Annotated in this window: 96 protein-coding genes, 9 tRNA genes, 2 rRNA genes and 2 pseudogenes (2 of these 109 cut by a window edge); 59 read left to right on the top strand and 50 right to left on the bottom strand. The window is 43.8% G+C overall.

The features are described from left to right. From DX060_RS09720 to DX060_RS09680, 9 genes are all read left to right on the top strand, one after another. Positions 1-2,958 (top strand): 23S ribosomal RNA (locus tag DX060_RS09720) (it extends 95 nt beyond the left edge of the window). Positions 2,959-3,269: 311 nt separating this feature from the next. Next, positions 3,270-3,385: ribosomal RNA gene (gene rrf, locus DX060_RS09715) — 5S ribosomal RNA — on the top strand. 190 nt (positions 3,386-3,575) lie between these two features. Continuing rightward, positions 3,576-5,141: an AAA family ATPase gene (locus DX060_RS09710; RefSeq protein ID WP_115012244.1), complete on the top strand. Its 1,566-nt coding sequence runs from the start codon at positions 3,576-3,578 to the stop codon at positions 5,139-5,141. A 27-nt stretch (positions 5,142-5,168) separates the two neighbouring features. After that, complete coding sequence (locus tag DX060_RS09705) at positions 5,169-8,492, top strand: AAA domain-containing protein (protein WP_115012243.1); 3,324 nt, start codon at positions 5,169-5,171, stop codon at positions 8,490-8,492. Then, complete coding sequence (locus tag DX060_RS09700) at positions 8,489-9,991, top strand: hypothetical protein (RefSeq protein WP_115012242.1); 1,503 nt, start codon at positions 8,489-8,491, stop codon at positions 9,989-9,991. Before DX060_RS09705 ends, DX060_RS09700 begins: the two co-directional genes overlap by 4 nt. Continuing rightward, entirely contained in the window at positions 9,991-12,195 is a 2,205-nt protein-coding gene (locus DX060_RS09695; RefSeq protein ID WP_115012241.1) for a hypothetical protein, read from the top strand. The genes DX060_RS09700 and DX060_RS09695 overlap by 1 nt, the downstream gene beginning before the upstream one ends. 2 nt (positions 12,196-12,197) lie before the next feature. After that, the gene (locus tag DX060_RS09690) at positions 12,198-12,401 is read left to right on the top strand and encodes a DUF2997 domain-containing protein (RefSeq protein WP_115012240.1); all 204 of its coding nucleotides are present in this window, start codon (positions 12,198-12,200) and stop codon (positions 12,399-12,401) included. Then, on the top strand, positions 12,398-12,820 hold the full coding sequence (locus DX060_RS09685) for a hypothetical protein (protein WP_115012239.1): 423 nt from the start codon (positions 12,398-12,400) through the stop codon (positions 12,818-12,820). Before DX060_RS09690 ends, DX060_RS09685 begins: the two co-directional genes overlap by 4 nt. A gap of 7 nt (positions 12,821-12,827) precedes the next feature. Then, a complete protein-coding gene (locus DX060_RS09680) occupies positions 12,828-13,409 on the top strand; it encodes a 4Fe-4S single cluster domain-containing protein (RefSeq protein WP_181814276.1) in 582 nt (193 codons plus the stop codon). 10 nt (positions 13,410-13,419) lie between these two features. Here DX060_RS09680 and DX060_RS09675 read toward each other — a convergent pair whose 3' ends face one another. The 23 genes from DX060_RS09675 to rpe form a co-directional block, all read right to left on the bottom strand. Continuing rightward, complete coding sequence (locus DX060_RS09675) at positions 13,420-14,220, bottom strand: purine nucleoside phosphorylase YfiH/LACC1 family protein (protein WP_115012237.1); 801 nt, start codon at positions 14,218-14,220, stop codon at positions 13,420-13,422. Between the two features lie 9 nt (positions 14,221-14,229). Further along, positions 14,230-16,308 (bottom strand): elongation factor G, encoded by a 2,079-nt coding sequence (gene fusA, locus DX060_RS09670; RefSeq protein ID WP_115012236.1) that lies wholly within the window; start codon positions 16,306-16,308, stop codon positions 14,230-14,232. Positions 16,309-16,322: 14 nt separating this feature from the next. Beyond that, positions 16,323-16,790: a 30S ribosomal protein S7 gene (rpsG, locus tag DX060_RS09665; RefSeq protein WP_115012235.1), complete on the bottom strand. Its 468-nt coding sequence runs from the start codon at positions 16,788-16,790 to the stop codon at positions 16,323-16,325. Between the two features lie 10 nt (positions 16,791-16,800). Next, positions 16,801-17,190, bottom strand: a complete 390-nt coding sequence (gene rpsL / locus DX060_RS09660) for a 30S ribosomal protein S12 (RefSeq protein ID WP_115012234.1) — start codon at positions 17,188-17,190, stop codon at positions 16,801-16,803. A gap of 73 nt (positions 17,191-17,263) precedes the next feature. Then, the gene (locus tag DX060_RS09655; protein WP_115012233.1) at positions 17,264-25,921 is read right to left on the bottom strand and encodes a DNA-directed RNA polymerase subunit beta/beta'; all 8,658 of its coding nucleotides are present in this window, start codon (positions 25,919-25,921) and stop codon (positions 17,264-17,266) included. Between the two features lie 144 nt (positions 25,922-26,065). Beyond that, a complete protein-coding gene (gene rplL / locus DX060_RS09650; RefSeq protein ID WP_115012232.1) occupies positions 26,066-26,443 on the bottom strand; it encodes a 50S ribosomal protein L7/L12 in 378 nt (125 codons plus the stop codon). Positions 26,444-26,480: 37 nt separating this feature from the next. After that, positions 26,481-26,966: a 50S ribosomal protein L10 gene (gene rplJ, locus DX060_RS09645; RefSeq protein WP_115012231.1), complete on the bottom strand. Its 486-nt coding sequence runs from the start codon at positions 26,964-26,966 to the stop codon at positions 26,481-26,483. A 90-nt stretch (positions 26,967-27,056) separates the two neighbouring features. Beyond that, positions 27,057-27,761, bottom strand: a complete 705-nt coding sequence (gene rplA, locus DX060_RS09640) for a 50S ribosomal protein L1 (protein WP_115012230.1) — start codon at positions 27,759-27,761, stop codon at positions 27,057-27,059. 13 nt (positions 27,762-27,774) lie between these two features. Further along, complete coding sequence (gene rplK, locus DX060_RS09635; protein WP_115012229.1) at positions 27,775-28,200, bottom strand: 50S ribosomal protein L11; 426 nt, start codon at positions 28,198-28,200, stop codon at positions 27,775-27,777. A gap of 12 nt (positions 28,201-28,212) precedes the next feature. Next, entirely contained in the window at positions 28,213-28,743 is a 531-nt protein-coding gene (gene nusG / locus DX060_RS09630; RefSeq protein ID WP_115012228.1) for a transcription termination/antitermination protein NusG, read from the bottom strand. 9 nt (positions 28,744-28,752) lie between these two features. Next, a complete protein-coding gene (gene secE / locus DX060_RS09625) occupies positions 28,753-28,938 on the bottom strand; it encodes a preprotein translocase subunit SecE (RefSeq protein WP_115012227.1) in 186 nt (61 codons plus the stop codon). Between the two features lie 23 nt (positions 28,939-28,961). Continuing rightward, a tRNA-Trp gene (locus tag DX060_RS09620) sits at positions 28,962-29,037 on the bottom strand. A 20-nt stretch (positions 29,038-29,057) separates the two neighbouring features. Then, positions 29,058-29,228 (bottom strand): 50S ribosomal protein L33, encoded by a 171-nt coding sequence (rpmG, locus tag DX060_RS09615; RefSeq protein WP_115012226.1) that lies wholly within the window; start codon positions 29,226-29,228, stop codon positions 29,058-29,060. Between the two features lie 14 nt (positions 29,229-29,242). Continuing rightward, positions 29,243-30,442: an elongation factor Tu gene (gene tuf, locus DX060_RS09610; protein ID WP_115012225.1), complete on the bottom strand. Its 1,200-nt coding sequence runs from the start codon at positions 30,440-30,442 to the stop codon at positions 29,243-29,245. A 91-nt stretch (positions 30,443-30,533) separates the two neighbouring features. After that, a tRNA-Thr gene (locus DX060_RS09605) sits at positions 30,534-30,608 on the bottom strand. 52 nt (positions 30,609-30,660) lie between these two features. After that, positions 30,661-30,737: transfer RNA gene (locus DX060_RS09600), tRNA-Gly, on the bottom strand. A gap of 43 nt (positions 30,738-30,780) precedes the next feature. Continuing rightward, a tRNA-Tyr gene (locus DX060_RS09595) sits at positions 30,781-30,865 on the bottom strand. 56 nt (positions 30,866-30,921) lie between these two features. After that, positions 30,922-30,997 (bottom strand) — tRNA-Thr (locus tag DX060_RS09590). Between the two features lie 190 nt (positions 30,998-31,187). Next, entirely contained in the window at positions 31,188-31,736 is a 549-nt protein-coding gene (locus DX060_RS09585; RefSeq protein ID WP_115012224.1) for an RICIN domain-containing protein, read from the bottom strand. A gap of 9 nt (positions 31,737-31,745) precedes the next feature. Continuing rightward, a complete protein-coding gene (locus DX060_RS09580; RefSeq protein ID WP_115012223.1) occupies positions 31,746-32,585 on the bottom strand; it encodes a cytolethal distending toxin subunit B family protein in 840 nt (279 codons plus the stop codon). A gap of 14 nt (positions 32,586-32,599) precedes the next feature. Further along, on the bottom strand, positions 32,600-33,301 hold the full coding sequence (locus DX060_RS09575; RefSeq protein ID WP_115012222.1) for an RICIN domain-containing protein: 702 nt from the start codon (positions 33,299-33,301) through the stop codon (positions 32,600-32,602). A 56-nt stretch (positions 33,302-33,357) separates the two neighbouring features. Further along, entirely contained in the window at positions 33,358-34,119 is a 762-nt protein-coding gene (locus DX060_RS09570; protein WP_115012221.1) for a 3'-5' exonuclease, read from the bottom strand. 13 nt (positions 34,120-34,132) lie between these two features. Next, positions 34,133-34,774: a ribulose-phosphate 3-epimerase gene (rpe, locus tag DX060_RS09565; RefSeq protein ID WP_115012220.1), complete on the bottom strand. Its 642-nt coding sequence runs from the start codon at positions 34,772-34,774 to the stop codon at positions 34,133-34,135. A gap of 189 nt (positions 34,775-34,963) precedes the next feature. Between rpe and DX060_RS09560 the strand changes: the two genes are divergently transcribed. Continuing rightward, on the top strand, positions 34,964-35,878 hold the full coding sequence (locus DX060_RS09560; RefSeq protein ID WP_115012219.1) for a class 1 fructose-bisphosphatase: 915 nt from the start codon (positions 34,964-34,966) through the stop codon (positions 35,876-35,878). Further along, positions 35,875-36,105: a hypothetical protein gene (locus DX060_RS09555; protein ID WP_115012218.1), complete on the top strand. Its 231-nt coding sequence runs from the start codon at positions 35,875-35,877 to the stop codon at positions 36,103-36,105. The genes DX060_RS09560 and DX060_RS09555 overlap by 4 nt, the downstream gene beginning before the upstream one ends. Positions 36,106-36,192: 87 nt before the next feature. Here the strand turns inward: DX060_RS09555 and DX060_RS09550 are convergent, their stop codons facing one another. Together DX060_RS09550 and DX060_RS09545 are read right to left on the bottom strand one after the other, a co-directional pair. After that, positions 36,193-37,665, bottom strand: coding sequence for an FtsK/SpoIIIE domain-containing protein (locus DX060_RS09550; RefSeq protein WP_115012217.1), 1,473 nt, complete (start codon positions 37,663-37,665; stop codon positions 36,193-36,195). An 8-nt stretch (positions 37,666-37,673) separates the two neighbouring features. Continuing rightward, on the bottom strand, positions 37,674-38,927 hold the full coding sequence (locus DX060_RS09545; protein ID WP_258552297.1) for an AAA family ATPase: 1,254 nt from the start codon (positions 38,925-38,927) through the stop codon (positions 37,674-37,676). Positions 38,928-39,119: 192 nt separating this feature from the next. On the opposite strand from DX060_RS09545, the gene DX060_RS11695 reads away from it, so the two are divergent. The 6 genes from DX060_RS11695 to DX060_RS09505 all read left to right on the top strand — a co-directional run bounded on the left by DX060_RS11695 (position 39,120) and on the right by DX060_RS09505 (position 47,134). Next, a complete protein-coding gene (locus tag DX060_RS11695) occupies positions 39,120-40,700 on the top strand; it encodes a polyprenol monophosphomannose synthase (RefSeq protein ID WP_220176691.1) in 1,581 nt (526 codons plus the stop codon). Beyond that, positions 40,697-41,128, top strand: coding sequence for a GtrA family protein (locus tag DX060_RS09530; RefSeq protein ID WP_181814275.1), 432 nt, complete (start codon positions 40,697-40,699; stop codon positions 41,126-41,128). Before DX060_RS11695 ends, DX060_RS09530 begins: the two co-directional genes overlap by 4 nt. Further along, positions 41,119-44,160 carry a hypothetical protein gene (locus tag DX060_RS09525; protein ID WP_115012215.1) on the top strand — a complete coding sequence of 1,014 codons (3,042 nt, stop codon included), beginning with the start codon at positions 41,119-41,121 and terminating at the stop codon, positions 44,158-44,160. Before DX060_RS09530 ends, DX060_RS09525 begins: the two co-directional genes overlap by 10 nt. A 100-nt stretch (positions 44,161-44,260) precedes the next feature. Further along, positions 44,261-45,289: a phosphate acetyltransferase gene (gene pta / locus DX060_RS09520; RefSeq protein WP_115012214.1), complete on the top strand. Its 1,029-nt coding sequence runs from the start codon at positions 44,261-44,263 to the stop codon at positions 45,287-45,289. Between the two features lie 394 nt (positions 45,290-45,683). Next, the gene (locus DX060_RS09510; protein WP_115012212.1) at positions 45,684-46,607 is read left to right on the top strand and encodes a PLP-dependent cysteine synthase family protein; all 924 of its coding nucleotides are present in this window, start codon (positions 45,684-45,686) and stop codon (positions 46,605-46,607) included. A 26-nt stretch (positions 46,608-46,633) separates the two neighbouring features. Beyond that, positions 46,634-47,134 (top strand): transcriptional regulator, encoded by a 501-nt coding sequence (locus DX060_RS09505; RefSeq protein WP_115012211.1) that lies wholly within the window; start codon positions 46,634-46,636, stop codon positions 47,132-47,134. A gap of 146 nt (positions 47,135-47,280) precedes the next feature. Here the strand turns inward: DX060_RS09505 and DX060_RS09500 are convergent, their stop codons facing one another. The 7 genes from DX060_RS09500 to DX060_RS09480 form a co-directional block, all read right to left on the bottom strand. Beyond that, a complete protein-coding gene (locus DX060_RS09500) occupies positions 47,281-48,285 on the bottom strand; it encodes a hypothetical protein (RefSeq protein ID WP_147278831.1) in 1,005 nt (334 codons plus the stop codon). Then, a complete protein-coding gene (locus DX060_RS09495; RefSeq protein ID WP_115012209.1) occupies positions 48,189-49,247 on the bottom strand; it encodes a 4Fe-4S cluster-binding domain-containing protein in 1,059 nt (352 codons plus the stop codon). The genes DX060_RS09500 and DX060_RS09495 overlap by 97 nt, the downstream gene beginning before the upstream one ends. Further along, positions 49,237-50,817, bottom strand: a complete 1,581-nt coding sequence (locus tag DX060_RS09490; protein WP_115012208.1) for a glycosyltransferase family 8 protein — start codon at positions 50,815-50,817, stop codon at positions 49,237-49,239. The genes DX060_RS09495 and DX060_RS09490 overlap by 11 nt, the downstream gene beginning before the upstream one ends. Positions 50,818-50,874: 57 nt before the next feature. Next, complete coding sequence (locus DX060_RS09485) at positions 50,875-51,756, bottom strand: homoserine O-succinyltransferase (RefSeq protein ID WP_115012371.1); 882 nt, start codon at positions 51,754-51,756, stop codon at positions 50,875-50,877. A 10-nt stretch (positions 51,757-51,766) separates the two neighbouring features. Beyond that, positions 51,767-51,895 carry a hypothetical protein gene (locus DX060_RS12215; RefSeq protein ID WP_258552294.1) on the bottom strand — a complete coding sequence of 43 codons (129 nt, stop codon included), beginning with the start codon at positions 51,893-51,895 and terminating at the stop codon, positions 51,767-51,769. 138 nt (positions 51,896-52,033) lie between these two features. Further along, positions 52,034-52,303, bottom strand: coding sequence for a hypothetical protein (locus tag DX060_RS10935; protein ID WP_147278830.1), 270 nt, complete (start codon positions 52,301-52,303; stop codon positions 52,034-52,036). A gap of 8 nt (positions 52,304-52,311) precedes the next feature. Then, on the bottom strand, positions 52,312-53,586 hold the full coding sequence (locus DX060_RS09480; protein ID WP_115012207.1) for an O-acetylhomoserine aminocarboxypropyltransferase/cysteine synthase family protein: 1,275 nt from the start codon (positions 53,584-53,586) through the stop codon (positions 52,312-52,314). On the opposite strand from DX060_RS09480, the gene DX060_RS11535 reads away from it, so the two are divergent. The 7 genes from DX060_RS11535 to fliP all read left to right on the top strand — a co-directional run bounded on the left by DX060_RS11535 (position 53,573) and on the right by fliP (position 59,916). Further along, complete coding sequence (locus tag DX060_RS11535) at positions 53,573-53,749, top strand: hypothetical protein (protein WP_181814274.1); 177 nt, start codon at positions 53,573-53,575, stop codon at positions 53,747-53,749. The two genes, DX060_RS09480 and DX060_RS11535, sit on opposite strands and share 14 nt — an antisense overlap. 105 nt (positions 53,750-53,854) lie before the next feature. After that, positions 53,855-54,400, top strand: a complete 546-nt coding sequence (hslV, locus tag DX060_RS09475; protein ID WP_115012206.1) for an ATP-dependent protease subunit HslV — start codon at positions 53,855-53,857, stop codon at positions 54,398-54,400. 26 nt (positions 54,401-54,426) lie between these two features. Beyond that, positions 54,427-55,737: an HslU--HslV peptidase ATPase subunit gene (hslU, locus tag DX060_RS09470; RefSeq protein WP_115012370.1), complete on the top strand. Its 1,311-nt coding sequence runs from the start codon at positions 54,427-54,429 to the stop codon at positions 55,735-55,737. 9 nt (positions 55,738-55,746) lie between these two features. Beyond that, positions 55,747-55,881 carry a hypothetical protein gene (locus tag DX060_RS12210; protein WP_258552292.1) on the top strand — a complete coding sequence of 45 codons (135 nt, stop codon included), beginning with the start codon at positions 55,747-55,749 and terminating at the stop codon, positions 55,879-55,881. After that, entirely contained in the window at positions 55,871-58,108 is a 2,238-nt protein-coding gene (gene era, locus DX060_RS09465) for a GTPase Era (RefSeq protein ID WP_115012205.1), read from the top strand. The genes DX060_RS12210 and era overlap by 11 nt, the downstream gene beginning before the upstream one ends. A gap of 42 nt (positions 58,109-58,150) precedes the next feature. Continuing rightward, positions 58,151-59,152: a L,D-transpeptidase Cds6 family protein gene (locus DX060_RS09460; RefSeq protein ID WP_115012204.1), complete on the top strand. Its 1,002-nt coding sequence runs from the start codon at positions 58,151-58,153 to the stop codon at positions 59,150-59,152. Then, positions 59,152-59,916 carry a flagellar type III secretion system pore protein FliP gene (gene fliP / locus DX060_RS09455; RefSeq protein WP_115012203.1) on the top strand — a complete coding sequence of 255 codons (765 nt, stop codon included), beginning with the start codon at positions 59,152-59,154 and terminating at the stop codon, positions 59,914-59,916. Before DX060_RS09460 ends, fliP begins: the two co-directional genes overlap by 1 nt. 12 nt (positions 59,917-59,928) lie before the next feature. On the opposite strand, the gene DX060_RS09450 is transcribed toward fliP, so the two are convergent. Continuing rightward, the gene (locus DX060_RS09450; protein WP_115012202.1) at positions 59,929-60,312 is read right to left on the bottom strand and encodes a branched-chain amino acid transporter permease; all 384 of its coding nucleotides are present in this window, start codon (positions 60,310-60,312) and stop codon (positions 59,929-59,931) included. 140 nt (positions 60,313-60,452) lie between these two features. Here DX060_RS09450 and DX060_RS09445 point away from each other — a divergent pair, with 140 nt between their 5' ends. Further along, positions 60,453-60,908: a Dps family protein gene (locus tag DX060_RS09445; RefSeq protein WP_115012201.1), complete on the top strand. Its 456-nt coding sequence runs from the start codon at positions 60,453-60,455 to the stop codon at positions 60,906-60,908. 162 nt (positions 60,909-61,070) lie between these two features. Here DX060_RS09445 and DX060_RS09440 read toward each other — a convergent pair whose 3' ends face one another. Then, on the bottom strand, positions 61,071-62,528 hold the full coding sequence (locus tag DX060_RS09440) for a hypothetical protein (RefSeq protein WP_115012200.1): 1,458 nt from the start codon (positions 62,526-62,528) through the stop codon (positions 61,071-61,073). 347 nt (positions 62,529-62,875) lie between these two features. Between DX060_RS09440 and DX060_RS12205 the strand changes: the two genes are divergently transcribed. Continuing rightward, positions 62,876-63,010 carry a hypothetical protein gene (locus DX060_RS12205; protein WP_258552290.1) on the top strand — a complete coding sequence of 45 codons (135 nt, stop codon included), beginning with the start codon at positions 62,876-62,878 and terminating at the stop codon, positions 63,008-63,010. Between the two features lie 131 nt (positions 63,011-63,141). On the opposite strand, the gene flgK is transcribed toward DX060_RS12205, so the two are convergent. The 3 genes from flgK to DX060_RS09420 form a co-directional block, all read right to left on the bottom strand. Beyond that, positions 63,142-64,968: a flagellar hook-associated protein FlgK gene (gene flgK / locus DX060_RS09430; RefSeq protein WP_115012198.1), complete on the bottom strand. Its 1,827-nt coding sequence runs from the start codon at positions 64,966-64,968 to the stop codon at positions 63,142-63,144. Between the two features lie 10 nt (positions 64,969-64,978). Continuing rightward, complete coding sequence (locus tag DX060_RS09425; RefSeq protein WP_115012197.1) at positions 64,979-65,419, bottom strand: hypothetical protein; 441 nt, start codon at positions 65,417-65,419, stop codon at positions 64,979-64,981. 64 nt (positions 65,420-65,483) lie between these two features. Then, positions 65,484-65,705, bottom strand: coding sequence for a flagellar biosynthesis anti-sigma factor FlgM (locus DX060_RS09420; RefSeq protein WP_115012196.1), 222 nt, complete (start codon positions 65,703-65,705; stop codon positions 65,484-65,486). A 484-nt stretch (positions 65,706-66,189) separates the two neighbouring features. Here DX060_RS09420 and DX060_RS09415 point away from each other — a divergent pair, with 484 nt between their 5' ends. The 7 genes from DX060_RS09415 (at position 66,190) to flgL (ending at position 74,577) form a co-directional block, all read left to right on the top strand. After that, positions 66,190-67,407, top strand: a complete 1,218-nt coding sequence (locus DX060_RS09415; RefSeq protein ID WP_115012195.1) for a peptidoglycan DD-metalloendopeptidase family protein — start codon at positions 66,190-66,192, stop codon at positions 67,405-67,407. A gap of 2 nt (positions 67,408-67,409) precedes the next feature. Then, entirely contained in the window at positions 67,410-68,012 is a 603-nt protein-coding gene (locus DX060_RS09410; RefSeq protein ID WP_115012194.1) for an NUDIX domain-containing protein, read from the top strand. A 53-nt stretch (positions 68,013-68,065) separates the two neighbouring features. Beyond that, positions 68,066-68,827, top strand: coding sequence for a plasminogen-binding N-terminal domain-containing protein (locus DX060_RS09405; protein WP_115012193.1), 762 nt, complete (start codon positions 68,066-68,068; stop codon positions 68,825-68,827). 103 nt (positions 68,828-68,930) lie between these two features. Next, on the top strand, positions 68,931-70,316 hold the full coding sequence (locus tag DX060_RS09400; RefSeq protein WP_115012192.1) for an FAD-linked oxidase C-terminal domain-containing protein: 1,386 nt from the start codon (positions 68,931-68,933) through the stop codon (positions 70,314-70,316). Then, complete coding sequence (locus DX060_RS09395) at positions 70,313-71,623, top strand: CapA family protein (protein ID WP_258552288.1); 1,311 nt, start codon at positions 70,313-70,315, stop codon at positions 71,621-71,623. Before DX060_RS09400 ends, DX060_RS09395 begins: the two co-directional genes overlap by 4 nt. Positions 71,624-71,923: 300 nt before the next feature. Next, entirely contained in the window at positions 71,924-72,058 is a 135-nt protein-coding gene (locus DX060_RS12200; RefSeq protein WP_258552286.1) for a hypothetical protein, read from the top strand. Further along, positions 72,022-74,577: a flagellar hook-associated protein FlgL gene (gene flgL, locus DX060_RS09390; RefSeq protein WP_115012191.1), complete on the top strand. Its 2,556-nt coding sequence runs from the start codon at positions 72,022-72,024 to the stop codon at positions 74,575-74,577. The genes DX060_RS12200 and flgL overlap by 37 nt, the downstream gene beginning before the upstream one ends. Before the next feature lie 408 nt (positions 74,578-74,985). Here the strand turns inward: flgL and DX060_RS09385 are convergent, their stop codons facing one another. Together DX060_RS09385 and fliI are read right to left on the bottom strand one after the other, a co-directional pair. Further along, positions 74,986-75,819, bottom strand: a complete 834-nt coding sequence (locus DX060_RS09385) for an oxidoreductase (RefSeq protein ID WP_115012190.1) — start codon at positions 75,817-75,819, stop codon at positions 74,986-74,988. A gap of 27 nt (positions 75,820-75,846) precedes the next feature. Continuing rightward, a complete protein-coding gene (gene fliI, locus DX060_RS09380) occupies positions 75,847-77,187 on the bottom strand; it encodes a flagellar protein export ATPase FliI (protein ID WP_115012189.1) in 1,341 nt (446 codons plus the stop codon). A gap of 95 nt (positions 77,188-77,282) precedes the next feature. On the opposite strand from fliI, the gene tig reads away from it, so the two are divergent. From tig to queF, 7 genes are all read left to right on the top strand, one after another. Further along, positions 77,283-78,725: a trigger factor gene (gene tig, locus DX060_RS09375; RefSeq protein WP_115012188.1), complete on the top strand. Its 1,443-nt coding sequence runs from the start codon at positions 77,283-77,285 to the stop codon at positions 78,723-78,725. A gap of 4 nt (positions 78,726-78,729) precedes the next feature. Next, complete coding sequence (gene clpP, locus DX060_RS09370; RefSeq protein ID WP_115012187.1) at positions 78,730-79,317, top strand: ATP-dependent Clp endopeptidase proteolytic subunit ClpP; 588 nt, start codon at positions 78,730-78,732, stop codon at positions 79,315-79,317. Positions 79,318-79,338: 21 nt separating this feature from the next. Beyond that, positions 79,339-80,430 carry a nucleotidyl cyclase domain-containing protein gene (locus tag DX060_RS09365; RefSeq protein ID WP_115012186.1) on the top strand — a complete coding sequence of 364 codons (1,092 nt, stop codon included), beginning with the start codon at positions 79,339-79,341 and terminating at the stop codon, positions 80,428-80,430. Continuing rightward, positions 80,408-80,947, top strand: a complete 540-nt coding sequence (gene def / locus DX060_RS09360) for a peptide deformylase (protein ID WP_115012185.1) — start codon at positions 80,408-80,410, stop codon at positions 80,945-80,947. Before DX060_RS09365 ends, def begins: the two co-directional genes overlap by 23 nt. A gap of 82 nt (positions 80,948-81,029) precedes the next feature. Further along, complete coding sequence (locus tag DX060_RS09355; RefSeq protein ID WP_115012184.1) at positions 81,030-81,830, top strand: spermine/spermidine synthase domain-containing protein; 801 nt, start codon at positions 81,030-81,032, stop codon at positions 81,828-81,830. Continuing rightward, entirely contained in the window at positions 81,815-82,489 is a 675-nt protein-coding gene (coaE, locus tag DX060_RS09350; RefSeq protein ID WP_115012183.1) for a dephospho-CoA kinase, read from the top strand. The genes DX060_RS09355 and coaE overlap by 16 nt, the downstream gene beginning before the upstream one ends. Positions 82,490-82,528: 39 nt before the next feature. Beyond that, positions 82,529-83,002 (top strand): preQ(1) synthase, encoded by a 474-nt coding sequence (queF, locus tag DX060_RS09345; protein WP_115012182.1) that lies wholly within the window; start codon positions 82,529-82,531, stop codon positions 83,000-83,002. A gap of 126 nt (positions 83,003-83,128) precedes the next feature. Here queF and DX060_RS09340 read toward each other — a convergent pair whose 3' ends face one another. Further along, positions 83,129-84,280, bottom strand: coding sequence for a hypothetical protein (locus DX060_RS09340; protein WP_115012181.1), 1,152 nt, complete (start codon positions 84,278-84,280; stop codon positions 83,129-83,131). A 235-nt stretch (positions 84,281-84,515) separates the two neighbouring features. On the opposite strand from DX060_RS09340, the gene DX060_RS09335 reads away from it, so the two are divergent. Then, on the top strand, positions 84,516-86,690 hold the full coding sequence (locus DX060_RS09335) for a hypothetical protein (RefSeq protein ID WP_115012180.1): 2,175 nt from the start codon (positions 84,516-84,518) through the stop codon (positions 86,688-86,690). A gap of 31 nt (positions 86,691-86,721) precedes the next feature. On the opposite strand, the gene DX060_RS09330 is transcribed toward DX060_RS09335, so the two are convergent. Next, positions 86,722-87,285, bottom strand: coding sequence for a YceI family protein (locus DX060_RS09330; RefSeq protein WP_115012179.1), 564 nt, complete (start codon positions 87,283-87,285; stop codon positions 86,722-86,724). A gap of 118 nt (positions 87,286-87,403) precedes the next feature. On the opposite strand from DX060_RS09330, the gene tsaD reads away from it, so the two are divergent. The 12 genes from tsaD (at position 87,404) to DX060_RS09270 (ending at position 96,221) form a co-directional block, all read left to right on the top strand. Next, complete coding sequence (gene tsaD, locus DX060_RS09325) at positions 87,404-88,474, top strand: tRNA (adenosine(37)-N6)-threonylcarbamoyltransferase complex transferase subunit TsaD (protein WP_115012178.1); 1,071 nt, start codon at positions 87,404-87,406, stop codon at positions 88,472-88,474. Between the two features lie 154 nt (positions 88,475-88,628). Further along, positions 88,629-89,399, top strand: coding sequence for a fumarate reductase cytochrome b subunit (locus tag DX060_RS09320; RefSeq protein WP_115012177.1), 771 nt, complete (start codon positions 88,629-88,631; stop codon positions 89,397-89,399). After that, on the top strand, positions 89,400-91,370 hold the full coding sequence (locus tag DX060_RS09315) for a fumarate reductase flavoprotein subunit (protein WP_115012176.1): 1,971 nt from the start codon (positions 89,400-89,402) through the stop codon (positions 91,368-91,370). Beyond that, positions 91,370-92,101: a fumarate reductase iron-sulfur subunit gene (locus DX060_RS09310; RefSeq protein WP_115012175.1), complete on the top strand. Its 732-nt coding sequence runs from the start codon at positions 91,370-91,372 to the stop codon at positions 92,099-92,101. Before DX060_RS09315 ends, DX060_RS09310 begins: the two co-directional genes overlap by 1 nt. A 22-nt stretch (positions 92,102-92,123) precedes the next feature. Further along, positions 92,124-92,318 carry a hypothetical protein gene (locus DX060_RS11530; protein WP_181814273.1) on the top strand — a complete coding sequence of 65 codons (195 nt, stop codon included), beginning with the start codon at positions 92,124-92,126 and terminating at the stop codon, positions 92,316-92,318. 110 nt (positions 92,319-92,428) lie between these two features. Next, on the top strand, positions 92,429-93,151 hold the full coding sequence (locus DX060_RS09300; RefSeq protein ID WP_115012174.1) for an alpha-1,2-fucosyltransferase: 723 nt from the start codon (positions 92,429-92,431) through the stop codon (positions 93,149-93,151). Positions 93,152-93,304: 153 nt separating this feature from the next. After that, positions 93,305-94,495 carry an MFS transporter gene (locus DX060_RS09295; RefSeq protein WP_181814272.1) on the top strand — a complete coding sequence of 397 codons (1,191 nt, stop codon included), beginning with the start codon at positions 93,305-93,307 and terminating at the stop codon, positions 94,493-94,495. 65 nt (positions 94,496-94,560) lie between these two features. Then, positions 94,561-94,638: transfer RNA gene (locus tag DX060_RS09290), tRNA-Pro, on the top strand. Between the two features lie 42 nt (positions 94,639-94,680). Further along, positions 94,681-94,757, top strand: a tRNA-His gene (locus DX060_RS09285). Positions 94,758-94,765: 8 nt separating this feature from the next. Then, positions 94,766-94,842, top strand: a tRNA-Arg gene (locus tag DX060_RS09280). A gap of 8 nt (positions 94,843-94,850) precedes the next feature. Continuing rightward, positions 94,851-94,927, top strand: a tRNA-Arg gene (locus DX060_RS09275). A gap of 49 nt (positions 94,928-94,976) precedes the next feature. Further along, on the top strand, positions 94,977-96,221 hold the full coding sequence (locus DX060_RS09270; protein ID WP_115012172.1) for a glycosyltransferase family 9 protein: 1,245 nt from the start codon (positions 94,977-94,979) through the stop codon (positions 96,219-96,221). On the opposite strand, the gene DX060_RS09265 is transcribed toward DX060_RS09270, so the two are convergent. From DX060_RS09265 to DX060_RS09255, 3 genes are read right to left on the bottom strand one after another with little or no spacing between them, the layout of a single operon-like run. Further along, positions 96,210-97,523: a sensor histidine kinase gene (locus DX060_RS09265; RefSeq protein ID WP_115012171.1), complete on the bottom strand. Its 1,314-nt coding sequence runs from the start codon at positions 97,521-97,523 to the stop codon at positions 96,210-96,212. The two genes, DX060_RS09270 and DX060_RS09265, sit on opposite strands and share 12 nt — an antisense overlap. A gap of 1 nt (position 97,524) precedes the next feature. Beyond that, the gene (locus DX060_RS09260; protein ID WP_115012170.1) at positions 97,525-98,229 is read right to left on the bottom strand and encodes a response regulator transcription factor; all 705 of its coding nucleotides are present in this window, start codon (positions 98,227-98,229) and stop codon (positions 97,525-97,527) included. Between the two features lie 4 nt (positions 98,230-98,233). Then, positions 98,234-98,698, bottom strand: a complete 465-nt coding sequence (locus DX060_RS09255) for a DUF1104 domain-containing protein (protein WP_115012169.1) — start codon at positions 98,696-98,698, stop codon at positions 98,234-98,236. Positions 98,699-98,944: 246 nt separating this feature from the next. Between DX060_RS09255 and DX060_RS09250 the strand changes: the two genes are divergently transcribed. From DX060_RS09250 to DX060_RS09240, 3 genes are all read left to right on the top strand, one after another. Next, positions 98,945-99,820 (top strand): radical SAM family protein, encoded by an 876-nt coding sequence (locus DX060_RS09250; protein ID WP_115012168.1) that lies wholly within the window; start codon positions 98,945-98,947, stop codon positions 99,818-99,820. A 116-nt stretch (positions 99,821-99,936) separates the two neighbouring features. Continuing rightward, positions 99,937-101,283, top strand: coding sequence for a bifunctional phosphopantothenoylcysteine decarboxylase/phosphopantothenate--cysteine ligase CoaBC (gene coaBC, locus DX060_RS09245; protein WP_115012167.1), 1,347 nt, complete (start codon positions 99,937-99,939; stop codon positions 101,281-101,283). Positions 101,284-101,290: 7 nt separating this feature from the next. After that, positions 101,291-102,085 (top strand): hypothetical protein, encoded by a 795-nt coding sequence (locus DX060_RS09240; protein WP_115012166.1) that lies wholly within the window; start codon positions 101,291-101,293, stop codon positions 102,083-102,085. On the opposite strand, the gene DX060_RS09235 is transcribed toward DX060_RS09240, so the two are convergent. After that, complete coding sequence (locus tag DX060_RS09235; protein ID WP_115012165.1) at positions 102,082-102,399, bottom strand: hypothetical protein; 318 nt, start codon at positions 102,397-102,399, stop codon at positions 102,082-102,084. The two genes, DX060_RS09240 and DX060_RS09235, sit on opposite strands and share 4 nt — an antisense overlap. 65 nt (positions 102,400-102,464) lie before the next feature. Between DX060_RS09235 and DX060_RS11525 the strand changes: the two genes are divergently transcribed. Further along, entirely contained in the window at positions 102,465-102,686 is a 222-nt protein-coding gene (locus DX060_RS11525) for a hypothetical protein (protein ID WP_181814271.1), read from the top strand. Here the strand turns inward: DX060_RS11525 and DX060_RS09230 are convergent. Both DX060_RS09230 and DX060_RS10930 read right to left on the bottom strand, forming a co-directional pair. Continuing rightward, on the bottom strand, positions 102,634-108,660 hold the full coding sequence (locus DX060_RS09230; RefSeq protein ID WP_115012164.1) for a S6 family peptidase: 6,027 nt from the start codon (positions 108,658-108,660) through the stop codon (positions 102,634-102,636). The two genes, DX060_RS11525 and DX060_RS09230, sit on opposite strands and share 53 nt — an antisense overlap. Before the next feature lie 163 nt (positions 108,661-108,823). Continuing rightward, on the bottom strand, positions 108,824-109,231 hold the full coding sequence (locus tag DX060_RS10930; RefSeq protein WP_147278829.1) for a hypothetical protein: 408 nt from the start codon (positions 109,229-109,231) through the stop codon (positions 108,824-108,826). A 102-nt stretch (positions 109,232-109,333) separates the two neighbouring features. Between DX060_RS10930 and DX060_RS11520 the strand changes: the two genes are divergently transcribed. Then, a complete protein-coding gene (locus tag DX060_RS11520; protein ID WP_181814270.1) occupies positions 109,334-109,483 on the top strand; it encodes a hypothetical protein in 150 nt (49 codons plus the stop codon). Positions 109,484-109,489: 6 nt separating this feature from the next. On the opposite strand, the pseudogene DX060_RS09220 reads toward DX060_RS11520, so the two are convergent. The 3 genes and pseudogenes from DX060_RS09220 to DX060_RS09210 all read right to left on the bottom strand — a co-directional run. Beyond that, a pseudogene (locus DX060_RS09220) lies at positions 109,490-110,326 on the bottom strand (GTP-binding protein); the annotation flags it as partial. Between the two features lie 669 nt (positions 110,327-110,995). Then, positions 110,996-111,454, bottom strand: a pseudogene (locus DX060_RS09215) (EngA family GTP-binding protein); the annotation flags it as partial. Between the two features lie 229 nt (positions 111,455-111,683). Then, the gene (locus DX060_RS09210) at positions 111,684-112,874 is read right to left on the bottom strand and encodes a hypothetical protein (RefSeq protein ID WP_115012162.1); all 1,191 of its coding nucleotides are present in this window, start codon (positions 112,872-112,874) and stop codon (positions 111,684-111,686) included. Between the two features lie 221 nt (positions 112,875-113,095). Between DX060_RS09210 and DX060_RS12485 the strand changes: the two genes are divergently transcribed. Further along, positions 113,096-115,343: the 5' portion of a menaquinone biosynthesis decarboxylase gene (locus tag DX060_RS12485; RefSeq protein WP_115012367.1), read on the top strand. 173 nt of this gene lie beyond the right edge of the window; the window shows 2,248 of its 2,421 coding nt (coding positions 1-2,248); it begins with the start codon at positions 113,096-113,098; its stop codon lies off the right edge, out of view.

Genomic DNA, 115,343 nt, shown 5'->3' with positions numbered 1-115,343 from the left:
CTTTGATCCGTAGATTTCCGAATGGGGCAACCCAATGCGTAGCGATGCGCATTACCTATATGGAGCGAACCTAGCGAAGTGAAACATCTCAGTAGCTAGAGGAAAAGAAATCAACAGAGATTCTCCTAGTAGCGGCGAGCGAACGGGGAACAGGGCAAACCAGTAGCTTGCTACTGGGGTTTAGGACTGCAATATCCACTACAACAATCTAGCAGAAGTATTTGGAAAAATACATCATAGAGGTGATAGTCCCGTATGCGAAAGGTTGTTGTTAGGTAGCAGGATCCAGAGTAGGTCAGGACACGAGAAATCCGGACTGAAGATGGGGAGACCACTCTCCAACCCTAAATACTACTCTCTTACCGATAGCGAACAAGTACCGTGAGGGAAAGGTGAAAAGAACCGCAGTGAGCGGAGTGAAATAGAACCTGAAACCATTTGCCTACAATCATTCAGAGCCCTATTGTGGGTCTCATTAAGGAATTAAAGGGAATACCAAGAAATTCTAGCATTGTGAGCAAGATTTGTGGGTTGTGCAGAAAAAATCGCGGAGACTAGACTTAAGGTCTGTCGCACAAGATTTTTTCAAACTCCCGCAAATCTTGCCACAAGGCGAATTTAGCCTAATTTCTTAGTGAGGCTCACAAGGGTGATGGACTGCCTTTTGCATAATGATCCTGCGAGTTGTGGTATCTGGCAAGGTTAAGCAAACGCGTAGCCGTAGCGAAAGCGAGTCTGAAAGGGCGATTTAGTCAGATGCTGCAGACCCGAAGCCAAGTGATCTATCCATGGCCAAGTTGAAGTAAGTGTAACAACTTATGGAGGACTGAACTCGTACCCATTGAAACGGGTTGGGATGAGCTGTGGATAGGGGTGAAAGGCCAAACAAACTTGGTGATAGCTGGTTCTCTTCGAAATATATTTAGGTATAGCCTCAAGTAATAGCAATAGGGGGTAGAGCTCTGATTGGGCTAGGGCTGCTCACCGCGGTACCAACCCCTGTCAAACTTCGAATACCTATTGCCGTATCTTGGGAGTCAGGCGGTGGGTGATAAAATCAATCGTCTAAAGGGGAACAACCCAGACTACCAACTAAGGTCCCAAAGTTCTATTCTAAGTGGAAAATGATGTGGAGTTACTCAGACAACCAGGAGGTTGGCTTAGAAGCAGCCATCCTTTAAAGAAAGCGTAACAGCTCACTGGTCTAGTGATTCTGCGCAGAAAATATAACGGGGCTAAGATAGACACCGAAGTTGTAGATTGCACTTTGTGCAGTGGTAGAAGAGCGTTCGTATCAGCGTTGAAGGTATACCGGTAAGGAGTGCTGGAGCGATGCGAAGTGAGCATGCAGGAATGAGTAGCGATAAAAGTGGTGAGAATCCACTTCGCCGAAAGTCTAAGGTTTCCTACGCGATGCTCGTCATCGTAGGGTTAGTCGGGTCCTAAGACAAGTCAGAAATGGGTAGTCGATGGAAAATAGGTTAATATTCCTATACCAATATAAGTGTGCGATGGAAGGACGCATAGGGTTAGGTGAGCCAACGGATGGAAGTGTTGGTCGAAGAGCGTAGATTGGGGGATAGGCAAATCCGCCCCTGTATTCGAAACTTGACAGGCTCTTTGAAGTCTTCGGATGGAAGAGAGAATCACTGATACCGTCGTGCCAAGAAAAGTTTCTAAGTTTAGCTTATATTGCCCGTACCGCAAACCGACACAGGTAGATGAGATGAGTATTCTAAGGCGCGTGAAAGAACTCTGGTTAAGGAACTCTGCAAACTAGCACCGTAAGTTCGCGATAAGGTGTGCCTACGCAAGTAGGTCTCAGCAAAGAGTCCCTCCCGACTGTTTACCAAAAACACAGCACTTTGCAAACTCGTAAGAGGAAGTATAAGGTGTGACGCCTGCCCGGTGCTCGAAGGTTAAGAGGATTCGTTAGCAGTAATGCGAAGCGTTGAATTGAAGCCCGAGTAAACGGCGGCCGTAACTATAACGGTCCTAAGGTAGCGAAATTCCTTGTCGGTTAAATACCGACCTGCATGAATGGCGTAACGAGATGGGAGCTGTCTCAACCAGGGATTCAGTGAAATTGTAGTGGAGGTGAAAATTCCTCCTACCCGCGGCAAGACGGAAAGACCCCGTGGACCTTTACTACAGCTTGGCACTGCCGATGGGAGCATTATGCGCAGGATAGGTGGGAGGCTTTGAAGTCTTCACTCTGGTGGAGATGGAGCCATCCTTGAGATACCACCCTTAATGTTTCTGTCTGCTAACTGGCTAGAGTTATCCTCTAGCAGGACAATGCCTGGTGGGTAGTTTGACTGGGGCGGTCGCCTCCTAAAAAGTAACGGAGGCTTGCAAAGGTTGGCTCATTGCGGTTGGAAATCGCAAGTAGAGTGTAATGGCATAAGCCAGCCTGACTGTAAGACAAACAAGTCGAGCAGAGACGAAAGTCGGTCATAGTGATCCGGTGATTCTGTGTGGAAGGGTCATCGCTCAAAGGATAAAAGGTACCCCGGGGATAACAGGCTGATCTCCCCCAAGAGCTCACATCGACGGGGAGGTTTGGCACCTCGATGTCGGCTCATCGCATCCTGGGGCTGGAGCAGGTCCCAAGGGTATGGCTGTTCGCCATTTAAAGCGGTACGCGAGCTGGGTTCAGAACGTCGTGAGACAGTTCGGTCCCTATCTGCCGTGGGCGTAGGAAAGTTGAGGAGAGCTGTCCCTAGTACGAGAGGACCGGGATGGACACGCCACTGGTGTAAGAGTTGTTCTGCCAAGAGCATCGCTCTGTAGCTACGCGTGGATGTGATAACCGCTGAAAGCATCTAAGCGGGAAGCCAACTCCAAGATGAACTTTCCCTGAAGGTCGCAGCAAGACTAGCTGCTTGATAGGGTAGATGTGTAAGCATAGTAATATGTTCAGCTGACTACTACTAATAGACCGTTTGGCTTATGTTTATATGATTCTAAGAGACACTGCCTTATTGAGTGTATGGGTATTTATTATAGGCTATTGACTTTGACTCCCTTAGGAAAATGGAAATAAGGACAATCGCAAGTGTAATATACACGCCGATTTAGTGATGAGGCAAATGCTAGGCGATGTGCAAAAAGTGGATTCTAGTCTAGAATCCACTAGAGCCATTAGGACTTAGTATTGCTAAGAGTCTCCGCCCTAGAATCCACTTTTAAAAGTGGATTCTAGCAAGATGTCCAAAGTGTCTAAAGTGGATTCTACTCCCTAGTGATATTGTCTTTATTTCCCTTTTCCTTGTGTTTATAGAGAGAAGGCAACACCCAGCTCCATTCCGAACCTGGCAGTTAAGCTTCTCTTCGCCGATGATACTGCATCTTTCAGGTGTGGGAATGTAGGTCGATGCAGGGATAAGGGAGATTCTTCTTTTGACTTCTTGTGTTTTACTTATTGTTTTTACTTAGTGTTAGATAGCTCTTATTACTCATTATATTTTTAGTTTGTTGGTGCATTTCTATAAATGTTTTTGCTAGATTAAGAATATATATATATATATATATATATATACTATTAGAATTTCATATTACAAAGGAGCTTGGCTATGTGCTGTGAAGAAGAGATAGGAGAAATGCTAGATTCTATCAATATTATCCAAATGGTGAGTTTTGAATGGGAAAGGATTGATGCTATATCAGCAAAGGTAGCACACAAGGCAGGGAAAAGTTTGTATAAATGGAATGTAGCTCAAGGCTTATCTCGTTTTGATAATGAAAATAAAATATTTGGATCTTTTGATGAAAAAGATGCGAGTGAAATTTTAGAGTGGTTTCAAAGTAATGATGCAAAAAATAGTATTGTAATCTTAGAAGATTTTTATCCATTGCTTGATGATAATCCAAAAAATATTAGAATCTTTAGAAATATCGCAAGGGGACCAAAGGATAGGACAATTATCTTATCGCAACCATTTCAAAGAATCCCACAAGAGCTAGGAAAAGATGTGCATACTATCACGCTAGATTTATCAAATAAGGCTGATTTAGAAGTAATCTTTCGCCAATGCGTTGAAGATGCTAAATATGGATCGCAAAAACTAGATGAAAACCTAAAAGATAGACTTATAGAATCTGCCTTAGGACTTACCATTATGGAGGCTAGAAAAGTCTTTACAATGGCTATCAAGCGGACAAATGGAAAACTTGGAGAAGATGAGATTGGGCTAATTGTTAGCGAAAAAGAGCATATTATAAAAAATAGCGGATTTTTAGAATATTATCATCATAAAGAGGGGCTTAGTGATGTTGGTGGTTTGGATAATCTTAAAAATTGGCTTACAAAAAGAGGCAAGGCATTTTATAAAGAAGCAAAGGAGTATGGGCTAGAGATTCCAAAAGGAGTATTACTTTTAGGGATTCCTGGGACTGGTAAGAGTTTAAGTGCTAAGGCGATAGGAAGTGAGTGGAAATTCCCCATTATAAAGCTTGATATGGGCAGAATCTTTGGTGGTATTGTGGGTGAGAGTGAGAGCAATATCCGCAAGGCATTGCAGATTACAGAAGCGATTGCGCCTTCAATTTTGTGGATTGATGAGATTGAAAAGGGCTTTTCTGGCTTATCTAGCTCTGGTTCTACTGATGGTGGCACGACTTCAAGGGTGCTTGGCACTTTTCTATCATGGATGCAAGATAAGAGCAAGCCTGTATTTGTCGTAGCAACTGCAAATGATATTAGCAAACTCCCACCTGAACTTTTGCGTAAAGGTAGGATTGATGAGATTTTCTTTGTAGATTTGCCGAGCTTTAATGCGAGAAAAGAGATTATAAAAATACATTTACAACGATTAAAAAGAAATCCAAGTGATTTCAACCTAGATGATTTATCAAAAGCTTGTATGGGCTTTTCTGGTGCAGAGATTGAGGAGTGTATCAAGGACGCGCTTTTTAATGCCTTTGATGATGGCGTGGAGATAGGGGATAGCCACATTCTAGATTCTGCTAAAAAGACCTATCCACTATCAAAGACTATGAGTGAGAGTATTGCCTCTATGCGTAAATGGGCTAAGGCTAGGGCTGTTTATGCCTCTAGTGAAGAGTTTGATGGTGAGCTGAAAAATGATAAAGATGTCCCACAATTAAAGCAAGAGATAACCGCTAATCCATTTATGTAAGACTATTTTAATGCTTAAAGGGGTTGTATGCAGCATTATTATCGTGCCTTTTCACAAAATGCAGATGAGGCAAAGAGAAAAAGAGAATGTATAGAAAAAGAGATATTGCCATTTAGCCAATATATAAAGACTGCCATTACTACACTAGAAAAGAAAGAAGTAAAGGCTAGATGGGAAAGAGTCGAAACAGAGTTTAATGCGAGTTTAGAGATAAATGGGTATTTTTATGAATATAAGCCTTTAAGCCAAATACGCTTAAAAGATGAGATTTACACTCGTTTAGATTCTATGCTATTTTTAGAGAATCTCCCACAACATAGAGATTATGATGAAAAGCTGTTTATTGCTTTAGACAATGATGAAAAAGTAATAATACACCTAAAAGCTGGCGATATAGCACAAGGCAAATGGGCGTTGTATGCGCTTTGCAATCTTGCAGGTGAGAGTGGGGCTGGAATGCAAGATAGCGAGAGGCTAGATTCTAGCGATAGAGGGTTTATTTGCTTGGATTCTTTAGGGCTAAATGATAGGGATAGGCAAAAGCTAGCAAGCAATACGATTAAAAAAATATCGTGGAGTGGTGATGATATACAAGCTAAAAAGCTTGCAGTGTGGCTTGGTAGCGGAGAGGTGGATTTAGATTCTAAACAAGTAGAGATTAAAAGCTTAGAAAAGAATGTGATTTTCCTAAATAGTGATATAGGTAAGGCAGCCACAATACAAAAAGATGGCTATCTAATACCTGCCCTGCTAGAAATGGACTATATTAAAGAAAATCATAAAGTCATACAAGATAATGAAAATCACAAAATCATATATTGTAAAGATGAGATAAAAAACTCACTCTGCAAACTCATAAAAAAACCAATAAACTATTGCGATTTTCAAGCCCTGCGTGATGAAAAAGGAAATAAGATTCATATAGAAAAGCAAGATTCTAAACAAGTATTCATAAAAGATATAAAAAAGCTAGATGATAAAGCAAGATTGTATGATAAGAATGGAATATCCTATACTCTAAGGATTGAAGATAAAGGGTTTATACTAAAGACAAAACCAAACACCAATACACTCAAACGTCAAGAAAATGCTATACAAAACCTTATAAAAACGCCACTATCCCAAAGCCATACACTTTTAAAGCTTTTTGCTTCAAGGAAACAAGATAAAATAAAATGGTTAGCACAAGATTCTAAAACAACAAATATTACAGAATGGGAAGTGCTAACAGATGAGAATAGAAAGGGTGCTGACATTCAGCGAAATTTCATACAACAAGCACTCAATACAAAAGACTTTGCCCTGCTGGAGGGACCTCCGGGCAGTGGCAAAACTACGACTATTTTAGAGCTTATCGCGCAAATTATCAAACAAAATAAAAGAGTGCTGCTGTGTGGCTCAACACATATCGCAATAGACAATGTGCTAGAGAGATTAAAAGAGAAAAAGCTTATAGAAAGGCTCAATATATTCCCCATAAGAGTAGGAAGGGAAGGGGCTTTGAGTGAAGAGGTAAAGGAATTTAAACTAGGTGATTTTGGTAGAAATTATGAAAATTCACTGCTTGAAAAATATAGCGTTTATGATGATTTAAAAAAAGATTCTAACGATAAAAACAATCAAGGCAAAATTGGCTTAAAATTCTTTATGCAGTGTGCTAATCTCGTATGTGGCACAACAATTGGGATTTTGAAATATCCAGGGATGGATAGTAAAAAACGCAATAAAAAGACTATAAAACCTATAATGCCTGACTTTGATTATTTAATCATTGATGAGTCTTCAAAAACGACTTTTCAAGAGTTTCTAGTCCCAGCAATGTATGCGAAAAAGTGGATTATAGTCGGTGATACAAGGCAGCTTAGTCCATTTGTAGATAGAGATGAGCTGGAGAATAATATTAGCAATCTTGCTTTGGGATACAATAAAAGTAACAAAAGCTTTGACTCTTTAGAATCTAGCTATCAACAAGCTTGCTTCTTGCTGTATTTATTAGCAAAAATCTATAAAGAAAATGGCTATAACATAAAAATTGCTATGGGAGTATCAAGTGAGATTCTAGAGATTATACAGCAAGAAATTACAATAAGAAGAGAGGAAAAAAGAGATACTTTTGGTGTGCTAAATCCTAAATTAGAAGTTGGCTATATTAAAGACTTGCAAATTTCTTCATATTTTGACAATCTCAGCAAGCACTGGATTTTTTATGATGAAAATCTAGCAGAAAAAGATTCGCTACACAGTCCATTAAAAAGCCTTATCCCAAGCGATTTTATAGATTTTAGCAATCTTTCTTTGTTGTATCAATATCAATACAGACATAAAAATACGAAGTTAATGTTTGATAGTAGAGATAAAGCTAAAGTTAAAGATTTAGAATCTTTTCTTAAAGCGATTAAGGAGTATAGACAAGAGAGAAGCTTTGCTAGTGAGATTGCTTGGCGGCTTAGTAGGGAGTTTGAACTAAGGACCTTTTCAGATTCTAATAAGGCTAAAAATAAAAATCAATCATATACAAAAACAATTGATGAGTTACTCCCAAAAAGTCATAAAGATAGAAACCTTATCCGCAAGAAAATCTCAAGTATTGCAAATATTGCCCTGCCTTCAATCTTAGAATCTTTGATTAAAGGTGTGAGCGATAGGCGAAGCGTGAGAGAGGATTCTGCTATCCGCAGTGGCTTTACAAAAGATGAGCTAGAAAAAAGGCATAGCATACTAAGCACACAGGGCAGAATGCACACAGATATTTCACGCTTTCCACGAGAGCAGTTCTATAAAGAAGCGAATGCTTTGCAGGATTTACCAGAATTAGAGCGAGAATGGAGCTACACAAGATATAAAAAGCGAAGTGTATGGATAAATGTAGATGGCAAGAGTTATAGAGGTAAAAATGAAAAAGAAGCAGAGATTCTTATAAAAGAACTTAAAGCCTTTATAGATTTTGCGAGTAAAAATCCACATCCCTTAAATGAAACTTGGAGTATAGCTGTGCTAAGTTTTTATAAAGGGCAGACAAAAATCTTAGAATCTAAGCTGCAAGACTACACAGGATTAAAGCATAAGAGCACAGACTTTACTAAAGAGTGGAATGGCACAAAGATACAAATGAAGCTTTGCAGTGTAGATAAGTTTCAAGGGCAAGAAGCTGATATTGTGTTTCTCTCAATGGTAAATACAGATAAAATTGGCTTTTTAGATAATCCAAACCGCTTAAATGTCGGTATCACAAGAGCAAAATTTCAGCTTGTGATATTAGGAAAATATAAATATTTTAGTCAATGCAGAGATGATATGCTAAAGCAGTTTGCATTGCACCACAAAGATACACTACACAAAGGGAACAAATGAAAATAGAATTAAATCATACAATAATGCTACAAAGTGGCTATGCATTTTTAGAAATTGAAGTGCTGCATAATGCAAGCGATATGGCAGCGTTTTTAGAATCTTTACAGAAAAATGAAGTGTATTTTGAAGAGCCACTACAAACAAGAGCAAAAAGAGAAATGCAAAATCTTGGCTTTTTAGATTCTAATAATAGCCTTACAAAAAAAGGCAAAAAGCTTATAGAAACTAAACAAAGATATATAAAAGAATGCGGTAAATACAAAATAGATTTTAGTCTTGATGATGACATTTTTGATAACAGAATCTTTAAGGCAAAAAGGGCTGAAATAGATGAAAGTGAGCAAGAATTAGAAACAATAGATTTTGGTAAAAAGTCATATCTACTACTTGATGATAAAAACAAAAGACTAGATAAAATCATCACAACAACCGCCAAAATACAAAAAAATGGCACTACACAATCTCATATAACCTATCAAAGATTCTATGAGATTGACAGCAAAGGTAATGTGATACAAGACAAAGAAGAGCTAAATGGGATTGCCATTGAAGCAGATGAAAACTTTTTAGACACGCAAAGCTTTATACAAAAATACGAACAAGCATTAGGATCTAACTGGGATAGAGAGAAATCAGCATATAAAGTCGATAAAAATGAATTAAACGAATTTTTGGAGGAACAAGTTATAAAAGATATACGCACATTAACAGCAAATTGCGAGGTAGAAGAAGACTTCACAATTCATAATCTAGCATTATCCCCAAAGGAAGAGAGCGATGCAAAATATATCTTAACTCTTTGCTTATTAAAAGATTTAAGCGAGTCCTATCTCACACAAGATGATTTAGATTCTAAGCTAGAATCTTACATTAACCATAAAGGCTTAAATGAGTTTTTACAAACTGCAAATAAAAAAGAATATATAAAGGACCTAGAATCTTCACTCAAACAAGAAAAGGATAAAACAGCCTTTTGGCATTATTATGCAATAAATGATTTATTACCAAAAAGAGATTTATTGCCAAACATAATAAAGACAATTACGCTTAATAATAATGAAGAGTTAAGCTATGCTGATTTTATAGATAAAATCGCACAAAATAGAGAGATACAAGCATTTATTTATATTGATAGATATTTTATTAATGAATATCAATATAAAAAGGCAGAGCTAATAACACAGGGCTTTAACACACAGCAATATCTAATAATCACAGATGAAAGAAATATAGAATTTCTAACCGCAAGACAATTAAACGCACGACCTTTTGATCCTATTCCACACGATAGATATATGATTCTAAAGGTTAATAATGAAATAGAGATTTGGAATATAACGCAAAGTGATTTTTTACGCTTTGAAGAGATAAAAACACAAGATATAACGCTAGATACAAAAGGGAGGGCAGAGGGTTGTGTTATTAGCAATATAGGTAATTTTTCTATATTTGATAACAAATTAAAAGAGATTATACAAGACTTTATGGGAGAACAATAATGATAAACATCGTGTCTAAAAAAATCACAAAAGATTATGGGAATAGTGTTATAGAAAATGTATGGGTAGATTCTAATAGTTATCATATTGAACGCAATGAAACATCTCAAAGTTTAGAAGTTGCAAACACCCAAGAGACAACGCAGTTTCTAAAAACTACGCGGGCAATAAAGGATTCTATGCTAGAGGCTTTGCAAATCGCACAAGATTCTATAATATGCCTTTACACGCCATTTTTAGACCCTGAGATTCTAAGGCTTGTGTCAAAAATTGCAGACAACAATAGAATCTATATCTATACAAAAAATCAAAACACACTACAAGAGATTTCACACCATAGCCTTGTGCGTGTAGGAGAAAACCTTGCAGGAAGCTTTGTGTTAATACAAAAAGACAAAAACATTCAAGGCTTTTTTAGCACAAAAGATTTTGATATAGAATCTAATCAGCTTTTTTTAGAGCTAGATTCTAATCAGTGCAATGATTTTTGGCATTACTTCATCACTTGCTTTTGGAAAGGCGCAAAAAAAGAATATATCGCAGGGCAGGAAAAAGAAATAAAAGAAATAAATCAAAAAGACTTTATATCCCCTTTTCAAAATGGCTTTGATATAGAGTTTATAACAGATTCTATATCACAAAGAAAAAGCAATGCTCTCATACAACTACAAGAAAATTCACCACTTATAGATTTATTGCAAGATTTTAAAGCGTGTAATTTTCTCTTACAAGACTCTAAAATTTTGAGTGATGAAATTTTAGAAAACAGCACCACAAGCAACTTTGTCATTACAAATATCGGCTTTGATAGCATAGATACAGATATTTTTCTAAGTGATAACAATGCATTGTTGTATCGCTTAAGCCTTAATGACACGCAAAATGCAATGTTTAAAAGGCTAAGAGAATCCATTGTCATCACAAAGACTTTTAAACACGAAGTAGCACTAAATGAACTCATAGATAAAACGCTGCATTATTTAGATGGCACAACTGCAAAGGTAGAACAAAGCATAACCCACACAGATTCTATACAATGTGAGAAATTTTTGGATAAAGATGAGCTTGAGAGACAAGACCTAGACTACACACAAATATGGCAGGATAAATATCCACATATTTGTAGGGTTTCATATAGCTTTGATGTTATTCCCTTTTACACACCAGCACATTTTACAAAAGCAAATTTATACAATGAATGGGATAATACACATAAAGCCTTGCATAATGCGATAAATGAAGCATTAAGGGATATAGAAAAAACACAAGAAAAGCAAAAAGAGCTTGAAGGCTTTGGGGCATTGTTAGAGGGTGTCAAGAAATCGTTTAAGCAATTTTTCTTAGGCAAAAATACAAATCTAAAAGACATAGCCACAAAGCTAAATGAGATAAAAGATAAAGCTACTCTTGAAACTCTTAATATAGATTCTACACAAAGCTATATAAAAGACTTGCAAGAGTATGCAAACACCATTAGTGAAAATAGTGGCGAGATAGACTTAAAGCTTGATGAGGCACAAGAACATAATAAATGGCAGACAAGAAAAAACGAGCTAGAAGAAGAGATAAAGAAATTGCAACAAGATTGCGAAGCGAAGCGAAAAGAGCTAATCAAAAAAGAAAAAGAATATAAGGATAAAGAAGCAAATCTAGATTCTATGCAAGAAGACATACAGAATCTGCACAAGGAGTGCGATAATCTACAAAGCCAGCTAAACACGCCACAAGATTCTAAAGATAAAAATACAGATATAGAATCTAAACTAAGTCAAACCACGCAAACCCTAAATTCTAGAAACAACGCCTATGATACAGAAAAGAAAAACAAAGAAGCTCTAGACAAGCATATAAAAACAGAAAAAGAAAAACTGCAAAAAGATGAAGATAAACTTAAGAGTTTAAATAATGACTTAGAGACTAAATACGAAAAGTTTCACTACAATAAAAAAGATTCTAAAGAATCTGAATCATCTTTGAACTACATGTATGACAAGAAAAGCACAGCAAAGCGTGAAATAAACATACCTATACCAAAAGAAGATTGCCCAAACACAGGTGTATTAAAGGAGGATAAAAATGATAAAAATGAGCGGCTTTTAGAGATTAGCCTTTGGAGTGAAGTAGAGATGGCAAAACAAGAGGCACAAAGGCTTAAAGCAAAACTCAGCATAAGACAACAAGACTCATCACAACAGAAAGGATAAATATGAAAGAAGAGAAAATCATCATAACAATCAATGAAGATGGCAGCCTAGAGTTAAAGAGTGAGGGCATAAAGGGTGAAGCGTGTATGGGCGAGATAGAAGCCCTACTAAACGAAGATATGGATATAAAGAGTGATAAAAAGACAGATGAATATTATCAAAAAGTTTCACAAACACAGCAAGTTACATTAAGGAGCAAAAAATGAGCAGAAGAGTTACCACAAGGATACCAATTATTGATAGAGAGTGTTTGATAGAAGCATTGAAAGCGAGTAGTTGTCAATATAGAGACCAAGGCAATCAAATCATTGCACAAATAGGCTATGGCATAACATACACGCAAAGAGACACGCATTTTAGTGTGAATTATTACAGCGATCATATAGATGAAAGAAGTTTTGTAGAATCTGTAAATACAGCATATTTAAGAATCTATAAAACAAAGTTAGAGAGATTAGAAAAAGAGAGGTTGGAGGAAGAAGCAAGGAAAGAAAGAGAAAGACTAGAAGCCTTTAAAGAAGCGCAAAAAGCCCAAATCATTGAAAAAGCCAAGAAGCAGGGCTACAAAGTCAAGGAAATAAAAAAAGGCGATAAAATCCAGCTTGTATGTGTGCGGTATGCATAGGGCAAATATGCAGCTCTCAAGTCTAAAGGAACACTCACATATCTATGGCTTTGAGCCAAGTTTTGTGATATGGACACAAGGCTGCCCGATCCGCTGCAAAGGTTGCTGGAATACACACACTTGGGATAGTAAAGGCGGCTTTGCTATGGATATAGAATCTATCTTTCATCGCATTAAAGCGCAAAAAGATTCTACAACACTGCCGATACAAGCCGTTACAATTCTAGGGGGTGAACCTTTCTATCAATATGATGAGTTATATAAACTTGTGTCTTTGATAAAAACGATAGATTTAGGCATTATCGTATATAGTGGTTACGAAAAAAATGAGTTAATAGAAAAGAAAAAGGATTCTATATTTAGCCTTATAGATGTGCTAATTTATGGTAGATATATAGAATCTTTGCGCGATTTAAACCTGCATTTGCGTGGCTCTAGCAATCAGGTCATAGACTTTTTAAGCAAGAGATACAATGAGGGTCTTATTAAAGATGGCAATTATATTGAAATTGATATTGATAACTTTGGCAGACTTGATATTGTGGGCTATATACAAAATCTCCAAGATATAGGTGTGGGAAAAATATAAGAGCATCTGGCTAGTGGCGTAGGCTTGCTAAAATCCCAAAGCGTCCTGTTTGTGCTTGAGCTTTGCTTGCTCTGCGATAGGAGAATAGCCGCTCATCACACATTGTGCAAGAATCTAAAATCTCAAGGTGCTTTTTGTCTATCCCTAGGGCATTGCACTCATCTTGTAACATTGCAACGAGATCTAAGGTGGTAGATCCATTGCGTGTGTGTATGTATTTTTCACCAAATGCGCTTGCGATTTGCCTAGCTAGCGATGGGCTGATTTCATAGCAACAGACTCGTATAGATGAGCCGATAAATACATACATATCGCGCGAATCTACTCCCTTTTGCGCTAATGCTTCTACCCCTTTTGTGAGTATCTGGCCGCATACCCCGGCGCGTCCAGCGTGCAAAAGTGCGAAGATATTGTCCTGTGGGCTGTAGATTATAATGGGGTTGCAATCCGCGACCATAATGAGTGCGATATGCGATGGACTAGCACAAATAATCCCATCGGCTTGGATTGTGCCAGCGGCAAGGGAGTGGATTATGTTTGGGTCTGTTGCATCGGCAATGTGTGCGGAGTGGATTTGATCACACCATAAAAGCTGCTTGTTCTCACCAAAATATCGTAGAATGTGTTTGCGATTGGCGGTAACAGACTCGGCTAAATCGCCCGTGTGATAAGCGAGATTGCAGCCTGTGAAAGGTGCTTGGCTTACGCCACCAAGGGCGCAAGTTTGGACAAAATCAATGGGAAAATGAGAGAAGATAGGACTCTGTGTGCTTGTATAAAAAATGCTATCTAAGGCATCGCAGTGTCCCATAGCTAGAATTTAGCCATTGCGCTTATCGATAATATCTTTTGCTGTATTGCTTGGGACTTCGCCATAGTGGTCAAATTCCATCGTGTATGTGCCTCGCCCCTGTGTAGCTGACCGCAAATCTGTAGAATAGCCAAACATTTCTGCAAGTGGAACAAAGGCATTGACAATTTTCAGCCCCATTCGATCATCCATAGAGTTGATTTGACCGCGCCTGCGATTAAGGTCGCCAATAACATCGCCCATATACTCTTCTGGCACTTCTACTTCTACTTTCATTAGTGGCTCTAGTAGGACCGCGCTAGCCTTGCGACACGCATCTTTAAACGCCATAGAGCCAGCTATTTTAAACGCCATTTCACTAGAATCCACATCGTGGTAGCTTCCATCATAGAGAGTAACTTTACAATCTACCACCGGATAGCCAGCTAACACGCCATTTTGCATAGCTTCTTGGATCCCTTTATCAACTGCTGGGATATATTCCTTGGGGATTACACCACCGCTAATTTCATTGATAAATTCATAGCCGGTTCCAGCTTCTTTTGGCTCAAGTTTGATATGGACATGTCCATATTGTCCGCGCCCACCGGATTGTTTGGCATACTTGCATTCCTGTGTTACACTACCTCGTATTGTCTCTCGATAGGCTACTTGTGGCTGACCAATAGTTGCTTCGACTTTAAACTCTCTTTTCAAGCGATCGACAATGATTTCTAGGTGTAGCTCGCCCATACCACCAATAAGTGTTTGTCCTGTCTCCTCTTGTGTGCTGACACGGAAGCTTGGATCTTCTTCTGCGAGCTTGCCGAGTGCCACTGCCATTTTTTCTTGATCGGCTTTTGTTTTTGGCTCAACGGCGATATGTATAACAGGCTCTGGGAACTCCATACGCTCGAGTATGACAGGGCGTTTTTCATCGCAGAGTGTATCGCCTGTGAGTGTCTCTTTGAGTCCCACAAAGGCACAAATCTCACCCGCATATACTTCTTTAATATCTTCTCGCTTGTTTGAGTGCATTTTGAGCAGTCGCCCCACGCGCTCTTTCTTGCCCTTTGTGGAGTTTAGCACATAGCTACCAGACTCAAGCATACCCCGATAGACACGCACAAATGTAAGTTGCCCAACAAATGGATCTGTCATAATTTTGAAAGCAAGCCCAGCGAATTCGCCTTTATCGCTGGATTCTACAAAGATTTCTTCTTCATTTTTTGGATCTATGCCTTTGATATTGGTTACTTCTGTTGGCGCGGGCAAGATATCTACAACAGCATCAAGCAGTGTTTGGACACCTTTATTCTTAAAGCTTGAACCACATAGCATAGGGATTAGGCTCATATTATGGCAGCCAAGTTTGATACCTTGCTTTATTTCTTCTATACTAAGCTCTTCTCCGCCAAGATATTTTTCCATTAGTGCTTCATCTTGTTCCGCGGCTGCTTCTATAAGCTTTTCTCGATAGGCGGCTGCTTTTTCCCGTAAATCAGCAGGAATCTCTTCTATATCGTATTGCGCCCCCATAGTTTCATCATTCCATACGATAGCTTTCATCTGAATCAAATCAACAACACCCTTGAAATTATCTTCAGCCCCAATGGGAATATTGATTGGGATGGGATTGGCTTTTAAGCGTTCTTTGATTTGATTTTCTACATTGTAGAAATTTGCCCCGATGCGGTCCATTTTATTGACAAACACAAGGCGTGGGACACCATATTTATTTGCTTGTCGCCATACTGTTTCGCTCTGTGGTTGCACACCACCCACAGAGCAAAATACAGCCACAGCTCCATCAAGCACGCGCATAGACCTCTCTACCTCAATGGTAAAATCCACATGTCCGGGGGTGTCGATAAGATTTATTTGATGATCTTTCCAAAAGCAAGTTGTCGCAGCAGAAGTGATTGTGATTCCGCGCTCTTTTTCTTGCTCCATCCAATCCATCGTGGCAGCACCATCATGCACTTCACCGATTTTGTGGCTTACGCCTGTATAAAATAAAATTCTCTCTGATGTTGTTGTTTTACCAGCATCAATATGGGCAGCAATCCCAATGTTTCGAATCTTTTCTAAAGGAGTTTTTCTTGCCATAACAATCCCCTTGACTACCAACGATAATGTGCAAATGCTTTATTGGCTTCTGCCATTTTATGCACATCTTCTTTCTTTTTAAATGCCGCCCCTTTATCGCTAGCTGCATCCATTAGCTCATTTGCCAATCGCTCAACCATTGTGCGCTCATTGCGCTTTCTTGTAGCTTCAAGAATCCAGCGAATACATAGAGACTGCTGGCGAACCGGTCGAACTTCTACTGGGACTTGATAAGTCGCTCCGCCAACACGACGAGAGCGCACTTCGACCAACGGTTTGACACGATCTAAAGCCTTTTCAAATACCTCAATACCTTTTTCACCGCTTTTTTCTTCTATTTTTGCAAATGCCGCATAGATGATTTTTTCTGCAATGCTTTTTTTGCCATCATACATCATTTTGTTGATGAATTTTGTAACAACTTTGTTGTCATATATTGGATCGCCTAAAATCTCTCTACTAGGAGCTCTTCTTCTTCTCATTATTTATCCTTTATTTCTTATCGCCACTGGCTTTTGCTTTTTTAGCACCATATTTACTGCGAGATACGCTTCTTTTGGCAACTCCAGCTGTATCAAGCGCACCGCGGACAATATGATACTTAACACCCGGTAAGTCTCTTACCCTTCCACCTCGCACAAGGACAATAGAGTGTTCCTGTAAGTTGTGCCCTTCACCTGGGATATAGCTAATGACCTCAAACCTGCTAGTTAAACGCACTTTGGCTACCTTGCGCAAGGCAGAGTTTGGCTTTTTGGGAGTTGTTGTATAAACTCTTGTGCATACACCCCTTCTTTGTGGGCATTCCAGCAAGGCTGGGGACTTGGTTTTCTTGATGACCTTTTTTCGCTCTTTGCGAACAAGTTGATTGATGGTTGGCAATGTATTTCCTTAATTTGGGATTGAGATTAAACGCGCGATTCTACACTATTTAATCTTTTATTTCTCTTAGATTCTAGGAATCTAAGTCCTTAGTTTTGACAACAAAATTTCTGTCTTTGTATAGCCCTGTCCCGACTGGAATCATTCTCCCTAGGACAACATTTTCTTTTAAATCTTCTAGAAAATCCTTTTTGGCTGCAATACTGGCTTCTGTTAGAACTTTTGTCGTTTCTTGGAATGAAGCTGCCGAAATGATCGAATCACTACTAATTGCAGCGCGTGTAATACCCAGCAACACAAGCTCTGCAATAGCTGGCTCTCCACCAAGTCTCATAATGCGCTCATTTTCCTCCTTAAAGTGTCGCTTGCTGACAAGATCATTTTCAATAAAGCGAGTATTTCCGGGATCGATGATTCGCACTTGGCGCAACATTTGTGAGACAATAACCTCAATATGTTTATCCGCAATATTTACCCCTTGACCGCGATAGACTTGCTGCACTTCATTGACAATAAAATGTAGCAATTCTTTCTCGCCACCAATGCGCAAAATATCGTGGCTTGATGTGATTCCATCGGTTAAAGCCTCTCCAGCATGGACAAACTCATCTTTATGCACAAGGATACCCTTGCCCTTATCTACAAGATATTCGCTCACTCTCCCATCTTGCGCAGTGATTATAATACGCTCTTTATTGCGTATGGATTTTCCAAAGCTAACGACCCCATCAATATCGGACAATATGGCGGAATCTTTCGGCTTGCGAGCTTCAAATAGCTCTGATACGCGAGGAAGACCCCCTGTAATATCTCTTGATTTTGCTACAGCTTTTGGGGTTTTGGCTAATTCATCGGCTTTGGCTACTTTAACACCTTCAACAACTTCTGGCGCGATGGTTGTGTTAGGCTCAAGGGCATAGCGTCTAACATCCTTGCCGCTTTTGATAATCAAACTTGGCTTAAAGCCTGATGGTATATAGTCGTTGATTTTGAGTTTTTTCTTGCCATCAGTTTTGTCTTCTTGCTCTGTCGCTGTGAGTCCTAGCACAATGTCTTCAAACGACACAACCCCATCAATATCGCTGATGGTAATTGTATTGTAAGAATCCCAAGTGGCAATGAGATTGTTTGTATCTTTTGCAGGCTCTGCGATAAGTGTATTTGTATCGACCTGACTATTATCATCGACTAAAATCTTAGAATTCCTAGCAATATAGTGTCGAGTCGCCTCCCTATCGTATTGGTCTGCAATTACGGCAAAAATACCTTTTTCTTCAATGATGTCGCCTTTTTTGAAGTCGTGCATACGCTCTAAATGATCACCTTGTAGTAGGTAGTATTTGACTACACCTTTTTCTTTAGAGTAGATCTTTTGGCAAATGGGTGCATTATCTTGGGCGATGATTTCACTTGCGTATGGGATACGATTGGGCACATTCCAGCCATCTTTGACAATATCGACAATGCTACCACCCTTGGCGACTTTATATCCGCTTTCGTGTGCTATATACAGCTTGCCCTCTAGTCTGCCACTTACGCCAGCTAATTCATTTGGCTTGGCTACATCGCTTTTGCGCACGCTGTATTTTTTCTCTTGTTTGCCGTTTTTGACAATTATTGTAATCTCATCGTGCGCTGTCTCTATATGCAATGTTCCATCAAAAGGAGCTTTAATTTTTGGTTCTACTACAAGCACAGCCGCATTTCTTCGATTGACAACAATATTTTTGCCTTCTTTGTTTTTGTAGGTTTTGATATTGTAATAACGAATAAAGCCCTCTTTCTCGGCTCGAATTTCTTTTTCTTCTTGTGTTCTGCTGGCAGTCCCACCAACATGGAATGTGCGCAGTGTAAGCTGAGTGCCGGGCTCACCGATGGATTGTGCTGCAATGACCCCTACTGCTTCTCCCGGGCGCACCATTTTGCCTTCTCCAAGATTGATTCCATAACACTTAGCACATACACCCTTAGGCGCCTTACAAGTAACAGAATTTCGTATTACAACAGATTTTACATTGGCTTCAACTATGCGCCTTGCAGCCTTTTCATCAATTAGAGTTTCTGCACTAAAGAGCACTTCATTAGTGATTGGGTCGATAACATCAGCAGCAAGCACGCGCCCAAACACTCTTTCTTCTAAAGATTCTAACAACTCCGATCCATCGATAATGTCGCTTATTTCAAATCCTTCGTGTGTGCCACAATCTTCCATAGAGATTTTGACATTTTGACTTACATCAATAAGTTTTCTTGTCAAGTATCCCGCATTAGCAGTTTTAAGAGCCGTATCCGCAAGACCTTTTCGCGCTCCGTGGGTGGAGTTGAAGTATTCTAGGATATTTAATCCTTCCTTGAAGTTTGACACAATGGGTGTCTCGATGATTGTGCCATCTGGCTTTGCCATAAGACCACGCATAGCTGAGAGCTGTCGTATTTGTGCAGCACTACCTCTAGCTCCAGAATCCGCCATCATATAGATAGAGTTAAATCCATCTTTATCTTGTGCGATGATTGTGCTCATTTTTTCCCCAAGCTGCTTGCTAGCCTCTGTCCAATAGTCGATTGTCTTGTTGTAGCGTTCAGCTTCAGTCATTGCCCCGTGCTCAAAGTCATCTTGTAGCTTACGCACCTTTTCTCGAGCTTGTGAGATGATTTCATCTTTGTCTTCCGGAATAATAATATCAGCCGCAGAAATAGAAATCCCTGCCTTAGTAGCGTAAGTAAAGCCTAGATTTTTTAGGTCATCTAAGAAAGCTGCAGTGATGCCTGTGCCGGCTTCTTTATACACATAATCAACAAGCACGCCAATATCTTTCTTTTTCAAGACCTTATTCCACAAGTCAGTAGGCACAAAATCTGGCAATATGGCGCGCAAGATCATTCTGCCTGCTGTGGTTGTTACAGGGTAGCGATTGATGACAGTTTGGATTTTGGCATTGATATCAAGTTCGCCTGCATCAATGGCGATCATAATTTGATTGATATCACCAAATAGCTTATGCTCGCCTTTTACGCCTTTTTTCTCTAGGGAGAGATAGTAGAGACCTAGCACCATATCTTGGCTAGGCACTGCCACTGCCTTACCGCTTGCTGGTAGAAGGATATTCATAGAGCTTAGCATTAGCACTTTGCACTCTGTAATGGCTTCTTGACTTAGTGGCACATGCACCGCCATTTGATCCCCATCGAAATCCGCGTTAAACGCTGAGCACACCAATGGGTGTAGCTGGATAGCTTTGCCATCAATTAGCTTAGGATGGAAAGCTTGGATCGACTGTTTGTGTAAGGTTGGAGCGCGATTGAGCAATACAGGATAGCCATCAACGATTTCCTGCAAGCATTCCCACACTTCATTTGTCTTTTGCTCAATCATTTTTTTGGCTTGTTTTAGTGTGCTTGCATAGCCCTTTTCTTCAAGTCGTGCAAGTAAGTGGGGTTTAAATAGCTCAAGTGCCATATTTTTTGGTAAGCCACACTGATCCATTCGTAGATTTGGTCCCACGACAATAACGCTTCGCCCAGAGAAATCTACGCGTTTTCCAAGTAGATTCTGGCGGAATCTTCCTTGCTTACCTTTGATGATTTCCGAGAGTGATTTGAGCGGGCGTTTATTTGCGCCTTTTACTGCATTGGCGTTGCGTCCATTATCAAAGAGTGCATCGACTGCTTCTTGAAGCATACGCTTTTCATTGCGCACAATAATTTCTGGGGCATCAAGCTCCATAAGACGCTTCAAGCGCTGGTTGCGGTTGATGACGCGGCGATATAGGTCATTTACATCACTTACAGCAAACTTACCGCCATCAAGGGCGACAAGAGGGCGTAAATCTGGTGGTAATACAGGAAGCACAGTAAGCATCATCCATTCTGGGCGATTGCCAGAGTTCATAAAGCTTTCAACAACCTTTAGCCTCTTGACAATGATCTTTTTCTTTGCTTCAGAATTTGTAGATTTTATCTCTTCGCGTAGTGATGTGAGCAGTGTTGCAAGATCTAGCTGCTCTAAAAGCTCTTTGACTGCTTCGCCACCCATTTGAGCGACAAAGCCCTTATCACCAAAACGCTGATAAATATTCTGATATTGCTCTTCATTAAGCACATCATATTTCATTACTGGCTTGGTGGATTCATTGTCATAGAATGCCTCTCCAGGCTCCTTAACAATATATGCTTCATAATACAGCACGCGCTCCAAATCTTTCATCTTGACGCCAAGTAGTGTGCCGATGCGACTTGGGAGAGAATTTACATACCAAATATGTGCCACAGGTGTTACTAGCTCGATATGCCCCATTCTTGATCTTCGAACTTTTGAGCTAGTAACTTCGACACCACATTTTTCGCATACCATACCTTTGTAGCGAGGTTTTTTATATTTGCCGCATAGACATTCATAGTCTCTCACAGGTCCAAAGATTTTGGTGCAAAACAATCCATCGCGCTCTGGCTTGAGTGTGCGATAATTGATTGTCTCTGGTTTTTTCACTTCGCCACGACTCCAAGAGCGTATTTTCTCCGGGCTCGCTAACACAAGCTGAAATGAGCTAAAGTCTTTTGGGCGATTGTCCTCTTTGATTTCTAGTGCTTTGGGATTACCGTTTTCATCAAGAGTATTGTCAAACACATTGGCATCAAGTGCAAGGGCTTGCAATTCTTTAATAAGGACATAAAATGTCTCTGGGATTTCAGATTCTCCAACAGGCTCGCCTTTGGTAATTGAGCGATAGGCATTTTCTCGTCCTACAATATCATCGGATTTGAGCGTAAGCATTTCTTTGAGTGTGTGGGCTGCGCCATAAGCTTCTAGAGCCCAAACTTCCATTTCCCCAAATCTTTGCCCACCAAATAGAGCCTTCCCACCGACTGGCTGTTGAGTAATAATGCTATAAGGACCGGTGCTACGCGCATGGACTTTTTCATCAACAAGATGGTGAAGCTTAAGCATATACATATAGCCGATATTGACTTTTTCACGGATTTTTTCACCTGTCCTTCCATCATATAGCTCAACTTTGCCATCCATATCGATTTTTGCCGCCTCAAAGAGCTTGTTGAATTTCTCTTGTGAAATACCCTCAAATACAGGGATGGCAAATTTTACTCCCTTACTCCAATCTCTTGCATAATCTAGAAGCTCACTATCCTTGCAGTCTTTGATAAACTGCACCATAGCAGAATCTTTCTCATTGGTAAGCTCTGCTATGTCGATCATTTTTTGGCGAAGCTGCTGCACAAAGTCGGCTGATTGACTCTCAAGAATAGTATTTAGCTGATTGCCTAGATTTTTCCCTACAAGTCCTAAATGCACCTCTAGAATCTGACCAATATTCATACGGCTAGGCACACCAAGTGGATTTAAGACAATATCTATAGGCTCGCCATCAGCAGTATAGGGCATATCAACTGCTGGGACAATAGTGCTAACAATACCTTTGTTCCCGTGTCTTCCAGCCATCTTGTCGCCCACCTTGAGTTTGCGCTTTGTGGCGATATAGATTTTCACTTGTTTAACGACCCCACTTGGTAGAATATCATCTTTTTCAAGGATTGATAGCTTTTCTTCGTGCTCTTCTCCTAGTGTTTTTTTCTGCTCAAGAAAATTAACTTTGATTTTTTCGTATTTGCTTTGCACGCTTTTTTCATAACTTTTAATAAGCGTATTGAGAGCAAAGCGATTTATCTTAGCAATTTCTGATTTAGGAACTTTCTGCCCCTTTTTGTATTTTTTGTCGTTAATAGTTGCATCCGCGCTTAATGCCTGTTTAGATAGCATACTACCCACTCGAAGCAATTCTTCTTTATTGAGCATTGTAAGGCGGTCGTGGTGCTCAATGTCTAATACAGATTTTTCTTGCTCATAGGCACTGATAGCTCTCGCATCTTTTTCATAGCCCTTTTTGGTAAAGATTTTGACATCAATAACCGTGCCTTCTAGTGATGGCGGACAATAGAGAGATTTATTGACAACATGTCCGGCTTTTTCCCCAAAAATAGCGCGCAATAGTCGTTCTTCCGGACTTGGCTTAACTTCGCCCTTAGGAGTAACTTTGCCAACAAGAATCATACCTGCCGTAACATAAGTCCCAATTTTTACAATCCCACTTTCATCAAGATGGGCAATCTCTTCTTCATGCACCCCCGGTATGTCAGCAGTAATTTCTTCAGTGCCGTGTTTTAGCTCCCTGGCTTCCACTTCTTTTTCATAAATATGCACAGATGTGAATGCATCTTCTTTGATAAGGCGTTCGCTGACAACAATAGCATCTTCGAAGTTATAGCCATTCCACGGCATAAATGCTACGCGAATGTTTTTTCCCAATGCCAACTCACCTTGATCCATACTTGCACCATCAGCGATGATCTGTCCCGCTTCCACAACATCGCCTTGCTTGACAATAGGGCGCTGGGCAAAGCAGGTATTTTGGTTGGTGCGCAGGTTTTTCTGCAGAGAATAGCCATCAATATATGCACCATTGGCATCTTCACCTAGAATGTAAATGTTTTTTGCATCGATTTTTTCAACGACACCACCACGAGTCGCCTTAACTGCCTCCCAAGAATCTCTAGCGATGATTTGTTCAATCCCTGTCCCTACAAGTGGTGCATCGGGTCTAAGAAGTGGCACTGCTTGACGCTGCATATTTGATCCCATAAGTGCGCGGTTAGCATCATCGTGCTCTAGAAAAGGAATTAAGCTTGCTGCAACACCAACGAGCATTCGCGGACTTAGATCGATAAATTCCACTTCTTCTGATTTTCGTAGAGCTATTTCTCCGCCACAGCGCGTCTCAATGAGCGTGTCAGCGATGTTGTTGTTAGAATCCAGTTTAGTGCTAGCTGGAGCGATAATCTTACCATCTTCTTGTGTTGCGGTAAGATAGACAATCTCATCAGTAACTTTTCCATCAACTACCCTGCGATAAGGAGCTTCAATGAAGCCTAGATCATTAACAAGCGTAAAAGTGGCAATAGTATTGATAAGCCCAATATTTTGCCCTTCTGGTGTTTCGATAGGACAGATTCTGCCATAATGTGTAGGATGCACATCGCGTGCTTCAAAGCCAACTCGCTCTTTTACTAGCCCACCTTCGCCAAGTGCGGATAGTCTGCGTTTATGCGTAATTTCAGAGAGAGGATTGGTTTGATCCATAAACTGTGAAAGTTGCCCACCTGTGAAGAACTCCATAATGGTGCTTGTGATCATTTTGGCGTTGATGAGATCGTGGGGCATAACAGAATCAAAGCCACCACTCATTGTGGTAAGTTTATCTTTGATAGCTTTTTGCATTTTTACTAAGCCAGCGTGTAGTTCATTTGCCAATAACTCACCAATGGCTCGAATCCTGCGGTTGCCGAGATTGTCGCGATCATCAATCTTACCACTACCATTGCGGACTTTCATAAGATAGCGTGTTGTTTCTATGATGTCTTCGTGCGTAAGGACAGTGATGTAATTTGGGACTTGTAATTCTAATTTGTGATTCATCTTCATCCGACCAACGCGTGTTAGATCATAGGATTCTGCATCAAAAAATAATCTACGAACAAATTGTTTAGCAACTTCTTTTGTAACAGGCTCCCCTGGTCGCATAACTTTGTAGATACGAATAGCGGCAAGGTCGTTTTCATCATCGATTTTTTCTGTTTGTTTAAGAAGTTTTAAAGACTCTGTTTCGGTGATAAAAGAATTGATAATTGATGCATCAAGCCCATTTGCCAAATCATTAATGATAACAATTTCTTTAACCTTTAGCTCGCCAAGTTTTTTGATCTTGGCATCATCAAGCTGGGTTAATGTATCAAAGACTACTTCCCCACTTTTCTTGTCTATAATGGGGTCAAATAAATATCTATTTGACAAGGTCTCTATGGGGTATTCTATCCAGTCAAGTCCATTGTCTTGAAGCTCTTTAGCTTTTCTAGCACTGAGACGTTTGCCAGATGCTACAACAACTTCGCCTTTAATGTTTTTAATGTCAAATTCTACTCTACCTTCAAAATCTGATGGGTTAAATTTAATTAGGAACTTACCTTTTTCTACTCTAATTTTAAGAAGAGGATAAAACATCTTTAAAATATCTATCTTGCTATATCCAAGTGCTCTAAAAAATATTGTCGCTGGGACTTTTCTTCGTTTATTGATGCGAACATAAAGCGTATCTTTAGAATCATATTCAAAATACAGCCAAGAGCCACGATCGGGAATAATTTGTCCCATATAGGTCGGCTTGCTGGCTGTGCTGTTGGATTCATCTTGTTTGAATATTACACCCGGACTCCTATGTAGCTGATTTACCACAACACGCTCTACGCCATTGATGATAAAAGAGATTCTATCAGTCATTAGAGGGATTTCGCGGATAAAAATGCTTTGCTCTTTAATATCTTTTGGGGCTAGTTTCTCACCTTTTTCATCTTTTTCCCATTGGATAAGTTGGACCTTTATCTTAAGGGGTATTGCGTAGGTTATCCCACGCTCCATTGCTTCTCTAATGGTATATTTTGGCTTGCCATATTCACACCCAACATACTCAAGGGTAATGCGATTTTGAACATCTTGGACAGGAAATATTGATTTAAATACTTTTTCAATCCCACTCTCTTTTCCATCTTTTGCATATAAGAAAGAATCGTAGCTGTCTCTTTGTAGAAGTAAAAGATTTGGGACTTCTAATCCTCGTTGTTGGGAAAAATCAATACGAAGTCTATTTTTAATTTCTTTTTTAGCCATAGGTAATCCTTAATGAGAGATGGTAGAGATAGCTCTCTATGAGAATGTAGGTTATATACTCTCATAGAGAGCTATAAATGCAAATAGCCCAAATATAGTTATCTATATTTGGGCGACTCAACAAACAAATAGGGTGTAGTAGGATTATTTAATCTCAACTTTTGCACCAGCTTCTTCAAGTTTTTTCTTAAACGCTTCAGCATCATCTTTATTGACACCTTCTTTGAGTGTGTGGGGAGTTTTTTCTGTCGCATCTTTTGCCTCTTTGAGTCCAAGACCAGTGATTTCTCGCACAACTTTGATAACATTGATTTTGTTTGCACCAGCTTCCACTAGGACAACGCTAAAATCAGTTTTTTCTTCAGCTGCTCCACCAGCTGCTCCACCAGCAACTGCGCCAGCAACCACTGTTGGCGCAGCACTAACGCCAAATTTCTCTTCAAAAGCTTTTACAAGTTCTGAAAGTTCTAGAACAGAGAGTCCGCCGATATATTCCAACACATCTTCTTTTGTGATAGCCATTTTAGCTCCTTTTAAATTTTAAATTACATAGCATACGCTATGAGTTTTGTTCTTTTTGCTTTCTTAGATTGTCTAGCCCTGTCGCAAAATAGCGAGCTGGAGCTGTCCAAACAGATAAAAGCATACCAATAAGCTCTTCCCTACTTGGAAGTTTAGAGACAGATATAATATGGTCTTTATCCACTTTTTGTCCTTCAAAACTACCAGTCTTGATAACAAACTTTTCCGCATTTGCTTCGGCAAACTTGACAGCAATCTTTGCCAAAGAGATTTGATCTTCTCCCCAAATAAAGATATTTGTATCTTTAATGTCAAGCTCAGGCATATTCGCATTGTTTAGAGCAATGCGAGCCAAGGTATTCTTTATGACTTGGACTTTAACATTTGCTTGCCTAGCATTGTGGCGCAACTCTTCTAGGGATTTTACTCCAATCCCTTTGTAATCACACACAAGCAGAGCTTGAGCAGTTCTAAACTCTTGTGTTAGTGTTTCAACCATTTCTTGTTTCTGAACTTTGGTCATATTTCCTCCTTTCAGACAAGACTTATACAAGGTTGGATATTAAGCTTGCGCCCTTGTAGTCATCAGTCTAAGATAAATATCAATTAAAGGTTACTTTACATCCATAAGAATCTGCGCATCAAGCTTGACAGCAGGGGACATAGTTAGGGATAGCACTCCACCACGGATAAACTTACCCTTTGCACTAGATGGTTTGAGTCGATTAATTGTCTTGACTAGCTCAAGCATATTGTCTTTAATTTTATCTTCAGAAAAGCTCACTTTTCCTATAGGTGCGTGTATATTTCCCTTTTTATCGACACGGAAATTAACCTGTCCGCTTTTTGCATTAGAAACTGCTTTGCTTACATCCATTGTAACAGTCCCTGTTTTTGGGTTTGGCATTAGTCCTTTTGGACCTAAGATTCTACCAACTTTACCGACAAGAGCCATCATATCAGGCGTTGCAATAACAATGTCAAAGTTTATGTTGCCATTCTTGATTTCTTCTGCAAGATCATCATCGCCTACAACATCAGCTCCCGCATTTTTAGCTTCATCAGCTTTTGTCCCCTTAGCAAATACGGCAACACGAACTTTCTTGCCTGTCCCATGCGGTAAAACAACTGCTCCTCGGATCATTTGATCTGCGTGGCGTGGATCGACGCCCAGCCGTAAAGCCAACTCGACTGTTTCATCAAATTTAGCCGATGCTAGAGACTTAACCACGCTAATACCAGAATCTATATCATAAAACTTATTGGCATCGACTTTTTCAGTTAAATTTTGGATTCTTTTTGCTACTTTGTTCTTCATCTGTATTCTCCATTTATCCTACAATTTCTATACCCATACTTCGCGCAGACCCAGCAACAATTTTTTTAGCCGCTTCTATATCATTAGCGTTAAGATCTTCCATTTTTGCCTCAGCAATATCTTGCAACTGTTTAGAAGTGAGCTTACCAACCTTATTTTTTAAGGGATTATCGGATCCTTTCGAGATGCCAGAAGCCTTTTTGATAAGATCTGTTACGGGTGGTTTTTTTGTGATAAAAGTAAAGCTCTTGTCCTGATAGACAGTAATGATAACTGGTATGTTAAAATCACCCATGTCTTTAGTCTTTTCATTAAAAGCTTTGCAAAATTCCATAATATTGATCCCCCTTTGTCCAAGAGCTGGACCAACGGGTGGAGATGGATTCGCCTTTCCTGCGGGAATTTGAAGTTTTAATTCACCTACTATTTTCTTTGCCATTTTTTACCTTTCTTAAACTATTTTTTCCACTTGTGAATACAAGATTTCTATTGGAGTATTTCTCCCAAAGATAGAAACATTTAGCTTCAGCTTTTTGTGTTCAATATCGTATCCTTCAACAGTTGCAGTGAAGTTAGCAAAAGGACCTTCATTGATTCTTACAACTTCTCCGGGGTCAAACGACACCTTAGGCTTAGGTGCTGCGCGGTTTGTGTTTTTCTCTAGGATATGGGTAATATCTGCCTCGCTCAGTGGAGTTGGCTTCTTGCTCTCACCAATGAAACCGCTGACCCTAGGAAGGGATTGGATCGTATGCCAAAGCGATGTATCCAAATCCACATGTATAAATACATATCCTGGATATATACTTCTCGCACTTATTTTCTTTGCTCCATCTTTCATCTCATAGATGTCTTCTGTAGGAACAACCACCTCTTTTACTCTGTCTTGGAGACCAAGCTCTTGAACAAGATTTTCAATGGCTTTTTTTACTGATTGCTCACTGCCAGAATATGTTTGTATAGCATACCAACCTAGCGACATATAAATCTCCTAATCTCCAAAAAATTTAGACACAGAAGCAAACAAAATAAGATCGACTAGACCCAAAAACAAAGCAACCACAATAACCACAACAACTACAGATATTAGAGCATTTCGAATTTGTTCTTTTGTTGGAAAAACAACTTTAAGAAGCTCTTCTTTTGCTGCTTTATAGTAAGTAATTATTTTTTTCATTTCTTGCCTTGTATTATTGCTAATGGCAGGTCAGGAGGGACTCGAACCCCCAACAACCGGTTTTGGAGACCGACGCTCTACCATTGGAGCTACTGACCTAGAAAAGCTAGAGATAAACTCTAGCTTTTAAGCTTAACTTCTTTGTGAATAGTGTGTTTGTTAAGCCTAGGGCAGAACTTCTTGAGCTCCAGTTTTTCTGTTTTTGTTTTAGCATTTTTAGTTGTGCTGTAGTTAATGTCCCCACATTCCGAACATTTCAAACCAATTTTTATCACATTACCCTTAGCCATTTTGTGAGCCTTGATTACTTGATAATCTTGCTTACAACACCAGCGCCGACAGTTCTACCGCCTTCACGGATGGCAAATTTAGTCCCAAGCTCAAGTGCGATAGGGCTGATAAGCTCGACAGTGATTTTGACATTATCGCCAGGCATAACCATTTCTACACCATCTGGTAACTTGATAGAACCTGTTACATCGGTCGTTCGCACATAGAATTGTGGGCGATAGTTATTGAAGAATGGAGTATGTCTGCCACCTTCATCTTTGGATAGGACATAGATCTCACCTTCAAATTCGCTATGAGGAGTAATGGAACCGGGTTTACAAAGAACCATACCTCTCTCTACTTCCTCTTTCTTCGTCCCTCTCAAGAGAATACCAACATTATCCCCAGCTTCACCTTTGTCTAGCTCTTTTCTAAACATTTCGACACCAGTAACTGTTGTCTTTTGTGTATCTCGAATGCCAACGATTTCTACTTCATCGCCAACTTTAACAACACCTCTTTCAATCCTGCCGGTTACAACTGTCCCACGACCAGCAATTGAAAAAACATCCTCTACTGGCATAAGGAAAGTTTTTTCTGTATCGCGCTCTGGAGTAGGGATATACTCATCAACTTTCGCCATAAGATCTAGAACCTTTTGTCCCCAATCACCAACGCTACCAGCTTTGGCTTCTTCTAGGGCTTTAAGAGCTGATCCAGCTACGATAGGTGTATCATCTCCAGGGAAGTCATACGCACTAAGAAGCTCTCTAACCTCCATTTCCACCAAGTCAAGCAATTCTTGATCATCAACCATATCTTGCTTATTCAAGAAAACAACAATATATGGCACACCTACTTGACGAGATAGCAAGATATGCTCACGAGTTTGTGGCATAGGACCATCTGCAGCAGAGACAACAAGAATAGCCCCATCCATTTGTGCCGCACCTGTAATCATATTTTTTACATAGTCGGCGTGTCCTGGACAATCCACATGTGCATAGTGGCGATTTTCTGTTTCGTATTCGATATGAGAAGTTGCGATAGTAATCCCTCTTTCTCTCTCCTCAGGAGCGTTATCGATTTTGTCGTAATCTTTCATTTCTGCAAGACCTTTTGTCGCAAGAACAGCAGATATAGCAGCACTTAGAGTTGTTTTACCGTGGTCAACATGCCCAATTGTCCCAATATTGACATGGGGCTTATTCTTGACAAATTTTTCCTTTGCCATAAAAGTCTCCTAAAATTGAATTTGAAGCCTTGATTATAATCCTTATTTCTTTATGTAAAGATAAAGATTACAACAAAACCGCTAGAAAAACTGGAGCCCATAAGCGGGATTGAACCGCCGACCTCTTCCTTACCAAGGAAGTGCTCTGCCACTGAGCTATATGGGCATAAATGGTCTTGAGAGCGACTACATAGTGAAGATTACTTCAGCTCCCAGTATGGAGCGGGAAACGGGGCTCGAACCCGCGACCCTCAGCTTGGAAGGCTGATGCTCTAGCCAACTGAGCTATTCCCGCGAAAATGCTCCTACAAACCACATCTAAGACAATGCTTAAACTATGGTGGTGAGTCGTGGATTCGAACCACGGAAGACAAAGTCAGCAGATTTACAGTCTGCCCTCGTTGGCCACTTGAGTAACTCACCAAATCAGCAAAAACTGGTCAAACACTGAATCAGAAAAGTCTGTTAGAGTTTGAAAATGGAGCTGGTTAAGGGACTTGAACCCCCGACCCTCTGCTTACAAGGCAGATGCTCTACCAACTGAGCTAAACCAGCATTAAAAAAATCGGGATTATACATAAAATTACCCCTTGTTGTCAAGAGATATTTAATGTCTAAATTAGATTATTTTTTGGATTGTGTGCCTGAAGTTATGTAGGGGGATTTATTCTCAATAGGCAATATTTAAAGATTTTTACCAAGCGCAAAGCATCGCGCTTAATTGATGTGAATAAATGCTGCAAAATCACATTGAGAGTTTTGTGTCGATGCGAGGTGGCGTGAGCACCCAAAGCCAGCGCAAATCTATCGGCGTATGCGCAGCGGTAAAGCAAGGCAAGATTCTTAGACTTTGAGCGATTTTCTTGCCACTAGATTCTACAACTAAGCATCCTTCAGCAGCAATGGATTGGATTTGTAGTGCGCCACTAGAAGTTGGCAGTAAGGAAAAAAGCGTGCGATGATCACCCAAACGCACCGTGGAACATTCTCCAAGACCAAGCCAGAATCCATCACTCATAAGGCATTGATCGTGCTTGCTGATATGGCGGAATTGCACTGCACCAAAAGGGAATTTTTTATTTAAATAGCCCGGTAGCATTACTTCTATAAGATTCCAATTCACTTCTGCGACACTGCCGTTTGCATAGAGAGATTCTCCTGTGCTCATAGCGCGGATAGATACAGATTGATTGGTGATTAGCGGCTGCTTTTTGGCATAGACTAGAGAAAATCCTGTGCAAAGGAATATACTAGCTAGAATCCATAGTCGTTTAGAATGATTGATAGCGATCATACATTATCCTTATTTGCTAAATATTATAGGGATATGAGCCGAATCAAATTGTAGCCTTACATTGCTATATCCTAGGTGGGCTTTGAGTGTGGGGGCTAGGTAGGGAGACTTCCCAGAATTACCACTAAGCGCATATTCTAGGATTCCACCATTTTTCCTAGTTGCTACAGTTGGTGCGATGATAGCGATCCGCTCTTGCAAGCTTGGGGGGATTGCTGCTTGCAGGGCTTGTGGGTGGGTATTAAAGCTCCCAAGGATAAGCCACTGCAGCGTTTGCGCTCTTGGGTGTTTGGCGAAGTAGTCAAATGTATTGGCGATATTAGCAGGGGTGTCTGCTCCTTTTCTATCGATAGAATCCATTGTGATAAACACATCATCATTCAAGGCGATTGCTAACATTGGCAGCGAGATTTTATTGCTTGGCTTAATGGCAAAGACCTCAGTGGCGCGTTTTTTTGTGATGATGGCAAGATTGATGCCGCGCATATTTGTATCAGCACGCATAAAATAGACAAATACTTTGCCATATCCTTTGCCTAGATCCCATTGATACTCTTGGATAGGCAGTGTGGTGGCATAGGGTAGGGTGAAAGTCTTGATAAAATCCACATTTGTGGGGAGACCGCCCACTTCTTGTAGTGCCAAAATATCTACGCCATTGCTTCCGCCAAGGAGACTGCGGATGGTATTGTTCCACTTTTCTTCAATGGGCATTTGTGTGTCATTGAGATTCCACGAGCCTATTTTGTAGTCGCGCATATCGGCTAAAGCGTGTGCGATGATGAGACACAGCGTGCTATATACAAACACAAATCTATGCAATATTTGATGGCGTGATATATAAGACATAGGGCTTCCTTGACTTATGGATATAGGATTGGTGTGGGTTTAGCAAAAGGCGGGATGATAAACCACTGCTGTTCGGAGTTTGCCACCTTTAGGCATTTGTTTAGCACGAGTGGGTGATTTACTTTGGTGCGCATACTTGTTTGCAAGCAGAGATTAGTGCTGGCACTTTGGATAGCAACTGCGCCATTTTGCATAGGAAGTAAGCGGAAAAATTGATTGGGGTTTTTGGGATCACAGGGGTAGTGGATCACGCCTTGCCCATAAACATTTAAGCAGGTATGTGTGAGCTTGTTGATAAAGCGGATAAAGCCATCGCCAATGGGCTGCATAACCCAATTAAACGCATCGCCAAATTGTGTATGCAATGCTGCAGAATGCACCCACACCCAGCTAGCAGGTGCGCTAGCCCATATTGTGATTACACCTGCACCTTGATTTAGTATAGCGACAAAATCCCTAGGATCACCCATAATGGGGCTAAGAGATGATTTAGTATTGTGGATAAAGCTTGGTATCCTTTGCTTTGCTGGGGCGATTGGCTTGGTGCCTATGGCTAATGGATCATTGGTTTGATGTGGGGCGTTGCCACTGATATTTGCAGCTAAGGGGTTTGCAGCATTGCTGGCACAACCTAAGATGACAAATGGCAATATCAATAAACCTAAAAAGCTTATTGACACTAATCGCGCAAGGGCAGAAAGGATTGATTGCGGCACTTAGGCTCCTTGTGGTGTTGTCGTGTGTATTATAGCAGAGTAAGCAAAAACCATACCTAGAAAGCCTTGTGCTTAGCGCGAGAAAATGCTAGTAAATCTTGTGTGCTATAAATCGAGCTAGGTAGGCAGAGATGTGCGATTTCAAAGACTTTTAAAGCAGTGAGTGCATCGGCATAGGCTCTGTGCGCAGAGGGCGTATTGATCCCTAAAAATTCATTGAGATATTGCAAGGAATAGCGTTTGGAGAGAATGGTTCTTCTTGCTAGGTCAATTGTGCATAAACGGTGATTAAGCAAACTGCCAAGCCCATAATGCTCCAGCTCGTGGCTGATGAAACTATAATCAAAGCCTACATTGTGTGCCACAAACACGCTCTGCCCCAAAAACGCGCGGAAGTCTTGTAGCACTGCTTTAGCTGGGCGCGCATCTTCTAGCATAGGCGCGGTAATGCCTGTGATTTGCGTGATAGACTCTGGCACAAATGGTGCGTAGATAAACTCATCAAACTTCCCCACAATCTCACCATTTTCATACATAATCGCGCCAATTTCTATGATCTGGGATTCTTGTGGGCGTGCCCCTGTGGTCTCTATATCGACAAAGCAAAATCTCTGCTTAGTATAGGGCGTGGTGGCAGTGTGGAGGAAGTAGGCTTGCGCGTTGGATTCTAGTGGGAAGCCTTGGGCTTTTAGCAGCTCTAGCTCTAGAGCATTTGCTTTAAAGCTTTTTAGCAAATGCTCCATATCATCATATCCTATCGCACGCTCACACAGCCTTGAGTCTAGGGTTTTGGCAAGCGCGTGGAGATTATTGCTCAAAGCCTATCTCTCTCTAGGGCTTTAGTGATGCTATGGCTTTGGCATAATTATCACTGCCAAACACATAGCTCCCTGCCACTGCGACATCAACGCCTACTTCTTGCAGGCTTTTGATATTATCTGCATTGATTCCGCCATCAACTTCGATCAAGCAGTTTGGGTTTTTGGATTCTATTAACTCCTTGAGTCGGCAGGCTTTTTCAAGCACACTTGGGATAAAGCTCTGCCCTCCAAAGCCCGGATTCACACTCATTAAAAGCACCATATCCACATCTGGCAAAATATAGCGCAAGCTTTCCTGGCTCGTGTGTGGATTCAGCACGACTGCTGGGCGCACGCCATTTGCGCGGATATGAGAGATAAGCCTATGCAAATGCGTTACAGCTTCGATATGCACGCTTATAAACTCCGGGCGTAAAGGCAAAAAATACTCCACAAACCACTCGACATTTTCTACCATTAGATGCACATCAAGCGGGATACTCGCGCGCTTGGCGACTTGAGAGATGATAGGCAGTCCAAAGGTAAGATTAGGGACGAAGTGTCCATCCATCACATCAATGTGTAAATAATCCGCCTTAGCCTGACAGATAGAATCCACTTCTTCGCCAAGCCGCAAAAAATCCGCAGATAAAATACTAGGGGCAACAAGCATAAAAAACCTTTAGTCTAAAGTAGCACTTGGATATATGGAATTGATAGAATTAAAGCATAGCATAATTTGCATTAGATTATAATCGCTGGAGATTTAAGGCTAAATAGATCGCTACACGATTTGTGCCAAAGTTTTCAAAGAGTTTGCAGGCGTTGGCAAATTCATAGATATTTACAGAAAGGACACAAGATGGATTCTAGGATTCTGGAGATTTTTTCCTGTATTAAACAATGCGCCATTACATTGCAAGAGCTTTTACAATGTGATGATAGTGGCTACCTAGCTAGCACCAATGCTAGTGGCGATACGCAGCTAGCAGTTGATGTGCGAGCGGATAGAATACTAGAAGATGCGCTACTAAAGCTTGCGTGTGTGGGTGGAGTCTGCTCAGAAGAAAAATCAAGCGCACTCTATAAGCAAAAAGTGGATTCTAGTCTAGTAGAATCCACTTTTTTGCAGCTGGATTCTAGCCAGTCTCTAGAATCCAGTCTGCTTATAGCCTATGATCCGCTTGATGGCTCAAGTCTTTTTGACTCCAATTTAAGCGTGGGGAGTATATTTGGGATTTATGATGGCGTATTTAGTGCGAGCGCACTTGTAGCAGCAGCCTATATCGTGTATGGACCGCGCTTAGAAGTCGTGCTAGCGTGCGAGGGGGTGGAGCATTGTGTGTATAGTGGGGGGCAGTGGAGAAGCAAGGGTGCTTTGCAGCTAGAATCTAAGGGCAAGCTTAATGCTCCGGGCGGCACGCAAAAGCACTGGAGCAAAGAGCATAAAGAGCTGGTGGAGAGTCTGTTTGCCAAAGGGTATCGCTTGCGGTATTCTGGGGGTATGGTGCCGGATTTGCACCAGATTTTGTGTAAGAAGGGTGGGCTATTTAGCTATCCTGCTACAAGCGATGCGCCAAATGGCAAGCTAAGGAAGCTTTTTGAAGTTTTCCCTTTTGCCTTTATCTATGAAAGGGCTGGCGGAGAGGCGATAAATGGGCGTGAGCGATTGCTTAGTTTATCGTGTGATGGCTTGCACGACAGCACACCTTGCTTCTTGGGCAGCACAGAAGAAATAGCCCAAGTGCGCGCAATCTATATGAATAAGGAGAGATGATGAGCCAAAATCCTAGTGAAGATGTGTTTGAAAGAGAGCTAGATGAGCGGCTGCAACGCCTGCAAGAATGCCAAGGGACAAGAGGGCTACTGCCAGATCCTAGCGATCCGCATAGGCAGGGGTGCTTTGGGTGTGATGAAATGCAGCAGTGCGAGATACGAGATAGCTATATCAAGGCAGTGTATAAAAGTATGAGTAAGGGCTTGGCTGTGGATTTTGACTTCTAGGGTAGCGTGGGGCTAGAAGGCAGGGGGTGTGGATCTAGCGTGGAAGCTTTGGGATACGGAAGTCTAGTAAGACTATTATCCTTAGCCTTATGCAAACTTTACGCCAAACACGCGTTTTGGGCTGCTTGCACCATCTAGCTTGATTAGCATATCACCCCTACCACTAAGCTTTTCAGCTCCACTTTCACCAAGTATAACCCTAGAGTTTTCTGCCTTAGCCACACATAAAGCTATGCGACTAGCACTATTGCGTAAATCACTGCTTAGATTTTTAGAATCTGGATTTTGCATACCAAGTATGATGTGAATCCCTGCTTGACGCACAATAAACATATTTTTTGCAAGCTTTTTCTCAATCTCTTTATTATCCCTAATCACAAAATTGAGCTCTTCAACAAAAACAATCTTATATGTCAAGCCAAGTGATTCTATATCGCTTACTTTTGCTGTTACCATACGCTCATTTCGCTCTTTCATCTCTTCTATCAAATCATCTAAAAACTCACACGCTTCTTCACTCTCTGTAATAAGCCTTATTTGATCGCCAAAAATTTGATAATCAATGCCAAGTTTTGGGTCTATCACCACAATTTCTGCTTTATTACTCAATAAAAGAGAATGTATTATGCTTTGCAGTAATATCGTTTTTCCGCTGCCTGTTTTCCCTGCGACAATTAAATGCACTGCTTTTACTAAGTCAAAATAAAAAGGCTTTTTCTCTATATCAAATCCCGCAAAAATAGGCAGTTTATGTCCTTGTGATTGTAATAAAGAGAGAGCATTTTCAATCTCTGTTTTGCTAGGATAGCTCCACTCAGAATCTATTTTTTCTTCCTCAATATTATAGGTCCTTGCTAAACCCTTGCAAGAAGTGATTTTCACATTAGATAATTTAGTGGCTTTATCAAGATATTTTGCCTGTGTTTCAAAGCTTTGTATTTTAAGTGGGTCTTTTACTTCAACTTTGCAGATTCTATGCCTATAAGAATTAAGCGTTTCTAAATGCGTAAGGGCAATATTATATTTAGCAAAATAGGATTCTATCCCTGTAAAAAGTGTAGAATCTTGTGGATTTGTAGAATCTGTGCCAGACTGCGTAAAGTCTTCTTTTTGTAAATGCAAGCTTAAATTATCCTTGCACCATTGATAAAAGCAGTCATTATTTTTCCACGAGTGATAGATCTCAAAAAGTCCCCTTTGGATATTTTTGCCAAGCAAATCAGTATAAGCCTTATCATCGCTAAATACATCAGCTTGTAAATAGGCGTGAAATTTTTCTGCAAGCAAAGCCCGATATAAAAGATCCATATCTTCACTCTCATCTTTATCCTTGCCTGTGAGCTGCTCTAAATGATATTCTTTACCTTTACCGCCATTTAGGGTTTTTTCTGCCCAAATATGTGAGTCTAGCGGCAAAGGCTTTAATCGCAACGCTAAGGCTAGGGCTAAACGCAGGATAAGATATTTTGGAATCTCACTTTCAGATTCAAAGCCTAAGCCCTCTTTTATCACACGATAGATGAGGTTTTCTTCAGTTTGATTTGTGTAAAAATCTGCCATATTCACTCCTAAAATAATTCATTAGAATCTTGCACACTTTTAATTTTCGCGTGCCCTCTATCTTCACTATTGATAATCTTATAAAGCCCTGCAATATAGGGCTTTGCATACTCATATTCTTTTAGTCCCATTTCGCCATTATGTGGCAGGACTATCACTTGATGACCTTTAGCATAATAGTGTTGTATGATTCTTTGGCGGTTAGTAGAATCTATGCGTGCAAGTGGCGTGTCAATAATGAGTGGTATTGTAGAGTGAGAAAGCTTACTTAGCGTCCAAAAGATAGCAATAGCTAGAATCTGCTTTTGCCCACTACTTTGATTTGCCACGCTAATTTCATTACCATCAATATCTTTTAGGGTAATGTCAAAATCCTGCCCCATTTCCACAGATACAAGATTATCATTTGGCAACAATGTCTTATAACTCTCTTTTATCCCCTCACATAACTCATCTCGCAATGTCTCTATAAGTTGATCTTTATACTCTGTGATGATATGTTGCAAGGATTCTAAGATGTTAAGCTTTTTAATAATCCGCTCGGTATTTATCTTTCCATAAAGCAGGGCTTTTTCTTTCTCTAAGGATTCTATTTGTATGTTAAGTTCTAGCTTTTTTTGTTGCTCTTGTGTTAGTTTGTTATTTTCCTGCGTTAGTAAATCTTTACGCTCTTTTATAAGGTCTTTTATATGTTCTTGTTGTGCCTTTTTATCTTCATCAATGTCTAAATCATTGAGCATATCAATAGCATCTTTATATCTTTTTTTTAAATCATACGCTTCGTGTATGTTTGTCGCTAGCGTGCTGTGCTGTGCGTATATGATAGAAGTCTCAATATTGTGGATTCTATTATAAGGGATATAGGATTTTGGCAAGCTATTAGCATTCATTGCCTGTGGAATCTTGTCTAAAATATCAAGCACGAAATTATACAATGACTCAGCCTTATTCTCATCACCACCTATTTCATTGTGTCGTGCGATAACGCTTTTTAGCAAGTCTCCCTCTGCTTTTTTCACAATCCTATTATAGCCATCTATATCATCATTACGCACAGATTCTTGCAAGGTTTGCATATAGTGTTGGAGCGATTGTATAAGCTCACTATTTGCTACGCTTACAACATATTTTAAACTCTCTTTGATTGCCTTTGCATAGAGCTTAAAAAGCTCACTATGATCCTTGTCCCATAAAGGCTTATGTGTGCTTAAATACGCCCATACATCATCAGTGCTCCATTTGCTAAGGGGTGCATAAGTCATTGTATTTGGAAAATCATCGTGTTTTGAAAAGCCTTATTTTGCTACTACTCTAATGCGCAAAATTTCTGTATAATCCGCTCTCATCTCACCGATGCAGGATTTTAAAGGCAGAATGTCAAAGGATGGTTATGGGAAGAGTAGGTAATAGTCCGCTTTCACGGGGGGGGGGGGGGACTTAGGCGCATAGGCTTTTTGCGGAGGGATTCGGCTTGTAGCGATAAATCACCGATTCTGCGGCGTGGGCTTGCTCATTATCGCCTAGATAAATCCCTTCGCCCACGCCTTGAAAGCGGCGATTTCTCATCTACAATCCTAGAATCCCAAAGCGGCACTGAAATTACAAACCCAACCGCGAGCGACTCTACACCACCAAACTCACAAAACGCCGATTCTAGCTCAAAAATCCTAGAATCCAAAATCGGCACTGAAACACAAATCACAAAAACCACCCAACCCCTAGAATCCACTTTTACGCAAAGCCACGATTCTAAGAGCAACGCCTATTTTCTGTCATTGCGAGACACTGCGCCAGCAGTGGCGTGGCAATCCACACAAACAAAGACACAAAACCTAGAATCCACTTTTGAAAACACCGCACAAAAAAGCAAAAAAGTGGATTCTACAAAGCAAGCCCATTTTTTGTCATTGCGAGCTTTGCTCCGCAAAGCGTGGCAATCCATATCCGCGCAAGCGGATTCTAAGAAAGCACAAAATAGAGAAGCATTAGAATCCACTTGTGAAAAAACAGCCAAAAATACAAAAGTGGATTCTAGGGTAGTTAATTCTGCTAGCGCAGAATCTGTGGATTGCCACGCGGCTAACACCGCTCGCAATGACGATAAAAACGCCTTTTCACTAGAATCCACTTTTAAAAACAACGCCACAAGTAAAAACGCGGATTCTAGCACCGCCACAAATCTAAGCGAGCTAGCAAAGGATTCTAGGATTTCTAAAGAAACATCGCCTAACGGCGAGCGGTATCCCTTGTTTTCTAAAGAAACTTCACTTCGCAAAGCTAAATCCTCCAAAGAAGCCAAAACGCCCAAACCCCTCATCTGCATCCCCACCTACAACGAGTCCAACAACATCGCCGCACTCTTATGCGAGATCTTCTCACGCTTCCCAGAGATCCACGCCCTAGTGATTGATGATAATTCCACCGATGGCACGCAAGAGATCTTAAACTCTCTCACCCACACCTACCCCCATCTCCACCTCCTAAAGCGATCGGGCAAGCTAGGGCTAGCAAGCGCGTATATCGATGGCTTTTCGTGGGGACTGAAAAGCGGATACTCACACTTTATCCAAATGGATGCCGACTTCTCCCACCACCCGCGCTATCTCGCCCAGACTCTAGCTAATCTCCCCCATTTTGAAGTGGTGATAAACTCGCGCAACATCATCGGCGGCGGCGTGCTAGGCTGGGGGCTAGGGCGCAAGATCCTTTCACGCTTTGGCTCTTTGTATGCTAGGCTCTGGCTTGGGGCTAGGGTTATGGACTTTACCGGAGGCTTTAATGCCTACTCCGCACGCGCTTTGAGCGCGATCAATCTGCACAGCATAAAATCTAGCGGCTACTGCTTCCAAATCGAGATGAAATACCGCGCCTACAAAGCTGGGCTAAGACTCCTTGAGCTACCTATAATCTTTGAAGACCGCGTAGCTGGCAAGTCCAAAATGAGCAGGGCTATCGTGCTAGAAGCCCTATGGCGCACGCCATTTTTGCGCACTCACAAGAGAGCCAAAGCTACCTCTAAAAAGGCGTGCAAGTGAGAGAGCTTATCTCCTTTGGCTTTATCGGTGGGCTTGGGGCTTTGAGCAATCTTGCCTGCTTTTTTGTGCTTGATTTTTTTAATGTGCAGTATTTGCTCAATGCCTGCTTGTGCTTTGGTCTAGCGGTGAGCCAAAACTATGTGCTAAATAGCTTTATCACCTTTAAGCATAGCCTAAAATGGCGCGCGTATCTAAGCTATGTGGGGGCAAATCTCTTTGGGCTTTGTATCAATCTTTTCGTGCTAGCTCTGTGTCAAAATCTCCTGCTAGAGCCGCTTTTAAACACCCTTAGCCCTAATGCACAAGATCCTAGCGCACTTAGGCGACATCTCTTGCTGTGCTTCCAAGCCCTTGGCATTATTTGCGCATTTATTAGCAACTTTCTCTTTGCCAAATTTCTCATCTATAAGGAGTCTCAATGCGACTAACACCACAAGCCTACTTTGTTTTCTGCCTTATCATAGCTGCTGCTATCATCGTGCTTAAGCCCATCTACACCAAATCTTATGCCAATATGCCAAATGCCTTTGCCCCCACACATATCACCATAGCCACACAATCCCCCTGTGAAGCCTACGAGCTACTTGCTAGCACCAATAAAATCGCCCTAGATTATGACAAAACACAAGAGCCTTTTAGATTCTACACCATTACAGACTATGCCCACACGCGCCCCTTAGAATCTAAAAAGCCAGATTCTAGCTCGCATATCTGCGCCCTAGCTAGAAACGCCATCACTGCCCCACTCACTAGCCTAAAGCTTAGGGCAAATGCAAGTGATATGGAGAAGATTGCGTTTGTTGCTCTAGCTATGGGGAGTGAGAGCTTCTATATCCCTAGAGATTCGGTCTTGGGTAATCATTCCCTAGATTTGGCAAATTTTGGAGGCTCGCAGACCTCTAGTCTAGTCTCGCCCCCAAAATTTACCAAAAGCTACGAAAGCACCACCGCAACTCCTAGAATCTTAGATTCTAGCACTACCGCTTCATCGTCATTGCGAGACACTGCGCCAGCAGTGTCGTGGCAATCCATATCCGCGCAAGCGGATTCTAAGAAAGCACAAAATAGAGAAGCACTAGAATCCACTTTTGAAAAAACAGCCGAAAATACAAATGCGGATTCTAGGGCGACAGACATCACCCTAGATCTATCTACTTACAAGCTCAACGCCACTAGCGAGATCCTAAACCTCTACAAATCCCCCTGCACCTTTCTTGGCTGGCTATATTATTTTCTCTCGCCGCCATTTTTGTTGCTATGGCTTATGTGTGTTTGGACATTCATCGCGCTAAAGCCCACGCACCCAAAGGGCAAAATCCCAGCTCGCACATATCAAGAGCTAGGCGTGCTTGTCTTGCTACTTTTACTTGCCTTAATCTTGCGGCTTTATCATTATGATAGCTTTGGACTTTGGGGCGATGAGCTCTACTCTGTGGGCGTTGTAGGCTACCCTGATGGGGATTTCTCAAGTGTGTTTAACGATCCGGGGAATCCGCCTTTTTATAATTTTTTGCTCAAACTTTGGCTACATTGCTTTGGCTACACAAGCGCGGCGGCTAGGGGGCTTAGTGTGGTGATCGGCACGATGGGGGTGGGGGGGATTTACTTGCTTCTACGCGACCACGCTTGTGAAAATTCGGCTTTGGGTAATCATAGCAGCGATTTTGTGGATTTTCTAAAGAAACATCGGCTAACGCCGAGCGGTGTCTCTTGTTTTAAGGCAACCGCAGACCACAAGTCTAGCTCTGCCCTAAAATCCACAAAAAGCCCCACTAGCACCACCGCAATTCCTAGAATCTTAGAAGAAGAAAAAGGGGCTGGGCGTGAAAACTCCGCTTCATCGTCATTGCGAGCTTTGCTCCGCAAAGCGTGGCAATCCATATCCGCGCAAGCGGATTCTAAGAAAGCACAAAATAGAGAAGCACTAGAATCCACTTTTTTACAAAAGGTAGATTCTAGCGGCACTGCCATTTCTCCATTATTGCGAGCCAAAGGCGAGGCAAAACAAGGCGCAGCCGCAGTTTCTTTAGTAATCCACAAAGACAAACTAGAATCTAGTATGGATTGCCACGCAACCGCTACCGCGCTTGCTCGCAATGACAGAAAAAACGCAGAAATTCTCAGCACGCCGCAAGCACGAGCAAACCTAGATTCTAGTAAAAGCCCAAGCGATTCTAAGATTTTAGATGAAAAATGTGGGCTGCAAGGAAAATCACAAGGGAGTTACCTTAGCGGTAATGACTGCAGGGATTTTTCGCCGCTCCCACATTTTTCGCTAAAAGCTGAATCGCCGCAAGCGCAAAAGCCAACGCCCACACCACTAATAGGGGCGTTTTTCTATGCTATATCCTTTGTCGCCATCGGCGCAGCCCACGAGGTGCGAGGCTATGTGCTAGAGCTAGCACTACTGCCGCTTGTGTTTTACTTCTTGCTGCATTTTCTTAAAAATCCCAAACTCTCAAACGCGCTAGGCTATGTGCTACTTGGAGCTATGGTGTGCAATACACACTACTTTGGCGCGGTGATGATAGCAGCTGGCTTTATCGCAAGTGCTATTTGGCTATGGCAAGCCACAGAGCTTAGCAGCAATCAAAAGCGCAGAAGACTTGTAGCACTACTACTGCTAGATATGCTTATCGCTAGCTCTTTGGTGCCGTTTTTTGCTATCACTGCCTACACGCAAGCCCTAAGCAATACAAGCTTTAATACTTGGATCCCAGCCCCATCGCTTAATGGGCTGCTGCAGTTTCTGCCCCAAGCCTTTGGCAGCTCTAGCGGGGCATTTGTCTTTCTCGTGCTATTTATGCTAACGCCTTTGCTCAAAAACCGCTTCCTAAACTTTTGCGCGATTGTAATCACCCTTGGCGTGCTGCTGCCATTTATCGCTAGCTTTGTGCGCCCTATCTACTACCCCAAATACGCTATCTATGCGACCTATGCCTTTATGCTGGCATTGTGTAGCGTGGGGATCGTGCTTGTAGCTAGGAGACTAGCAGGGGCACAGGCAAGCTACTTAATCGCCTTTGGCGTATGCGCACTTAGCATAAGTCTGCTAGATCATAAAATCCAACCCATTGGCGTAGGCGATAATGCACGCGCGAAATTTGCCTTCATCACGCAGGATTCTAGCAATGAAGCCAAGAAATCCAGCATAAACCCTAGAATCTATATCATCGATTTACACACGGCAATGACTACAAAGCAGCGGCAGTATGAGGTCTATGGATGTAAGCCTAGGGCGGAGTTTTTACGCATAGGTGTGCCAGAGCTAGTCCAACGCCACTTCCACACAGGCGATATTCTCTATCTTGATGGCTATTTCGTAGAAGAAGACACGCTGCAAGATCTCTTAGAGACATTTGCCAGCAAGGGAGCTAGAATCTATCCCATACCCTTTGGGATACAAGAAGAGAGAGATTTGAGAGAGTCCCAAGATCGTATCTATAAAGTTAGATTCTAAGTTACAATAAGAAAAGCTTAGGAGAATTTGCGTGTAAAAATAAGTGGCTTTAAGCAACTTTGCTTAAGATTAAATAATCCACTTACACAAAGGAGAGAAAATGAGCTTTATAGAAGAAATCAAAGCAAAGGCAAAAGCGAGCAAAAAGACCATAGTCCTGCCAGAGACAAGCGATGTGCGCACGATAGAAGCGGCGATTTTGGTGCTTAAAGAAGACTTTGCAGACATTATTTTGCTAGGCGATAGAGATGAGATCCTAGCTAAGGCTAGGGAGCTAAAGCTAGCAGATATTTCACAGGAGCAGGCACTAGCCCACCTTGAAAAAGCCACTTTCATAAACCCTAGAGAATCAAGTCTGCTAGAAGAGTTCATCGCGCTTTTTGTCGAGCTGCGAGGGCGCAAGGGGATGGACGCGACCAAAGCACGCGAGCTTTTGCGCGGGGATAAGCTGTATTTCGGCGCGGCGTTGGTGAAATCTGGGCGGGCAGATGGTATGGTAGCAGGCGCGATCCACGCGACTTCTGATGTGCTGCGTGCGGCATTGCAGATTGTAGGCACGGCAAAAGATGCGGCGATTGTATCGAGCTTTTTTGTGATGGTAATGCCTGATAACACTTATGGGGAAAATGGGATTCTAGTCTTTTCTGATTGTGGATTGTGCCAAAACCCCACGCCAAATGAGCTAGCCCATATCGCTATCTCTAGCGCGAAAAGCTTTCAATCTGTCATCAAAGCCACGCCCTATGTCGCTATGCTTAGCCACTCCACTTACGGCAGTGCCAAGCACGATGATGTAAGCAAGGTTGTTGAAGCGACCAAAATCGCCAAAGAGCTTGCCCCAGATATTGCCATTGATGGCGAGCTGCAGCTTGATGCCGCCATTGTCCCAAGCGTAGGGGCTTCTAAGGCAAAAGGCTCAAATGTCGCAGGCAGGGCAAATGTGCTTGTTTTCCCCGATCTTGATGCGGGCAATATCGGCTACAAGCTCGTGCAGCGATTTGCCAAGGCTGAAGCCTATGGACCCATCTCACAGGGTATGGCAGCTCCTATCAATGATCTCTCAAGAGGGTGCAGCGCACTTGATATTGTCGGCGTAGTAGCACTTACTGCTCTCCAAGCACAAGGCTAGATCCGTTTATCCCGCCCAAGCCCATAAAGCCTAGAATCTAAGCTAGATTCTAAGGCGGATTTAACGAGGATTTTAGCCATAATGCTCTCTGTCATTGCAGCTGCAATGCACGATTTATCTTTGAAATGCTCTTTGTAGTGCTTTGGCTCATTTCTATATCACTTAGTTGCGCGTAGAACTCATCTTTTTTATCTTTGCATCGTGGAGATTGGCGTTTGCTATTTTTGCTGTTTTGCCATTGTGTAGGTTTGTTTGCATAAATTGTGTGAAAGTGGATTCTGTCTTGTTTGTTTTAAGTTTTGCTTTATTGCTTTGCTATTTGTTATACAATTAAAAACATTTTTTACTATTTTTGCAAATTTCAAAGATGTATATTTCAAAGCAAGGATATGCAATGCTTTTTTACTCAAGTCTTGATCTTATCGGTAATACGCCACTTGTAGAGCTTTCACGCATACAGATTCCAAATAACAACCGCATTTTTGCAAAACTTGAATCCTACAATCCCGCAGGGGGCGTGAAAGATAGGGTCGCCCTGCATATTTTGCAAAGAGCAAAAAAGCAGTGCAAGCTACGCAAAGATTCTGTGGTGATAGAGGCAACTGCGGGCAATACGGGGCTAGGCATAGCCTTTGTGTGCTTGCATTTTAATATCAAGGCGATTTTGGTCGTGCCGGATAAATTTTCCATTGAAAAGCAGATTCTAATGCGTGCTTTGGGGGCGGAAGTCATCAACACGCCAAAAGAGCTAGGCATACAAGGGGCGATTGATAAAGCAAAGGAATTGCTAGATTCTACTCCACATTCTTTTAGCCTACATCAATTTGAAAATCCGCTCAATCCACAGGCACACTATGAAACAAGTGGCAAGGAGATTTATACGCAAATGCAGGGGGTGCGGGATTTAGCACCTGTGCTGGATTACTTTGTCTGCGGTGCTGGGAGTGGCGGTAGCTTTAGCGGCATAGCCAAATACCTAAAAGAGCAGGATTCTAGGATACAAGCTGTGCTATGCGATCCTATCGGCTCTGTGATTGGCGGAGGGGAGGAGGGCTGTGCGAATATTGAAGGCATTGGCAATAACTTTATCCCAAAGACTATGGATACAAGCTTTATAGATATGGTGCAAAAAATTAGCGATGAGGAAGCATATCAAGGGCTAAAAATCTTGGCTAGAGAAGAGGGGCTGCTAGTAGGGATCTCATCTGGCGCGTGCTTGCAAGCGTGTTTGAAGCTCGCTAGGCAGGTAGAAAATAAGCTTATTGTAACGCTCTTTGCCGATCATTTAAGCAGGTATTTTAGTAAGAATCTCATATAGAATCCACACCCACATAAAGGCACGCAATGGCAAGCAGTAAGGAATTTTTAGCATATTGCTTAGAGCAGCTGCAAGCAAGCTTAGATTCTAGCGTAGCGGAGTTTGACACAGATTCTACTATGGCAAGCACGCGAGCCGATTTGCTGGAGTCTGGTGATTTCAAGCGAAGCTATGTTTTTACAAGCCGCAAGATGTTTGGCGAGTATTGTATCTATGTGCAAGATTTTGGCTCTGCCTTGGCTCTAGGCTCACATTCTAGCCCTAGCGATACGACACCTGCGCGCGCCCTAGCCCCACAAAGCCCAAAGCCCATATTTCTGCTCTGTGATGATATGCTTTTTGCCAAGCCGCATAAGATCCTAGAATCCATCTTGCCAAACCACCCCAAAGCCCCGCCATATCCGGGCGCAAAGGAATGGTATATTATGGATATTGATAATCTTTTGCAATTACGAAAGGTCATCATCACACTCACGCCGCACCTAGAGCCTGCAAAAGCCAAAAAGAAGCATAAGAGGCAGCAATAAACTAGAATCTTACTAGCCCTTTATAAGCACATTGATTTGCAATCGCTCTAGCAAGCAGTGAAAGCCTGCAAATTTTGCTAAGAAACGCAGGCTATTACAACACACGGGTAAAGAAATCGCACAGGCAAGATGTCTTGCCTAGTCTCCTAGCGTGTAAGCTCTAGGGTGGCTTTGGTCTGCACGGCTATGGGGATAGGGGTCTTTGGGGCTGCCATATCGTGGCAGTAGTCGCAGGTTTTGAAAAATTCTTGCGCATAAAAGGCAAGGATCGTGTATTTATCACACGCGTGATCCAAGGAGACAAAATCGCCCCTAAATTCTTCTAGTCCTTTTAGGCGTGAGAGTGAGCTGGCAATAGGACAGATGAAGATCTCCCCGACACTTTTTGCGGTGCTAGAATCCGCATTTTTGCTGTCATTGCGAGATTTTGACTTGTCAAAATCGTGGCAATCCACACTAGAATCCACTTTTTCAAAACTAGATTCTAGGTTTGTGTTATGGATCGCCACGCTCGCTTCACTCGCTCGCGATGACAAAAAGGGAGCTTCATCATCTCGCAATGACAGGGAGGGGGAGTTATCCTTAGAATCCATTTTTTCACTTATCGCATTTTTGTTGTCATTGCGAGATTTTGACTTGTCAAAATCGTGGCAATCCACATTTACCCTAGAATCCACTTTTTGAAAAGTGGATTCTAGGGGGTGTGTTTTTGTCGCTGTGGATTGCCGCGCCACCGCTAGCGCAGTGTCTCGCAATGACGGAGAATGAGCGTTATCCTTAAAATCGGGGCTTTGTGTATTTTTTGGATAATTTTGCTCGCGGTGGGATTTGAGCCTTTTTTGGCTATCTTTCCCAAAGATTCTAGGATTTGCAGTATTGCTAGTGGTGCTTTGCGCAAAAGTGGATTCTAGTTCAAGTTGCTCGCGGTTGTTTGTAATTTCAGTGTTGCTTTGGGATTCTAGGATTTTTGAGCTAGAAACGGCGTTTTTCAAGCCGCGCAAGGAAGATAAGACTTCGGGTCTATCGCGTGAGCTAGGCGATGAAATCGCTGTTTCTAGCCAAAAAGCCGAATCCTTAACAGATTCCCCCCCCCCCCTATGAGTTTTGGCAATCTCTCGTGGCTCATCACCGACACACACGGCATAAGACAAGAGCGAAAGTTTGCCTCTATGCCCTGCCTATCACGCCCTCTTTTGTAGATTTGCCCGGGAGAAAACCACGCGGCTGTGGCTTCTTGCCAGAGGACAGAGTGCGGGATTTTGCGCGCTGATAGGAGATCTTGGAGCTTTTGTATATGGAGCTTTACAGATAGGTTTGGCGATTTGGTGTAGTCGCTTATACTCACAAAGCATTTAGAGCTTGCTTGCAATGCCTCTAAGAGCCTAGGCTTTGGGATAATTGTGGCGTTTGTAACAATATCAAAGGACTTTACCTTGCTACTAGAATCTAGTATTTCCACCACTGTATCAATATCTTTAAAAAGCAGCGGCTCACCGCCGATAATCCGCACCCAATAGATAGAATCCACTCTCTCAAGCAGAGCTTCAAGTGTGCTTTGTATGCCACTAAGCGTGCAGGTGTAGGCGGTTTTGGAGTCAAAATACTGCATTAGATTGTTGCAGCTCTCACAGCGCAATGTGCAGCGCGTTGTCAGCACTAGCTCGAAGTAGGGCATATCTACTTTGCCAAGCAAAAAGCGCGCATAGATTCTAGCACGCATAATGCCACTAAGCGGGGCTAGCAGTGCGCATAGCAGGCTCTTGCACACACAGCAAGGCAGGACAAGCATAGCCCACAAAATAGCCTTGACAAATACCCAGACCATAGGTTTTTGGGCGTTTGTGGGGATTTTGGGCATAGGGTAGGATAGGATCTTAGCGTGCAGGGGAGCGGCTTTGGATTCTAGGATATAGAGTGCTTTGCGCAAGATTAGCAAAGGCACAAGATATATCGCGCTTATGGGGCTTGAAGCGATTTTTGCTTTGTAGTTTGCCCATAGGAATGCCTGTGTAGCTTTGGCGATATTGCGATATATGTAGCGTTGCTTGAAAGTAGGGTGCTTAAGGAGTTTAAGGCGTGCGGATAGGGTGGAGAGATCTAGGCTATTTGGCATTGTGTGTCCTTTGTGGGTTTGGTGAGCTTAGGGCGGATTTTAGGAGCTTTAGCACGCGCACAAACGGGCGTAAGCCCGCATACGCCCAAGGCGCGTAAGCCCGTAGATAAGCAGTTATAGTGATAAGCGCGGTGCGTTTGTAGTAGGCTAGGGTGATGTGCCTAGCAAAGGGACTTTCTCTAGCGATAGCCCACCAGAGCTTGTGGTAGGGATTTTGCGCAAAGATAGGGGGCTTTGCAGGGTTGCTTTGGAAGTTTGACTTCTCCCAAGGCTTATAGCCCCCAAGCAAATGCACGATAGAGGGATTGATAAGCGCGCTAGCAAACTCGCTAAAATCTATGGCACTAGGATACGAGACAATGCCATTTGTATCCGTGCGGGGCGGGGAGCTATCAAAGTGGATCCTGCTTTGTGCAAGCCATTGGAGATTGTAGTGATAGGGCAAAAAGCACACCGAGTCTCTAAAAATGAGATTCAAAAAATCTTGATCCGCATACTCCGCATACTCCGCATACTCCTTAGTGTGTATAAGGGCTAGATCTTTGGTGCGCCATTTGGGGAGATTGATGAGTAAAACACCGGAGTTGAAGTAGTTTTGCGCGTGTATTTTGTGCTCACGGACGATCTTGATACTATCTCCGCTTAGCCCGCTTCGCACCGCACCTATGGCACACTCCCCCAAATCATAGGCAAAAAGCTCTCGTATATCGCGCAAAATCAGCGTATCAACATCAAGGTAGAGAGCTTTTGTAAGCTCTTGTGGTAGCACGCTGCCAAGCTTCAAGCGGAAATACGCGCACCAATTTGCCCCCGCTTCGCCCCACGGATTAAGGGCTTTGAACTCGGCTTGATGAAGGCTGTGGATATGGATTTGCGTGGGGTAGATGGTGTCTAGGTGGGATTCTAGCGTGCGTAGGCGTGATAAGGTGGAGGGGGAGAGGGAGTCGGCTAGGAGGTGGAAGTGGATGGGGAGATCTCTGCTTGCTTTGGGTGTTTTGTTTATGGATTGCCGCGCTTTGTCTTGCGCCAAAGCTCGCAATGACGGAAAAGGGGCGTTGCTGCTAGAATCCATTTTTTTGCTAGCGGCGTTTTTATCGTCATTGCGAGATTTTGACTTGTCAAAATCGTGGCAATCCACATTTACCCTAGAATCCACTTTTTCAAAAGTAGATTCTAGGAGGTTTGCCTTTTTGGCATTTTTCTTAGAATCCGCGTTTTCAAACGAGAATTCTGGGCTTGCGTAAAATGGCGTGATATGAGCAAGATGAATGAAGCGGTGGATAAGTGGGGCGTGGCAGGTGGGAGCTAGGGGGCTAGGGCTAGATCCTGTCTTAGAGTTTAAAGCAAAATCTTGCCTAGAATCTAGTGTGGATTCTAGGCAAGATTCTAGGCTCGCGCCAAAATCTGGCGCAGCATTTACACTAGGATCTAGCTGCCCCCCCCCTATGAGTTTTTCTCTATTTTGGGTGGTGGGGTTGATAGAGTAGATGATACTCATCATACTCACGCTGGCGTATTTGGCGTAGTTATCATCTAGCCCAAAGACTATGGCAAAGCAAGGATCGGTCATAATGCTTCCTTAAAAGTGGTAAAGATAGTGCGGCATAAAAGCGCGCATTGTAGCAGATTAAAGCAAAAATGGCGTATCTTGATAGACGAGATTTAGCCAATTACTAAAAATCACGCTCGCACTTGATCGCCACTGAAACATAATCTCTCCATTTGGCGCGTAATACCCTGTGGGCTTTGGCGTGTTTAGCCCATTTGCTTGATCGCGCTTGTATTCTTTATCTAGCGTATCTTTGGCGTATTCTGGGTGCCCTAGGATAAAGACATCTTTGCTATCTTTAAGCATTGTAGCCCCGCTTTGCTCCCCTGCTAAAAGCACACACAGATCATCTGCCCTAGCCACTGCGCTTTCATCAATGCCGCTATGGCGTGAGTGAGGCATAAGCACTTCATCATCTAGCCCCATAAGCAGCGGCGAAGCGGCACACTGCTTATGGGCAAAGATCCCAAAGCACTTGCTAGATAGGGCGTGCTTTTGAATCTTGTGGAAGTGATATAGCCCAGCCATAGCCCCCCAGCACAGATACATCGTGCTTGTTACATTAGCACGCAAAAAGTCCATAATCCCCCTAAGCTCCTCCCAATACTGCACTTCTTCAAACGCCAAATGCTCGATAGGCGCACCTGTGATGATCGCGCCATCAAAGCGTTTATGCGCAATCTCGCTAAAGTATTTGTAGAATCTCTCTAGGTGGGATTGGGGGGTATTTTTGCCGATGTAGCTCTGCGTGGCAAGCAGTGTGATGCGCACTTGCAGGGGCGAGTTTGCTAGGAGGGATAGGAGCTGATTTTCTGTCTCGATTTTTGTAGGCATAAGATTGCAGAGCAAAATCTCTAGCGGGCGTATGTCTTGCGTGGTGGCACGCTCTGTGTCCATCACAAAAATCCGCTCCTGCAAGGTGCTAAATGCGGGGATAGTCTTTGGGATAATGATAGGCATCTTTGGCTCCTTAGTTATTGGTGGATTCGGCTCTGCTTGGTTTGGGCGTTGGCTTTTGCGCGCTTTTGCGGGAGTCTGCGCGGTGGGCTTGCTCATTACCGCTTAGGTAAATCCCTTCGCCCACCGCTTGACAACCCACAAAACGAAGTTTCTTTAGAAAATCATCGCAAAATCCTGCCGCCTAGTTGCGTTTGAAAAACACATTTTACGCATTTTTGTCAATCCTAGAATCCTTTGCTGGCTCGCTTAAAATTGGGGCGTTTTCAAAAAGTGGATTCTAGGGTTTTTGCTTATAGATTGCCACGCGGCTCACGCCGCTCGCAATGACAAGAAAAAGCTGTTTTCCTTTCAAAAAGATTCTAAGCATTGCGGTGGGGCTGTGGTTGCTTTGCGTGATTTTTAGGAAAGCCAACGCCAAAGCACAGGATTCTAGGATTTGCGATGAGAAATCGCCGCTTTCAAGGTGGGGGCGAAGGGATTTACCTAAGCGGTAATGAGCAAGCCCCCGCCGCAGAATCGGCGATTTATCGCGCAAAGCCGAATCCACCAACCAAGCTACTCCAAAGCCTGCGCTAGGTCATTGATTAAATCCGCGCTAGACTCTAACCCCACCGACACACGCACACACGCAGGCGAGATCCCCGCTGAGAGCAGCTCGCTCTGGGAGAGCTGGGAGTGCGTGGTGGAAGCTGGGTGGATCACAAGCGATTTAGAGTCGCCGATATTTGCCGTGATACAAAAGAGCTTTAGCCTATCGCACAATGCCTTCGCCTTCTCATAGCTCTCTAGCTCAAAGCTAAAAAGCCCACTCGCATAGCCGCTTGTGAAATACTGCTTGAATCGCGCATAGTAGGGGCTGGACTCTAGGGCAGGGTATTCTACTTGCTTGACTTTGGGGTGGGATTCTAGGAATGTAGCGATTTCTAGGGCGTTTTGGCTGTGCTTTTGCAATCGCAGCTCCAAAGTCTCTAAGCCTTGCAGGTGGATCCACGCATTATGCGGCGATAGACTAGCCCCGATATTGCGTAGCCACTCTAGGATAAGCCGCATACCATAGATAGGGTAGGGCAGGCTCGCATAGACTAAGCCGTGATAGCTTGGATCTGGGGTGTTAAAGACACTATATCTGGGATTATCTATTAGCAGCTCATTTAGCCCCTTTCTTTCAATGATCGCTCCTCCTAGTCCGCTGCCGTGCCCGTTGATATACTTGGTGCAGCTATACACGGCAATATCTATCCCAAAGTCAAAGGGGCGGAAAATCATCGGTGCTATGGTGTTATCACAGATGGTAGCAAGCCTGTGTCGCTTGGCAAGCTCGGTGATAGCGCAAATATCTGGGATAGAAATCTGCGGATTGGACAACGACTCAAAGAAAATCGCCTTAGTGTTTTCATCGATAAGTGGCTCTAGCGTGCTTAGATCATCGACATCAAAGCAGCGAGTCTCTATGCCAAATCGCTTGAGTGTATGCACTAGAAGCGTCTGCGTGCCGCCATAGATTTTATTGGCATAGAGGATATTATCGCCTGCTTGGGCGAGATTGACAAAGGCATAAAACAGCGCGCTAGCCCCACTCGCAGTAACGACACCAAATCCCCCGCCATCGACTTGGGCTAGGCGATTGGCTAGGACATCGGTGGTGGGGTTGCTTAGGCGCGAGTAGATATTGCCTAGCTCCTCTAGGGCAAAGCGTCTGCCGGCTTGGTCGCTTGAATCAAAGCGAAAGGAGCTACTTTGATAAATCGGCACGCTTAAAGTGCGCTGGGAATCATACCCATAGCCTGCGTGCAGGGCTAGCGTGCTTGGGTGGAAAGTGGATTCTAGCATTTGGACTCCTTTGGGTGATATACGCAGCCACTATAAGCAAATTTTCTATAAAACACAATATGTGTTTAGTAATTTTTCGCATTTCTTGGGTGAATGTTACTTTTATAAACGCATTGTGTTTGTGATTCTAGGCTTTGGTGCTAGGGTGCTAGATCCGCGCTAGAATCTATGGGCTTTTTATGCTACAATCTCGGGCTTTGTTTAAGGGCTTTTGGCTATTTATAGACATTTGGTTGGCTTATAAGCACATAGAATTCAAGGATTAAAAATGTTTGAAGCGACAACGATACTTGCGTATTGTGGAGAGTATCAGGGCAAGCGCGTGGCAGTCATCGGCGGCGATGGGCAGGTGAGCTTTGGTAATTGCGTGATGAAGGGCAATGCCAAAAAAATCCGCACGCTTTATAACGGACAGATTCTAAGCGGATTTGCAGGAAGCACGGCAGATGCGTTTAGCTTGTTTGAGTCGTTTGAGCGGATTTTAGAGGGGAGGAAGGGGGATTTAATGCGCTCTGTGGTGGAGTTTGCCAAGCAGTGGCGCAGTGATAAATATCTGCGCAAGCTTGAAGCGATGATGATCGTGCTAAATAGGGATAATCTCTTTATCCTAAGTGGGACAGGCGATGTGCTAGAGCCAGAAGATGGCAAGATCGCTGCCATTGGTAGCGGGGGGAACTACGCTCTAAGCGCGGCTAGGGCGTTAGATCGGCACGCTAGCATAGAGCCAAAGGAGCTTGTTACGCAGTCGTTGCATATAGCAGGTGAGCTATGTATCTATACTAATACAAATATTTCTATTTTGGAGCTTGCATAATGGAGCTAAAACAAAGCAAAGAAATGATGAGCCCAGCGGAGATTGTAGGGTTTTTAGATGAATATATCATCGGGCAAGATGACGCTAAGCGTGCCATAGCCTTGGCACTGCGCAATCGCTACCGCAGAATGCAGCTGCCCAAAGAAGTGCAAGAAGAAATCACGCCCAAAAATATCCTAATGATCGGCTCCACAGGCGTGGGCAAAACCGAGATCGCGCGTAGAATGGCGAGAATTATGGGGCTGCCCTTTATCAAAGTAGAAGCGAGCAAATACACAGAAGTGGGCTTTGTGGGGCGCGATGTAGAGTCGATGATACGCGATCTAGTCAATGCCTCTATTGCCTTAGTGCAGCAAGAATCCCAGCAAAAAAGCCAAGAAGCCATACAAGCATATATCATCGATAAAATCGCCCGCCTGCTGCTCCCAGCTCTGCCAAAGGGTGTGAGTGATGAGAAAAAGCGCGATTATGAGCAAAGCCTAGAAAAAATGCGCCAAAAGGTGCGAAATGGCGAAGTGGATCATTTACAAATCGATGTAGAGATCCACAAGCAAGCAGAATCGCTAGATAATGGTATGCCACCAGATATTGCTAGGGTGCAAGAATCTATCATCAAGGTCTTGCAGCGCGAAGAGAAGGTCAAAAAGTCTCTTAGCGTCAAAGAAGCCAAGCTAGCCCTAGTGCAAGAGGCGCGTGATAGCGTGCTTGATATGGAGGCAATCCAAGCAGAGGGCTTGCGCAGAGCAGAGCAGAGTGGGGTGGTGTTTATCGATGAGATTGACAAAATCGCCACAAGCACGAAAGACTCTCGCCTAGATCCTAGCAAAGAGGGCGTGCAGCGCGATTTGCTGCCAATTATCGAGGGCAGCACGATTAGCACCAAATACGGCACGCTCCGCACAGACTATATACTCTTTGTCGCGGCAGGGGCGTTTCATTTAAGCAAGCCAAGTGATCTTATCCCAGAATTACAGGGGCGATTCCCCATCCGCGTGGAGCTAGATAGCTTGAGTGAAGAAGCGATGTATGCGATCTTGACCAAAACGCGCAACTCACTCATCACGCAATATCAGCATTTGCTGAGTGTAGATGGCGTGGAGCTGGTGTTTGAGGAAGAAGCCTTGCGTGCGTTAGCGCATTTTGCCTATATGGCAAACCAAAAGACAGAAGACATCGGTGCTAGGCGGCTGCATACGATTATAGAGCGCGTGCTAGAAGAGATTAGCTTCAATGCGCAGAAGTATGCTGGGGGTAAGGTGGCGATCACCAAAGAGCTTGTGGAGGAGAAGCTGGGCTTGGTGGTGAGTAGTGCTGATATGTCGCGGTATATTTTATGAGAGAGTGTTATGGGGATTTGGCTTTGTGAGATGATGAGTCCCCCTATCTGTCATCGCGAGACTTCCGTAAGGAAGTCGTGGCGATCCATAATCAAAAAGTGGATTCTAGGGAAGCAGCCTAAAAGGAATAAAAATGGATTCTAGGAGTAAAGCGATTTTAGTGTCATTGCGAGGGAGCGAAGCGACCCAAGCTTTACACAAACAAAAAGTGGATTCTAGTGTATGTGAAAATCGCGCCAATTTCATCTACGATTCAGTTCTATTTATCGCAAAAAGCTTGCTCTGTTTTATCCGCAAAAAGAAAACAAGGGACACCGCTCGGCGCAAGCCGATGTTTCTTCAGAAAAAGGTTTATCCCCACCCCGCTCCCCTTAACCCAAAAAGAAAGCGTAGCTTCTTTAGAAACAGCAACCGCTTTTTCTTTTTGCAATCAAGGGGAGAGCCTCGCACTTCCGCTTCTAGCACTCGCGCGGTGGCGGGACACTACTGCCCGCCTTACTCCCGCGCTCGCGCACCACGAAGCGGGCGAGAATCGGTTGCGCCTTGCGGCGCGATTGAAAAGATGGATTCTGCTAGCGCAGAATCTGTGGATCGCCACGCCTTGCAGAGCAAGGCTCGCGATGACAGAAAAAGTAACAAATCTAAACAAAACACAAAGGATTCTAGGAAAAACACTCAAATTCTCAAAACGCTGCAGAATGAAAACACAGAAAGCGTGTTTGATACAAACGCCGCAGGCGGCAGAAAAATGGATTCTACTCAAAACGCCCAAAATCTAAACAACTCGCAGGCGGCAAAGCCAACGCCCGCACCAAACCCTAGCGATTCTAAGATTGAAGCTCAAAATTTAAACGAGTCTGCAAAGGATTCTAGGATTTGCGATGAGAAATCGGGGCTTTTCAAGCGCGTGCAAGGGCGCATACTTGGCGTATGTAACCGAAGCGCGCGCGCAGAAATCGCCGATTTATCGCGCAAAGCCGAATCCACCAGCAAAGCTGAATCGCCCCTAACGCCCAAAACACAAAAAGCGGGGTTTATTGGAGTTGTAGGTCGCCCCAATACCGGCAAATCCAGCTTGCTCAATTTGCTTGTAGGCGAGCATTTAGCCCTGATCTCACACAAGGCAAATGCCACGCGCAATACTATGCGCTTTATTGTCCCCTATACTACAAAGGATCGCACCGCTTGCCAGATGATCTTTGTGGATACGCCTGGACTTCACAAACGCGAAAAGCTTTTAAATCAATTTATGCTAGAGGCTGCGCTAAAGACTATGCGCGATTGCGATGTGTGCGTGTTTATGGCTTCAGTCTTTGATGATACAAAGCAGTATGAGGAGTTTTTAGAGCTATTGTATGCTAATGACTCACATAAAAAACATATCCTTGTCATCAACAAAACCGATATGCTCCCGCCTAAAAAGCTCCTAGGCGTGCTTGAAAAATATGCAAAATTTAGCGATAAATTTAGCGCACTTATCCCCATAAGTGTGAAAAAATCACATAATATTACCGAGCTGCTAGAATCCATAGCCAAGCTGCTGCCAGACTCGCCGCCGCTTTTTGATGAAGATGAGATGACGACCCACACAATGCGCGAAATCGCTAAAGAAATGGTGCGTCAAAGTATCTTTGAGAATCTAAGCGATGAGATCCCTTATGAGAGTGATGTGATTGTAACGGAGTTTTTTTATAAGCCTCGCACAAGGGATTCGGTCTTGGGCAAGCATTCCGCAGATTTTGGGGATTCTAGGGCAGTCATTACCGACAAGGTAACTCCTACCCTAGAATCCCCAAAAAACTCCAAAAGCCCCACCGCAAAGCGAAGCTTCTTTAGAAAACAAGGGATACCGCTCGCCGCTAGGCGATGTTTCTTTAGAAAACAAGCGACAGCGGTGCAAGGCGGGGGCACGCAAGCAGGTTTCTTTAGAACTCCTAGAATCCTTAAAGAAGATGATCTGGGCAAGTGTGAAAAATCTGCTGAAAATAAAAACCAGCCGCAAAGTAAAAAAGTGGATTCTAGGGGCAACGCTCTTTTATCGTCATTGCGAGCCGACTTGTCGGCGTGGCAATCCACACAAAAATCTACCACTACCCTAGAATCCACTTTTGCAACCACCAATGCCCCTATGCATATTGCGCATATTTATGCCAATATCTATGTCCTAAAGCCATCGCAAAAGCGCATTATCATCGGGCAAAATGGCAGCACTATTAAGCGTATAGGCGCGGCTGCTAGGGAGAGTATCGAGCGGATTTTGGGCGAGCGGGTGTTTTTGCGTTTGCAGGTGATTGTCGATAAACAATGGGCAAAAAACGCAAATAATCTTAAGAGTTTTGGGTATAATTTGCAGCTGCAACAAAGCAAATAAGGCAATGTAGCGATATGAGTAAGTGATATGGGAAGGAAGTATATGAGGATTAAGCACTTTGTGCTAATGCTGCTTGGGTTTGGTGTGCTGCAAGGCTTTGATACAGATACTGCTAGGATTGTGCAAACTTACCGCACAGGCGATATGCAGAAGGTTACACAAATCTTAGATAGCTACTTGCAAGATAAGGAATTTTGGCTTCGTGTCTTGCAAGATAGGCATACAGATTATGGGTATTTTGAGGGCTATAAATATCTCTTTGTCTCTGATAAAAGTATCCCTAATTTAGCTCTCTATACCATATCGCCAAAGGGGCAGCTAACGCTTGTAAAAGAGCTCCCCGCGCTTGTGGGCAAGGGCAAGGGAGATAAGCGTTTATCTGGGGATTTGACCACGCCTCTTGGTGTATATGACTTTACTGATAAGCTTACAAGACTACCTCCATACTATGGTCCGCTGGCTTATACGACTGACTATCCAAACAACTACGATAAATCATTGAAGAAAACAGGATATGGGATCTGGATCCACGGGCTTCCGCTTGATGGCAACAGAGAAGAGCTTAATACAAAGGGCTGTATTGCCATTGAGAATAATGTCTTAAGCGATTTTGGAAAGATAGTGAATTACAAAGAAGCATTGCTGATTTCTTATGAGCAAAATATCCATAAACCCACCAAAGATGAGCTAGCCTTGCTCCTAGCGCAGCTATATGTGTGGCGTGCGGCGTGGATCGCAAATGACTTGGAGAAGTATTTGTCTTTTTACTCTAAGGATTTTGCACGCCCAGATGGGACGAAATACAATGCTTTTGCTTCGTATAAAAAGCAAGTGTTTGCTAAGAGTGAAGAAAAAGTAATACGATTTAGCAATATTAGTGTCGTGCCTTATCCCAATGAAGAGCATAGGCAGATGTTTCGCATTAGCTTCACGCAAGATTATCGCGCGTATAAAAATGGCAAGCCTAGCTACACATCAAATAGCCAAAAGATCCTTTATATCGTGTATGAAAATGGCACTATGCGCATAGTAAGTGAGAAGTGATGCGAGATGTTGCTGCATTAGGCGTTAGGCGGTTGGGGCTTTGCGCACTTATTGCTGCGGCGTGTGTGATTGGCGTGAGTGCTGCGCCTACTATCCCTACGGTCAATCTCTCTTTAAGCGCACCAGATACGCCAAAGCAGCTTGTAACTTCGCTTAATGTCGTTGTTGTTTTAACGCTCCTGATTCTCGCGCCTTCATTGGTGCTTGTGATGACGAGCTTTATGCGGCTTATTATTGTGTTTTCATTTTTGCGCACCGCACTTGGCACGCAGCAATCCCCACCCACACAGATTCTAGTCTCTTTGGCGTTGGTTTTGACATTTTTTATTATGGAGCCTATTGGTAAAGAAGCGTGGCAAGCTGGTGTGAAGCCTTATGTAGAGGAGCAAATCGGCTATGAAGAGGCGTTTGAGCGATCGGTTGAGCCTTTTAAGAAATTTATGCTAAAAAACACGCGCGAGAAAGATTTGGCATTGTTTTATCGTATTCGAGAGCTGCCTAATCCACAAACCACAGCTGATGTGCCTATCACAATTGCTATCCCTGCCTTTATGATCAGTGAGCTAAAAACGGCATTTATGATAGGCTTTTTGCTGTATTTGCCATTTTTGGTGATTGATATGGTGGTAAGCTCGATCCTTATGGCAATGGGTATGATGATGGTCCCGCCGGTGATGATCTCACTACCCTTTAAGATTTTGGTGTTTATCTTGGTTGATGGGTTTAATCTGCTCATAGGCTCGCTTGTGCAAGGGTTTAAGTAGCGAGCGTCTAAGCTAGATAGGCAAAAAGAGCTTGTCTAGAATCTGTGTCTGCACGATCGTAGCATAGCCTAGTGTCCCGCCAATGACAGCTATCACGCCAACTTTAGTGATGAGATAAAGCAATGCGGTTAAGATAAATCCACATAGCTCATTAAGTCCAAATGGCGCGTGCGCTATATCTGTGGAAGCAAAGCAATAGACAAGCAGCATACCAATCATCGCTGGAGGTAGAATCTCCCCTAGGGTGATGATAGATTTTGGTGCGCTTTTTTTGCGAAATATGATAAAGGGCATAAAACGCGTAAGAATCGTAGTCAAAAACGCAACTACAAGCACCAGCACGCTGTGCAGCAGGGCTTGGTGATTTTGATAGAAGTCATAGAGCGATAGTCCCATAAGAATCCTTAAGTAAAATGCGTATTATATAGAATCTACCCCAGCGCGATGCTAGAAATCGGGCAATAAATTATTTATATATAGTTATTGTTACTTTATTTAGAGTAGAATATGGGCAACCCATATTTAAGGAGTAGGCAATGAAAGAGAAGAAAAAGGCGGATAAAGTTGTTGAGAGTTTGCGAAAGCTTCAAGCTGATAGCATTGTGCTATATATGAAAGTGCATAACTTCCACTGGAATGTTAGAGGCAGTGATTTCCCGCAAGCTCACAAAGCTTTGGAAGAGATTTATGATGGTTTTGCCGATATGTTTGATGACTTGGCAGAGCGTGTGATCCAGCTTGGTGGGACGCCTGTGGTAACACTTGCTGAGGCGATCAAGATCTCTAAGATTAAAGAAGAGACAAAGACAACTTTCACTTCAAAAGAGATTCTAAAAGAAGTGCTAAAAATTTATGAAAACTTGCACGAAGATTTTACAGACTTAGCAAAGCTTGCTGACAAAGATGAAGATAGAGTAACTGCTTCATATTGTGATGATAAGCTAGCCGAGCTAGAAAAGGCTATCTGGATGGTAAAAGCCCAGCTAGCATAGGTGCTAGATCCACTTTTTATCGCACGCCCTAGAATCACTTTTGTGATTATCGTATTTTATGTGTTTTTTTGTTTATAGATTGCCACGCGGACTTTGTCCGCTCGCAATGACAAGTAAAAAAGCGTTGAATGTAAAAAGTGGATTCTAAGAGATAGTGCGAATCTATGGAATCTTATATATGTAATCACGCAAAGGAAGCTTAAAGAAATTTTCATACCCTTGTGTAACTTCTTCAACTTGATTAGAAAAAATGTATTTAATTATAGGTCTCAAGCCAATGTATGGCAGCCCAAACCACGCACTCTCATATACAAGCGTGTATTTTTGCCGCATAGTAGATAGATAGGTGGAATCTATCATTTTATTTGTATTGAGATTAAGCATAATGTAATCACCACTTTGTGGTGCTTTTTGCGGCTGGATTGAGACATTATAAGTATCATAAAAAGCCTTTAGATAGATGTCAAAATAGCCCCAATACCAAGTAAAATCTCGCCATTTATCATTATCATCACCATCAAAATAGAGATTGATATGCTCTGTATGTTTTGCCTCTTGAGCGATAAACATTAGCGCATTGTGGAATTTAATACCCTCTGTCTTTAAACCTATATATGTTGTGATACCTTGAGGCAAAGAATTTGTTATGTAAAAAACAAGTGTAGCAATACCCGCTGCTTTAAAAACAAATTTTCTCCAATATCCTTGCACAAAAAGAAAATATATCACCCCACCAAATGCCATAAAATACATAGGCAAAATATAATAATTTCTAAAAAACCCCATTTTTATAAAAACACCGACATAAAGCAAAGAGCCAAACAATAAACCATCATAAATACTATGAATCGCACATCTATACCGCACATACAAATAGATCCTATATGCTACAAGCATAGGAAGAAGTATAAGCAAAAACATATCATTTGTCGCAAGATTAAAAATGCCACTTATAAATGACAAAATCATTGCTCTTTGACTTTCATAGCCCACACCATAATACCCATTAACATTAGGGATAATTAACACACAATAGAGTATAAAATATAGCAACGCACTACACGCTAAAGACGCATAATAGATATGTAGTTGTTTATGTCGTATATAATGCACCACAACGCCAAACACACCAAAAAATCCAATGAACAAAAATGTAGGCTCTTTGTAATATAGAGCAATGGTGGCAGCAATGAAGCCAAGCCAAGCATAGCGCGACTTATTTGTTGCAGCAAATTTCATACTTGCCCACACAAATAGCAGCAAAAATACAATCTGCATCCGCTCTGGATAGCAAATACCAAGCATTATAGTGGCAAACCCGGGGTGAAAGAGAATAAGCAAAAGCGCAAATACTCTAAGCCATTTGTATGCTTCTCCGCAAATCAAGCGCGAAATCTGCCACAAAAGCAGCCCCACACATAGCACAATACACGCATTGAAAGTGAAAAATGCATAAGGACTTTTTGTCCATCGCATCAATATATCTAAATCCAGTGAAGCAAAGGGGAAAAATCTCCCAGCTTGTGGATCCCAGCCATTAAAAATAGGCATATCATAGTAGATTTCAAGCCACATCCAAATATCATCAAGATTGAAAGTGTAGCGAGAGTAGGCGACCATACCCGCACAATATAAAACAAGCAACAACGCATAAATAAAAGCTGGATAAGTGATCTTATGGATTGGATTGGTTTGGTTTGGTTTGGTTTCATAGCGAACCTTAATTTTTTATAAATTTAGTAAAAGTGCAAACACACAATACTAGGCGCAATCATAGCTATTTGGACTCTCTCTTGCAAGGTTTTGTGGCAAGGTTTTTGTGCGTGATTGCTGCAAATACTTCAGCTAAAGATCAGGCTGAATGATAGGCAAGATTCTAGCGCGAAAATGGTCAGTGCAAAATCTCCTGACAATAAAAGGCTTTATTCCTAGAATCCACTTTTGCAAAAGTAGATTCTAGTGGGAGAGTGGATCGCCACGCAATCGCTACCGCGCTTGCTCGCGATGACAAAGCTGCAGTGGATTGCCACGCGGATAAATCCGCTCGCAATGACAATGAAAACGCCGCTAATAAAAAAGTGGATTCTAGGGGGTTTGATTAAAGGGGCGATTTTTGGGGGTTGGTGGCTGGCTTTTGGGGTGATATGCTCGCGTGTGCAGGCGAGTATGAGATTTGGCTGCCTAAATAGCGCGATCAATCGCATTGCTTACACAAGGACTCTAAACAAGCACACTATTGCTTAATCCCTAGCAGTGTCTCTATCATTCTATCAATTGTTGTGATGACTTTCGCATTTGCTGCATAGCCGCCTTGAAACTTAATGAGATCCACCATTTCTTCATCGATACTTACTTGCGTGATCGATAAATGCTCTTTTTTCGTGGCTTCATAGACAGACTTTTTTGTATCTAGGGTGCGTTGCGCTTCTTCTGTGTCGGTGGCTACGCGTCCAGAGGCATATTGATAAAACTCGCTGATTTTCATTGTGGAGTTGATTTTGGTGCGTTTGTTGTAGAAATCTACTTTGTCATATTGAAGCTGCTGCATCATATTTGCCACATCGAAATTCCCATTGATAGGGGTGAGCCACGGGCGGATATAGGTGGGGTCTTTTTCATAGTCTCGGTGCAGGTGAATATCCTTGGCACTATCGCCTTGTAGGAATTTGTTGATCCCCATTGCTCCTGTGAAATTTGTGCCATTATCTTTGATACCCACATAGAATCCATCTGCAGGGCGATTGGCTTCTACGACAAATTTTTTCACCACAGGATCAAACTGCGCGTGAAAAAAGTCATCAAAATCATTTGTGTCGTTGTTGTCGTTGTTGTCATCGGTGTTGGCATTGATTTGGCGCACGATGTCGTGCATTGTTGTTACATTATCGATGTAGATTCTCCTGCTAGCGACTATTTGTCCATTGGTGTTATAGGCTATGAGATCAAATGAGCCGTTTTTGAAGTTGTAGCCAGAATCCTTTAGGGCTTGATTGCGCTCAAAGCTCACCTCCGCTCCTACAAGTGAGTGGGCGGCAGATTGAGCATAGATGGCGTTTGTGGCTTCCATAAATCCTTGGGCAAATGTATCAAGCAGATCAATATAACGCTGGATATGCCCGACTTTTGTGCCATTGTAGCCGGTGTTGTAGAGATTGATAAGCGAGCCAGCCTTGCCCTCATTCATCTTATCGGTAATATCCACATCTTTAAAATCATAGGTGCGATAATACACGCGATTTAAATGCTCGGCATTGTTTTCTTTCTCCAAAGTTAGAGGGTGGAAAGTATAGCCATCTACGATATTAAAGCCTTGCGCGACATTCATCACATAGTTTTCATCAAAGTCCGCTGTTTTGGGCGAGGTTTGAGAATCTGTCTTTAAATGCCCTTTAAATACCTTGCCGCCGATGATTTCGATCAAATGGTATTCATACTCATCGCGCCTATCGCGTAGCTCGTTTGCTTGCTTGTATTGCTTGGCATCTTCCATTTCGCCGATTTTTTGATTGAGCTGGGCGATCTGCCCACCTAGGCGATTGGCTTCTTTGACAAGTGTTTCGAGATTTTCACTAGCTTGGCGTTGGATATTTACAAGCTTTAGGCGTGTGTCGCGGATATTTCTTGTCAAAACTTGTGTAGCTTCAGCGAGCACTTGCTTTTGGGCGGCGTCTTTTGGGTTTTTGGAGAGATCTTTCCACGCGTTAAAATATGTGCTTAGGTCATTAAAGATCCCCACCCCATCTACATCGGGAAAATGCGCTGAGATTTCTCGCAAAGTATCAAAGCTATTTTGGAAAAATGCCGTTTCTGATCCAGCCTTAGTGTAGCGGTCAAACACAAAATCATCGTGGATTCTGCGTATGGCTTGGACATCGACACCTCTCCCCATAATAAGCCCTTGGTGCATAACAAGTGGCTTTTCAGGCTGGGCGATAACGCGCTTGCGGCTATAAAACTCATCGCTTGCATTGGAGATGTTGTTGCTCGTGGTATCCACCATAACTTGGTGGGCTTGCAAGCCTGTGTAAGAGGTGTTTAGTGAAGTGAGGATCCCGCCCATATCTTACTCTTTATGCTTGGACTTGTAGGAAGCTTGCTTGCTTTGGTGTGCTTATGCGTCTGTTTTCTCCATAGGCTGGCAGATCTTTTGGTATGAGTCTATCCATAAGAGAGGTAAAAAACTCTGATACAGCAAACACCATACGCGCATAATCGCTATTGATCCTTTTTAGCTCATTGAGAGATTCTCGCATCACGCCAAAGAGATCCACTGCCTCTTGCCCAATGACTTCTGCCATATTTTTGTGGGGGTCTTTTTCCATAAGCGTGCGCACTTCTTGATCAAGTAGCGATCTTTTGATCTCAAATTCTTTTATAAGCGCGTCTTTTTGGATATTGCGTGCGAATATTTCATCGTGATCAGCACGCTTTATGGCTTGTATGTCAAGCTGAGTATAAGATATGAGAGTATGTAAATCTTGTATGGCACCTTGCAAATATTGAATCAGCATTGCTTAATCCTTTATCGCCTGCTGCCACACCTAAGCGGTAGCTTAGAGAGAGCCAAACAGGTTTTTAGACATTAAGCAAATCTAGTGCCATTTTTTCTGAAGTTTTGCGTAGGTCGATTTTGTAGTCTTTGTTCTCGATGGCTTCTTTGATTTGTGCGACACGATTTTGCTCTGCTACTTCTTCTATGTCCTTGCTTTTTCTAGCTAGAATCCTACTTTCTTCATCTCTTTGGGCTTGTGTATTGGCAGTAGCCGCTATGATACTTGAGTTGATAGAGCCGATCATATTCACTCCTTTAAGTTTCTATAAGATCGATATCGACCTTTTGCGCTTAGGATTTTAGCATTTTATTATCTATTTATTGCTTTATTTATTTCGCGTTGGAAATTTTCCACATTTGTTGTCTCTTTTCTCTGCTGCCCATCTTGAAATAGTGATACATTTGGATTGATATGGTAAGTAAAGATACCGACAAACACCATCGCATAGCAAAAAAGTATGAAACAAATAGTAGGAAATAACCAAGTTTTAATATCCATAACACCAACTCCCAAAATAGAGAAAAGTAGAGAATCTCACGATTGCATTTACAGCCATAAATGCGCTTGTTTAGGCTAGGCATTATATAATATACAGCACAAAATATTTCAAGATTTCATAAAAATTTATTATAATTGCGGATTTAATATGGGTATTGGCAGTATTGATCCCTACAAGATGAAAGATACTTTTGGTGAAAGATACTTGGGCTATTTTCTTAAGGATTTTAATGGTTTATTTGGCATTGATGATGAAAAAAAGCAGCATTGTCTGGCTATTTCGTGCTTGTAGCAAGAGGCTAGCGGCATTAGTTTTTGTGTGTTTGTGTGGTGTGCAAGTGGGCTATGGTGCAGTTGGGGAGCGGCTAAATTGGGGGAGCGGCTTAACGCTGCTTGGATTTTTTGAGCAAAATCTTATCCCCTTAAAGCTTTACTACAATCTCTCACCCCAAGATAAAGAGCTTACCGCTGAGGTCAAGGCTAATGCGACTTACTATACTTTGCGTAATGATGCTGGTGATTTGCTCCACGCTCTTATCCCCATTAGCGATAGCGTGCAAATGCACATCTATAAAGCTAAAGACACCTATAAGCTAGATTTTATCCCTATCATTGCGTTTGCTAAATCACAAACCCTTGCCATTTCCGTGCAAAACTCCCCCTATCAAGATATTGTCAATGCCACCACAGATGTCCTGCTTGCTTCGGAGTTTTCTAATATTTACAAAAAAAGCGTGGCTTCACGCACAATGCACGCAGGCGATCGGCTAGCGATTGTGTTTGAGCGCGATTATCGGCTAGGCAAGCCCTTTGGGATACCAAATATACAAGCTGGTATGATTGAGACGGCTAAAAAGCAAAATTTCGTATTTTTACATACAAATGGGCATTACTACGATAGTAATGCAAAGGAAATGGCAGGCTTCACGCTAGAAGTCCCTGTGCAATACACGCGTATTTCTTCGCGCTTTTCTCACGGCAGAAAGCACCCTATTTTAAAGATCGTGCGTCCGCATTATGGTGTGGATTATGTAGCAAAGGCTGGGACGCCTATCCGCGCAGCAGCAAGTGGCAAGGTGGTGTTCGCTGGAGTTCGAGGGGGCTATGGCAAGGTAGTAGAGATCGCGCACGAGGGTGGGCTAAAGACGCTGTATGCGCATATGCAGAGTATCCACACTCGCTTAGGTGCGTATGTGAAATCTGGCACAATCATAGGCAGGGTAGGTAGCACAGGAATGAGCACGGGACCGCATTTGCACTTTGGTGTATATAAATTCAATCAGCCAATCAACCCGCTAGGTAGAATCCGCACCGCCAAAAGTGAGCTTAGCGGCAAGGAAAAAAGAGAGTTTTTATCCGTAGCACAAGGCTATCAGCAGACCATAGATGCTGCCTTGCAGGCAAGCGATTTTAGTGTGCAGTCATTTTATCTTTTTGCCAAGGAGTAGTTATGAAAAAGTATTTTCTCTCTTCCCCGCTTCCTACGCCCAAGATCACGGATTTGAGGCAGGATTCTTGTAAGGATTCTCGCTTCATTAAGCCTATGCGATTATTTTATAAGCAAGATGGGATAGAGAAAAGCTGGGATATTATCCACTCTCACGATAGCGTATCCATTATGCTTTATGAAGTTGATCTTGATGCATTTGTGATTGTCAAGCAGTTTCGCCCAGCGGTGTTTATGCGCAATAATGATGGCTATATCTATGAGCTTTGTGCGGGGCTTGTGGATAAGTCTAAAAAGAGCTTAGAAGAAATTGCAGTAGAAGAAGTCTTTGAGGAGTGCGGCTATGAGATTAGCCCTAATCGCTTGGAAAAAATCACGACTTTTTATACATCAGTTGGGATTAGTGGGGCTAGGCAGACGATATTTTTCGCCAAAGTGTCCAAGAAGGACAAGCGAGCATTGGGCGGTGGGATTGATGATGAGAAGATAGAGGTATTGTATCTTAAGCGCGATAGCGCACTAGCATTTACCAAAGATGAAAGCTATCATAAGACCCCAGCCCTAGCCTTTGCGATCAATTATTTTTTTGATCAATACAATACTTGATTGGGTGCGTAGGTGGGAGCTAGTTTAGATTCTATATTGCTTAAGGATTGTGTGTGAGATATGTTTTTTGCGTGATGATTATGGGCTGTCTGTGGGCTTATGGGCATTCGCTCCAGAATCCACTTAAGCTTAGTATCCAAGCTGTTGATGAAAAAGCACAGATTATAGAGATCCCTGCTATGGATTTGCAAGTGGGTGAGAGCGGGCTTGTGTGGCATAGATTTGATAGCAATTATGCAAGCGTGATTGCAGAAGTCGCGGTGATAAAGGTGGATTCTGGGGTGGCGTATGGAAAAATCCAAGCCGATAGTGTGCTAAAGCAAAAATACCTGCCTTCGCCCACCAATGCCCCCACAAAAGGCGATGAGGTGTATTTCCGCACGCTCAATAATCGCGCTTTTATCATCGCTCCTACACTAGAATCTTACGAGCAAGTGCGCAGTGCGTATCCTGCTATCGAGTTTTTAAATTCTGATTTGATGATTGGGTATTTGTTTGATATGGGGGGTTTTGACCCCAAGCCTGCATTTTTAAATAAAGTGTGTAGGATCTATAATGCAGGCTTGCTATTTGTGATCGCTACAGAGTCGCTTAATATCCTTGACTGCCAAAGCTTAGTGGTGCTAGAAAAGCGCGAATTCTCCACGAGTGAGCTTGAAAATGCTAGCACGATCGCGCCATTTTTCTCTAGAGTGCAGTATGCCTCTAGCGGATCGCTTGATACGGCATTGTTCAAAAAGTATTCCAAGCAGTATTTTCGCTACTATGACGCGCTAATCGCGCAGGGCAAGGATTTTAAGGCGTCAAAGGAGTAGGGTAAGTGAGAGCAAAGCATTGTTGATGTGGGTATAGATATGATTGCACTAGATGGGCGTGAGCCAAGACAAGAGTAAGATAACTAAGGGCTAAGGAGCTGCTATGCTAGAATCCACACATATACAAGCATTAAGTGCGATAGTAGGGAAAGATAATTGCCACACACATAAGGCGCATTTGCTTGCCTACTGCTATGACGCTACAAGGGAGCGATATGAGCCAGATGCGGTGGTATATCCGCGCGATGAGGCTGAAGTAAGCCAGATTCTACGCTACTGCAATACCCACAAAATCGCCATTGTGCCGCGCGGGGCGGGGAGTGGCTTCACAGGTGGGGCTCTGCCTGCTAGTGGTGGGGTCATCTTAAGCCTTGAGAAGCACTTCAATCAAATCTTAGAAATCGATGAGAAAAATCTCATTGCTAGAGTCCAGCCCGGCGTGGTGAATAAAATCTTTCAAAACGAAGTGGAAAAAAGAGGGCTTTTCTACCCGCCAGATCCAGCTAGCCAAGATTACAGCACGCTAGGGGGCAATGTCAGTGAAAATGCCGGTGGAATGCGCGCGGCAAAGTATGGGATCACCAAAGATTATGTGCTTGCCTTGCGTGCGGTGCTGCCAAATGGCGATATTATCCGCGCAGGCAAAAAGACGATTAAAGATGTCGCAGGCTACAACATAGCAGGCATTTTGATCGCTAGTGAGGGCACGCTTGCAGTCATCACAGAGCTTACTTTGAAGCTGCTGCCCAAGCCTCAATACAAACGCTCGGCTATGGGGGTGTTTGCAAGCATTGAAGATGCGATGAATGCGGTGTATAGAAGTATGGCAAGTGGGATTACGCCTGTGGCTATGGAGTTTTTAGACCAGCTCTCTATCCAAGCGGTTGAAGAGCGATTTCATAAGGGGCTGCCAAAGGACGCTGGGGCGATTTTGATCACGCAAGTTGATGGTGATTTGCCAGAGGCATTAGAAGCTGATCTTAGCAAGCTAGAAGCGCGATTTATGGAAAATGGCTGCACGAAGTTTGTCGTAGCTAAGGATTCTAAGGAGGAAGAGGACTTGTGGTTTGCAAGACGCAATGCAAGCCAGAGTATCACAATCTATGGCAAAAAGAAGCTAAATGAAGACATTACCGTGCCGCGCTCTCGCTTGCCAGAGCTGCTTGCTAGGATCCAAGAGATGAGCGAGAAATATGGCTTTAAGATCCCTTGCTTTGGGCATACGGGCGATGGCAATGTGCATACGAATGTGATGGTGCCAAATCCCGATGATAAAGATGAGCTAGCTCGCGGCTATGCGTGTATTGAAGAGATTTTTGCCATTGCGGTGGAGCTAGAAGGCACGCTTAGTGGCGAGCACGGCATAGGGCTATCCAAAGCCCCCTTTATGCACCTAGCCTTCACGCAAGAAGAGATGAATTTGTTTAAGGCAATCAAGCAGGCATTTGATCCAAACAATATTTTGAACCCGGGCAAAATGGGCTTATGATTCTTACCAAGAGCGATCTACATAGATCTAAGGCGTGGATTTGTGCTTATCTTGCGTGCTTATGGCTCGCTTATCCGCTGCACGCAGTGTCTCAAGACACTGCAGTAGAATCTAATTTTGTCAAATCCACTTCATCACAAGAGCTAGAATCCAGCGCAAATACGCCGCAAAAATCAGCCCAAGAGGCACAAGCTAAGATCGCGCCAGACTCTCCACCTAAGCGCACGAAGCGGCTTTTTACGCGCGCGCATTCTTTGTCGCTTGTGATGGCAGGCGATGCGCTGCTGCATACGCCGGTATATACAGATGCGCAAAAAGTGGATTCTAGCACTAGTGCTATCACATATAACTTTGCCAAGATGTTTGCGCCTATCGCCCCACTCATCGCACGCTATGACTTGGCATTTTACAATCAAGAGACCATTTTAGGCGGCACAGAGCTTGGGCTTAGCAGCTATCCAAGCTTTAACTCCCCGCAAGAATTTGGCGATACGATGCTTTCCCTTGGCTTTAATCTCATCTCACTAGCCAATAACCACACGCTTGATAAAGGCGAGCGCGGTGTGCGGGCAATGCTTGCGTATTGGCATACAAAAGAGGCAGAATCTATCGCACGAGCAATGCCAATTACCATTGCTGGAAGCTATGCAAGTCAAGAGGATAGAGATAAGCCTAGAATCTATGAGAAAAATGGCATTACCTACGCGCTGCTTGCCTACACTTATGGCACCAATGGTATCCCTATCCCAAAGGGCAAGGAATACCTTGTCAATGTCTATACCAAAGATATGCTTATACGCGATGTCAAAGCCCTGCGAGATAAGGTGGATTTGCTGCTTGTCTCAATGCACTGGGGCATAGAATACGACTTTGCCCCAAGCAAGGAGCAGCGCGAGTTTGCCGCGCTTTTAGCGAGCCTTGGCGTGGATATTGTCATCGGCAATCACCCCCATGTGATCCAGCCTATTGAAAAAATCGGCAACACCCTTGTGATCTACTCGCACGGCAATCTCATCTCCGCGCAAAAGGGCATAAACAAGCGCGTGGGTATGCTCACTTCTGTGCGCATACATTTGTTTGATACAAAAAAGCGTGAAGCCCTTCTTGCTAGGCTTGGGGCAGAGGGGGGGTTTGTGCCTAGGGTATCTTTAAGCGATTTGCGTGCAGAGCTTATTTGGACGCATTATGAGAGTGGGGGCAAAAACTTTGCGATCTATCCATTGCGAAAGGTAAGCAATAAGCTTCTGCCAAACGCCAAGCACATTTATAAAGACTACACAAAGATCCTCACCCAAGCGTGGAAGTAAGGGGCAGGATCTAAAGTGGCACCTTTTTTGCTTACTTTGCATTAGGAGATGGGGTGTGAAACGAGGATTCTAGCAACGCCAAAAATCCAAAAACCTAGAATCCACTTTTGACAAAATCGCTTTAAAACGCCGCGGATTCTAGGGTTTTGACAAAAATGCCCAAAGGTTAAGCCGCAGGCGGCAGGATTTGCGATGAAACAGAGGCTGAAAGTATGTTTGATAACCACCTTGTAGGCGGAAGGATTTTGAGGCTAGAATTGGGGTTTGCAAGGCTTGCAAGGAAATAAGACTTGGAGTCTATTGACGAAGCAAGATGAAGCAATCTGCGATTCTAGTCCAAAAGCCAACGCCACAAGTGAAAAAGTGGATTCTAGGATTTTAAGTTCTAAGGAGATTCTATGCGTATCACATTTGGGACCAAGTATAACCAAATGAACCACTACCAAAACACCTTGCAAAACAAGCTTAATGACAAAAATACGCAGATTGCTTCTGGGCTTAAAATCCAATACGGCTACCAAGATGCGAGCGTGTATAATCAAAATCTCCGCTTTGAAAATGAGATCAACACCCTAGCCCAAGGCATTGATGTCGCCGAGCACGCACAAACTGCCACGCTTAATACTGATAAAACCTTATCCGATCTATCAGAGACAATGGTGCAGTTTAAGACAAAGCTAATCCAAGCGGCAAACGACATACACTCTCCTGCCTCTCGTGAGGCTATCGCTAATGATATGGAGGCGTTGAAAAAGCATTTTCTAAGCCTAGCAAATACTTCTATCGGTGGGAATTTCATCTTTGGCGGGAGTAGAGTCGATCACCCGCCATTTGATGAAGATGGCAACTACCACGGCAATGATGAAAAGCTCAATGTCCTAGTAAGCTCGCATAATCTCGTGCCATATAATGTAACAGGGCAGGAGCTGTTTTTTGGCAGGGATAGTGATAAGCAGCGTATCATCACCACAAACCTAAAAATGCTTAATCAATCCAAGCTGCACCCGGGCATTATGGATAGCTCAAACCGCAGCAATCTCTCCCAAGAAGTCTATATCAAAGCCAGCGATACTTTGCGCGATTTGATCGGCGATGATGATAGCGACCCTAGCAATGATGTGCCGGAGTATTTTTATCTGCGGGGTGTGCGATCTGATGGCTCGGTGTTTAAGTCTAAATTTGCCTTGGATAAAGGATTTTCTAATGATGCGCGAGCGACAAAGGTGCAGGACTTGCTTGATCGCATTGGCAAGGAGTTTGGCAATACGGCGTTAAATAAAGTCGTAGAAGTTACACTTAATCAATGGGGGCAAATAGAGATCAAAGACTTAGAGCCCGGTAAATCAGGGGTAGATTTTCATATGATTTCAAGCGATATGAATGTCGATAATATTGATGATTTGATCACTAATGGCGCGCGCGTTACAGCCTATAATCAAAGTGCGTTTTTGACAGATAGGGTGGTATCTACCATCGTTGGCGTAACGGACAAAAGCGACTTCCGCAAAGTAGAGCTGCCTACGGCTTTTATCACTAGGGATAATAAAGCCGCAGAAATGACTACAAAGCTTGAAGATCTCTTCCCTCCTAATGTCTCGACACTGCTTATTAGCGGGACCCGTCCAAATACGCCAGATGGCAAGATAAACACAGGAGAAGATCAAGAGCCGCTAGATTTCTTGCGCTTTGATATTAAGGGGGCTACTGCTAGGGATCTTGCCCAAGCGATTAAAGAGCATTTTGGCGGTAATATTGATGTATCAATCACCAAGGGGCGTTTGATTGTGATTGATAATAATGTCGCCAATCAAGCACACGACTTCCAAGATCCGCCCTTTAATGGTGAGCACGGATTCTCGATCGCTTTGACAACGCTTGATGAATTTGGCGCACAAACTGATGGTGTGCCGACAGATTATGGCAATGAGTATGATAGGACATTTTTTCAAGTAGAGGGCTCAAAGCTTACTTCTAGTCTCTCGCAAGTGCTGGCAAATGGCAGTGGCTATGCAAATGGCGAGACAAAACTTAGCGATGTGGTGGGGGCGAGCATTGAGGGACAAAGCTATGTGCTAAAAGTCAATGATATGAATGGTGTGCAGATAGAAGCGCGCATTGTCTTTGATGAAGCAGGGGCATATATGCTGCTGCCAAATGTCGCAGAAGATGGGCAAGACTACACGATCCCGCTTTTTAACCCTATCGATGAGCCGCCCGGAGTGAGCGTTACTAAGCCTGATGATGTAACATATCGCCAGCTTATGGATGCGCTAAGTATCGCACTAAATTATAGCAACCAGGATCATAATTCTTATAAAGCAGTAGAGCCGCCAAAGGGTGGTGTCGTGCAAGCGACCAAAGATGCGTATGTCCAGCTACTTACTGATGCAAAGGGAATGTTTGATGTGGCAATGACCCCAGATGGTAGAATCCAGATCCAAGACAAAATGCGCTCTGTTACGCGAATGAATGTGATGTTTTATGATGCAAGTAGCAATGATTTTTCACACGATACATTACAGCGCAATACAAATTCTCTGCGCTTAAATGCCAATAATGCGCTTACAATCGATACACCAGAAATTAACTTTTTTAAAGAAATTGATGAGATTATCGAAGCAGTGAGAAAGGGCGTGTATCGCGCAGGGGCAAAGGATTCGTATGGGGCTATTATGCGTAATAAAGGCGTGCAAAATGGCATAACGGCATTTGACCACCTAAGCGATCATATAGAAAAAATCATCGCGCTCAATGGCTCACACGGCAAGACTTTTGAAAATGTCATACGCCGCCACGAGATTTTAAAAACACAGATTGAAGGGCTTAAAGGACAAAATATCGGCACGGATATTGCAGATACTTATAATAAATTTTCTAATATCACGACAAACCTTAATGCTGTGATGAACTCTACAAGTAGGATCAACCAAATGTCGCTTGTCAATTATCTCTAGGGACTTGACATCTAGGCTGGATTCTAGTCTTTATGCTGGATTCTAGTCTTTATTGTGTTTATCTTTTATTGCTTGTGGGATTTGTTGGGGATTGTTGTATGAAGTGATAGATTAACACCTTATCGCTAGGGGGGAGCGATAAGATGATAAGGAGTTAAATAAACAAAAAGGAGAGCAACGCATAAAAACTAAGATAATGTAAAAGACACTCTCAAAATGCGTTAGCCGGATATGCCATCCGGCTGGGTGGAATTATGAAATATAAAAGTAAATATTTACATAATTTTTACAAAAATTTTCGTTGTAACTACTTTAGGGTAGAATCTTGTTTCGCGCAATTCTCAATCAAAACCCCTAGCCATCACATCTAGTTATGAAGCGTGGTAGCTAGATTCTACTACCACTTCACTACCACCTCTTGCCCCACGCATAGGCGATAATTGTATCAAACAGCCTATCCCCCAAAAGGCGTTTAGCATAGAGCATAGGGCGTGCCATAAAGCCTACAAGATAGCGTGTTTTAGGGGTTTTGGCAGAGATGGCTTGATAGATGGTGTGTGCGATGAGACTAGGGCTAGAGAGTGAAGAGCCTTGATAAGTTTGCTCCAATGCCCTAGCATAATGCTCACATTGCTGCTTATACGCGCCACTCTCGCTAATCTCTCGCAAATGCCTTGCAGCAATAATCCCCCAATCAGTCTTAATCCCGCCGGGCTCAATGATGATGACTGCAATGCCAAAGGGCTTTAGCTCTAATCGCAAGCTATCGCATAGCCCCTCAAGGGCAAACTTGCTTGCGTGATACCACCCACCAAAGGGTGTCCATACCTTGCCAGCTATGGAGCTTACAGCGATGATTTTGCCAGCCCCCTTTGCTCGCATACTAGGGGCGATTAGCTGCACCAAGCGCGCAAAGGCAAAGAGATTAACCTCTAGCTGTGCTTTAGCGGATTCTAGCGGCGTATCCTCCACCGCGCCGTAGAATCCATACCCAGCATTGCTAATCAAAATATCAATACCGCCCTCTTTTTGCATAATGGATTCTACGCATAACCTAATGGATTCTTCTTGTAGCAGATCGATAAACACCACGCAAATCCCCATATCCTGCAAATCTTGCATACACTCTATGCGCCTAGCAGCGGCATAGACTTTGTAGCCTGCATTATGGAGTATCACCGCTGTCTCTTTGCCGATCCCGCTACTTGCTCCTGTGAGAAATACGACTTGTTGCTGCGCCATTGTGATCCTTGGGGTAAGAGATAGAATCTATGTGTTTGGATTTTGCATAAGCTCGCTTTGTGGCAGCGCAAACACCGCCTTTAGCATTATTAGAGCTTCTTCAAAGCTCACGCTATCATCTTCTGCTTGCTTTAAAAATTCTTCCATAACAGGCTTGATCGCCAGCGCGTAATCAAGCTCGGGATCGCTGCCGTGCTGGTAAGAGCCTATGCGTAGGAGAATCTCATTGTCCTTTAGCAGCGCGTAGTAGCGGCGGAATTTCTGTATCAGCTCCCTGTGCTCTTTGGTGATGATGTCATTGCTCACGCGCGAGGCAGAAGCTAGGATATTGATAGGCGGATAAATCCCAAAATCTGTCAAAGCTCGCTCTAAAATGATATGCCCATCAAGGATTGAGCGAGCTTGATCAGCGATAGGATCGCTTAAGTCATCGCCTTCTACAAGCACGGTGAAAAATGCTGTGATAGAGCCTTTGCCCTCTTCTTTACCTGCGCGCTCCATAAGCTGGGGCATAAGTGTGAGCACTGATGGCGGATAGCCCTTGCTTGTAGGTGGCTCGCCTAGGGCTAGCCCAATCTCTCGCTGCGCCATAGCAAAGCGCGTAACAGAATCCATAATAAACAGCACATCATTCCCCAAAGACTTAAAATACTCCGCCACTGCCATAGCACTAAATGCGCCATATTTGCGCATAAGAGGCGAGTCATCGCTTGTGGCTACGATTAGCACGGTGTTGCTAAGATCGCCGCCTAGGGACTTGTGGATAAACTCCGGCACCTCTCGCCCCCTTTCACCAATAAGAGCGATGACTTTTATTGGAGCTTTGCAGCCGCGCACAATCATTCCCATAAGGGTGGATTTCCCCACGCCAGATCCGGCAAAAATCCCAAGCTTCTGCCCCTTGCCGCAGGTAAGTAGTCCATTGATTGAGCGCACGCCTACATCAAAGACCTCATCGATAATGCCGCGCTTTAGTGCGCGAATGGGCGGCGTGATGATAGGCAAATGCGTGGATTCTAGCAGTGGGGGCTTGTCATCAATGGATGTGCCAAGTGGGTCAAACACGCGCCCAAGCATAGATTCTGCCATAGGGAAAGTTAAGCCATTTTTCTCAATCATCACAATATCATTGATCCCAAAATGCTCCACGAAAGAAAAGGGATTAAACCCGAAGCTCTGCCCATCGCTTAGCGTAACAATCCCTAGCGATTGACTAGAATCCTTGTGCGTGATTTTTACAATATCGCCAACTGATGGGCTAATGCCCTTGGCATAGATGATTGTGGGTGTGATCTTGGAGATGACACCATATTGTGGCGAGAGATTTGGGCGCGAGGCGAGTTTGTGTTTAAGCACACGGAGCGACATTACATTCCTTAAGAAGTCAAATCGTGTAATTTTATAATGTTTTTTGATATTTTTGGCTAAAATGCCCAGATTTACTCACATTTCAAGGATATGGTATGAATCTTCAAACAAGCAAAACCAACACCGCCAATGCGATCGCAAAAGGCAAAATCGCGCTTCAAGATCTTGAGAAAAAGCTAGAATCTATCGCGCAAAAAGCAAGCAAGACACTTAAAATCGCTGGGTTTAGACCCGGCAAAGTGCCTGTGCAAATTGTCAAATCTCGCTACAAAGATTCCCTAGAAAAAGACGCGCAAAAAGAGCTTGTGCAAGATATGCTATCAAATGCACTCAAAGAATTGCAGCTCACTCCCCAGCAGCTCATCGGCGATCCTATTATCACGAAGTTTGATAAAGGGGCAGAGGCAATTGAGGTGGAGATTGCTATTTCATTGATTCCAGAATTTAGCCTAGAAGCCCTAGAATCCAAAATCCCCACGCCCAAAATCCCCACGCCAGAGAAAAAAGACATACAAGAGCGACTTGATATGATGGCACAATCGCAAGGTGAGCTAGTAGAATCCAAAGATAAAGCAGTCAAAAAAGATCATATTGTCAATATTGACTTTGAAGGCTTTGTTGATGGCGTAGCTTTTGAAGGCGGCAAGGCAGAAGGCTTTGATCTCACGATTGGCAGCGGGCAGTTTATCCCCGGCTTTGAAGATGCGCTTATAGGTGTCAAAAATGGCGAAGAAAAGAGCATTGAGGTCAATTTCCCGGAGAATTATCACTCAAGTGCGCTAGCAGGCAAACTCGCGACTTTCAAGGTCAAGATCAATAAAATCCAAGAGCGCGTAAAATGCGCGATTGATGATGTGCTTGCGACAAAGATTCTAGGCAGAGATGATGCGACGCTTGCAGAGCTAGAATCTCGTATGAAAGATGAACTTGCCCTAGAGATGAAAAACCGCCACTACAATGATGAAATGAAGCAAAAATGTCTTGAAGCCCTTGATAGCGGCTTTAGCTTTGATTTGCCCGATGCTATTGTCGAGCAAGAAATGGATGTGCTATTCCGCAATGCGCTCTCCACAATCGCGCCAGATGAGCTAAAAGATTATCAGCAAGATGTGCAAAAAGCCAAAGATAAGCGCGAGAGCTTCCGTGATGAGGCGCGCAAGAGTGTGAAGATTACTTTCATTGTCGATGCTATCGCTAAGGCAAAGGGCATTACTATCAATGACAATGAAGTAATGCAGGCTATTTACTATGAATCAATGATGCAAGGTCAAAATCCAAAAGAGGTGCTTGAATACTATCGAGAAAATGGGCTGATCCCTGCAGTAAAAATGGCAATGATAGAAGATCGCGTGCTGCATCATCTGCTTGATGAAAAAGCCGGCTTGCTCGATAAAAAAGCAAAGGCTACAAAAGTGGATTCTAGCCAAGCGGACTCCAAAAAGGCGGATTCTACAAAAGTGGATTCTAGTGCTAATGAAGGCAAAAGCCCTGCCAAAGCCACCAAACCCAAAACAACCAAAAAAACTCCAAAGGCTTAATGCGATGAACTATATTCCTTATGTGATTGAAAAAACAGGGCGCAGTGAGCGAAGCTATGACATCTACTCAAGGCTACTTAAAGATCGCGTGATTTTGCTAAGTGGGGAGATTAACGATATGGTAGCAAGCTCCATTGTTGCCCAGCTATTGTTTCTTGAAGCAGAAGATCCAGAAAAAGACATCAATCTCTACATCAATTCCCCCGGAGGCGTGATCACAAGTGCGTTTAGTATCTATGATACTATGCAATATATCCGTCCAGATATTTGCACGATTTGCATAGGGCAGGCTGCTAGTGCTGGGGCGTTTTTGCTTAGCTGCGGGGCTAAGGGCAAGCGATATTCTCTGCCAAATTCTCGCATTATGATTCATCAGCCTCTTGGTGGTGCGCAAGGACAAGCCACAGATATAGAGATCCAAGCCAAAGAGATTTTACGACTTAAGTCAGTGCTTAATGAAATTATGGCTAGTAACACTGGGCAAACACTGAAAAAAATCGCCCAAGATACAGAAAGAGACTTTTTTATGAGTGCTAAAGAAGCCAAGGATTATGGACTAATCGATAAGGTTTTGACAAAAAGCATTAAATAGATCACATAAGCAAGGAAGACAATGGAGAAAAATCAAGAAAAAGCCTCTGATATAGGCTCTAATCCTTTCTTATCGGGGATCAATCCGGATGTGCATTCTGATATTGCGCCGGGATCTGGAGAAAGTGGTGATTTCATAGAGGTGGTAAATCGCCTTTCAGAGACCACTATCCATACCCTTCAAGCAGAATCCTTGCCTTGCCTACCTTCAAACTACCGCTTATATTTTGAGAAGTTTTTGCAAAAAGAGCCGCCAGCCATTAGGGAGAAAATCCGCACTATTATGCGTATGCAATCAGATTTAGAAAATCGCGCACTTGTGTTTGAGAAATCCGTAGGCGAGAGCTTGCGCATTATCAAGCAGGTGCTTGGCTGTATGTCTGTCGTGTATCAAAATTTCTTAATCGCTGAAAATGTAGTAAAGCAATATTCCAAAGATGTGGAGCAAGCAGATAATAAGCTCACTATGCGCAATGTGATGGACTTTTTTATCCGCGATATGACGAAAGTTACAAAGATCACTTCCAAGCAGCTTGATCAAATCCGCGAGCTTTATGCAAAGACTGATAAAAACCTTAAGCAAATCAGCCAAAATTCTGTCTATGATCTCAATCTTGATGTGTATAATAAAAGCTACTTTACTGATGTTTTGCTTAAAGAGCAAAAGCTCTGTTTGGAGTTTAATCACTCTTCAGTATTGATCTACATTACTCTGTCTCAAGATTTATCTCATCAGGTTGGGCAGGATTCTCCTGTTTTTACCATTCTTCTAAAGACTATGGCGAAATTTTTGCAAAAACACATACAAACTAGCGATTTTATCGCATATATGGGTGATGGTGTGTTTGGGATCTTGCTAAAGTATTCGGACTTGATTGAAGCCCAAGAGCTTTGTGTGTTTCTCTACCAATCAGCCCAGACAACTGATGTGTTTGTAGGGGATATGAATCTGCAACTTGATGTAACCTCAAGTATCGCAAAAATTATGCCAGAACGCTCTATTGAAGAGACACAAAGCGCGTGCCTTTCGACATTAAAAATCGCGCTTGATGAAAAGCGACATTGCAAAATCTACCAGCAGGATGATATCAATGGCGATTCTGCCGATAGTTAAATACCCAGACAAAAGACTTAAGACAAAATCCCAAAAAGTTAGGGAATTTGATGAGGGGCTTCATACTTTGCTTGATGATATGTATGAAACGATGATTGCTACAAATGGCATAGGACTTGCGGCGATTCAGGTCAATAAGCCTATTTGTGCGCTTGTGATCACCCTGCCGCGCGAAGAAGATGGGCAGCAATATGAAGAAGATAGATTAGAGCTTATTAACCCCACTTTGCTAAAAACTCAAGGCATAGTAACCTACCAAGAAGGCTGCTTGTCTGTCCCGGGATTTTATGAAGAGATTGAGCGATTTGAGTCAGTAAGTATAGGGTATCAAGATCGATTTGGCGTGGAGAGAGTCTTGCAGGCAGATGGCTTGCTTGCCATAGCGGTGCAGCACGAGATGGATCATTTAGATGGTGTTTTGTTTGTCGATAGACTGCCAATATTACGGCGTAAAAAATTTGAAAAAGAATTAAAGAGAATCCAAAAAGAGCAGAAAAGTAAAACACAAACAAGATAGCTAGCCACTAGGCTAAAAGTGGATTCTAGCGTGGGTAAATACGCTATAATCGCAGCATATTCATCATTATAAAGGATTTATTATGTGGCTCAATCACCAACTTAGCGCAGACTTTCATAAAGAATATGCCATCGAAGAAAAAACCCTTGATGTGCGAAGTGATCATATTTTAGAAATTTTTAAAAGCAAAAAATTTGGGCAAATTGCTCTTATCGATGAGCGCGAGCTATTGCTTGAATGCCATTTGGGCTATGTGAGTGAGTTTATCGCACATATTGGGGCTTGCTGCTTGCAGGTCAAAACCCCAGAATCCCCACAAGATCAAGCTCTTATACTTGGGGGGTTTAATCTCGAGCTTGCTTTTGAGCTACTTAAGCATAATATGCTTATACATTATATACAGAGTGATAGCAAGGTGCTAGATTCTCTTATAAGCTTTTTGCCGCATTTTCAAAGTGTGCGCGAGCATAGAGACTTTGGGCTGTATGCTAAAGCGATTGATCTGCCGCTAGGTAAATATCATCTAATCATTCACCAAGCCACCCCCAATGCCCACGAGCTTGATGGACTAAGCCGTATGCTATATATAGATGGGGTATTTATCGCAAGGCTTCCGCATCCGTATTTGCAAGCAGATGAGTGCAAACAGATGTTAAGTAGCGTGAGTGCGCTATTTTCTATCACTATGCCATTTGCTATGCCATTTTTTGGCGATGAGGTTTTTGTATTTGCTTCTAAGGCTACGCATCCCTTGGCTGATTTGTGGCTGCAAAGGGCTGATATGCTTGATAATCTTAGCTTCTATAATGCTGATATTCATAATGCCGCTTTTGCTATGCCCACGCGTTTAGCAAGCACTTTGCAGCCGTGGGTCAAAAACTAGAAAAAGTGGATTCTAGCTCCCTAGAATCCACTTTTGCCAAGTCTCTCTCCTTGCGCTATGGAGTCGCGCTGACAGGCGGTATAGCGTGTGGAAAAAGTAGCGTTAGTAGGCTTTTGCAAGCGCGTGGTTTTGAGATTATCTGTGCTGATAGTATCGCGCATTGTGTGCTTGAAGAATGTGCTGGCGTGCTTGTTGGCACCTTTGGCAAGGGTATTGTAGAATCTAATGGACCTATTACAATCAATCGCAAAGCCCTCGGGGAGATTGTCTTTAGCGATCCTGCAAAGCGCACTTTACTAGAATCCATAACTCACCCACGCATATACGCTCAAATCATCGCTAAAGCCTGTATGCTAGAAGCGCGTAAAAAGTGGTATTTCCTTGATATACCATTGTTTTTTGAAAGTGGTGGGAGGGCGCGCTATGGTGTGGATATGGTGGTGTGTGTGAGTGCTAGAGAAGACTTGCAGCTTGCGCGCTTAATGCAAAGAAACACACTCACATTAGAGCAGGCAAAAGCTAGAATCCAATCACAAATGCCACTAGGGCAAAAACTCGCCCAAAGTGATATTGTCATAGACAATAGCAGCACGCTTCCCGCGCTAGAAGCAAAAGTGGATTCTATGCTGCGCGAGCTTGCAATGCGTATCAAGGCATAGGTTTTGCTTTAGCTTTGCTATTTATACCAAGGAGTATCAATGGCAAATGATTTAGACTTAAAAGCCCTAGGCTCACGCACGACTTATGAGCATAACTACGCGCCAAGCTTGCTAGAAGCAGTCCCAAATCCCCACCCAGATGTGGCGTATTTTGTCAAATTTAATTGCCCAGAGTTCACCTCTTTATGCCCGATCACAGGGCAGCCAGACTTTGCTACTATTTATATCAGCTATATCCCAGATACGCTCATTGTAGAATCCAAATCACTTAAGCTCTATCTCTTTAGCTTCCGCAATCACGGCGCATTTCACGAAGATTGTATGAACCTTATTTTGAAAGATTTAAACAAACTTTTAGAGCCGCATTATATAGAGGTGTGGGGGAAGTTTCTCCCAAGAGGTGGGCTAAGTATCGATCCGTATTGTAATTATGGCAAGGGACAATATCAGCAAATGGCACAAATGCGCCTAGCCAATCACGATCTCTACCCAGAGACAATTACTAATCGCTAGAATCTAGCACTTTGCTTTGCACGACCTTATGGATATAGAGTAGGAATCCAAATACCTAGAATCTAAAAAGTGATTTACTGAAGAAAAAAAGAGAAAGCGATAGCGGGGTGTCCCGCTATCATAGGCTTAGAATACAAGTTTTGCAAATGCTATGGCATTGTGGTATTGTAGATTGCCACCAAAGCCGTTATTGACATAGCCACCGCCTACATCAAGAGCTAAACCTTCTCTCATAAAGCCTAGCCCTAGGTCAAACACACGCACAGAAGCCACGGCAGAAAACTCACTATAATCGCCACCAGCATAGAGCACATCAAGCTTTACTCTCTCGTGTTCTACACCGCCAAAAGCATACCAAGTGCTTGTCCCTGCACCAAAGTGTCCGGCGTGAGATGGCATAAGGTAGCGACCATAGAATCGAGTGTTGTCGCTGATTGTTTTGATACCAGCATTATCGCCGACCATATACCAGCCACCACCGAGTTTGAAAATATCTTGGAATCGAAGCTCTTCTTCAAGCTGCACGAACATTGTGTTGCCATTCCAGCCATTTTGCCACATAAACTTACCAGAAGTGATAGATTTCACACCACTACCACCTAGCACAAGTGCCGCTCTAGTCCCTGCTTGAAGCACATTGCTTTGAGAGTAAGAGTCTAGGAAGTAATGCACAAAAGGATCGATTTGCGCGATACCAAAGTCAAGATTCGCACCACCAGCTATAATGTCTCGGCTACCGATGTCAAAGTTATTAAAGCTTGATGGGAATCTAGTGTATGCAGTAAGCTCACTTGCGATACGCCCTGGTAACACACCAAATGTCGTGTAGTCATTTGCCCAAGTAGCCCAAATGTTTGACTTGCCTAGGTTGTAGCTAAAGCCCACACCTTGTATATAGCTATTAAGCCAATCTGATCGCATAAAGCTACCATCAAATCGCCCTGCATAGAAATCAAATGAGCCGTTATAGCGGAAATACAAGTCGGATAGATCGATGTATTTATCGCCATAGACATTATGTTTTGCGTAATTATCTGTCGCCCAAATTTGTGAGCCACCCCAGCCACCAACACCAAATCCAACGCTGTTAGATCCAATATCAATGCCTAGATGTCCAGTGAAGCCACCATAATTAACGCCGTCTTTGTTAAAATGCATATAATCGCCAAATTCTTGATTATACACTACACCTAAATGCCCAAATAGCTCTACATTTGCATTTGCACCTGTGGCAACTGCTGAAGCAAGAACAGCACTTATTAAAAGTTTGCTTTTCATCTTGTGTCCTTTGTTGTGAAGTTGAGCTTTGCTCACGGAAAGTATATCGACAAAACGCCTAATATTTTAATAGAAAAGTTAATGAGCCTTTGTCAATCGCCCTAAAATCCTTGATTTGCATAGATTTTATTTGTGTGATGCGTCCTTGGCTTGCTATTCAAGGTATGGCGGCTTCGCACAGAAATTATTAAGGTCTGCTATAATGCGTGCTTTTATTTTGGCTAAAGGGGTGTATATGAGAAGATTATCAGTGCTTTGGTTGTGGATTCTAGCGGGGCTAAGCGGGGTGTTTGTCCTTTGTGCTTTGGCACTTTATGGCATACATCATTATGCAAAATCCCATAGCTATGAAGCGACAATAGAAGCGACTTTCACCTCTGCTACTGCCTTCCCCCCCCCCCCCATAGCCAGCACACAAACTAGGACCTATATCTATCGCGCTAAGCTCCGTTTCCCAAGTCATATATTTCGCTATCAAAGAGATTTCACACTTCTTACAGATCTATCTACACAGCTCATACTCAATGCACCCGATACGCAGCTAATTAGCACAATCACGCTGGATAAAAACTATCTTGTCTTAGAGACAAAATCCCCCATATCAGCTATTTCTGGCACTTTGCATTATACAATCGCCATAGCACCCACACTATGGAAAAAGCTTTTGCTAGGCTATGGCTTTGTCGCAGGGCTATGTCTTTTGCTTAGCTTGGTATCTTATAAATATCACGCCTTGCAGATTCTAGCCAAGCGGTGGTATAGCAAGATCCCGGCACAAAGCTTTGCTGCAGTTACAAATTCTTTACATCAAAGCTCAAGCGTGTTTTGTGGTATTAGCTACAAAAGGTGGATTCTCATTGTGTGTGGTGTGGTATTTCTCATCGGCTTTGGCTTGCGCTGGTGGTATATGGGGCAAAAGATCCACTTGCACGGCGATGAGGTGTGGTCAGTAGCGATTAGCTCGCATTCTAAAGGGTGCTTATGGGGTGGGGAGTGTCGCGATGGGGTATATTATGGTAAAGAGATTAAAGAGCTAGAGCTATGGCATAATGCAAGCCCTATCTCCGCGCTTAAAGATATAGGGGATCTTTATCTCACAAATAATGGAGATTCCCATTCACACGCGAATTTGTATTATACGATTTTGCGTTTATGGCATATTGGCGTGCGCACAGGGGATTTGGGCTGGATTATCCAAAGGGGCGTGGGGGTAAATCTCCTGCTCTTTTATCCGCTTGCGTTTTTGTTTGGCTTTTTGCTTGGGCGGCAGCTGTTTGGCAGCAGCGTGCTTGTGTTGGCATTTGTATCTCTAGCTTTTCTTAATGGCGCAAGTATTTCTAATACGATGTTAATACGAGAATATGCCTTGCAGGAGTGCTTGTTTCTAGCGTTTGCTTGGATTATGGCGCGGCAATTTTGTCGCGCAAGTGTCTCTAGGGCAGAGATTATCTTAGGGGCTTTTGTGCTAGCTTGCTTCTTGCTTAGTGGGTATTTTGTCTTGCTATATGTGCTTATGCTTGGGGGGATTTTGGTGTTTTTATCGCTTGGTGCATCTGCCCAAAAAGCCAAAGCTTTGTTAGCTACTTTTGGGCTTGGTGTAGGCTTCACCTATGCGATGTATCCTATCTATCACAAAGGCTTCTTTGGTGGGCACGCTAGCTCTGCACTTGATAGGGCAGGTGGAGTAGGGACAAATCTTGCAGAATCTATGAATGCTTACGGGGAGATTTTGGGGCAAAATATTTTTACGCCCATTATTTTAGGGCTGTGTTGTGTGTCGCTTTTTGTGTGGTATAAAAATGCTCGCCTTATGCAAAATCTATGGAGCAAGGAGGTGTTTCTAGCGGTGCTTATGGGGGTCTTGGCTCTTGTTTTTGGGGTGGTGATTATGGCTGTGGCTCCGTGGAAGATCTTGCGCTTTGTCGTGGCTTCATTGCCATTGCTATGCTTGCTCCTTGTCGTTGTGCTTATGCCGATGCTTTTGCGCAGAAGTCTTGTAGCGTGTGTGGCTTGGGCTGGGATTATCCTAAGTCTTATGCTATATCATAAAGTAGGGTTTTTATCCTACCCAGAGGAAAAAGACAGAGCGTCTTTTGCCGTGTATCAAATGGAGCCTATACTTGATACAGAATTGCAAAGCGATAGGGCGATCCCTACGATTTATAGCCATATAAGCGATTATTCTTCTACAAGAGTGATTGCGTGGTTTAATGACTTGCGGCTTTATTATTTCATCAAGGATCCTTGGGAGGCGTTAGCAACGCTAACTTCACATAAACGCTGCTTTTTTATCACAGGCTTGCCTATTGAAGTGGTGCGGGATTATCTCGGGAGTGATTTTCGTGTAGAACTAGTGCAGCATACATTTGGGCTAAATCGCTACTATATAGAGCATACAGAGATACATTAGCCCAAAACCCTAGATAGAATCTAGGTCAAGCTTATTTGCTATGGGCTTCAAGCTGGATGCGTAGTGCGATTTCATCGCTTACAAGGGCATCTTTTGTATCCATACCGATTCCAAAGTCTTTGCGGTTTAGCTTGCCTTCAAGCTTGATGGCGATTGCAAGTTTGTTTTCTTTGCTCATTGGGTTTGTTACCGGACCTTTTATGCTCATATCAAATACAACAGACTTTGTAATGCCGCGGATTGTTACATCTGCCGTAAGCTTTTTGCCCTTGATAGATTTCATCACAAGCGTGGCTTTGGGGAATTTCGCAGAATCAAAAAAATCAGGCGCATTTAGGTGCTTATCTCGTGAGTCATTTTTGGTATCAATGGAGGAGATAAGCACTTCACCACTAAGAGCTTTTAGGGTTTTGGTGTTCTCATCAAAATCCACTACACCGCTAAAGGTATTAAACGCGCCATCGACATCGCTGATCATCATATGCGTAACTTGAAAATTCACTGCAGAATGCGATACATCAACATCATATTGTGCTGCGCTACTTGCAGAGAGAGCTAGAGCCAAGATTGAGCTAACAAGTAGAGACTTTTTCATAAATGTCCTTCATTGTGGGATTGCACCAGATCTAAAGTCCGGTGCCGTAGATTCTAACGCGCAAATGTTAATACGCGCTGATTCTTTGTATAATTGTATTTTACTATAAGGAGTGGCAATGCTTTTAAGCATAGAAAGTAGCTGTGATGATAGCTCACTTGCTCTCACAGACATAGCAAGTGCCAAGCTTGTATTCCACCATAAAATTTCACAAGATAGTGCGCATAGTGTGTATGGTGGCGTTGTGCCAGAGATTGCCTCAAGGCTGCATACAAAGGGACTGCCAGAGATTCTAGCTATACTAAAGGGCGAGCTAGGGGATTTTACGCGCCTTAAAGCAGTGGCGATCACCACAGAGCCGGGGTTGTCTGTGAGTCTTATTGAAGGGCTAATGATGGCAAAGCTTCTTGCTCTAAGCTTGCGTATCCCACTTATTGCTATCAACCACCTAATCGGGCATTTTTACTCACTTTTTATCAATCAGCGTGAAGCTATTTTTCCTATGAGTGTGTTGCTTGTATCTGGCGGGCATACGCAGATTATGCAAGCACGCAGTGAAGAAGAGTTTTTGATCATCGCTCAAAGTCTAGATGATAGCTTTGGTGAAAGCTTTGATAAAGTCGCTAAAATGCTCTCCCTTGGCTATCCGGGCGGACCTATTATAGAATCCTATGCCTCTAAGCTATCGCCCACCACTAGAATCCACTCTCTCCCCCTCCCGCTAAAAGACAAGCACGGATTTAGCTTCTCTGGGCTTAAAAATGCCACGCGATTGCTCATAGAATCTCTATCAAGCCACGATCCTAGCAAAGTGGATTCTAGGCTAAAAGTGGATTCTAGTCTCAATGAGAGTGATAAAGCATTGGTGTGCGCATCGTTTCAAAAAGCTGCCATAGCTCATATTAGCAATCAAGTAGAAAAATATCTCAAGCATAAAAATAATGATGGTATCCGTGATTTTGCCATTGTAGGTGGGGCGAGTAGTAATGCAAGCTTGCGCGCTGAGATAGAGCGACTTTGCACGCGCTTTGGACTTAGACTGCATCTAGCACCGCTAGAGTTTTGCGCTGATAATGCTGCGATGATAGGGCGTGCTGCGATCCCAGAGTGGCAAAAGGGAGCATTTGCAGACTCAATCGCTCAAGAAGTAAGCCCGCGTAGCACGACCAATTATCTTCGCACTCTCTAATGGTTCTTGGGATTTTACACAAGAGTCATTACCACACAATTGGCAATGTAATCATAGACTTAAATTTCTCATTTTTTAGGTATTTTTGCTTATAAATAGATTATAATTCACGCACAACCCTAGAATCTAGGGCGAACACACTTAAGGAGATTCAATGCAAGAAGACAAGATCATTGAAAGTTACACAGGTGTAACAAAGGAGAGAAAAAAGAGCAAAATGCCTGCTCGGCTAGATTTTTGGCAGAGTGCTACGGGGCTTTTCTTGGCATTATTTATGCTCGCGCATTTGCTGTTTGTATCTAGCATTTTGGTTAGCCAAGAGGCGATGTTTGCAGTAACGACATTCTTTGAAGGAAGTTTCATCTTTGGTGATGAGGGGCAGCCGTTTTTGGTGTCGATTGTGGCGGCAGTGGTGATTGTAGCCTTTGTCGCGCACGCATTTTTGGCATTGCGCAAGTTTCCTGTCAATTATCGTCAATTTATCGCGCTAAAAACGCATAAAAAGCTGATGAAACACGGCGACACAAGTTTGTGGGTGATCCAAGCTGCCACAGGGTTTGCGATGTTTTTCCTAGCGATGCCTCATCTTTTTACCAACCTTACCCAGCCTGAACACATAGGACCACTTGCCTCATCATTCCGCTTTGTGCATCAAAATTACTGGCTTTTATATATATTTTTGCTTTTTGCTGTGGAGCTACACGGCTCGATTGGACTCTATCGCCTCTGTATCAAATGGGGTTGGTTTGAGAAGCTTGGCATACAAAATCTTCGCCGTGTTAAGTGGGCGTTATCGGTGTTTTGTATCGTGCTTGGGCTTTGCTCCTATGCTGCATATATCAAAATCGGTCAAGGGCTGGATTCTAGCAAGGGCATAGAGCATTATCGCGCAGTTGATGTAGCCACAAAAGGAAAAGGAGAGTAGATGAAAGTAGTATATTCAGATGCGTTAATTATCGGCGGCGGTTTGGCTGGGCTTCGCGCCTCTATTGCGACAAAGCAAAAGGGCTTAAGCACAATCGTGCTATCTCTTGTGCCTGTCAAGCGCAGCCACTCGGCAGCAGCACAAGGCGGTATGCAAGCAAGTCTTGGTAATTCAAAAATGAGCGATGGGGATAATGAAGACCTGCACTTTGCAGACACTGTTAAAGGAAGCGATTGGGGCTGTGATCAAAAGGTAGCTAGAATGTTTGTTACCACTGCGCCTAAGGCGATTAGAGAGCTTGCTTCGTGGGGAGTGGCTTGGACTAGAATCCAAAAAGGCGATCGCACCGCCGTCATTAACGCGCAAAAGACCACTATCACAGAAGAAGACTTCCGCCACGGCTATATCCACTCTCGCGACTTTGGTGGGACAAAAAAGTGGCGCACCTGCTACACCGCTGATGCCACGGGGCATTCTATGCTCTACGCTGTGGCAAATGAAGCCTATAAACACGGCGTAGATATACAAGACCGCAAAGAAGCCTTGCGCTTAATTCACAAAGATGGGATCTGCTATGGGGCTGTCGTGCGCGATCTCATCACAGGCGAGCTTATCGCCTATGTGGCAAAAGGCACGCTTATCGCCACAGGTGGCTATGGCAGGATCTACAAAAACACCACAAATGCCGTGATTTGCGAGGGTATTGGGCTTGCTATTGCAATGGAGACAGGAGTAGCAAAGCTTGGCAATATGGAAGCAGTGCAGTTCCACCCAACGCCACTTTTCCCTAGTGGGATCTTGCTCACAGAGGGCTGCCGCGGTGATGGCGGGATCTTGCGCGATGTCGATGGCTATCGCTTTATGCCTGATTATGAGCCGGAGAAAAAGGAGCTTGCAAGTCGCGATGTCGTCTCTCGCCGTATGATCCAAAGGATTAGAGAGGGCAAGGGTGTGAAGTCTGCGTATGGAGAGCATTTGTGGCTTGATATTTCAATCCTTGGGAGAGAGCATATCGAGCGCAACTTACGCGATGTGCAAGAGATCTGCCAAGTGTTTGCAGGGATTGACCCAGCGGAGAAATGGGCGCCTGTGAAGCCTATGCAGCACTATTCTATGGGCGGTATCCGCACAAATTATCAAGGACACACTGCACTTGCAGGGCTTTTTGCCGCTGGTGAAGCAGCGTGCTGGGATATGCACGGCTTTAATCGCTTAGGTGGGAACTCTGTGAGTGAAGCAGTGGTTAGCGGTATGATTATTGGGGATTATTTTGCGCAGCATTGTGAGCAAGCGAAAATGGACTTGCAAACTTCTGTGATTGAGCAGTTTGTCGCCAAAGAGCAAGCTTACCTAGAATCTCTTGTCAATAATAGCGGACACGAAAATGTCTATGAGCTTAAAAACGCGATGAAAGACATTATGGAAGAAGATGTAGGGATTTTCCGCGATGGCAAGGGGCTAGAAGATGCTGTTGCTCGTTTGGAAGAAATCTACAAACGAAGCAAAAACATCGGTATCAAAAACAAAAAGCTCCATAACAACCCCGAGCTAGAGGACGCCTATCGCGTGCCTAAAATGATCAAGCTCGCCCTTTGTGTGGCTCTTGGTGCGCTTAATCGCACAGAATCTAGAGGCGCACATACGCGTGAAGACTATCCAAAACGCGATGATGAAAAATGGCTAAAGCGCACACTTGCTTCGTGGGAGAGCGATACACAAACACTACCCACACTCTCCTATGAAAACCTAGATATTATGTCTATGGAGATCGCGCCCGGATTCCGTGGCTATGGGGCAAAGGGTATGATTATTGAAAATCCCCTTTCTGCCAAACGCCAAGCCGAGATTGATAAAATCACCCAAGAGGTGCAAGCGCGTGGCGGCGATCGCTATGAGCTACAACAGGCTCTTATGGACTTTGACTTGCAGCCCAAGTATAAAGAAAAAAATCAACGACTAGGAGATAAATAATGGAAGCAAAAGGAAGAACACTTACTATTCGTGCTTTGAAGTTTGATCCGCATAGCGCAGTGTCAAAGCCACACTTTGCTGAGTATAAGATCGAAGAAACGGATTCTATGACGATTTTCATCGCGCTAAATCTTATCCGTGAAAATCAAGATCCAGATCTAAGCTTTGATTTTGTCTGCCGTGCTGGGATTTGCGGTAGCTGCTCGATGATGATCAATGGTCGCCCAAGGCTTGCCTGCCGCACGCTGACAAAAGACTTCCCCGATACTATCACGCTTATGCCTCTGCCTGCATTCAAGCTTATCAAGGATCTAAGTGTCAATACGGGCGAGTGGTTTGCCGGTATGACAAAGCGCGTGGAGAGCTGGGTGCATAGCAATGAGGAGACAGATATTTCCAAGCTTGAGAAGCCTATCGATCCGCAAGAAGCGCAAGATGTGTTTGAGCTAGATCGCTGCATTGAGTGTGGTTGCTGTATCGCAAGCTGTGCGACCAAGCTTATGCGCGAAGATTTTGTCGGTGCAGCTGGTATGAATAGAATCGTGCGCTTTATGATCGACTCCCACGATAAACGCAGTGATGAAGATTTCTACGAGCTAGTGGGCAATGATGATGGCGTGTTCGGCTGTATGAGTCTTATCGCCTGCCACGATACTTGTCCTAAAAATCTCCCCCTTCAAAGCAAAATCGCCTATTTGCGCCGCAAAATGGTAGCCGTAGGCGCGAAATAGGGATAAGGATAAAAGGCAAGCGATGGTTACTATCTATTTGTGCGGAGGACTTGGAAATCAAATGTTTCAATACGCCTTTGCCAAATTTCTAGAATCCAAAGGCTTTGCAGTGGCACTAGAGGCGACGCATTTTCTCCCAGAATCCAAAGAAGCCTTTGGGCTAGCCAACGCTTCCGCTGGAATCGGGGGGGGGGGGGGCAAGATACGCGCGATCTAGAATTAGCGCATTTTGCTATCACACTGCCTATTTTGTCTAAGCCTGAGCTTTTTGCTCACTTTTATGGATGTGATAGGTGGTTTTGGTTTTTTCGTATATATCATAAGTTTATGCGTATTGCGCCAAAGCCCCTTTACCAGATTCTACAAGCATTGCTGCCAAGCAATCGCAAAGCTCACCCCTATAAATCCACAATCACAGAAGCCAAATTAGGTGAAGCCATACCACTGCACTCTATCACAAGCGATACTCGCGTGTTTGGATACTATGGAAATCTCTCTTATATCAAGGGATTAAAAGAGATTTTGCGTAGAGACTTCACTTGTCCCCTAACGCCAGCAAACCGCAATCTACAAGCCCAAATACAAGCCACGCCTAATGCAACTTTTATCCACATTAGAAGAGGGGATTACTTGCGTTTGTGGCAATATCTTGAGCTAGGAAAGGCGTATTATGAATGTGCCATTACCCAAGTGCTTAAGGCTCTTGGTGGCGGGGTGCATTTTTTTGTATTTAGCAATGATATTGCGTGGTGCAAGCAAGAGTTTTTAGGGCTATTAGATCGTGATGTGTATGCTGGATGTTCTTTTAGCTTTATTGATAATAATGACGAGAGCAATCCCACACAAGAGCTAATGCTTATGCGCAGTTGCCAGCACGCCATCACTGCTAATAGCACTTTTAGCTGGTGGGCTGCCTATCTTATAGAAAATCCCCATAAAATAGTCATAATGCCTAGCATACATTTGCTTGATGAGCCTGATTGCACGATCAATATAATGCCTGATGATTGGATCGTGCTAAATCCTACTTGGGGTAATCAAGTGTGCTAGTATCTAGGGGCTTATTGCCTATGGCAAGAGTTGGATTCTAGCCTAGCTCATCAATCTGTTTTATTTTATTAAGAATTTGCTACAATGTTTTCTTACACCACATATATCAATGCAGCTTACTTTAATGCTTATTTGAAATTTTATGGAGATATTATGACATCACAGAATTCATCGCTAGTTACTAGGCTTGCCATTTTTGCTATCGCTTCTACCACTGTGCTTGGTCCTACTATCATCGCGCCAAGTTTGCCTGAGCTTGAAGCGCATTTTGCCAGCACGCCACACGCAGATATGCTCTCTAAGCTTATTTTAACGCTGCCAGCACTATCGATTATGATTTTCTCACCTCTAGCCGGATTTGTCTATGCGGCATATAAAAGGCTTCCTGTCATCTTTGCTGCATTGTTGCTATGGAGTGTGGCGGGGGCAAGTGGCTTTATGCTAGATAATCTTTATGCCTTGCTTGTATCGCGCTTTTTCTTAGGGGTCGCCACGGCATTTTTAGCCACAGGTGTGGGCGTGCTTATAGGGGATTATTACAAAGGTAGGGCGAGAGAAAAGGTCCTTAGCACGCAGAATTTTGCTATGGCAATTGGCGGGGCGATATTTCTTGTAGGTGGAGGTGTGCTTGCAGAAATTAGCTGGAGATTTCCATTTCTTGCCTATCTGGGCGGGATTTTTATCCTGCTCTATGTTAAATTCGCACTCTTTGAGCCACGCGCTATCCCACAAGCCCCAAAGGTCTCACACGACTCTTTTGTGCAACGCCTGCGTGCTATGGGTGCTTGGCTGTATAAATTTGCCCCTGTGTATTTTCTAGGGTTTTTTGCGATGATGATGTTTAATGTCGTGCCTACGCAAATCCCATTTTTTATCTCCCATATCTTAGAAAAGCCCAATTCTCAAATCGGTATTTCTATGGCAAGCACAAGTTTGGCTATGGCGTTTTTCAGCCTAATGTATAACCGCGTGCGTGCGTTTCTTTCTATCAAACATATTGCATCTGTCGCGCTTATGCTTATAGGGACAGGGCTATTTATCATCGGCTTTTTTCACAACTATATTTCACTGCTTTTTGCGCTTATGTGCATAGGCGCAGGGCTTGGGCTAATGCTTATCAATAATAGCTCGTGGCTCTATATGCTAGCAAGTGATAGTGAGCGTCCTAAAGCGTATGGATTTTTGGCGAGCTTTTTGTTTATGGGGCAGTTTTGCTCGCCTTTTCTCACCCAGCCTATTGTTAAAGCCTTTGGGCTTATTGAGATGTTTGTGATTATGGGTTTTGTGCTGTATGGACTAGCGGCTGTATTTTTCTTTTACAAAGGTGCTAGCTTAAGGTCGTGATCTTGACATTTTTTATAGCCTTTAGCTATAATCTGCGTTTCTAAAATGTTTGGGTATCGAGTAATCGGGGCGTAGCTCAGTCTGGTTAGAGTACTTGGTTTGGGACCAAGGGGTCGAAGGTTCGAATCCTTTCGCCCCGACCATTTTGGGAAGCTTATTTTTCTTCTTTTTGATATTTTCTTATGGTGGGTGTAGCTCAGTTGGTTAGAGCATCAGTTTGTGGCACTGAGGGTCGTGGGTTCGAGCCCCATCATCCACCCCATACTTTGTGCGTTCGTAGCTCAATTGGATAGAGCACCAGACTTCGGATCTGGGGGTTAGGGGTTCGACTCCCTTCGGGCGCACCACCTAGCCTGCGCCCATAGCTCAGCTGGATAGAGCAACGGCCTTCTAAGCCGTAGGTCAGAGGTTCAAATCCTCTTGGGTGCGCCAGCTTGATTTTGGCGGTTTGATTCTAGCTAATTCACTCTAAAGATTCTCTATGTCAAATGTATCAAAGCCCACTGCAAGCCAGCCTACCACCACTTCATCTAATAATCATAATCTTCCGTGCCAGCCAGCTACTCAAGGAGACACCATTGTTGTTATCCACGCCGATAGTGTGAATGGATTGGGGGATAATGTGATTATCCTTGATGCGCTTTTAGCGATGAAGAGGATCTATCGCGCATCTTTGGTGGTGTTTGCACGCGATGTTTTGCAAGAGCTGCTTAAAGGGCTTGATTTTGTCGATGAGTTTTGTCTGCTTGAAGGCAGCTTGACTACTGCTATCAATAGAGAAAGGATCAATGCCTACCAGCCTAGGTATTTGCTCTCGCTTAGTTGCAAGGCGTGGCAGCTGCGATTTTTTGCCTCTACAAATGCACGCACCATTATCACAAGGGCAAAGCTTGCAAATATTTTGCGCCCAAGATTTTCGCCTGTAATGCTCCTAGATTCTAGCATTACACACAGGGAAATGTTTTTGTTGCTAGCGCGTAAGATTGACAAGGTGCGATTTGATTCAAAGATTGATTCTATCGATTTTGCGGATTCTAGGGTAAAAGCAAGTGATAAAGACTCCGTGATAGCCTTTCTTGCACAAAGCTTAAAGCGTTTTTCTCGCGATGATTTTAATCACAATGCCAATCTACAAGCAAAAATCGCTTTCACTAAAGCCCACCGCGCCCACACACCTAGCAGCCAAACCCTTAGCCCCCTTGCCCTAAGTCTAAGCAGCTCGCAAACGCCGCTTTTCTTGGTCTGTGTAAATCCCTTTAGCATAATGGCTTCACACACGCTCCACCTTGAGAGCTATCTCACACTTATTGACAAAATCGCTGCTTTGCCTAATTGTATCCCTTGTATTTGCACCTATGGCAAGACACACGCACTGCTAGAAAAAGCCCTGCAAGACTACAGCTCCACGCACTCTTGCACCTTGCAAGATCGCTGTATCATCTACCACAATCAAGGCGATCTCCACAATCTCGCAGCATTTTTGGAGTCGATGAGCTGTATCATCACGCCTAGCACAGGGGCATTGCATTTAGCAGAAAATCTTTTCACCCCAAGTATCGCCCTAGTCTCTCTCAAGGATACGAAGCGTTGGGGCAGCCAAGACAAACGCTATTGCATTATAAAAGAGCCTTTAGCCCATATCACTAAATCCCAAGAATCTGCCATCATAGAATCCACTTTTGCAATGCTTCAATCCCTATTACCACAATCCCTATTACCACGATAAGCAAAATCGCGTGCCCTTGCCCACTTCACTCTCCACGCTAATAGTTATCCCATAGCGCGTGGCGATTTCTTTCACAAGGCATAGCCCTATGCCAAAGCCGCCTTGACTCTCGTGGCAGCGCGTGTAGCGCGTGAAAATCTGCTCTATCTGGCTAGATTCTAGTCCGCAGCCGCTATCAGTGATGATGAGTGTAAAAGTGGATTCTAGCTTACAGAGTTTTATACCAATGCTGCCGCCTTTTGTGTTGTATTTCATCGCATTACTTAGGAGATTATCAAGCAAAATGACAATTTCATCATAGTTTGCGTATAGATGTGCTGGGGACAAGTCTTTGGTAATGGTAAGTGATTTTTGCGCAAAGAGTGCGCTGAAATACTCTAGCCTTCGCTCTACAAGCCCTTGCATATTGATCTCTTGTAGCACGCCCTTGCCTTGATAGAAGTTTAGGAAAATAAGATTCTGGTAGAGGTGGTTGAGATTTTGGGCAGAGAGCTTGATATGCTGGAGTTTGGTGAGATTGCTCTCACTAAGATTGCTAGTATCAAAGGTCTGCACGCTCATTAGAATCACGCTAAGAGGGGTGTTGATCTCGTGCGTGGAGTCTTTGATGAAGCGTTCTAGGGCTTGGATTTTTTCTCGTATGGGTGTGAGGGCTAGGCGCGTAAGATAGTAGGCGATTATCCCCATAAGCACGATAGCAATGGCAAAATAGAGCAAGATCTCTACCTTTAGCTTGCGCACTTCTTTGGGTATATCAATAAATGCTAGATCTAGCTGTGTGGGAGGGTGTGAGAAAAATGGCAAGGGCAGGGTATCATCGATATTGTAGCCTTGCAAAATCACGCGGATATGCAGGCTATCGACATAGTGGAAGATCTTTTTTGGGAGTTTTTGACTAGGTGGCGGGATATGTCGTAAAAATCGATGATCGACAAAGAGCTTCTCTCCCACGCGCGCAATCGGCTCTTTTGCAATGTGCTGCGTGATTGTGGAGAGATCATCATCTATGGTGCTAAGTAGGATCACTCCACTAGAATCCACTAGGGCAAATGGCGTATCTATCGCGCTTTGTAGCTCATTTTTAGCTTTTTGCACATTGTTATACTCATAGAGGATCGTGGCGATTTTCATAAAGTCATCGCGCATTTGTGCTACTTGGCTGGCTTTGAGATTTTGCAAGCCTTTGTGATACATCACAGAGCATATCACGCCAAGTAGCACGATACTTGTGCCAAGGTAAAGAGCTAGGATATATACAATGCTTTTATGAAATTTCGCGCTTTTAGACATTGTGGAGCGCATTTTATGCCTTGTAGCAGTAGCCGCAAAATCGCTGCGTGATAATGCTCTCTTTCCCCAAAATCTTGCGCAGATTTTTCACATACACGCGCAGAGCCATACTTGTAGGACTCTCATCATAGCTCCATACGCGCTCAAATATCTCCTCTTGGGAGACAAAGCACCCTCGTTTTTGCACAAGTAGGGCTAGTAGCTCGCGCTCTTTGTTGGTCAGCGCGATTAGCTCGCCTTGCGGAGAGTAGAGTGTCTTTTGCACGCAGTCAAAGCGGAGATTATTATGCAGGGTGATTGTGGGGGAGCTATGATGATAAAAGGGGCGTTTAAGCAGCGAGCGGATACGCAGCAGCAGCTCCTCTACATCAAAAGGCTTGCGGATATAATCATCACAGCCGGCATTAAAGCCTTCTTTGACATCATTAGCCTGTGAGAGAGAGGTAAGCATAATAGCCGGCGTGCTTTTGCCAATGTCGCGCAAATAGCGCAGGAGTGTGAAGCCATTGGACTCTAGATTAGAATCCACTTTTTGCCTATCTCCACTTGGAAGCTTCACATCAAAGATATAGAGGTCAAAATGCTCTTCATACCCCACCTCCATAGCACTTTGCACATCTTCGCACAAGCACACGCTAAAGCCATTGTCCTGCAAGATAGAGGTAAGCATACTAGAGAGTAGCACATCATCTTCTACAAGCAGGAGTTTTGCTGCCATTGTGCTATTTGTCCTTTTTGGGCTTATCGCTAGGCTTATCACTAGGCTTGTCTTTGTGATCGTGGCATTTTGGCTTTTTGCGCTTAGGCTCTTTGAGCTTATCGCAGTCGGCGTGGATTTTCAGCCCTGCTTCTCTTATCTCCTTGCCACTCATAGAATCCGTCTTTTTCTGCATAGCCTTGCACACTTCTACTGCGCGGCTTTGTCGCTGCTCTTTAGATAGCTTATCGTGCGCGGCTTTGCGTGCTTGGTGGATAGACTCTCGCAAGGCTTTTGCCTGTGGCTCATCTTTTGCCTTTAGTCGCTTATGCACTTCCATTACAAACTCTGGCTCATCTTGCGCGCTTAGGCTTGCGACTTTCTTCACCAATGCTTCATCGCTAAGCTTGCTAAAATCCGCGCCAAAGCTTATGCTAAATCCACACGCCACAACACTTGACGCTATGATAACTGATCGCAATGTGTTCATTTCTAATCCTTTAAAGTGGTGTAGTTTATAGAAAAATCCATAAACGCTGCAAGTATAGACAAGAAAGATAAAGCCAATGTGAGATTCTAGGGCGGGTTTGGATTCTAGCTGTGGATTCTAGTGTAGCCTGTCATTGCTAGATAGTAGGCAAGCTAGCAGGCAGATAGTAGGCTAGAATCCATTTGTTTATAGTTCGTTTTTTTTTTTTTTTTTGTAGGCTCTCGTATTTTCTATAAGGAGTCATCAATGCCCATACAATCGCCCATAGCAGCTGTAAAAAAGCGCATTAAAGCTCGCTATTTGTCTTTCCTAAGTCTTGAGCAAGCCCGCCGTATCACGCCTAAGCCCTACTTAGATAGCATAGGGTTTGAGCTAGCTAGCCACTGCAATCTCCACTGCTATAGCTGTGATCACTTCTCCCAGCTTAGTAAGGCAGGGTATTATGATCTAGGGCAGTTTGAGAGAGATTGCAAGCGACTTTATGCGATCTCACAAGGGCTGGTAAAGAGCTTCACACTCTTTGGCGGAGAGCCATTGCTCAATAAACAATGCGCGAGCTATTTTGATATATTGCATAGCATTTTTCCTACATCACAGATTTATATGATCACCAATGCCACGCTTTTGCTCAAGCAGCCAGATAGATTTTTTGCCAGCGCAAGAGAAGCGCAAGTCATTATCCAAGCGACAAAATATCCTATCAAGCTTGATTGGGAGGCGATCAAAAGCAAATGCGCCAAAGAGGGCGTGCAATTTGTCTTTTATAATGATGAAAAAGTAGAGAAGCTAAGCTTTAAAACCCAGCTAGATAAATCAGGCAAGAATGATCCGTTTCTAAGCTTTGTGCATTGCCATAGGGCAAATGCCTGCACCCAGCTGCATAATGGCAGAATCTACCCTTGCGCTGTGGCTTGCAATATCAAGGCATTTAATGCCGCGTTTAATCAAGACTTGCAAAGCTCACCGCGAGATTTTATTGATTTGTATGATAGCAGCACTACTTATGATGGGATTTTAGAGTTTTTGAGCCGTCCTATCCCATTTTGCCGCTATTGCAAGACACAAGAGATGATCTATCAGCCTTGGAGTGCGTCAAAGAAAACTCTTAATGAGTATTTCTAGCCCTAGATCTCAGTCATCATACTAGATCCTAGCCTTAGTGTAGCAATCTGCTAGCAAATCCCACGCAAATCGGCTACAATCGCAGGATAACTTCTCTTTATAAGGATCGTGTGGATATGGCTTATAGCACAGAATCTAATGCGCTTATTTCACTGCTAGAGCAAGTTGCTATGCCAAGGCGTATTTTGCTTTGTGTAAGTGGCTCTATCGCAGCCTATAAGGCTCTAGATCTAGCGAGCTTGCTTACTAAGCTTGGGGTGAAAGTGGCGGTGGTGATGAGCGAGAGTGCGCTGAAATTTATCACGCCTCTAAGCTTTGAGGCAATCACACATACCAAGGTCTTGCACCAAGGTAGTGAGGATTGGAGTATGCACACAGAGACTAGGCAAAAGGTGGATTCTAGCGATGAGCCTACTCTAGCTTGCAATCACATCGCCTATGCGCAGTGGGCAGAGCTATGTATCCTAGCCCCCGCTACTGCTAGCAGCATAGCCAAGCTAGCACACGGCATAGCAGATACACTGCTTATCCAAACCTTGCTTGCCACAAATGCGCCAATCATCTGCGCCCCTGCTATGAATACCCAAATGCTTCGCGCCACGCCCACTGCTGCTAATCTCACCACTCTAGCCGCACAAGGTGTGCAGATCGTTGCGCCAAAGTGTGCGCGGCTAGCGTGCGGGACAACAGGAGATGGCGCGCTAGCGGATATGAGTCAAATCATCTTTGCTATGCTTAAAGCAAGCAAGCAAGATGGATTCTGGCAGGATAGGGAGGTGTGTATCACCGGTGGAGGCTCAAGTGCTATGCTTGATCCTGTGCGTGCGATCACCAACCACTCTAGCGGCTTGCAAGCAAGTGCGCTTGCTATCGCGCTTTATAGTCTTGGGGCGCGTGTTAGTCTCATTAGCTCTAATTTCCCCACGCCGCTGCCTAGCGAGATTAGCACGCTAGAGGTGCGCACAAATAGCGACTACAAGCTTGCTCTCCTAGATATAGCACAGCAAGCTAGAGACAAGCATAAAGACACAGATTCTCGTGTGATACTCTTTATGGCGGCGGCTTTGGCGGATTTCGCGCCTAAGCAGAGTGCTACAAGCAAGATCAAAAAGTCCCAAACCACGCAGCTGCACATCACCCTAGAATCCACCCAAGACATACTAGCAAGCTTAGATTCTAGCGACTTTGTCAAAGTGGGCTTTAAGGCAGAAGACTCGCTTGAAGCAGGGCTTGCTAATGCTAGGGCTATGCTTTTGCCCGTTGCGCGTGGGGGCAAGGATTGTGAGATAGTGTGCTTAAACACCCTAGAGTCCAACCCTTTTGGCGCAGCGCATAATCGCTTCATCTTGCTAAATCGCCAGAATCTAGACTCTAGTGCTATGACACATCTGCCCCATAGCAGCAAGCTTGCTTTAAGCTATGAGATCGCTCGCTTTGTCCAAGAGAGCCTAGTAGCCAAATAGGTGTGCTATGCTCCATAAACTTAGCCAAATCGATAAGCTAGCAGGCAGCAAGGTGGATTCTAAGCTAGAATCCAAAGGTATTAAGCATTTTAATGCCAATCTCCCTGTGCTGCTAAAAGTCCTAGCCAAATCTCAAGGCAACTCCTATCTCCTAAAGCTTGGCAATACCACCTTGCAGACTACTGCGCACACAAAGCTTGAAATAGGCAGAAGCTACTATGCAAATATGCAGCGCAATCACGCAGGGCAGATTGTGATAAGCAATCTCGTGCAAAAGCCCCAGATTGACGCACTGCTAAAAAACGCCCCCCTAAAGCTCCAAGCAAATGATTTGCGCCTGCTCTCTAGCAACCCACAGGCATTCACACAGGAGTTAAAAGAATTTCTACTCACCCAGCTTGCTAATGCGCATAAAGATGACTTCAAAGAGCTAGCCACCCTAGCCCTGTCTCTTACGCAAGGTGTCATATCGCTTGTTGTTAGCGAAGATGGCGCAGATCATCTAGTCCAGCTTGCTCCAAGACCCAAGCGCAACCGCCTTGAATTTTATGCGATTTTCCCGCATTTAGGACCAATTGGCGGCTATATCTGGCAAGAATCTAGCCCAGCAGAATCTAGCCAGCAAGGCACTGCTAAGAGCCAGAGAGTTTGTGCGTATTTTGCTGTGATGAATACGCGCGTAAAAGAGCTTTTAGAAGAGCATAGCGATGAGCTTGGGCTTGATAGTATGCAAGTAGCTAGCGATAAGTCGCCTAAGGAGTTATTCCCCCTCTCTTTGTCGCTTGTGGATATGCGCACCTAGAATCCACTTTTGGACAATACCCCTAACGAGCAAAACACAAAAAAGTGGATTCTAGTCCGCAAGCTTTTTTCTCTCACTTGCGAGCCGCTGCGAAGTAGCGGCGTGGTGATCCATAGCTTACTAGAATCCACTTTTTTACCACACGCCCTAGAATCCGCTTTCGCGCCTTTATGGATCGCCACGACTTCCTTGCGGAAGTCTCGCGATGACGAGATGGGGAGAGTAGGGAGAGTGGGTTGCCGCGCCGCTGTCTTGGCTCGCAAGTGAGAGAAAAACGCCGCTAGCAAAAAGTGGATTCTAGTGATGAAGCCCATTTTCTGTCATTTGCTAGCGAGTGAAACGAGCGTGGCGATCCATACAAAACACCTAGAATCCACTTTTGGACAATACCCCTAACAAGCAAAACACAAAAAAGTGGATTCTAGGTGCGCAAGCTTTTTCTCTCACTTGCGAGCCGCTGCGAAGCAGTGGCGTGGCAATCCATAGCTTACTAGAATCCACTTTTCACGCATATCCACCTATAAAATCCACGCAAGCACAGAGTCAAGCTAGAATTTATACTCTAGCTTCACATCTGCCTTGCCGCCATAGCCGCCTTTGATGTCTGCTACGCCAGCTAGCCCATATTGCAGGGTAAATCCCCTGCCTAGCTGTGCAGAGCCCATAAAGCCTAGCTGGAAAGTGAGATTGATAGGATTTAGCTCATAGCCGATAGAGTTTTGCGCATTGCTAAGGCTTACAAAGATTTGATCTGCCGAGCTATAGACATTCTGCCTAGCAAGGAAAGAGAGCGTATAGGACTGCTTCCTGCCAAGTAGGGCGTATTCTACCCCAGCTCCTAACCCTAGATTAAAGGCGTTTAGTGCTTGCTGCTTGTAGTTTGTCCCTGTGTATGCGCCAATGCCATTATGCCCAAAGCTTAGTAGCCCCACAGGCTTTAGTATAGAGTCAAATCTCTCGCCCTTTTTGAGCACGAAGCGGTATTTGTAGTAGGTGTGTGAGAGCACTCCTAGGGAGTTGGCTTTTAGATTCTCATTCCCTAGCACGCCGCTTAGACTGCGCTCGCCCATAATCATACTAAAAGACAAGTTGCTTTGGATTTCATTGCCGCCTTTTTGGTAGAGCCCATAGAGTCCTAGATTTACCACTTTTGCGATGTCATTTAGGGATTTGGCATAGTAGTTTGACCCGCCAAACCCAGCCATAGCCCCGATGATAAGGCTATCATCACCAAAGCTAAATGTCCTATCATAGCCCACATTTGTGCCATAAAATCCCATAGCCGCCTTGCTCTCCCCACCCTTGGCAAAGCCACCTCCAGCCACGCTTAGCCACGCGCCATTTTTCTTTCTCGCTTCTTGGGCGGCTTTGGCGGATTCTTGGGCGGATTTTAGAGCTAGGGCGATGTCTTTGCTATCATTGCTAGCAAGGCGCGCAAGCCCAGCTAGAGGCGTAGCATTGAAGCGGCTTTGGGCGTATTGCACTTGGGCGATTCTGGCATTTATGCTCTGGTCATTGGCAAGCAGGATTTGATCGCTTAAGCCTAGCTCGCTGTGGCGTGCTATCTCGCCTAAGTCATTATCGATACGCGCTAAATACCCATTTAGCTCTTTATGCTGATTTGCCGTGCCTGCCATTTGGACGAAATCATCTTTGGGGTTGTGCTGGATTAGGATCTCTAGCAATTTATCATCTGCAATATAGCCCTTTAGCTCATTGTAGCTACTAGGATCTTCTTTGGTAAATTTGACTTTGACTTCGCCATTTTCTACAAGCGTTACCCAGTAAAGTGGCGCGCTACCCTCGGCAAAGCTAAAGTAGATCCGCTTATCCGTGCGATTATCCGTAATGCTTCCGGCTGAAATAAGCGTGTAGTATTTATTGAGCTGGAAGTTGCCGGGCTTGCCGCCGCTAGACTCTGCTTTGATACTTTGATCAAGCTTGACATCAATGCGTGTGCCATTCTCTAAGGTGAGATTTTTACCCGTGTTTTGCACCACGCCTCCCTGCATAGTGTTGCCCTCTAGCTTTAGCGCGTGGAATCTATCATCACTCGTGCCAGCTTGTGCGGCAAGCTTTAGTGGATCGGAGTTTGATTCTACTTGATTGGTGGGCGTGGGGGCAATTTCACTTGCAATATCCCTTGTCATCGTGTGTGTAGGCGCGCCATTTTGAGCGACTTTATTTCCACTACTCGCCGTTGCCTTACCCACATTCTCTAAAGTCAAGCTTTGTGAGATAGTGAGATTTGCTTTGATGGGCTGGGTGATGTAGTTTGTCTTTGCCATATCGTGCTTTAAGATCCCAAAGTGGATTCTAGAATCTGTGTCAGTGATGAGACTTGTGGTTTTATTCTTAGAATCAAAGCCCTCTCTATTCATATCCCAGCTATTGACATAGACGCTGCTGCCATTTTGGGCTTCAATGCTGAAGTTTTTCTGCTGGCTTGTGGGAGCTGTCGTGCTAGAGTCCTTTTCCACTTTGTCCAAATCTAGCGCGATGATTACCTTGCTTCCACCTTGGGCTAGGAGCTTTTTAATCTCTAGCTTCGAGCCTATTTCTGTTTGGATTATAGTATCTCCGCTTTCATTCACACCCAAAGTCCCATTGCCGCTCGCTATGCTAAAGGTGGATTCTCCGCCGATTGAGAGCTTTTTGCCCCCGCTTAGTATCGCTTCATTTGGCGTGGTGCTAAAGGTGGATTTGCCATCGATGTAGAGATTGTGATTAAGCGTGCCGCCGCCACTTAGCGTTACTTGCGCTCCCTCTTGCAGCCAGACATTTTGCCCATAGAATTGATTGTTGCTGACATTTCCCTTTTTAAACACAAAGTTTTCTACATTAAACTTTGATCCACTCCCTACGCTTAGCGTGAGATTTTTCAAATCTTGCGCGATGATCGTGCCGACATTAAGGGCAGTATCTTTGCCATCTAGCTTAATGCTATTTAGACTATCTTTGAGCGTTAGGATTCCGCTGGTTGTGAGCTTCGCGCCGTTTTTTAGATCCACGCTTGCAGTGATATTGCTTAGGGTAGAATCTATTTGCGAGTCATCTGCGGTGATTGTGCCCTGATACTGCGAGGCTTCTAGGGCTTGCTCAAAGGCTTTAGAATCCTTTGCCAAAGACTCTTTAGCATAAGCACTTAGCGTGATGTGGCTTTTCTGCTTGGCGTCAATATTAAACTCCTGCTGCTTTGCTCCGCCTAGCTCGAAGTTTAATGCCACGCTTGAAGCATTAGATTCCAAAGTTTTGCCACTGCCCAAAAAGCTAGAGTCCTTATCCACATCGACATTGAGCTGCAAATTTGTCGCCTTAAGGCTAGAATCTAGCTTGCCTCCGGTGCTTAGCACGATATTGCTAATCTTGCCCTGCATAGTTTTATCAGCAAAGCACGCCGTGCCGACTTTCTCGCCATCGCATTTTGTCTCTAGTCCGCGCTGCATTGTGCCTTGTAGCTCTATGCCGTCCGTGGTTTTTAAAGTCGCGGAATGCACCACTTCAGCTCTCTCACTCTCTTTCACCACATCGCGTGTGCCTTGGGCAGTGGTCTCTCTAAATCCACTAACGACAATCAGCGTATCATCTTGGGCTTGTGAGCTAATCTTGCCGCTCACACTTAGGCTAGAGTTTTTGCCATCTACCATAATGGAGTTTTTGATATTTTCTGGTTTGGAGCCTTGCCCTTGCGTTGTTGTATCTTTGAGCGTGATAGATTGCAGCGTAAGGCTAGATTCATTCATCACGCCGACATTGCCGGTGATGTCTGTGCTAGCTCCTGTGATGTTTGAGCTATCTTTGACAAAAATATCGTAGTTTGTGGGCTTTGTGAAGCTGCTTCCACCAATAGAGCTAAGATTTTTCAAATCAAAGCTTGATTTCTCAAAGCCTAGAGATTCTGTAACGCTTAGTTTGCCATTTGCGCCATTGCTTGCGCCTTGGATCACATCGCTATGATTGCTATTTTGCAAGCCTTTGAAAATAAGATTTTTCACATTTGCGCTTGCTTTACTATCAAGCTTTAAAATCGCGCCGCTTGCGTGCGCCTCTCTATCAAGCGTTAGAAAGTCAGCATTAAGCTTCGCGCTATTTTTTAAATCAAGCTTGGCGTTGAAGTCATAAATGTGTGAGTTTATCGTCGTGCCACTCGCATCAATACTGCCTTTGAAGTGGATAGTTTGGTTAGCAAGCTTCTGTGTCGCTTCTTTTAGCTTATTTTTCTCCGCTTCTTGCTGGTATTCAAAGCCATTGCCGGTGGTGTTTTCGCCGTCTTTTTTATCGATATAGTGGTAAATATCTCCACCAAAGTTAATCGCCGAGCTAGAATCCGCCTTGATATTTCCCTCCAAAGTCGCCTCACGCCCCACATCAAGCCTTGAGCTTTGCAAATCAATATTGCCGATTTTAAACACTCTGTGATCCCAGTCTGGCTGCTCTAGTGTGCTAGGGCGACTTAGGTCCATCCACTCAGGCAGCTTGCTGCCCTCCGCACCTTTGACAAGCTCTAAAAAATTCTTTGATCCGGGTTTCCCATACTGCGTAGCAGTTACATTGACATTGCGTATATATGCGTGCGTTGTGGGGTGTCCTTGCAGCACGACTTTGCCATTTGTCGCTTCTAGCCCTTTGGCATTGACATTGCCGTCAAAGATGAGTGCGGCTTTGTTTTCATCGGTGGCAGCTTTATTATCGCCTTTATAGACAATGTTTATATTGTTATTTTTATCGGCATTATTGTTTTTAGAATCTGTGCTTTGCCCAAAGCTCGCGTGGATAATGGTGTCTGCTTTTTCTTGCGTTTTATTTTTCTCCTCATCGTAGCCCAAGCCCTCGATAGTCATCGTGCTTGTGTGTTTCTCATCAGTGTTGATGATATTTGCGCGCGCGTCATTGCTGGAGATGGCATTAAGCGTGAGGCTATTGCCTTTTAGATCCAAATTCCCGCCGCCATTGCCAAAGTAGATCCCTAGCTTGTCTCTATGCTCTTGCTTTAGTATGAAGTGATTTGGTAGCTTAGAGTCTAGGTGTGAAGGATCTTTCACCGCGCCAAAGGCTTGCGCCTTGCCATTTACCAGCTCCAAAGTCCCGCGCCCACTTGTGAGATACACGCCATTAAAGGCTTGTGTGTCTGTATCAAAGACCACTTTGCCATCACCCACGCGCAAGTAGCCGTATTTGCCATCATCTGGCGGCGTATCATACTTTGTCTTTATGACTAGCGTGCCTTTGCCCACTTTATGCAGCGCGTCATTGACGCCTCTTTTATCGCCTTTACCATTACCCTTGATAAAGCCAAGCTCCCACTCTACCTTGACATTTTCCTCTATATCAAGCCCCGCCCCGTCAAAGCCATAGAGCTGACCATTTTTGCTTGTGATTTTATAAGTTGTGGGACTGCTAGCATTTGCTCCATTTCCAGCTTTAAAGACAAAGCCACCGACTTGACTACTATCAAGCAAGCGTATGTCTTTTTGGACTTCTATGCTCCCACCATTGCTAAACACGATGTCTTTGTTTTGCTGCTTGCCTATCCAGTTTCCATTTTGGAATCCATTCCCATCAAAAGTCCAATTCTGCAATCCCCTTAAATCAATATTTTGCTCACTTTCCTGTTTAAACTTCTCAAAATCCGCCTTTGTCGCTACGGCTATCCCAGAGCTACCTTGCCCTACTAAATCTGCCTTAGAAGTTACGCCAAGCAGCAGCCATTTTTGCTTACTCTTATCATAGATGTAGAATCCACTTCCGCTATCCCCCGGGCTGATACCATTGACCCAAGTAGGATCAGTATAGTCTATGAGCTGTATGCCCCTAGCATTGACATTTTGATTTGCCGTTGAGTTTTCATAGGTGATTCCATTACTAATATCAACAGGGCGGCTGAAGCTCCCGCCACGCGTCCCGGTGATTTGCGCGATCCCCGCTTCTCTAAAGCCAGCTCCGGGCGCATTAAGAAGACTTAGCCGCCCTGATCCTGCTTGAAACACGATAAGATTGCCATTAGAATCTGTCGCGTGATCTTGTAGATACTTTTTTAGCTTTTGTAGATTCTGCTGCTCTTTGTTGCTATCAATACTGCCAGAAGTATAATTTGCATCGGATTGCAGTCCCGCATCAAAGATTTCCGTCTCGCCCTCTACGATATATTTATTAAACCGCGTGAAAGTTATATCATAGCCGTAGTTTGGGGATTTGCTTCCTTCGCTTATATCATAGGTCGTCTGTCCCCAGCGTCTCATCTCTGGGGTTTGCGAATTGACAAGCGAGTCGTTGCTACTGCCGCTACTGCCTGCGACATGCGTGGCGGTGATGACGAAGTTTCGCCCAAGGGCTGTGGTATTGCCATTATTGCTTCTTGCGGATTGATCGATGATAGGGGCTTCAAAGCGCATAGAGACACCGGGCTGCTTGGCTGACTCTATCACCACGCCTTGCGCCCCAGCGGCAAACGCCCCCTTATTCTGCCCTAGGTCCAAAAAATCGCGGTAGAAAAAATTATCGATATAGATATTTTGGGCTTGCGTCTGGGCTAAAAGCAGGGCAGATAATGCTATGGATATGCGCAAGCCTTTCATCGACAGCTCCTTAGAGTTTTTAATTATATTATAAGTGGAAAAATTGCGCGATTATACAAAAAAAAAAAAAAACGCTTTACAATAGATCATAATCGCATAGAGCAAAAAAGTGGATTCTAGGATTTGTGATTGAGCGGTGTTTTTATGGATCGCCGCGCTCGTTTCACTCGCTCGCAATGACAGAGGGGGGCAGCGTAGCGCAAGGCTCGCGATGACGGAATTTGGGCTTTACCCCTAGAATCCACTTTTTTACATTGTCATATTGAGCCACAGGCGAAATATCTCTGTCATTGCGAGACACTGCGAAGCAGTGGCGTGGCAATCCATAGTTTTGCGGCAGTAGAAAAAGCAGCATTGCTAGAATCCACTTGTGGATTTTGTGGATCGCCACGCTCGTTTCACTCGCTCGCGATGACAGATGAGAGACAGGAGAGTCCGCTCGCGATGACAGATGAGAGACAGGAGAGTCCGCTCGCGATGACAGATGAGAGACAGGAGAGTCGGCTCGCGATGACAGAGGGGGGCAGCGTAGCGCAAGGCTCGCGATGACAGAGGGGACAGCGTAGCGCAAGGCTCGCGATGACAGAGGGGGATAGGTGAGTCGGCTCGCAACGACAGGGGAATGGCTGATTTAGGCTCGCGATGACAGAAAAACGCCGCAAAAGTCTCAAAAGTGGATTCTAGGATTTGTGTGGATATGCGTGAAAAAGTGGATTCTAGGAACACGCAAAATCTACACCAGCAAGCCGACTCCACCTTTGTCATCGCGAGACTTCCGCAAGGAGTCGTGGCGATCCATAAACCCACGCAAGCTGATCCTTGATAGTGGCTAGGATCTAGGCTCTATGGACTCTGGGTTGCTTTGTGATTTGGGGCGGGGGGCTAGCAGGATCGGCGTGCCGCTTAAGCCAAACTCTTTCCTAAGGCAATTGATCAAATACCGCTTATAGCTAAAGTGCAGGGATTTGGGGCGGTTGCTGATAAGCGCGATTTGCGGGGGCTTGGTGGCGTATTGCGTGGCGTAGTAGATCTTGACAAGTTTGCCGCGATCGCTTGGGATAGGGTGGGTGCGCAGGGCTTTTTCTATCGTGGCATTAAGTCTAGCGGTGGGGATCCTAGAGGCGTAGTTATTATAGACTTCTAGGATTTTGTGCTTGAGATCTTTGATATGTCGCCCTGTAAGTGCGCTTAGGGTCAAAAACGGCGCGTATTCTAAGAAGCGAAATCGCCGCAAAAACTCCGCGCGGATACTGCTAAAATCCGCGTGCGCTATGTCCCATTTGTTCCACACGACTATGACGCCTAGGGCGTGCTTCTGCACAAGGGAGAAGATCTTCTCATCAAGCTCGACAAGCGGTGCGCTAGAATCCAGCACCAAAATCGCTATATCAGCTTGCTCTAGGATCTTGGTCGTGCGATCTAGGGCGAATTTCTCTAGGGACTCTATCTTGCCTTTGCGGCGGATCCCAGCAGTATCGACAAAGCGCAAGGTGTGAGACTCAAAGGTGATTTGCTCATCGACAGGGTCGATTGTCGTGCCAGCTTGCGCGCTCACTACGCTACGATCATAGCCTACAAGGGCGTTTAGGAGGGAGGATTTGCCGACATTGACGCGACCGATGATGCCCACTTGGATTGGGTCTTGGCTAGGCTCTTCGCTGGGGGATTCGGCTTTTTCAGGTTTGGGCGTTGCATTTGCGCGATAAATCGTGGATTCTACGGCGTGGGCTTGCTCATTATCGCCTAGATAAATCCCTTCGCCCACGCCTTGAAAGCCCCGATTTCTCATCTCAACTGCTTCCGCCTGTGGTGTTTTATCAAACACGGCTTCAGTTTTTTCGTTTTGCGGCGTGTTTAAACTTTGGGCGTTTTCCCTAGAATCCACTTTTTCATTTGCGGCGTTGTTTTCTGTCATTGCGAGACACTGCGTAGCAGTGGCGTGGCAATCCATAGTTTTTGTGGCAGTAGAATCAGCAGCATTGCTAGAATCCACTTGCGTGGATTTTGTGGATTGCCACGCTTTGTCTTGCGCCAAAGCTCGCAATGACGATGAAAAAGCTTCATCACTAGAATCCGCTTTTGCGTTTTTGTCAAAAGTGGATTCTAGGGGTTGGGCTTGTTTTGTAAAGCCGCTTTGGGATTCTAGGATTTGGGCATTTGCGTTGTATGTTTGGGATTCTAGGATTTGGGCATTTGCGTTGTATGTTTGGGATTCTAGCTCACAAGCAAAATCCCCCTCGCTTAAGCCTCTCTCTAAGCTCTCTAGCAGCTCTTCTTCCATATCCTGCTCCACCTCCTCCACCGCTGGGAAAAGTGCCGCCTCTATCGCGCGCAGCAAAATGCTTATGCCGCGATTATGCGATACAGAGATGAAATACATCTCCTTTGTGCCAAACTCCGCGAAGTTGTAGCCTAGCTCCTTTTGTGAGTCATTATCGATTTTATTGACCACAAGCAGGGTGGGGGTGGCTTTGTGCAGGGTGAAAAAGAGCTTCCTATCTTCTTGCGTGGGGAGCTGCTTGCCATCGACTAGGTAGATGATGAGGTCTGCCTCCTTTGCCGCTTGCTTTGCCTTGTCTGCCACCTTGGAGAATAGCTCATCGCTTCTATCTTCAATGCCGCCGGTATCGACTATGCGCACGCTTTGGTCGTTGTGCAAGGTGATGTGCGTGGCGTTGGTATCGCGCGTGGTGCCTGCGATATGGGAGGTTATGGCTATGCGGCTCTTTGCCAAGCGGTTAAAGAGGGAGGATTTGCCGACATTTGGTCTGCCGATGATAGCGATAGTTTTCATAATGTGCCTTTGGGTGCTTTGGTCATTTGGTGCAAATCATAGCAAAAAGCCCATTAGATTCTACTATGCTTAGAATCCACGCTAGCTATAAACCCTATAAGCACAATCGCGCAAAAAAACACAAGATAAAAAAGCAAGATAAAAAGTTAAGATAAAGCAGCAAGGAAAAGTAGCAAGAGACAAAGCCCCTAGCGCAAGCGCGCTAGGTGATCTAGGGGGAGCCTAGATCTTAGAAGTCGTATCGAGCTTGGACAAATGCGATCAAGCCGTGCTTGACTTCGATTGTAGAAGCGTTAGGAGAGCTTTCATCTTTCCCTAGCACACCGCCATAGTAGCCGATCTGTGGTGTCAGCCTAAAGCCCTTGTCAAATTTGATAGGGAGCTGTGCCATTACCATATATGTTTGAGCAGCTGCGGTCTCTTGGTTGCTTATGCTGCTGATGACTGAAGTGTATTGATAGCCTAGACCTAGCACACCACTTAGCATATCAGAGAATTGATAGCCGCTCTCTGCATAGATACCTGCTCTATGGACATTGCTAGCTGCTGTCATATCGCTTGTGATCAAATCACTATGCTTGTAGCTGCCATCGTTGAACTTCGTCGCTTGCTCATTGTAGAGATCGCCATTCACACCATAGTGGAGCATACCGGAGAAGAAGAGCCTTTTATCCATAGCTTGAGACTTAAGCGCGGCAAAGATGTGGAACGCCGAGCCACTGCCACTTAGAAAGCGTGGGTCTCCATCGCCATTAGGTCTATTATTGAAGTATTTATAAGCACCACCGACTTGGAAGTCTAGGGTTTTATCTTCGTTTTGGTAGTTGTAGTTAGCAGCGATGCGTGGGATAGTCTCGCCTCTTTTGGCTTGCGCATCGATCACTGAGGCTTGGTCGCTTACAAGCCCGATAGAAAGCCCCGCGATAGAGTAAGTAACTTGGAGTCGGCGGTTTGCGGTGTTTGGACCACTGAAACCTTGATGCCCTTGGTCAGTGTTTGACACATCAGAGGAGAAAGAAGATTTAGCTATTGATGGTGAGTCTGCCTTACCAAAGAGTAGGGTCCCAGCCGAGCCAAATGTATAAGATCCCCACATTTGGCGGAAGCCATCAGTCTCGCTAAATCCTAGCTCAGTTTGCGCTTGGAAGTTTCCTACTTTGGCTTTGACACCTAGGCGAGAGTTTGTCTGCAAGCCGTAGAATGCCCCGCCATAAGGACCATACCCGATAGATGAAGTTGTAGAGCCATTATTAAGCGTATCTACCCCAGCGGCAGCAGCTCCATACCCCACATAGCCGCGCACAGATCCATACACATCGACGACTTTGTCATCTTCATCGATCACCTTGTAGGCAGACACTTGAGAGAGAGCGGCACTTAGCACAGCACTCACGAGAAGCAGTTTGTTAAAACCTTTCATAAAAACTCCTTTAGATTATTTAGCAATCGCTTGCTGGTGAGTAGTGTAATATATTTTTTGCAAAAATCCACACAAAATTTGTAAAAATCTTGTCAAAGATTACAATTTGTTTAGATTTCTGCGATCTTGGCAGGTGCTAGAGATGTGGCGCAGATAGGGGAGATCTAGCCTAAAAGCTACGATATGCTACAATGCGCTATCTCTCTATCAAGGCACTATTTATGGAAGCGACAACGGAAGCGACAATCGCACTTTTAGCCAAGCATAATGAGCTAGAGATCATCGATACACCGCTAGATATTTACCTAGAGATCCCCCAGCTTGCCTACATCGAGGCAAAGAGGGCAGATGGCGGCAAGGCACTGCTTTTTACCAAACCTATGCGCGGGGAGGAGGCTTGCGCAATGCCGGTGCTTATGAATGTCTTTGGCTCTTTTAGGCGTGTGGAGCTTATCGCCACTAGAACGCCAGAAGCAATCGCCACAAGGATCAAAGACCTCCTAAATCTCGCCCCGCCAAAGGGGCTAAAGGGACTGCTAGCTGCGTTTAAGCGATATAGTGTGCTGCGCTTTGCTATCCCAAAATATGTGAGCAAATCAAGCGCGCAAGAAGTGCGCTACCTAGGCGAGGAGGTCGACCTCTTCAGGCTGCCGATTTTGACTACTTGGGAGGGGGATAGCGCGCCGTTTATCACAATGGGGCAGGTCTATACGCAGAGCCTTGATGGGAGCAAGAAAAACTTAGGGCTTTATCGCTTGCAGGTGCATTCGCGCAATGAGCTAGGACTGCACTGGCAGATACACAAAGACTCTACGCACTTTTTCCACGAGTATAAAAAGGCGGATAAGAAAATGCCTGTAACAATCGCGCTTGGCGGTGATCCGCTCTATACTTGGTGTGCGCAAGCTCCCCTGCCACACGGCGCGTATGAGCTTATGCTCTATGGGGTGATCAAAGATAAGCGCGTAGAAGTGGTGCGCTGTCTCACAAACCCTTTAAGCGTGCCTTCTAGCGTGGATATAATCATTGAGGGCTTTGTGGATACTTCGCGGCTAAAAGATGAAGGACCATTTGGCGATCATACGGGCTTTTACACGCCTATTGAGAGCTATCCTGTGCTAGAGATCACTGCTATCACGCATAGATCTAGCCCCATTTACCCCGCGACCATTGTGGGCAAGCCACCGCTAGAGGATAAGTATATGGGGTATTTGACAGAGCGGGTGTTCTTGCCACTGCTGCAGACAAGTGCGCACGGACTGCTAGACTACAATATGCCAGAAAATGGCGTGTTTCATAACCTTATCCTAGCCAAGCTTTCCCCACAATACCCCGGACACGCGCGGCAGCTTATGCACGCATTTTGGGGGGTGGGGCAGATGAGCTTTGTGAAGCACGCGATATTTGTGGGCGAAGATGCGCCGGAGCTTGGGGAGTATGAAAAGATGCTAAAGTATGTGCTAGATCGCTTTAGCGTGAAAGGGATCGTGCTAAGTGAGGGCGTGTGCGATGCGCTCGATCACGCAAGCCCACAATACGCCTATGGCGGCAAGCTGGGGCTTGATGTGGCGCAGGCGGAGCTGGTGGAGGGGGTGAAGGGGGTGAGTGATGAGGAACTGCTGGCTAGGCTTAATCTTGCTTTGATGGAACGCGTTGGCTTTTTGGCTAAAAATGGCGATTGCGGCGGCGAGTCTGCGCTCATTACCACTCAAGGTAAATCCCTTGACTCGCCTTGCAAAGCCCCATTTTTAGCTCAAAAATCCTGCCGCGAGCAAACTGCCCTAGAATCCACTTTTTCGCAAAGCCCCACCGCAATTCCTAGAATCCTAGAAGAAGAAAAAGGGGCTGGGTGTGAAAAATCCTGCCGCGAGGATACTTACAGAGAATCAATCCTAGAATCCCAAGGCGGCTTTACAAAACAGGCTGAAAACCTAGAATCCAAAAGTGGCTTTACAAAGCAAATCGAGTGTGAAAAATCGCCCCCCTCGTCATTGCGAGCCGATTTATCGGCGTGGCAATCCACAAACTCTACCAACACCCTAGAATCCACTTTTGATAATCCCACCACAAAAACGCACAAAGTGGATTCTAGCAATGATTATTCTGCTACCGCAGAACTTATGGATTGCCACGCGGTGCAAGCACCGCTCGCAATGACAGCAAAAAATGCCGCAAGTGAAAACGCAGTTTTTAGGGGTGATGAAACAATCTCCCTAGTGCGCCAATATGGCGTGGAAGCACGCGTGCCTATCGCCATCATTGGACTAAATTCTATGAGACACAAGGCAGAAGGTGCGATCACGCTGGAGAGTTTCGCGCGTGCGTGCAGCGGCTTAAGCGATGTGATGAGGATCGCGATCTTAGTTGATGCGTGGAAAAATGACCTAGACAACCCCTATATGCTTGTGTGGCGTATTGTCAATAATATCGATGCCAAGCGCGATGTGCTGATCCAAGGGGAGCAAGTCT

Source organism: Helicobacter canis (genome assembly GCF_900451095.1).
GTDB classification, from domain to species: Bacteria; Campylobacterota; Campylobacteria; order Campylobacterales; family Helicobacteraceae; genus Helicobacter_B; species Helicobacter_B zhangjianzhongii.
The sequence above is the reverse complement of the archived record's forward strand: the minus strand, read 5'-3'. Positions and strand labels throughout refer to the sequence as shown.

Bases quoted from the DNA above. Each gene is read 5' to 3' on its own strand.
- DX060_RS09710 (WP_115012244.1), top strand. From the start codon at position 3,576: ATGTGCTGTGAAGAAGAGATAGGAGAAATGCTAGATTCTATCAATATT.
- DX060_RS09705 (WP_115012243.1), top strand. From the start codon at position 5,169: ATGCAGCATTATTATCGTGCCTTTTCACAAAATGCAGATGAGGCAAAG.
- DX060_RS09700 (WP_115012242.1), top strand. From the start codon at position 8,489: ATGAAAATAGAATTAAATCATACAATAATGCTACAAAGTGGCTATGCA.
- DX060_RS09695 (WP_115012241.1), top strand. From the start codon at position 9,991: ATGATAAACATCGTGTCTAAAAAAATCACAAAAGATTATGGGAATAGT.
- DX060_RS09690 (WP_115012240.1), top strand. From the start codon at position 12,198: ATGAAAGAAGAGAAAATCATCATAACAATCAATGAAGATGGCAGCCTA.
- DX060_RS09685 (WP_115012239.1), top strand. From the start codon at position 12,398: ATGAGCAGAAGAGTTACCACAAGGATACCAATTATTGATAGAGAGTGT.
- DX060_RS09680 (WP_181814276.1), top strand. From the start codon at position 12,828: ATGCAGCTCTCAAGTCTAAAGGAACACTCACATATCTATGGCTTTGAG.
- DX060_RS09675 (WP_115012237.1), bottom strand. From the start codon at position 14,220: ATGGGACACTGCGATGCCTTAGATAGCATTTTTTATACAAGCACACAG.
- fusA (WP_115012236.1), bottom strand. From the start codon at position 16,308: ATGGCAAGAAAAACTCCTTTAGAAAAGATTCGAAACATTGGGATTGCT.
- rpsG (WP_115012235.1), bottom strand. From the start codon at position 16,790: ATGAGAAGAAGAAGAGCTCCTAGTAGAGAGATTTTAGGCGATCCAATA.
- DX060_RS09655 (WP_115012233.1), bottom strand. From the start codon at position 25,921: ATGGCTAAAAAAGAAATTAAAAATAGACTTCGTATTGATTTTTCCCAA.
- rplL (WP_115012232.1), bottom strand. From the start codon at position 26,443: ATGGCTATCACAAAAGAAGATGTGTTGGAATATATCGGCGGACTCTCT.
- rplJ (WP_115012231.1), bottom strand. From the start codon at position 26,966: ATGACCAAAGTTCAGAAACAAGAAATGGTTGAAACACTAACACAAGAG.
- rplA (WP_115012230.1), bottom strand. From the start codon at position 27,761: ATGAAGAACAAAGTAGCAAAAAGAATCCAAAATTTAACTGAAAAAGTC.
- rplK (WP_115012229.1), bottom strand. From the start codon at position 28,200: ATGGCAAAGAAAATAGTAGGTGAATTAAAACTTCAAATTCCCGCAGGA.
- nusG (WP_115012228.1), bottom strand. From the start codon at position 28,743: ATGTCGCTAGGTTGGTATGCTATACAAACATATTCTGGCAGTGAGCAA.
- secE (WP_115012227.1), bottom strand. From the start codon at position 28,938: ATGAAAAAAATAATTACTTACTATAAAGCAGCAAAAGAAGAGCTTCTT.
- rpmG (WP_115012226.1), bottom strand. From the start codon at position 29,228: ATGGCTAAGGGTAATGTGATAAAAATTGGTTTGAAATGTTCGGAATGT.
- tuf (WP_115012225.1), bottom strand. From the start codon at position 30,442: ATGGCAAAGGAAAAATTTGTCAAGAATAAGCCCCATGTCAATATTGGG.
- DX060_RS09585 (WP_115012224.1), bottom strand. From the start codon at position 31,736: ATGATCGCTATCAATCATTCTAAACGACTATGGATTCTAGCTAGTATA.
- DX060_RS09580 (WP_115012223.1), bottom strand. From the start codon at position 32,585: ATGTCTTATATATCACGCCATCAAATATTGCATAGATTTGTGTTTGTA.
- rpe (WP_115012220.1), bottom strand. From the start codon at position 34,774: ATGCTTGTTGCCCCTAGTATTTTATCTGCGGATTTTTTGCGGCTTGGC.
- DX060_RS09560 (WP_115012219.1), top strand. From the start codon at position 34,964: ATGGATTCTAGGATTCTGGAGATTTTTTCCTGTATTAAACAATGCGCC.
- DX060_RS09555 (WP_115012218.1), top strand. From the start codon at position 35,875: ATGATGAGCCAAAATCCTAGTGAAGATGTGTTTGAAAGAGAGCTAGAT.
- DX060_RS09550 (WP_115012217.1), bottom strand. From the start codon at position 37,665: ATGGCAGATTTTTACACAAATCAAACTGAAGAAAACCTCATCTATCGT.
- DX060_RS09545 (WP_258552297.1), bottom strand. From the start codon at position 38,927: ATGACTTATGCACCCCTTAGCAAATGGAGCACTGATGATGTATGGGCG.
- DX060_RS09525 (WP_115012215.1), top strand. From the start codon at position 41,119: ATGCGACTAACACCACAAGCCTACTTTGTTTTCTGCCTTATCATAGCT.
- pta (WP_115012214.1), top strand. From the start codon at position 44,261: ATGAGCTTTATAGAAGAAATCAAAGCAAAGGCAAAAGCGAGCAAAAAG.
- DX060_RS09510 (WP_115012212.1), top strand. From the start codon at position 45,684: ATGCTTTTTTACTCAAGTCTTGATCTTATCGGTAATACGCCACTTGTA.
- DX060_RS09505 (WP_115012211.1), top strand. From the start codon at position 46,634: ATGGCAAGCAGTAAGGAATTTTTAGCATATTGCTTAGAGCAGCTGCAA.
- DX060_RS09495 (WP_115012209.1), bottom strand. From the start codon at position 49,247: ATGCCAAATAGCCTAGATCTCTCCACCCTATCCGCACGCCTTAAACTC.
- DX060_RS09490 (WP_115012208.1), bottom strand. From the start codon at position 50,817: ATGACCGATCCTTGCTTTGCCATAGTCTTTGGGCTAGATGATAACTAC.
- DX060_RS09485 (WP_115012371.1), bottom strand. From the start codon at position 51,756: ATGCCTATCATTATCCCAAAGACTATCCCCGCATTTAGCACCTTGCAG.
- DX060_RS09480 (WP_115012207.1), bottom strand. From the start codon at position 53,586: ATGCTAGAATCCACTTTCCACCCAAGCACGCTAGCCCTGCACGCAGGC.
- hslV (WP_115012206.1), top strand. From the start codon at position 53,855: ATGTTTGAAGCGACAACGATACTTGCGTATTGTGGAGAGTATCAGGGC.
- hslU (WP_115012370.1), top strand. From the start codon at position 54,427: ATGAGCCCAGCGGAGATTGTAGGGTTTTTAGATGAATATATCATCGGG.
- DX060_RS12210 (WP_258552292.1), top strand. From the start codon at position 55,747: ATGGGGATTTGGCTTTGTGAGATGATGAGTCCCCCTATCTGTCATCGC.
- era (WP_115012205.1), top strand. From the start codon at position 55,871: ATGGATTCTAGGAGTAAAGCGATTTTAGTGTCATTGCGAGGGAGCGAA.
- DX060_RS09460 (WP_115012204.1), top strand. From the start codon at position 58,151: ATGAGGATTAAGCACTTTGTGCTAATGCTGCTTGGGTTTGGTGTGCTG.
- fliP (WP_115012203.1), top strand. From the start codon at position 59,152: ATGCGAGATGTTGCTGCATTAGGCGTTAGGCGGTTGGGGCTTTGCGCA.
- DX060_RS09450 (WP_115012202.1), bottom strand. From the start codon at position 60,312: ATGGGACTATCGCTCTATGACTTCTATCAAAATCACCAAGCCCTGCTG.
- DX060_RS09445 (WP_115012201.1), top strand. From the start codon at position 60,453: ATGAAAGAGAAGAAAAAGGCGGATAAAGTTGTTGAGAGTTTGCGAAAG.
- DX060_RS09440 (WP_115012200.1), bottom strand. From the start codon at position 62,528: ATGGTCGCCTACTCTCGCTACACTTTCAATCTTGATGATATTTGGATG.
- flgK (WP_115012198.1), bottom strand. From the start codon at position 64,968: ATGGGCGGGATCCTCACTTCACTAAACACCTCTTACACAGGCTTGCAA.
- DX060_RS09425 (WP_115012197.1), bottom strand. From the start codon at position 65,419: ATGCTGATTCAATATTTGCAAGGTGCCATACAAGATTTACATACTCTC.
- DX060_RS09420 (WP_115012196.1), bottom strand. From the start codon at position 65,705: ATGATCGGCTCTATCAACTCAAGTATCATAGCGGCTACTGCCAATACA.
- DX060_RS09415 (WP_115012195.1), top strand. From the start codon at position 66,190: ATGGTTTATTTGGCATTGATGATGAAAAAAAGCAGCATTGTCTGGCTA.
- DX060_RS09410 (WP_115012194.1), top strand. From the start codon at position 67,410: ATGAAAAAGTATTTTCTCTCTTCCCCGCTTCCTACGCCCAAGATCACG.
- DX060_RS09400 (WP_115012192.1), top strand. From the start codon at position 68,931: ATGCTAGAATCCACACATATACAAGCATTAAGTGCGATAGTAGGGAAA.
- DX060_RS09395 (WP_258552288.1), top strand. From the start codon at position 70,313: ATGATTCTTACCAAGAGCGATCTACATAGATCTAAGGCGTGGATTTGT.
- flgL (WP_115012191.1), top strand. From the start codon at position 72,022: ATGCGTATCACATTTGGGACCAAGTATAACCAAATGAACCACTACCAA.
- DX060_RS09385 (WP_115012190.1), bottom strand. From the start codon at position 75,819: ATGGCGCAGCAACAAGTCGTATTTCTCACAGGAGCAAGTAGCGGGATC.
- fliI (WP_115012189.1), bottom strand. From the start codon at position 77,187: ATGTCGCTCCGTGTGCTTAAACACAAACTCGCCTCGCGCCCAAATCTC.
- tig (WP_115012188.1), top strand. From the start codon at position 77,283: ATGAATCTTCAAACAAGCAAAACCAACACCGCCAATGCGATCGCAAAA.
- clpP (WP_115012187.1), top strand. From the start codon at position 78,730: ATGAACTATATTCCTTATGTGATTGAAAAAACAGGGCGCAGTGAGCGA.
- DX060_RS09365 (WP_115012186.1), top strand. From the start codon at position 79,339: ATGGAGAAAAATCAAGAAAAAGCCTCTGATATAGGCTCTAATCCTTTC.
- def (WP_115012185.1), top strand. From the start codon at position 80,408: ATGGCGATTCTGCCGATAGTTAAATACCCAGACAAAAGACTTAAGACA.
- DX060_RS09355 (WP_115012184.1), top strand. From the start codon at position 81,030: ATGTGGCTCAATCACCAACTTAGCGCAGACTTTCATAAAGAATATGCC.
- queF (WP_115012182.1), top strand. From the start codon at position 82,529: ATGGCAAATGATTTAGACTTAAAAGCCCTAGGCTCACGCACGACTTAT.
- DX060_RS09340 (WP_115012181.1), bottom strand. From the start codon at position 84,280: ATGAAAAGCAAACTTTTAATAAGTGCTGTTCTTGCTTCAGCAGTTGCC.
- DX060_RS09335 (WP_115012180.1), top strand. From the start codon at position 84,516: ATGAGAAGATTATCAGTGCTTTGGTTGTGGATTCTAGCGGGGCTAAGC.
- DX060_RS09330 (WP_115012179.1), bottom strand. From the start codon at position 87,285: ATGAAAAAGTCTCTACTTGTTAGCTCAATCTTGGCTCTAGCTCTCTCT.
- tsaD (WP_115012178.1), top strand. From the start codon at position 87,404: ATGCTTTTAAGCATAGAAAGTAGCTGTGATGATAGCTCACTTGCTCTC.
- DX060_RS09320 (WP_115012177.1), top strand. From the start codon at position 88,629: ATGCAAGAAGACAAGATCATTGAAAGTTACACAGGTGTAACAAAGGAG.
- DX060_RS09315 (WP_115012176.1), top strand. From the start codon at position 89,400: ATGAAAGTAGTATATTCAGATGCGTTAATTATCGGCGGCGGTTTGGCT.
- DX060_RS09310 (WP_115012175.1), top strand. From the start codon at position 91,370: ATGGAAGCAAAAGGAAGAACACTTACTATTCGTGCTTTGAAGTTTGAT.
- DX060_RS11530 (WP_181814273.1), top strand. From the start codon at position 92,124: ATGGTTACTATCTATTTGTGCGGAGGACTTGGAAATCAAATGTTTCAA.
- DX060_RS09300 (WP_115012174.1), top strand. From the start codon at position 92,429: ATGCGTATTGCGCCAAAGCCCCTTTACCAGATTCTACAAGCATTGCTG.
- DX060_RS09295 (WP_181814272.1), top strand. From the start codon at position 93,305: ATGACATCACAGAATTCATCGCTAGTTACTAGGCTTGCCATTTTTGCT.
- DX060_RS09270 (WP_115012172.1), top strand. From the start codon at position 94,977: ATGTCAAATGTATCAAAGCCCACTGCAAGCCAGCCTACCACCACTTCA.
- DX060_RS09265 (WP_115012171.1), bottom strand. From the start codon at position 97,523: ATGCGCTCCACAATGTCTAAAAGCGCGAAATTTCATAAAAGCATTGTA.
- DX060_RS09260 (WP_115012170.1), bottom strand. From the start codon at position 98,229: ATGGCAGCAAAACTCCTGCTTGTAGAAGATGATGTGCTACTCTCTAGT.
- DX060_RS09255 (WP_115012169.1), bottom strand. From the start codon at position 98,698: ATGAACACATTGCGATCAGTTATCATAGCGTCAAGTGTTGTGGCGTGT.
- DX060_RS09250 (WP_115012168.1), top strand. From the start codon at position 98,945: ATGCCCATACAATCGCCCATAGCAGCTGTAAAAAAGCGCATTAAAGCT.
- coaBC (WP_115012167.1), top strand. From the start codon at position 99,937: ATGGCTTATAGCACAGAATCTAATGCGCTTATTTCACTGCTAGAGCAA.
- DX060_RS09240 (WP_115012166.1), top strand. From the start codon at position 101,291: ATGCTCCATAAACTTAGCCAAATCGATAAGCTAGCAGGCAGCAAGGTG.
- DX060_RS09235 (WP_115012165.1), bottom strand. From the start codon at position 102,399: ATGGGCTTCATCACTAGAATCCACTTTTTGCTAGCGGCGTTTTTCTCT.
- DX060_RS09230 (WP_115012164.1), bottom strand. From the start codon at position 108,660: ATGAAAGGCTTGCGCATATCCATAGCATTATCTGCCCTGCTTTTAGCC.
- DX060_RS09210 (WP_115012162.1), bottom strand. From the start codon at position 112,874: ATGAAAGGTTTTAACAAACTGCTTCTCGTGAGTGCTGTGCTAAGTGCC.